This window comes from Streptacidiphilus fuscans, from assembly GCF_015690355.1.
GTDB lineage: Bacteria > Actinomycetota > Actinomycetes > Streptomycetales > Streptomycetaceae > Streptacidiphilus > Streptacidiphilus fuscans.
Window position 1 is genome coordinate 564,055 of sequence record NZ_JADPRT010000002.1, and the last position, 113,275, is coordinate 677,329.

Genomic DNA, 113,275 nt, shown 5'->3' on the forward strand with positions numbered 1-113,275 from the left:
GACGAACTCGCCAAGGTCGCACTGCCCAAACTGGTCCTGTCGGGCGAGCGCGACTACGCGTGGCCGGTCGAGCTCCAGGCACAGATGGCGCTGCGGCTCTCGGCCGAGCACATCGTCGTCCCCGGCGCGGGACACTCGCCGAACGCCGAACGCCCCGAGGGCACGGCGGTTTCGCTGGCGGCGTTCTGGTCGAACGTCAGCTGACGGTCAGCTGCCGATTAGTTGACAGCCCGTCAGAACTTCACCGGAGCCGCACCACTCCCTCCAGGAATATCCGCCTCCCCCTCCTGCGTTCTTTGTGGACGGACAGACACGCATGCCCTGCGGGGCGCTCCGTCACCGACCTTTAACGCGCAGGTGACAGCGGCGAAGCAGGCCCGGACGAGTCTGGTTGTCCGAAGGGGAAGGGAGACGCCCGTGCACTTCGAGATCCTCCGACTGAACGATTCCGACGGCCGCGCCCAGGCATCCGTGATCGCCGAGGCGAGCGCGGTACGCGAGATCGTCGACCGGGCCGCCGCGACCGGCGCGCGCCTCTACATCCGCCCGCACGTCCACCCGCTGGAGACCCCGGCCTCGACGTCGGCGACACTGCCCGGCGCGTGACACCCGCGCGGCCTTCCACGCGCCGTCCCTCGGGCGGGTGATCGTCCTTGACGGGGCGGGTCCGAGGGAGGACCGTGGTCGTCTATGAGGGGCGAGCCCAGTTGCCCTAGGTGCGGGGGCCGAGTCCGCGCCCCAGGGTTGTTCACCGACACCTGGCAGTGCGACGCGCACGGCACCGTCTACCCCCTGCAGCCCATCGTGCCTCCCAGCGTCGAGGCACTGGGAGCGGCGGTGGCACGGGCCGAGGTTCCCGTCTGGCTGCCCTGGCCGCTGCCCGTCGGCTGGCTGTTCACCGGCATCGCCCACGCGGGCGACGACGTCTCGGGCACGCGGGCGACCGCTGTGGCCTGCTCCGGCCCGGGCCCGCTCGGCGGGCCGGGCGAACTGCTGCTGGTCGCCGAGGAGCTCGGCGTCGGCCTCGGCGCGCGCTACGCGGGCCTCCCCGGCCCGGACCCGGGCGAGGCGATCGCCGTCCACCGCGCCCCGCACGCCAAGGTGCACGCGGCCGGCCGGCCGACCCCGCTGTGGCACGTCGCGGACGCGCCGGACGACCGCGCGGTCTTCGTGGGCGAGGCCCGCGGCCTCTGGCTCTGGGCGGTGGTCTGGCCGGAACGCTCGGGCCTGCTCATGTACGACGAGCTGGTCCTGACGGACCTACGGGACGCGGGCGCGGAGCTGGACCTGCTGCCGTGCGGGGCGCTGTCCCCGAGGTTGCTCAAGTAGCGGGCTGAGGCTGGTTGCAAACGTGCTCCCGTACCCTGGCGTTGAAGCCGTCCCCCCTCGTGCCAGGAGTTTCCGCCCGTGCGCATCGATCTGCACGCACACAGCAACGCCTCCGACGGCACCGACTCCCCCGCGGAGCTCGTGCGGAACGCCGTCCTCGCCGGGCTCGACGTGGTCGCGCTGACCGACCACGACACCACCGGCGGTTACGCGGAGGCGTTCGACGCCGTGCGCGGCACCGGGCTGACGCTCGTGCCAGGGGCGGAGCTGTCCTGTCGGGTCGACGGGATCTCCATGCACATGCTGGCGTACCTGTTCGACCCGGAGGAGCCCGAGTTCGCGCACGAGCGTGAGCTGCTCCGGACGGACCGCGTGCGGCGCGCGCAGGCGATCATCGAGCGGTGCGCGGAACTCGGCGCGCCCATCACCTGGGAGCAGGTGCGCCGGATCGCCGGGCACGGCGCGGTCGGACGGCCGCACATCGCCTCCGCGCTGGTCGAGGCGGGCGTGGTGGAGAGCGTGGACCAGGCGTTCACCGCCGACTGGCTGGCGAACGGCGGCCGGGCCGACGTGCCGAAGCGGGAGACGGATCCGGTCGAGGCGATCCGGCTGGTCCGCGGCGCCGGCGGGGTGCCCGTGTTCGCGCACCCGGGCGCGTCCAAGCGCGGGCGGACGGTCTCGGAGGCGACCATCGCCAAGCTTGCCGCCGCCGGGCTCGCCGGGCTGGAGGTCGACCACATGGACCACGACGAGGAGACCCGCGCCCGTCTGCGCGGGCTGGCGGCGGAGCTGGGGCTGCTGGTCACCGGCTCGTCGGACTACCACGGCAGCCGAAAGACCGTCAGGCTCGGTGCGGACACGACCGATCCGGCCGTCTACGAGGCGCTGCTCGCCCAGGCGACGGGCGCGGCGCCCGTCTCGGGCAAGGACCGCTGACGCAGGCAGTCGGTCGATCGTTCAGTCGGCCAGCGGCACGGACTTGCGGGCAGGGTCCCGGAGGTCCGTGCCGTGGCGGAGCCAGCGTTCCTGGAGGTCGGCCGCGCCGTGGACGCGCTTGTACGCCGCCTCGTTCGGGGTCATCGGGAGCAGCGGCAGGAAGCGGACCGGGTCGGCGGGTTCCGGCAGCTCCAGGTCCTCGACCAGGCCGCCCGGCTCGGCCACCAGGAAGCCGGTGAAGGGCGCGCCAGGCCACAGCGGGTCGCCGAGGTCCAGCGACGCACCAGGTGCCACCACCAGGCCCTCCACCTGCGGCGATGCCGCCAACGTGGCCAGCGGGCGGAGCAGTTCGTCGCGTCCCCCGCGCATCGTGACGACCAGCTCCGCGCGCGGACCGCTGACGGGGTCGGCGACGATGGCGGTGGGGTCGGCCATCGGCGCGGCCGACATGCCGAGCGTGGCGTAGCGGAAGAGGCCGTCGGCCTGCGGGAAGCGCAGTACCTCGATCCGCTCGGTGCCCAGGAACGTGACCGAGGCGCGACCGTCCGGCTCGCCGAAGGTGCTGATCAGGCGGGCTTCGACGGCAGCGAGGACGGCGTCCGGCTGACCGGGACCAGAGGCGTGCGGGAGTGACGACATGGAGCAGAGCCTAACTCTGCGCCCCACCCGGTTCAGGCGGCTGCCGGCCTGCGTCCGGCGCGGATGATCAGGAGCAGGCCTGCCATGATCATCGCCACCGCTGGATAGACGGCGAGCGGCGGCAGTTGGCCGAGCCAGACGGCGGCGATCAGGGTGGCCCCGGGGGTCTCCAGCAGGATCGCGGTCGAGACGAAGGACGGGCCGAGGGTCCGCACCACCCGGTTGCTCAGCGAGTGCCCGAGGAACTGCGCGCAGCCGGTCAGCAGCACGATCTGCCACCACGCCGTGGCGCTGTAGCCGGTCAGCGACTGCCCGGAGAGCAGGCAGGTGACGAGCAGCAGCACGGCCGTCGTGGCGTAGCAGACGAAGGTGTATGCGGTGGTGCTGACGGTGCGTCGGACCTCGCTGCCGAGCAGGAAGTAGCCGGAGGCGGCCATGCCCGCGCCGAGCGCGAGGACGTCGCCGAGCACGGCGCGGGAGCTCAGCGTCAGGTCGAAGCCGGTCAGCAGTACGACGCCCGCGAAGGCGAGGCTGATCCCCGCCCAGACGATCCGCGGCGGCCGGTGGCCGCGCAGCCGCAGGTAGAGCGTGGTCCACAGCGGCGTGGCGGTGCAGAGCGCGGTGGAGGTCGCGACGTCGGTCAGCCGGAGACTCGGCAGCCAGAGCGCGAAGTGCAGCGCGAGGAACGCGCCCGCAGCGAGCGACAGCAGCACCGTGCGCCGCGTCATCGCCCGGAGCTCGGCGCGGTGGCGGAGCAGCGTGATCGGGGCGAGGACGCCGGTGGCGAAGCAGTTGCGCCAGAACGCGATCGCCACGGCGGGCGCGGCGATGGCGCTGATCAGCGGCGCGGAGAAGGCGACACCGCTGACCGCGAGGGCGAGCAGCAGGAAGTCGATCCTGGGCACGGCGGCGAGGTCCGGCGTCGCGGAAACCGTTGCGGAGGCCGCCGCCGACACGGGCGCGGTCTCGGCGGTGCTCGTCACGGGCTCTCCTCGGAATGGGCCCCTGCGTACCCGGGCAGCCGAACACCCGGGTAAGGGGCGTAATGATGGTATGGGAATGACCCGTTCCGCAGCCATCCCCGTCCACCCGCTGGGACCCCGCCCGGAACGCAATACCCTGTGGCCATGACTGCTGAGCCGAGTGCCTCGCTGCTGGACCGCGCCCTGGTGGAGGAGGCCGCGAAGAAGTCCGGCCTGCTCTGGGTGCGTCAGGGCGACGGCCGCGACCACGCGCTGTGGCACGCGTGGGTGGACGGCGCCGTCGTCCTGGTCGGCGACGGCGGCGAGCAGCCGCTCCCGCCCGAGCTGCGGGACGGCGCCGAGGTGGTCGTGACGCTGCGCAGCAAGGACAAGTGGGGCCGCCTGGTGGCCTTCGCCGCGCGGGTCGAGTCGCTGAGCCCGCGTGGCGAGGCCTGGCAGGCGGCCGTCGACGAGCTGAAGTCCAAGCGCCTGAACGCCCTCGACCACGAGGGCGTCGCCGAGCGCTGGGCCACGGAGAGCCGCGTACTGCGGCTCGTCCCGCAGGGGCTCAGCGTGGAGCGGCCCGGCGCGATGCCGGACTCCGCCCACACCGCCGCGCCCGCGCCGACGAACGCGACGACGCGGCAGCCGATCCCCAAGGCGCTGCCACGCCTGCTCTTCCGCCGCAAGTAGTCCGCCCGCGCGCATGACCCCCGGTCCACCGCTGGACCCTCCGCCCGCCCTCGGCGGGCCGGGTAGCCTGAACGCCTGAGTCGGCGTAAGGAAACCGCTAAGACGGTGGCCGCGGCGGCCGGGCCCGTCGGGAGCGGAAGCAGATCCGGAGAACTCCGGAGAGTCGGGAGGTCAGTGGGTGAGCGGGAGCGCCTCTCGCGTGTTCGTCTCGCACCTGTCGGGCGTGGCGGTGTTCGACCCGAACGGTGACCACGTCGGCCGGGTGCGCGACGTGGTCGTGTCGCTGCGACTGCGCGGCCAGCCGCCGCGGGTGCTCGGCCTCGTGATCGAGGTCGTCGGCAAGCGGCGCGTCTTCCTCGCGATGAACCGCGTCACCAGCGTCGAGTCCGGCCAGGTGCTGGTCACCGGCGTGATCAACCTGCGCCGTTTCGAGCAGCGTCCGACCGAGACGCTCTGCCTCGGCGAACTGCTCGACCGCCGCGTCGCGCTCAACCCCGGTACCCCCTACGGCGAGGCCGGGGAGACGGTCACCGTGCTGGACGTCGGCATGGTCCGCCTGCAGGGGCGCGAGTGGGAGATCGACAAGGTCTTCGTCGAGAAGGGCAAGGCCGGGCGGCTGCGGCGGCGCGGCGAGACGTTCACGGTCGAGTGGTCGGCGGTCACCGGCTTCGCGCTGCGCGAGGAGGACCAGGGCGCGGCCAACCTGCTCGCCACCTTCGACCAGTTGCGGGCCGCGGACCTGGCCAGCGTGCTGCACCACCTCTCCCCCAAGCGTCGTGGCGAGGTCGCCGCCGCGCTGGACGACGAGCGCCTCGCCGACGTCATGGAGGAGCTGCCCGAGGACGACCAGGTCGCCATCCTGGCGGGCCTGCACCAGGAGCGCGCGGCCGACGTGCTGGAGGCGATGGACCCGGACGACGCCGCCGACCTGCTCTCCGAACTCCCCGGCGACGAGGCCGAGAGCCTGCTCCAGCTGATGGAGCCCGAAGAGGCCGCCCCGCTGCGCCGTCTGCTCAGCTACGAGGAGCACACCGCCGGTGGTCTGATGACCACCGAGCCCGTCGTGCTGCCGCCGAACGCCACCGTCGCCGAGGCGCTGGCGAAGATCCGCAACCAGGACCTCAAGCCCGCGCAGGCCTCCGTGGTCCACGTCTGCCGCCCACCGCTGGACACGCCGACCGGCAAGTACCTGGGGCTGGTCCACTTCCAGCGGCTGCTGCGCGAGCCCCCGTACACGCTGCTCGGCGGGATCGTCGACCACGACCTCGACCCGCTCGCGCCGGACACCGAGCTGCCGCGGATCACCAGCTGGCTGGCCACCTACAACATGGTGGCCGCGCCGGTGGTCGACGAACTGGGCAACCTGCTCGGTGCGGTGACCGTCGACGACGTCCTCGACCACCTGCTGCCCGACGACTGGCGCGAGGGCGTGCTGCACGCGGGCGAGGACCCGCACGACGGCGACGGCTGGAGCGGCCGGGACGAGGCGGCGGACCAGGAGACGCAGAACGACCCGGACAGCCAGAACGACGAGGACAACCAGAACGACCAGGACGACCAGGAGCAGGAGGTGGGCGCCCATGGCCGCGTCCGGTGAGAGCAAGCGTCCACGGCTGGACCAACCGCGGCGTCGCCGTGCACTGGTGACACTGCCTCAGCCCGACCCTGACGCCTTCGGCCGGATGTCGGAACGGTTCGCCCGGTTCATGGGCACGGGCCGGTTCCTGGTCTGGATGACCGTGCTCATCCTGGTCTGGGTCGCCTGGAACGTCTTCGCCCCTCCGTCGATCCGGTTCGACGAGTACCCGTTCATCTTCCTGACCCTGGTCCTCTCGCTCCAGGCGTCGTACGCGGCCCCGCTGATCCTGCTCGCGCAGAACCGGCAGGACGACCGCGACCGGGTCAACATGGAGCAGGACCGCGCCCGGTCCAACCGCACCGTGGCCGACACCGAGTACCTCACCCGCGAGGTGGCCGCGCTGCGCCAGGGCCTCGGCGAGGTCGCCACCCGCGACTTCCTCCGCTCGGAGCTGCAGCAGCTGCTCAAGGAGCTGGACAACGGCCGCCGACCGTACGAGGACCGCGACGAGGAACTGGTCTGAACGCGGCCCCGGGCGTGTGACCTGCCGGTGTGACCCGCTGCACGCTACTGACGGGTCAGCGGGCCCGCCCTGCCGCCGTACCATTCGGTTATGGCTTCCGACACACAGGCGACCCCCATCGAGGAGTCCGTGCACGTCGCCCTTGCGACCGTGCAGGACCCGGAGATCAACCGGCCGATCACCGAGCTCGGGATGGTGAAATCGGTCGCCGTCGACGAGGCGGGCAAGGCCAAGGTCGCCGTCTACCTCACGGTGTCCGGCTGCCCGATGCGGGAGACCATCGTCAACCGGGTCACCGACGCGGTCGGCGGCGTGCCCGGCATCTCCTCGGTCGAGGTCGAGCTCGACGTGATGAGCGCCGAGCAGCGCAAGGAGCTGGCTTCGTCGCTCCGCAACGGCCAGGCCGAGCGCGAGATCCCCTTCGCCCAGCCCGGCTCGCTGACCCGCGTCTACGCGGTCGCGTCCGGCAAGGGCGGCGTCGGCAAGTCGTCGGTGACGGTCAACCTGGCGGCGGCGCTGGCCGACCAGGGTCTGAAGGTCGCCGTGGTCGACGCCGACATCTACGGCCACAGCGTGCCGCGCATGCTGGGCGCGGACGGTCGTCCGACCCAGGTCGAGAACATGATCATGCCGCCGTCGGCGAACGGCGTGAAGGTCATCTCGATCGGCATGTTCACCCCGGGCAACGCCCCGGTCGTCTGGCGCGGCCCGATGCTGCACCGCGCGCTGCAGCAGTTCCTGGCCGACGTCTACTGGGGCGACCTGGACGTGCTGCTGCTGGACCTGCCGCCCGGCACCGGCGACATCGCCATCTCGGTGGCCCAGCTGGTCCCGAACGCGGAGATCCTGCTGGTCACCACCCCGCAGCAGGCCGCGGCCGAGGTGGCGGAGCGCGCCGGCACGATCGCGCTGCAGACGCACCAGACCATCGTGGGCGTCATCGAGAACATGTCGGGCATGCCGTGCCCGCACTGCGGCGAGATGGTCGACGTCTTCGGCACCGGCGGCGGCCAGACCGTCGCGGACGCGCTCACCCGCGCGACCGGCGCGAAGGTCCCGGTCCTGGGCAACATCCCGATCGACATCCAGCTCCGCCAGGGCGGCGACGAGGGCAAGCCCGTCGTCCTCTCCGACCCGGACTCCCCGGCGGGCGCGGCGCTCCGCGCGATCGCCCAGAAGCTGGGCAACCGCCAGCGCGGCCTCTCGGGCATGTCGCTGGGGCTGACGCCCAAGAACAAGTTCTGAAGCGCGGGTCTTTCGACCCGCCACGCGAACGCCGACCGCTCCCCTTTCACGTCAAGGGGAGCGGTCGGCGTTTGTGCTGCGGACTCCTGCGACTGCGGTCTACTGCTCGTACGACGCGAGGTCGGTGACCGTGGTGAAGCCGAGGCCGTAGGCGCTGACGCCGCGGCCGTAGGCGCCGAGGTGGACGCCGGGGGCGTCTCCGGCGAGGACCCAGCCGTACTCGGACTCGCGGTAGCGGAACGCCTGCGGGGTGCCGTTCACCGGGAGGGTCAGCGAGGACCAGGCCGGGCCGTCGATGTCGTCGGCGAGGTCCCAGGCAAGCGTGGTCTGCTGGTCGAGCCAGTCCTGACGGAGCGTCCGCTCCATCGGGGCGTGCTCGGTCGCGGCCAGGAGTCCCGAGCCGGCCAGCCAGGCGGCGGAGGCGATGGAGGTGGCCTCCAGCATGCCCGTGCCGTCATCAAGACGTCGGGCCGTGCGTCCGGCGACCGTCACGACGACGGCGAAGCGCCGGCCCTCGGACGGGTCCTGGGCGAGGTACGAGCGGACGGGCTCGTCGCCGTGGCCCAGCGAGCCGTAGTCCACGACTCTGCCGTCCGGCGAGGTGCCGACCGTGCCGAACCAGCGGCGGCCGGTCCAGGCGTCGTCCAGGCCGTACCAGGGGAACCCCGCGTCCGCGAAGCGCGGCGCGGTGGCCGTGGCACCAGCCGTCGCACCGGCAGTACCGCCCGACGCCGCTGCGGCGTTCTCCCCCGTGACGGCTTCTCCCACGGCGTGGCTCGTGGCGTCCATACCGGCCTCCTCTTCCTGGTCCACCCCGGCAGAACCATACCGGGGCAGAGGGAGGCGATCGTGTACCGCAGGCGGCTACGCGCCCACCGGGTCGCCGAAGGGCGGCACCGCTGGTCCGTTCGAGCAGTCCGGGTCAGCCCAGGCCGCGTCGGGGATCAGGTGGCGTCGAGGTCGTACGGCGCGGTCTCGTCGCTGGTCAGCGGCGGCTGCGCGGGGCGGTCGCCGGAGGTGGGCGACGGCGTGGCTGAGCCGGACTCGCCCGGGGCGACCTTGGCCAGCGGGTCGGCGCGGACCGCCCGCACGGCGGCGCTCGCGTCGGCGGCGTCGCGGGTGAAGCCGTTCTTCAGCTCCTGAAGCTCGCCCAGACCAAACTCGTCACCGTGCTTGTTGAGCTGCTTCCGCACGAAATTCTTCGGGTGCAGGTCCTGGAACTCGAAGTCCTCGTACTCGGGGCCGAGCTCGTTGCGGATGTCCTGCTTGGCGCTGTCCGAGAACTCGCGGACCTTGCGGATGAAGCCCATCACGTCCTGGACGAGCTTCGGCAGCTTGTCGGGGCCGAAGATCACCACAGCGAGGACCACGAGCACCACCAGCTCGAGTGGGCTTATGTCGAAGAACATGTGGTGGGCTCCCCTGATGACGTGATGACGGCTCCAGCGTAATCGCCCGAGGCGCACGACGGACCAGCGCCTGCCGAACCGCAGGTGTGAATCCCCCCTCCGGCCGCTCCGTAGCGGTCATGTCGGGCATGTCCGGAGGGGTCACGCCCGGGTGGACGTCGTGTCGGCCGGGCCGGAGGTGAGGTGGACCACCACCGACAGGCTGTCGCCGTTGCGCAGCACGGTGAGGACCGTCTCCGCGTCCTGCTTGCGGCCCCGGATCAGCGCGATCAGGTCGTCCGCGTCGGTGACCGCGACGCCGTCGTCCGCCGTGACGATGTCGCCGACGTGCAGCGGCGACTTCCGCTGGGCGACCGCGGTGATCTTCGCCCCGCCCTGGAAGGAGCGGTCCAGGGTCACCCCGATCATCGGCGGGTCGGCGTGTCCGGTGCCGATCAGCTGGGCGGCGACGGCGGCGGCCTGGTCGATCGGGATGGCGAAGCCCAGGCCGATGCTGCCGCTGTCGCTGCTGTTGCCGTAGGGGTCGGTGCTGTCCGGGTCGGCGGAGCGGATGACCGTGTTGATGCCGATCACGGTGCCGCTGGCGTCCAGCAGCGGGCCACCCGAGTTGCCGGGGTTGATCGCGGCGTCGGTCTGCACGGCGTCCAGGTAGGAGGGCCCGCCGGGCATGCCGGGGCCGGAGACGATCGGGCGGTCCAGCGCGCTCACGATGCCGGAGGTCACCGTGCCGCGCAGGCCGTAGGGGTCGCCGATGGCCATCACCGGGTCGCCGACCTGGACGTCGTCCGAGTCGCCGAGGACCGCCGGGGTCAGTCCGGAGACGCCGGTGACCCGCAGCACCGCCAGGTCGGTGCCGACATCGCGGCCGACCAGGGTGGCCGGATGGCGCTGGCCTGTGTTGAAGGTCACGGTGACCGTTCCGGGGGTGCCGTCCGGGGCGATGACGTGACTGTTGGTCAGGATGTTGCCGTTGGTGTCGAGCAGCACCCCGGTGCCTGTCGTCTGCTGGCCGTCCGCCGCCACCTGCAGGTAGACGATGCCGGGCAGGACCGCGTGCAGCACCTCGGCCGTGCGGCTGGGCGTCTTGGACGTCGCGGGTGCCTTCGACAGCGTCAGCCGGCCTCCCTGCCGGGCGCCCTCGACGGCGACGCCGAGACCGCCGCCGATCAGGCTGGCGACGACCACGACCACGGTGACGGTCAGGACTCCGCGCGGCGAGGCCAGCCTCGGGCCGAACGGCGGGGTCCGGCGCTCGGTCCGCCTGGTCCGGGGGCCGCGCCTCGCCGAACCCCGGGCCGTGCGCTGGGCAGGGATGTGCAGCAGTCGTCGCAGGCCACGGGCGCGTCCGGGCGCGCCGTCGCCTTCGTGCGACTCCTCCTGCCGCCTGAAGATCGGCTCCCGGCCGGGGCCCGGCCCGTCGGGGTGACTCCACCACGCGGGCGCGCATCGGCGGCTCTGCCGGGGAGTCGGGGATTCCTCCACCTGCTGCTCCGCTGCCATGCCGAACTGCTCCTCAACGCCTTGCTGCCATGGCGATTGAAACAGGAACCGACCACTCGGGGCTACCGTTCGCGCACATTCTCAGTCAACGAACAGTTGCCGCTCGGCCACGGACGGACGTCGCGGGAACGCCGCGGGCGGGCCGGAGCGGAGTCCGACCCGCCCGCGGGCGGAGAGTTCAGCGCTTCAGCGCAGGGGTTCCTGGGGAGGGCGTGGCAGTCAGGGCAGCAGCCGACCGGCCGGGACCACCGAGGGGCCCGACATCGGGTGGAAGCCCGTCGTGCGGCGCATAACCTCCTGCGCGGCGCTGTCGTTGCCGTGGAGGTCCTCCACCGCCAGCTGGCTCCCGGCGGGGGCGTAGTTGCCGGTGCCGGAGAGCGGGGAGACGTCGGCAGGGGCGTCGGAGGAGGCGGAGACGCCGGTGAGCGCCGTGCTCAGGGTCACCGCCGCGACCGAGAAGGCTCCCGCCGCCGCGAAGACCAGACGTCGGCCCCGCTGGGTGCCCATCGGCGCCGCCGCGGCGGCCAGGACACCGGCCAGCGGCTGGCTCGGCAGCAGACCGCCGCCGACCCCGGCACGGAGCCGGGCGGCTATCGGACGCGGCTCCTCGCGGGAGTCGTCCCGGCCCGCGCTGCCTGAGCCTGAGTCGTGCGGCTCGCGTACCTCGCGCAGGGCGCGGGAGGAGCGCTCACGCCGGGCGCGCGGGTCCACGCCGGGCACCGGGTGGTCGGCGCCCAGTGCGCCGGAGCCGAAGCTGCTGCCGCGCAGTCCGCCACCACCGAGACCGCCGCCGGAGCCGAAGCCCGACCCCGAGCCGCCGAACAGCGACCGCACGCCGCGCGTGGCGCCGGCGGCCGGATGACCCGACGACGGGCCTTCACCGTCGTCGCCCTCCTCCGGCACGGCGATGGAGAGCAGGCGGCTCATGAAGACCGGGCTGGGATCCGGCGGCAGCACCTCGCGCAGGCGCGACTTGAGCTGCCGGGCATCCTCGGCCTCGGCCAGGCAGGTGGGACAGGTGGCCAGATGGGCCTGGACGCGCTCACGGGCGCCGTGGTCCAGCTCGCCGTCGATGAAGGCGGCCAGACGGTCGCCCAGGTGGTGTTCCTGCGCCGGAGACGCGGGCACAGCCACGGAGACCGGGGTCACCCGCAGCTCTGCTGCCTCCGGCCGCGCGGCGCGGCGGGGCCGCTCGCTCACGAGGACCGCCTCCCGTCCAACGCATCTGCGGCCAACAGCTGAGCCTCGGCGTCGACGTCCACGCCGGCCCGGCGCTCACGGCCCTCGCTCGCGCCGGGGGCGCGGTGCTGCAGGGCGGCGCGCAGGTGCGCCCGGCCGCGGTGGATGCGGCTGCGCACGGTGCCGAGCTTGACGCCCAGGGTGGCGGCGATCTCCTCGTAGGAGAGCCCCTCGATGTCGCAGAGGACGACGGCGGCGCGGAACTCCGGGGCAAGGGTGTCCAGGGCCTGCTGCACGTCGGCGTCGAAGTGGGTGTCGTGGAACTGCTGCGCGGGCGACGGCTCACGGCTGGGCAGCCGCTCGGCGGCGTCCTCGGCCAGCGCGTCGAAGCGGATCCGCTGCTTGCGGCGGACCATGTCCAGGAAGAGGTTGGTGGTGATCCGGTGCAGCCAGCCCTCGAACGTGCCGGGGGTGTACGTGGACAGCGAACGGAACACCCGGACGAAGACCTCCTGGGTGAGGTCCTCGGCGTCGTGCTGGTTGCCGGTCAGGCGGTAGGCAAGGCGGTACACCCGGGCGCTGTGGGTCTGGACGATCTCCTCCCAGCTGGGCGGAGTCCATGCAGCCGTGGCGCTCTGGTCGTCGAAGGTGGCGGTCTGACCGTCGGGCACGACGGTCTCGCCGAGCTGGCCGTTCGAAGCCGTCTCGTCGACGGGCGCGTACTCGGGCTGCGACTCACTCATCACGGGCTTCGGCGTACGGGCCGGCGCGGGGCCGCGAGAGAACCGCGAACGAGCGCCCCCCTCAGCCACACCTCCTCGATCGGCTCTTCTGCCTAGCAGGGCCACCACCATATCCGCACCACCCGTTAGCACCGGATAAAAAGCCAATCACCATACGACCCACCTGGGGCGTTGTGTATACGCCCGGTGCGCCGGTCCCGCTCCGCCGCGCTCGCACGCGGCGTTCATCTGTTTCCAACGGCCGGGCCTTGATCCCGGTTCCGCTCCACTCCACTAACCTGTGGCCAGAAATCGACACAGTTCAGGCGACACGCACCGTCGGGCACAGGAGGAAGGCATCAGCGGCTACGGGGAACAGGCGGACGCCGACCTCGCCGACGCCTATGCCGTCGAGGACGCGGTCCTCGAACGCGCCCGTGAACTGTCGCTGGCGGCGACGGTCCGACCGGTCTCCCCCGGCAGCGGCGCCACGCTCCGACTGCTGGCGGCGGCGACGGCCGCCCGCGCGGTGGCGGAGATCGGGACCGGCACCGGCGTGTCGGGCATCTGCCTGCTGCGCGGGATGCGCCCGGACGGGGTACTGACCACCGTCGACATCCACCCCGGCCTGCAACGCCAGGCCCGCGAGGGCTTCGCGGCGGCGGGCTTCGCCCCCAGCCGCGCACGGCTGATCCCCGGCCCGGCGCTGGACGTGCTGCCGCGGCTGGCGGACAGCCAGTACGACCTCGTCTTCTGCGACGGCGATCCGGCGGAGTCGACGGGCTACCTTGCTGAATCGTTGCGCCTGCTCCGGCCTGGGGGAACGGTCTGCTTCGAGGGCGCGCTGGGCGTGGGTGCGCCGGCGGTCAGGGAGCTGGTGCGGACGATCCGCGAGCATCCGGACCTGGTCCCGGCGCTGCTGCCGGTCGGGGACGGGCTGCTGGCCGCGGTGAAGCGGTAGCGCGGTAGCGCGGTAGCGCGGTTGAGCGGTTGAGCGGCGCCGCGCGGTGGGGGCGGTGACGACGTGCGAAGGCCCTGTCCCAGGCGGGACAGGGCCTTCGTCGTCAAGCTACGTAGAACCGCTACGTGGAGCTGAGGGCGTGCGGTGTCAGCTGAAAACGTCCTTGAGGGCGTCGCCGAGCGCCTGAGCCTCGTCGGGCGTCAGCTCGACAACGAGCCTTCCGCCACCTTCGAGCGGAACTCGCATGACGATGCCCCGCCCCTCCTTGGTCACCTCGAGCGGGCCATCGCCCGTCCGCGGCTTCATGGCCGCCATGCTCGTTCCCCTTCCTGCACCTGGGTCTAGCCGAACCCCACGGCCCGTCCACCGCCGGTTTCGAACGCACTGATCGGAGTACCAGTATCCCGCATTCGACCGTCCGATGACCAACGTCACGCATCACGCCAGCCCCAGCGGCCTCTCGGTACACATCCGACCGCACTCGAACACGCCTGCCGACCGCACCTCAGTTCCCCTCCCTCACGGGCAGGCTGCCGCTGTGTGAGGTGCCCCTGTTGCGCTTCGGGAAACCAAGAGAAAGTGGGCTACGTCACATCCACTCAGGGAGGTGGCATCCGCCATGCTGACCAGGGACATCTGGGACGACCAGTGACGACCAGGACCAGTTGACGACCAGGAGGAGCCGGACGTGGCCGACAGCGTGCTGTACGAGATCGAGGACGGGCTCGCGACCCTCACCATCAACCGCCCCGAGGCGATGAACGCGCTCGACACCGCGACCAAGGTGGCCCTGCGCGACGCCGCGCAGGACGCCGCGGAGAACGCCTCGGTCCGCGCGGTCCTGCTGACCGGCGCGGGCGACCGCGCGTTCTGCGTGGGCCAGGACCTCAAGGAGCACGTCGGCAGTCTGAGCGCCGCTCGGGAGTCGGGCGGCTCGGCGCTGTCGACGGTCCACGAGCACTACAACCCGCTGGTCACGGCGCTGGCGACGATGCCCAAGCCGGTCGTCGCCGCGATCAACGGCGTTGCGGCGGGCGCGGGCGCGGCGCTGGCCTGGGCCTGCGACTTCCGGCTCCTCGCCGACCACGGCGGGTTCAACACGTCCTTCGCCGGGGTCGCCCTGACGGCGGACTCCGGCGCGTCGTGGACCCTGCCGCGCCTGGTCGGCCACGCCAAGGCCACCGAGTTGCTGATGTTCCCTCAGACCGTCAAGGCCGAACGGGCGTTGGCCCTCGGCCTGACCAACCGCGTCGTCCCGGGCGCGGAACTCGCCTCGGAGGCACGGACGTTCGCACGCGGCTTGGCCGACGGCCCGACCGTCGCCTACGGCGCGATCAAGTCCTCGCTGGCATACGGCGCGTCCCACTCGCTCGTGGAGACGCTGGCGAAGGAGGACGAACTCCAGACCCTCGCGGGCGCGTCGGCGGACCACTGGATCGCGGTCCAGGCCTTCCTGGCGAAGGAGAAGCCGCGCTTCACGGGCGCGTAGCCCGGAGCCGGAGGCGTGCACCTTCTGCAAGCGGGGTAGTTGCAATCACCTCAGGGGCGCGGGGCTCTGCTGATGTGCGGCTCCGCCGCGTGGGCGCGAGACACCACTGACATGCGGATGGCCCTGCGCGTTGGGCGCGCCACGTGGGTGGGTGGCTTGTCGCGCAGTTCCCCGCGCCCCTGGGCAGTGCAACCATCTGCGGGAGCGGAGAACCCGCCTTGTCGCGCTCACGCTGGGGGTCCCCCCGCCGAAGGCAGGGGGAGGAGCCGCACATCAGCAGAGCCCCGCGCCCCTGGGGTAATTCACTTCCCCGCTTGCCCCAAGCCCGCCTCTCAGCGGGCGAAGCAGTCGGCCAGGTGGTCGTTGACCAGGCCGCAGGCCTGCATCATCGCGTAGGCCGTCGTGGGGCCGACAAAGCGGAAGCCCTTTCGCTTCAGCTCCTTGGCGAGGGCCGTCGACTCCTGCGTCACCGCCGGGACGTCCGTCAGGGAGGTCGGCGCCTTGGGGGCGGGGTCCGGGGCGAAGCCCCAGATCAGGGCGTCGAGGGAGGTGCCGTCCAGCTCCAGCAGGGCGCGGGCGTTGGCGATGGTCGCCAGGATCTTCGCGCGGTTGCGGATGATGCCCTCGTCCGTGAGCAGGCGCTCGACGTCCGCGTCGTCGTACGCCGCGACCTTCGCCGGGTCGAAGCCGTCGAAGGCCCGCCGGAATCCCTCCCTGCGGCGCAGGATGGTGATCCAGGACAGGCCCGACTGGAACGCCTCCAGGCAGAGCCGCTCGTACAGTGCGGTGTCGCCGTGGACCGGCTTCCCCCACTCGGTGTCGTGGTACTCGACGTAGTCCGGCGCCGACAGGCCCCACGGGCATCGGAACAGACCGTCCTCGCCGCGGACCGCCTCACTCATCGCTGCTCATCGCTGTTCGTCCTCCGGCTCGTCCGACTCGTTAGCGTCCTCGGGCTTCTCCGTCCCGGCCCCGCCTGCCGCCGACGACTGGGTCGACGACTCGTCCGGTATCTCGACCTTCCCGAGCTGGATCGTCGGCTGATACCCCTCGGTACCCGCAGCCGTGCCCGTGCCCTCGCCCGTGCCCTCGCCGCGCGCAGGCGCCAACGCGGCGGAGAGCGCGTGCTCCAGCTCCGCGACGCGGTGGTCGCGCTGGGAGAGCTCGGCGGCCAGGCGGTCCAGGGTGTCGTCCACCTCGTCCATCCGGTAGCCGCGCAGCGCCATCGGGAAGCGCAGTTCGTCGATGTCGTCGTGGGCCACGGGCCGGTCCTTGGGCAGGCCGGCCGCCAGGCGGTCCCGCTCCGCGTCCGGGAGGGAACCGCCCGCGCCGAGCGCCGCCAGCGCGGCCGCGCCGACGACCAGCACCATCAGGACGAGGATCAACCAGAACACAGGCCCACTCCAGGCTGCCGGTGGGGGATCATGGACGAGCCCCAAACGTTTGACAGCCATCATGGCGTACCAGCCTGGGAGGACGCATGGCCCGCACGCCCTTGAAGCTCGGCACCCGCACTTTCGCTCCGGACGAGCTCGTGATCATGGCCATCGTCAACCGCACCCCGGACTCGTTCTTCGACCGCGGCGCGACCTTCACCGACGAGGCCGCCTTCGCCGCGGCGGACAAGGCGGTGGCCGAGGGCGCGGCCATCCTGGACATCGGTGGCGTCAAGGCCGGGCCGGGGGACGAGGTCACGGTCGAGGAGGAGCTGCGGCGCACCGTCCCCTTCGTCGCCGCGCTGCGCGAGCGGCACCCGGACGTGGTGCTGAGCGTGGACACCTGGCGGCACGAGGTCGGCGAGGCCGTCTGCGAGGTGGGCGCGGACCTGCTCAACGACGCCTGGGGCGGCGTCGATCCGCGGCTGGCCGAGGTCGCCGCGAAGTACCGGGTCGGCCTGGTCTGCACCCACGCCGGAGGCACGGAGCCGCGGACGCGTCCGCACCGGGTCGAGTACGCGGACGTCATGGCGGACATCCTCACGCGCACGGTCGCCGGTGAGGCGGAGCGGGCGCTGGCGCTGGGCGTCCCGCGCGAGGGGATCCTGATCGACCCGGGCCACGACTTCGGCAAGAACACCCGCCACTCGCTGGAGGCGACGCGCCGCCTGCCGGAGATGACCGAGACGGGCTGGCCGGTGCTGGTCTCGCTCTCCAACAAGGACTTCGTCGGCGAGACGCTGGACAAGCCGGTCGGCGAGCGGCTGCTCGGCACGCTCGCGACCACGGCCGTCTCGGCCTGGCTGGGCGCCCAGGTGTACCGGGTGCACCAGGTCGCCGAGACCCGGCAGGTGCTCGACATGGTCGCCTCGATCCGCGGCACCCGTCCCCCGGCGGTCGCCCGCCGGGGACTGGCCTGACGACCGCCGGGACCAGGTCCTACTCCGGGTTGTGGGCGGGCTGCGGGTGGCCGTTGGTGCGGCTCGCTTCGAGGATCTTGACGGCCTCCTCGACGGAGTCAGTGCACTGGATCAGCTCCAGGTCGCCCGGGGAGGCCTTGCCCTCGGCGATGAGCGTGTTCCTGACCCAGTCCAGCAGCCCGGACCAGTACGCGGTGCCGAAGAGGATCACCGGGAACTTGGTCACCTTGTGCGTCTGGACCAGCGTCAGCGCCTCGAACAGCTCGTCCAGCGTGCCGAAGCCGCCGGGCAGCACGATGAAGCCCTGGCTGTACTTGACGAACATGGTCTTCCGGACGAAGAAGTACCGGAAGTTCAGCCCGAGGTGGATGTAGTCGTTCAGGCCCTGCTCGAAGGGCAGCTCGATGCCCAGCCCCACGGAGGTGCCGCCCGCCTCGAAGGCACCGCGGTTGGCGGACTCCATCGCGCCCGGCCCGCCGCCGGTGATCACCGCATAACCGGCCTCGACCAGCGCCCGGCCGATCCGGACGCCGGCCTTGTACTCGGCGGAGTCGACGGGCGTCCGGGCCGAACCGAAGACGCTGACCGCCGGTCCGAGTTCGGCGAGGGCGCCGAAGCCCTCGACGAACTCGGACTGGATCCGCATGACCCGCCACGGGTCGGTGTGCAGCCAGTCGGAAGGACCGGCGGAGTCCAGCAGGCGCTGGTCGGTGGTACTTGCGTCGATCTGGTCCCCGCGCAGCAGCACCGGGCCTCGGTGCTTGACGCGCACCTTGCCGCGCAGGCGGACCTGCTCGGGGCCGTTGCCGTGTTCGTTTGACTGGTGGCTGCGGTCGTCTGTCATACCTCCGCAGCGTACGTCGGTAGATCAACGCGCGGGTGGATTTCCGTTGGCCACCGGGCAATCAGACAGTCGGGCCCCGGAGGTGGGGATCAGCTGGTCAGCGAGGCCGGGCTCAGGCGGTCAGCCAGGCGCGGATCCGCTTCTCGGTCTCCTCGATCGCGGAGAGCGAGCAGTGCTCGTCCCGCTTGTGCGCGTAGTTCGGGTCGCCCGGACCGTAGTTGACCGCCGGGATGCCCAGCGCCGAGAAGCGGGACACGTCGGTCCAGCCGAACTTGGCCGTCGGGGTGGTCGCGGTCGCCTCGACGAACGCGTCGGCGGCCGGGGCGGACAGGCCCGGCATCGCACCGGCGGCGAAGTCGGTGACCACGACGTCGAAGCCCGCGAAGACCTCGCGGACGTGCGCCGTCGCCTGCTCCGGCGTCCGGTTGGGTGCGTAGCGGAAGTTGACCACGACCAGGCACTCGTCCGGGATCACGTTGTTGGCGACGCCGCCCTCGATCCGCACCGCGTTCAGGCCCTCGTGGTACTCCAGACCGTCGATCTCGACCCGCGCGGCCTCGTAGGCGGCCAGGCGCTCAAGGATCGGCGCGGCCTTGTGGATCGCGTTCTCGCCCAGCCAGCTGCGGGCGGAGTGGGCGCGGACGCCCGTGGTGCGGATCTCGGCGCGCAGGGTGCCCTGGCAGCCGCCCTCGACCTGGGCGTTGCTCGGCTCCATCAGCACCGCGAAGTCGCCCGCCAGCCACTCCGGGTGGTTGCGGGCCAGGCGGCCGAGGCCGTTGCGGCTCGCCTCGACCTCCTCGTGGTCGTAGAAGACGAAGGTCAGGTCGCGGTTGGGCTCGGGCACGGTGGCGGCGATGCGCAGCTGGACGGCAACGCCGGACTTCATGTCCGAGGTGCCGCAGCCCCAGATCAGGTCGCCCTCGACCCGGGAGGGCAGGTTGTCGGCGATCGGCACGGTGTCCAGGTGACCGGCCAGGATGACCCGCTCGGAGCGGCCGAGGTCGGTCCGGGCGACCACCGCGTCGCCGTCGCGCTCGACGGTCAGGTGCGGCAGCTTCCGCAGGGCGGCCTCGACGACGTCGGCGATCTGCTGCTCCGCACCGCTCACGGAGGGGATGTCGACCAGGCGGGCGGTGAGCTCCGCCCCGGTCAGACTCAGATCCAGCTCGGGCACGGCGGGCGCGGAAGCGACATGGCGACTCATGGGCAGCCAGCCTACGTGGCTTTGCCTCGCGATTACCCGAGGCCGCAGCGCGGCGCAGCTCACAGGTACGCAGGCGAACCGTAGTCCCAACACCACCGTCCCAGTCGGTAGGGTGCCAGTCGGCCGAATTGGGGCGAGTCGAACGGATCGACGGTCGTCGACGAGCGCTGAGTGACGAGAACCGATCAGGATCCGGCCGAGGCCGGCGGCAGCAATACCGGGGAAGGGACGCCGGGGTGAGTCTGAGCGAGATGATGAGCGCGGGGCACGAGGCCCCTCCGCCGCGACGTCGGCGCCGACGTCGCTGGTTGGCGTGCCTTCCCGCGCTGGCCCTGCTGGCGGTGCTCGTCGTGGTCGTGGTCGTGCTCATCGGCAAGGGCCGCGGCCTGCTGCCCGGCCCGCTCTCCGAGGGCTGCGAGGCGGACACCCCGGACGGCATCGTCCAGCTCGACCTGGACCAGATGGAGAACGCCAGCACCATCGCCGCCGTCGCCACCTCACGCAACCTGCCCGAGCGCGCGGTCACCATCTCGCTGGCCACGGCCATGCAGGAGTCGCAGCTGGTCAACCTCAACGGCGGCGACCGCGACTCCCTCGGCCTGTTCCAGCAGCGTCCTTCGCAGGGCTGGGGCACGCCGCAGCAGATCGCGGACCCGGTCTACGCGACCAACAGGTTCCTCGACAAGCTGGTCCAGATCCCGGGCTACGCCCAACTCCCGCTCACCCAGGCCGCGCAGGACGTCCAGCACAGCGCCTACCCGGACGCCTACGCCCAGCACGAGGCGGACGCGACCACACTCTCGGGCGCGCTGACGGGCCGCGTCCAGGCGGCGCTCAGCTGCACGGTCGACGGCGTCGGCGCCGCGAGCGCCGGGACCGGCACGTCCGACGTGTCGGCGGCCCTGTCCAAGGACTTCGGCCACGTGGTCAGCACCACGCCGCTGGGCGCGGCGGCCTCCTCGTCCGACTCCTCCGGCGCGTCCCCGTCCGGCCCGACCCAGGACCGGCTCGACGTCCAGCTGCACGGCAGCGCGTATCTGGCGGAGCACGGCTGGGCGGTGGCACAGTGGGCGGTCGCCCACGCCAAGGACCTGCACATCACCGGCGTCTCGTACGCGGGCAAGCAGTGGACGGCCGACGCCTCGGACAAGGGCTGGGTCGCGGCCGACGGCTCCTCCGCGTCGGCGTCCGCCGCCCCCGCGTCCGACGTGTCGTCGAGCAGCGGGTCGAGCGACGTCCAGCTGACCGTCGCCGCGTCCTGACGGAGCATCAGGCCACCTGACGGGACGGCAACTTCGGGGCCGTTGGCGCTCCCCAGGAGGGTTAAGCGCGGCGCTGTAGGTTGACGAATTGGGCCATTCGGGTCGGCTCTGCCGAAATCTCTCGCGACGGGACAGAAAACCCGTGCGGGGACTGTGAGGAAACCTTTCACCCGAAGGTTTGACGGCGCTCCGTATATGTAGACATATACGGACATTGGATCGGGGCGGTTGGGGAACTCTTTACCCAGAACGGCCGTCACCTTCTTGCTCCTGGGGCGGTAATCACCACGTCCGCCCGGCGGACGGGTTCTGTCGTCCCATCACTAGGAGCACCATGTCTCTCCCCCTCTCGCGTCGGATCGTCCAGGCCGCCCTCGTCGTCGCGGCCGGTGCGGTTCCGGTGGTCGCTGCGGGTGCGGCGCAGGCCGCCCCTGCCCTGCCGACGGTGCCCGACCTGGGCGGTGTCAGCAGCCTGGACACGGCGGGCCTGGGCAGCCAGCTCCAGAGCGCCACCCACCAGACCGGCGAGCTGGCCGGCACGGGCGCGGGCCGGGCCGTCACTGAAGGTGTCCCCGTGGTCGCCGACGCGGCCGGCAGCACGGCGGGCCAGGCCGTCCCGATCGCCAACCGCTCGCTGGGCGAGTCCGCCCTCCAGGTCGTCGGCCTGGCCGGCCAGGCCGTCAGCGCGACCCACGGCACGGGCGCGCTGACCGACACCCGGGCGATGCCCGCGCCTGCGGCCGCGCCGGCGGCCGGCGCTCCGGTGTCGGCTCCGATCCAGGCTCCGGCTCCGGCCCCCGCGGCGGGCCCGCTGGGGGCGCTGCCGCTCCAGAGCCTGCCGGTCAACACCCCGCTGACGGCGGCTCAGGGCGCGCTGGGCGGCGTCACCCGCGAGGCCCCGGCGCAGCGCGTCGGCGGCCTTCCCAGCCTGAGCAGCCTTCCCAGCCTCAGCGGCGCGGACAACTCCCCGCTGAGCACGGTCACCAACGTCCTCCCGGGCGTCGGCGGCCTTCCCCTGGGGTAACGCGCAGGTAGTTGCACTATCTAGGGGCGCGGGGCTCTGCTGATATGCGGCTCCGCCGCGTGGGCGCGAGCAGCGAGCCTGGCTGCCGCGGGTAGTTGCACTATCTAGGGGCGCGGGGAACTGCGCGACAAGCCACCCACTGTGGTGTGTCGCCGAGCGAGCAGGGCCATCCCGACTGGGTGGTTGCTCGCGCAGTTCCCCGCGCCCCTGAACTACGCCTGCAGCCGTGCGACCGCCGCAGCGACGCGCTCGTCCGTCGCCGTGAAGGCCATGCGGACGAAGTTCGCGCCCGCCTCGCCGTAGAACTCGCCCGGCGCAGCCAGGATGCCGTGCTTGGCGAGTTCGGCGATGGTGTCCCAGCACGGCTCGTCCCGGGTCGCCCACAGGTAGAGGCTCGCCTCGGAGTGCTCGATCCGGAAGCCGTAGGCCTCAAGCGCCGTGCGCAGCGCCGCGCGCCGCGCGGCGTACCGCTCGCGCTGCTCGGCGACGTGCGCCGTGTCGCCCAGCGCGGCGACGGTCGCGGCCTGGACGGGGGCCGGGACCATGAAGCCGCTGTGCTTGCGCACCTCCAGCAGCTCGCCCAGGACGTCCGCGTCGCCCGCGGCGAACGCCGAGCGGTAACCGGCGAGGTTGGACCGCTTCGAGAGCGAGTGGATCGCGATCAGACCGGCCATCGACCCGCCGCTGACGTCCGGGTGCAGCACCGAGACCGGCTCCGCCTCCCAGCCCAGCTCCAGGTAGCACTCGTCGCTGACGACGAGCACGCCGTGCTGCCGCGCCCAGGCCACGATCCGGCGCAGCTCGTCCAAGCCGAGGACCCGACCGGTCGGGTTGGAGGGCGAGTTGAGCCAGAGCAGCCGCAGGCCCTCCGGGTCCAGCTCGGTCGGGTCGTCGTAGACGACGTAGTCCGCGCGGGCCAGGCGGGCGCCGACCTCGTAGGTCGGGTACGCGAGCCGCGGGAAGGCGACGCGGTCGCCGGGGCCGAGGCCGAGCTGCCACGGCAGCAGGGCGACGAGCTCCTTGGAGCCGACCAGCGGCAGGACGTTGTGGTGGCTGACGCCCTGCGCGCCGAGGCGGCCCTCGACCCAGCCGACCAGCGCGTCCTTGAGCGCGGTCGTGCCCCAGACCGTGGGATAGCCCGGGCTGTCCGACGCCGCGGCGAGTGCGTCCTGCACCAGTTGCGGGACCGGGTCGACCGGTGTGCCGACGGAGAGGTCGACCAGGCCGTCGGCATGGGCCGAGGCGGTGGCCTTGTACGGTTCCAGGCGGTCCCAGGGGAACGCCGGAAGAAGTGCTGAGACGCGGCGCGCCGCCCCTCCGAGGAGGGACGGCGCGGCGGTGCTGTCGTGCGACGAGGTCACTTGAGTGGTCCCCAGTGGTCCTTGGTCCTAGTGGTCCTGGTTCTGCGGCGGCAGCGCGGCGATGAACGGGTGGTCCTTGTCGATCACACCGAGCTTGGAGGCGCCACCGGGCGAGCCGAGGTCGTCGAAGAAGTCGACGTTCGCCTTGTAGTAGTCCTTCCACTCGTCCGGAGTGTCGTCCTCGTAGAAGATCGCCTCGACCGGGCAGACCGGCTCACACGCGCCGCAGTCGACGCACTCGTCCGGGTGGATGTACAAGGACCGCTTGCCCTCGTAGATGCAGTCGACCGGGCACTCTTCGATGCACGCCTTGTCCTTCACGTCGACACAAGGCTGCGCGATGACGTAGGTCACGCTGTCATTCCTCCTCGTAGGGGCTACATACGCGCAAGGGAAGCGCGGCGTCGTCGATGCCCGCCCCTAGTATCGCCGGTCGAAGGCACTGGATGTAACGGAGGTGGCGGTCATGACGTCCCAAGGTATCGGACACGCGGGCGCTGGAGTCCGGCTCAACCCGTCTGACCTGGGACGACGTGTGATGATCCGGCGTGTTGCCGGGATTGACGAAGGTCGCCAGGTGTTCACGGACGTGCTTGGCGTGTTCACATCCTGGGACAACGGGGTACTGACCGTCGTGAACCGGGCCGGTGAGGCGGTCGAGGTTCCGGTCACCGAGGTCGTGGCGGGCAAGCCCGTCCCGCCCGCGCCGGTGCGCCGTTCCGCGAGCGCGCCCGAACTTCCGCCCCCGGCGGAGCTGCAGCGGATCGCCGCGCGCGGCTGGGCGGCGCTGGAGCAGGAACCGCTCGGCGAGTGGGTGCTGCGGGCGTCCTCCGGATTCACCCGGCGCGGCAACTCCGCGCAGACGCTCGGGGATCCGGGCCTGCCGCTGTCGGAGGCGCTGGAGCGGGTCCGGGCCTGGTACGCGGAGCGCGGCCTGCCGGGCTACGTCGAGGTCACCGAGCCCGGCTCCCCGGCGGGGCTCGGCGCGGCGCTGGCGGAACGGGGCGTGACGGAGGCGGAGACGCTGGTCCGGACCGCGCCGCTGGCCGACCTGGTCCGGGCCACCCGCCACGCCGGCGCGGACGTGCGGCTGTTCCGGACGGCCGGTCCGGAGTGGCTCGCCCGCTACCGGCGGGTCAGCGGAGACCCGGTGCAGGAGCAGGCGGCGCGGCAACTGCTGCACAGCGGGCGCTCGGTGTGGTTCGCCTCGGTCTCGCTTCCGGAGATCGGCGGCGGCCCGGCGGCGATCGGCCGCGCCGTGGTGGACGGCGCGTGGGTCGGGGTGGGCGCGATAGAGGTCGTTCCGCAGGCACGACGGCGCGGCCTGGCCACGGCGCTGATGTCCGCGCTCGCGTCGCGGGCGGCCGAGGAGGGTGCCACAGCCGCGTATCTGCAGGTGGAGGCGGACAACGAGCAGGCGCAGGCGCTCTACGACAAGCTCGGCTTCGACGTCGCCTACCGGTACCGTTACGCCCGGCTCGGGTCCTGATCCGGCGCCTCCGGGCGGCACGTCCGGTCGCGTGATCCGATGACGATGCGGGCTCGGCGCGCGCGGCGCGCATAGAATCCACGCCCGTGAGCGAGGAAAGCAGGGCGCGGTTCGCCGAGGAGGCGCGCGCGGAACGGCCGGACCTCGCACAACTGTGCCTGCTCATGGGCTTCGAGGTGGATCTGGCCGCCGAACCGGGCGGCATCGACGAGGCCCTCGCCCCGGCGCTGCGCGCCCTGGACCGCCTGGCGGCGTCCGTCGCCGCAGCGGTCCGGGAGACCCCGCCACGCTCGGCCGCGGAGACCGCGGCACTGCTGGCCGGCGTCCTGGCGGGCTCCGCCGACCTGCGCGGCGGCGCGGGCGTGTACAACCGGCTTGAGTCCTCGCTGCTGCACGAGGTGCTGCGGCGCGGGCGAGGGCTGCCGATCACGGTCAGCGCGGTCTGGATCGCGGTCGGCGCGCGGACCGGGCTCCCGGTCTACGGGCTCGGCCTGCCAGGGCACTTCGTGGTCGGCGTGGGCGATCCGCAGGGCGAGCACGTCTTCGTGGACCCGTTCCACGGCGGCCAGCTGCTCACCCTCGACGACGCCTCCGACCTGGCCCGCGAGGCCGGCTACCGGCTGACCCCCGACCTGATGCGGCCTGCGGAGCCGCACGAGATCGTGCTGCGCATCCTCGCCAACATCCGCAACTGGGCCTCGGCGAGGCCCGAACACGCGCGCACCCAGCTGTGGGCCACGGAGCTGGCCCTGCTCCTCCCCCGCCACCCGGCGCAGTTGCGCCTGGAACGCGCGGAACTCCTGGTCAAGACGGGCCACTTCCTGGAGGGCGCCGAGCAGATGGACGCGTACGCGACCATCCTCGACGCGTTCGACCCGGAGTCGGCGGCCCGGGTCCGCCTCGAGGCGAAGGCCGCCCGGCACCGGCTCAACTGACCCCATAGAGGGACGTTGCAACCACTCTGTGCGGATGGCCCTGAGCGTTCGGGGCTCTACCTCGCTGGGTGGCTTGTCGCGCAGTTCCCCGCGCCCCTGGATAGTGCAGCCACCTCCTTTGCAGAACCTTCGCCGCCGCCCTCAAGAGACCTCTTGCCTTCGTTACTCAGGCGACGTACTTTTTACTCATGCCAGTAAACGACGCCAGTCGTACTCGCTCTGTCGCCGCCACCGCGCGGCGCGCGCAGATCATCGCGGCGACGATCGAGACCATCGCGGAACTCGGCTACGGGCAGGCGTCCTTCGCGCGGATCGCGGAGCGGGCCCAGCTCAGCAGTACGCGGCTGATCTCGTACCACTTCGCCGGAAAGAACGAGCTGATCGAGGCCGTCATGGCCGAGGTCTACGGCGAGATCACCGCCTTCATGGCCGAGCGGATGCGCGAGGCCACGGATCCGCCGAGCGCGCTCGCCGCGTACATCCGGGGGGTGGTGGCGTTCGTCGCCACGCATCGGAAGCAGATGGACGCGCTGATGTCCGTCTTCCTCGGCGTGGGGGCGGAGGTCGACGACGGGAGCCATGACGAGGACGGCGAGCGCAGAGTCTTCACTCCGCTGCAGCAGATCCTCGAATCCGGCCAGCAGAGCGGCGACTTCCGGACTTTCGACAGCTTCGTCATGGCCGCCACGATCCAGCGCTCGCTGGACGGGCTGCCGTATCTGCTGCGCACCGCGCCGGACCTCGATCTCGACGCCTACGCCGAGGAGTTGGTGACGCTCTTCACGCTGGGCACGGCTGCTGCCACGGGCACCACCACACACGGGGTGAACACGCCATGAAAGCACGTCAAGCACGCCAGGCCATCCGATTCGTGGGCGACTTCGTCGTGCCCACCGCCATGTTCTACGTGCTGCGGGCCGCCGGGGTCGGGCTGTACCTGACGCTGGTGCTCTCGGCCGTGCTGCCAGCCGGGTTCGCGGTCGTGCGGTGGCTGCGGTCGCGCGAGACCGACGGGTTGGCGGTCTACATGCTGTCGATGCTGGTGCTGAGCGCGCTGGTCTCGGTGATCAGCGGCAGTCCGCGGTTCCTGCTGGCCCGCGAGGGGTGGCTGACCGGGGTCACCGGCGCCTGGTTCATCGCGTCGGTGTGGGCGACCCGGCCGCTGGCCTTCCTGTACACCCGGCCGATGCTGGAGGGTCGCCGCCGGATGGCCGACATCCCCGGCGACTGGGACGAGTTGTGGGAGCAGCTGCCCGGGTTCCGGCGGATCTGGAGGGTCGGCAGCGTGCTCTGGGGGGTCGCCCTGCTCGCCGACTCCGTGGTGCGGGTGATCATGGCCTACACGCTGCCGGTCGACTCCGTCCCGGCGCTCGGCACGCTGCTCTACGTGGCGACGTCGGTGGTGCTCATCGTGATCACCAACGTCTACTACGCCGTCTCCGGGCTCTACTTCAGCGGCTCCCGCCTCTACGACCCCCTGCGCGAGGCAGGACTGCTGCCACAACGCCAGCAGGCGGCCTAGAGCCTGGCCCTAGAGCCAGCCCTTCTCCATCGCTATCCGCACGGCCTCGGTGCGGTTGCGCGCGCCGGTCTTCTGGATCGCCGCCGAGAGGTAGTTGCGGACCGTCCCCTCGGACAGGTGCAGGTGGCGGCTGATCTCCGCGTTGGCGGAGCCGTCCGCCGCCGCGGCCAGGACGTCGTGTTCGCGCGAGGTGAGCGGGTTGGCGCCCTCGGCCAGCGCCGCGGCGGCGAGGGTCGGATCGATGACCCGCTCGCCGCGCAGCACCCGGCGGACCGCCTCGGCGAGTTGGGCCGCCGGGGCGTCCTTGACCAGGAAGGCGTCCGCGCCCGACTCCATCGCTCGACGCAGGTAGCCGGGGCGGCCGAAGGTGGTCAGCACCACGATCTTCACTCCCGGGCAGGCGCGCCGCAGTTGGGCCGCGGCGTCGATCCCGGTGAGGCCGGGCATCTCGATGTCCAACAGTGCGACGTCGACGTCGTGGGCCTCGGCCGCGGCCACCACCTCGTCGCCGCGCGCCACCTGGACCGCGACGTCGATGTCGCCCTCGAGGCCCAGCAGAGCGGCCAACGCCTCACGGACCATGCCCTGGTCCTCGGCCAGCAGAACTTTGATCACTCCTGCACGGTACCGGCCACCGGTTCCTGATCGGCATCGATCGGGCGACGCAGCGGCACCGTCGCGCGCAGGGTGAACCCCTTGCCGCGCTTGGCCAGGCCCGCGTCCAGCCATCCGTCGGCCAGCGCGAGCCGCTCGCCGAGACCGGTCAACCCGTTGCCCGGAGTGCTGTGTTTGCCGCCGGAGCCGTTGTCGGCGACCTCCAGCGTCAGCACCCGGCCGACCGCTCCGTCGGGCGCGAAGTCCTCGATCAGCCGGATCCGGCAGACCGTGGCCCCGCTGTGGCGGACGACGTTGGTGACGGCCTCGCGCAGCGCCCAGCCGAGCGCCCCCTCCTGCTCCAGGCCCAGCCCGGGACGCGGATCGGCCAGGTCGAGCGGCGCGTCGATCTGGATGTCCGCCGCGCTGAGCGCGGTGCGTGCCGCCGCCAACTCGACGGCGAGCTTGGGTCGCCGGTACCCGCCGATCGCCTCGCGGACGTCGACAAGCGCCTGGCGGGAGACCTTCTCGATGTCGCCGACCTGCGCGCGCGCCTCCTCGTACCGCTCCTGGTCCATGAACCGGGCGGTCAGCTCGGTCTTGAGGGTGATCAGGGACAGCGAGTGGCCGAGCAGGTCGTGCAGGTCGCGGGCGAGGCGCAGCCGCTCGTCGGAGGCGGCGAGCGCGGCGACCGCCTGCCGTGCCTCGCGCAGTTCGCGCATGGTGGTGACCAACCGCATCAGGCTGGTCATGGCCAGGCCGCCGAGCAGCCCGCCGAGGGTGATTCCGACCAGTGCGCCGCCGTCCTCGTGGGTCAGCAGGCCCAGCGTCACCAACAGGGCCGCGACGCCGATCACTCCGTAGAACCCGTACGGCGTGGGCAGGATGGCGCCGGCCGAGACGGCCGTGTAGGCGAACAGCGCCAGCCAGGCGTTGTCGAGGCCCAGGGTGGTGATCACGGCGATCGCCAGCATGGTCGCCAGCAGCCATCCGTGCCAGCGCTGCCAGGGGTCGAGCCGCGCCTGGCGGCGCATGATCAGCGTCACGTAGCAGCCGAGGAAGGCCGCCAGCATCGCCCAGCCGAAGACCTGTCCGGCCACCGTGTGGCTGCCGTTGAGCAGGTCGGTGAGGGGATAGGCCAGGTAGACCAGCCAGAGCAGCATCCAGCACAGCTTGATGAACATCTGCCGCCGGTTCTCGGGAGGCATGCCCATCCTCACCGGGTTCGACCGAACTGGCTCGCACTCGTTCATATCGCCTTCTTACCCCCGTCTGTGTCCGGAACCCCGCAGGAGAAGGGACGGGCAGGGCGGCCCCCCGGCCGTCCTGCCCGTCGGCTTCCCACGTTCAGCCTCAGAGCGCCTTGCGGTCCCGCTGGTAGAGCCATGCTGCCAGGGCGCCGAAGGCGACCAGGTAGGCGAGCAGCCCGGCGACCTCGGACATGCTCACGCTCACCCCGCTCACGGGGTACTTGGCGATCTCGTTGTACAGGTAGACCGGCGTGTACTGGCCGATCGACTTCAGGCCGCCGGAGATCGGGAACCAGGAGCCGCCCAGGAACGCCATGCCCATGTAGGCGATCATCGTGATCGGCTGCACGGCGTCCGGCGAGGCCGCGTAACCCAGCGCGACACCGGCCGCGGCGAAGACGAAACCGCCGCCCCAGACCGCGAGGCCCATACCGACCCAGGTCAGCGGAGCGAAGTGGACGCCCTGGAACGCACCGAGTGCGAAGACGGCCACCACCGAGGGCAGCGTCAGCACGCCCGCCGCGGCCACCTTGGAGAGCAGGTAGCCCCAGCCCGGCAGTGCGGTCAGCCGCAGCTGACGGGTCCAGCCGCTCTTGCGCTCCAGCGAGATCCGCATCCCGGTGTTGAGCGCGGCCCCGAGGGTGCCGAAGGTCGCCATCGAGACCATGTAGTAGGTCCGGTACGAGATGCCGTCGAAGGTCTGGTTCTTGAACTGCGACGAGTACAGCAGGAACATCATCACCGGGAAGACCACGGTGAAGAACAGGTAGCGCTTGTTCCGCAGCACCCGCAGGATTTCGAGCTTCACCAGCTGTGACATCGTCAGTTCTCCTCGGCCGCTGCGGTGATGGTGATGAACGCCTGCTCCAGGCCGACCCCGGCGACCTCCAGGCCGCGCGGGTAGAAGCCGGCCCGGTAGACCGCGGCCATGGTGGCGTCGGCGTCCGAGGTGGAGATGCGGACCGTGTGGCCGCTCAGGTCCAGCGTGGTGACGCCCGGCAGGGTGTGCAGCAGGGAGGTGTCGACCGTGCCGTCCTGCGGGTGCAGGTCGAAGGAGATCCGGCGCTGACCGGCGCGGGCCTTGATCTCGGCGGCGGTGCCGTCGGCGATCAGGCGGCCCTTGTGCATCACCAGGACGCGGTCGGCGATGGCGTCGGCCTCCTCCAGGTAGTGCGTGGCGAAGAGGATGGTCCGGCCGGCGTCGGCCTGGGCCTTCATCACCGACCAGAAGGCCTGGCGGGCGGTGACGTCCATGCCGGTGGTCGGCTCGTCGAGGACGATCAGGTCGCTGTCCCCCGCCGTGGCCAGCGCGAACCGGACCCGCTGCTCCTGGCCGCCGGAGAGCTTGTCGACCTTGCGGTCGGCGATGTCGAGGATCTGGGCGGTGGTGAGCACCGCGTCGACGTCGTAGCCGCGCGGGTGGACCTTGCAGGCGAAGGTGACCAGCTCGCGCACGGTCACCTCGGGCAGCAGCCCGCCGCTCTGCAGCATGACGCCGACCCGGCCGTCGACGACGGCCTGGCGGGGCGTGCCGCCGAAGAGGCTGACCTGTCCGGCGCTCGGGTCCTTGAGGCCCAGCAGCATGTCGATGCTGGTGGACTTCCCGGCCCCGTTCGGGCCGAGGAAGGCGACGGTCTCGCCGCGGTGCAGGGTGAAGGAGCTGTCACTGACGGCCTTGACGCTGCCGAAGCTCTTGCTGACCCCGCGGAACGCGGCGACCTCGGCGGCCCCGGCCGCCCGCCCGTCGCGGTCGGCGCCCACGGCGACCTTCCGGTCCGCCCCCGTGTACTGCTCGGTGGAAGTTGTCATGTGAGAAGACTCGCGGATCACGGGGTGCCGACGTCAGTGCCACCCCTCCTCGGCTGCCCATGACGGATGTCACGGTCCGTGCCGTGACCAGCGATCCGCGACGGCCGACGCGGGCACCGATCGGGAGGGGCCGGCGTTCACCCGGGCGGCGCAGCGTCGTTCGAACGGTCGAGTACGAACGACAGGTTCGCTCGTTCGGCCGCAGCGGACCCCGACCGGAACCGCGTCCGACGACGTCAGCGGGGGCGCGAGCCCGCTCCGACCCGTGCGCCGCACCGAACACGCGGGCGAACGCGAGGGGTCTTCGGGCAAACCCGGCGCTCCCCCGCGTCACCCGTTCGGCCCTCGCGCGGCGGCCCGCCACCCCGGCGTCCACGCGCCGCCCGCGCGCCGGGGTCGTGCATCGGCGCGACCGGCCTTGCATGATGACGGAAAGTGACTCGACCGTCACCCCACGGGTATCACCCGGGTGCGTTCGTCCCACGGGGCGGCAGTCCCCGCCGTCCACAACCGCACGACCGAGAGGTGTGACACGCGATGGTTCTGCCCATTTCCGCAGCGGTGCTGTTGCTGATCATCGTGGTGGTCCTGATGAGGCGTTCCGGGCTGAAGGGCTGGCACGCCTTCGCCTGCACCCTGCTCGGGTTCTATCTGGCGTCCAGCTCGATCGCCCCGTCGATCAAGACCGTGACCACCAGCGTCGCGGGCATGCTGACCGGCCTCAAGCTGTAGGGCCCGGCTTCGCACCCGCGCCGGATCAGCCCGGCCCCGGCTACCGCCGTCGTGACGCGACGGTGCCGTGTCCGTCGCTGTCGGTGCCACCGCCTACGCTGACCCCATGACGGATTCACCCTCGGCAGCTCGCGCCGGCCGGCGCCTGCTTCTCGTCCACGCCCACCCCGACGACGAGTCGATCGGCAACGGCGCGACGATGGCCCGTTACGCCGCCGAGGGGGCCGGCGTCACGCTGGTCACCTGCACCCTCGGCGAGGAGGGCGAGGTCATCGGCAACGACCTGGCCCATCTCGTCGCCCACCGCGAGGACGCGCTCGGCCCGCACCGGATCACCGAGCTGGCCGCCGCGATGCGCGAGCTCGGGGTCACCGACCACCGGTTCCTCGGCTCCCCCGGCCGCTGGCGGGACTCGGGGATGATGGGCGTGGCCAGCAACGGCCATCCCGAGGCGTTCTGGCAGGCCGATCCGGACGAGGCCGCGGCCGAGCTGGTCCTGGTGATCCGCGAGGTCCGTCCGCAGGTCCTGGTCACCTACGACCCCAACGGCGGTTACGGCCACCCCGACCACATCCAGGCGCACCGGGTGGCCATGCGCGGCGCCGAGCTCGCCGCCGACCCGGCCTTCCGGCCGGAGCTGGGCGCACCGCACCACATCGCCAAGGTCTACTGGAACGTCATCCCGCGTTCCGTGGTCGAGGCCGGGTTCGCCGCACTCCGCGCCGCCGGCAAGGATTCGCCGTTCCCGGGCATCGCCTCCGCGGACGACGTCCCCGGCGTGGTCGACGACGCCGAGGTGACGGCCGCCGTCGACGGCAGCGCCTTCGCCGCGGCCAAGGCCGCCGCGATGCGCGCGCACGTCACTCAGATCTCGGTCGAAGGCCCGTTCTTCGCGCTCTCCAACGACCTGGGCCAGCCGCTGCCCGCCGTCGAGTACTACCGCCTGGTCCGCGGCGACGCGGGTCCGCGTGACGCCGCGTCGGGCTGGGAGCTCGACCTCTTCGCCGGGGTGACCGAGTGAGCCGGCCTCAGACTCCTGACGACGACGGCCGGGACGACAAGGCCCGGGGCAGCAAGGGCCAGGACGGGAAGAACGGCCGGCCTGCCCGGGGCCGCGCGAGCGGCGGGCCGAGTGTGCCCGCACCGCGCAGCGGTACGTCGCTGCCGCCCGGGCGCCGCTACCCGATCGGGCGCGGCGCCCGGATGGTCAGCTATGTCGGGTTGGCCGTGCTCGGTGTCGTCATCGGCCTGGCCGGTGCGCTGATCGCCGACCTGTGGAGCGGCGGCGGCCTGGTCCTCGGCGCGGCCGGGGTGCTCGCACTCACCTACGGCGGCAGCGTTCTGACGGGCACGAAGACGGGCGCGGCGCTGCCTACGCTGACCTGGCTGGTCACGCTGCTGCTGGCCAGTCTGACCACCCCGGTGGGCAGTCAACTCCTCGACGGGAGTGCGACGGGGGTGGCCCTGCTCTTCCTCGGCCTGCTCGGATCCGTGCTCTGCATCGCACGTCCGTCACTCTCTCCTCTTACCCCTCTCCCTCCGGCAGGACCGCGCCGCGACCGCTCCCAGTAAGGTGGTCCCCGCAACGCTGGAGACCGCGGTTCCACACACCGCAACCGCAGCCCCACGGGACGCGGGGAACAACGATCCACAACCGCACCTCGCCCCGCCGGCGGGGCGCGAACCGGAGCAGCAGTGAGTCGAGAATCTGACAATCCGATGTCGCCTCGTCAGGGCGGCGACTCCTACCCTTCGGGCACGCCTCCCTACGGCGTCCCGGGCGACCCGTTCTCGCGAACGGGCCAGACTCCTGGGGCCGGGCAGTCCGGCCAGCCGGGGCACGCCGGGTCGGGTCAGCCCGCGCAGAGCGGCGATGAACCGCGCACGGAAACCACGCTCACCACCCGCATCAAGATCAATATCCCGGGATCGCGGCCGATCCCGCCGGTCGTGGTGCGCAGCCCGATCAACGAGGAGACGGGCGAGCAGCCCGCGCCGCGCCACCCTCGTGGCGAGGAGACGGGCGAGCAGTCGATGCCGCGTCGGCACCGCGCCGACAGCTCGGGCTCGCCGGTCCTCGGTGTGATGGAGTCCGGCCAGGGCACCGCGCTTCCGCCGGACCTCCCCGCCGAGTGGCGCACCGCGGACCAGGCGGCCCCGGCCCAGGACAGCCAGTCGCAGAGCAACAGCGGCTGGTTCGCTCCGCGGAAGAAGTCCACGCCGCCTCCGCCGCCCGCGTCTCCGGCCGCACCGGCGGGGCCGTCGGCGCCCGACCGGTCCGTGCCCCCGGCGCCGCCCGCGCCGCCGTGGCAGACCGGGGAGTTCCAGGCACCGCCGCAGCAGCAGCCGCAGAGCCCCTCGCAGACCGGGGAGCAGCCGCTCCCCCAGCGGCCGGCGAAGGCGAAGCAGCAGCCGTCGCAGCAGCCCCCGCAGCCGCCGCGCACCCTGCAGTTCCCGACCGCGGACCTGCAGCAGCAGTCGCCGCTGGGCTACGACACGCAGTCCTCCTCGCCGTGGGCCCAGGGCCCGGGGCAGGGGCCCGGCCAGGGTCCTGGTCTGGGCGCTCCCCAGGCGTCGACGGGCTCGCAGACGCTTCCGCCCCGGCCGGTCCCGAACGCCGGGCGCCCGCGCGGCTCCGAGGGCTTCGGCAGCGGCATCGGCGGCGGCGAGCCCGGCCCCATGGGTGGGCCGATAGGCGCCGGCCCGGCCGCTGATCGCCCCGGCGTGGTCGGCGCGGAAGGCGGGCTCCCGCGGACTCTGCAGTTCCCCAACCTGACGGACCCTCAGGCCCCGGCCGGTTTCGGCGCGGTGGCTCCGCCCGTCGGCCCCGGCGTCGGTCCGGCCGCCGGTCCGGGCGCGCCCGCTCCGGCCCAGCCGGACGCGCAGCCCAAGCAGGGCAGGTCCAAGCAGCGCAAGCAGAAGGGCGGCGCCCAAGGCGGCCAGACCCAGCAGCCGGGCGGCCAGAACGCGGCCGAGCAGACCGCGGCCATGCCTGCCTTCCAGCCGGTGACCGACGCCAACGGCCACCCGGTCGGCGACGGCTTCGCGGGCGGTACGGGCGGCGCCGGTGCGCCGCCGCGTCCGGAGCCCTCGGCGGACGGCGCCGGTGGTGCCGCGTCACCGAAGGCGGGGTCCTCGTCCAAGGCCGCGTCCGGCAAGAAGCGCGGCGGCGGCAAGGCCCGCAAGCTGGCCGGGACGGGCATCGGCGCCGTCGTGGTGCTTGGCGCCGTCGCCTACGGTGCGGGCCTGATGCTGAATCAGGCCGACGTGCCCAAGGGCACCACAGTGCTCGGCCAGTCGATCGGCGGCGACACCCGCGACCAGGCGGTCACCGCACTGGACGGCAGCCTCGGCAAGCTGGCCGCGCAGCCGATCCAGGTCACGATCGACGGCAAGGCCGCCACGCTGAACCCCTCGGTCGCGGGCCTCACGATCGACACCGGTGCGACCGTGCAGAACGTGGCGCAGCACAGCTACAACCCGGTCACCGTGATCGAGTCGATCTGGAGCGGCAGCAAGGCCGTCGCCCCCGTCGTCGTCATCGACGAGGACAAGCTGCGCTCCGCCCTCCAGCAGCTCGGCGGCTCGGGGGTCGGCGGCGCACAGCCGTACATCCACTTCTCCTCCAGCGGCAAGGTGGAGATCTCGCTGCCGAAGGCCAGCAGCGGACTGGACGTCAACGCCGCCGTCCCGCTGGTCGAGCAGGCGTTCCGCAGCCGGGCCGCCGGACACCCGGACCAGGTGGTCACCCTGCCGACGACCACGGGAGCCGCAGGCGGCGACTCGGCGGCGGCGCAGCAGGCCGCGCAGACGATCGGGGCCTGGGCGATGAAGCAGCCGTTCAAGGTGATCGCGGGCGGCTCGCCGGTGCTCTTCGGCAAGAACACCTTCAGTCATGCGCTGACCCTGCGTCCGAACGCCTCGGGTCAGTTCACGCCGGTGTTCAACATGACCGAGCTGGCCAACGCCTACGGCACGGCCTTCGTCGGCGTCACCATGAAGAACGGGCAGCCGGTCACCCCCGAGGCGGTCGCCGCGGCGCTGTCGTCGCTGCTCAGCACTCCGGGCGGGGCCACCTCGACGAGCATCTGAGCACCCGTCTGACCCGTCGGCCGTACGGCCCGACCCGAGGCCCCGGACAAGCGCCGCCGAGCGCGTGTCCGGGGCCTCGCGCATGCCAGGGAAAGGTCCAACAAAGGGCGGATTGCAATACCGCTCTACGCGTGTTTTTGCAATCGACAATTACCCGGCGGCGACCGGTCCGTGTGCTGAATTTCTCCCATAAATTTCATCGCATCGATCACGTCTTGCCCTCGCCTGTGGGCCTTTGTCCGTTATGGACGATGCGTCATCAATACTGTTCGATTATCGGACACTTCACCCCAGGCGCGATGCACTCTCCAGAGATGCCTGCCACCCGCTTCCGGGGTGGCACGGTAATGGCCGTATCGAAAATTGGGCATTACCGCAGCTCATAGCGTTATCAATCTTTGATCCGTCTACCGTCGACAGGTGCACCAATTGCCCATCAGGATGAGCGTCAAGCTGCGTTGATGGTGGTTTCGGCTGAACATCTGCGAGCGGCTATGTCACCTTGACTGTCCCTAGGGAGTGGGAAGATGAGCAGAAGGAACCTTCGGGTCCTGCAGGGAGCCGCCCTCGTGGCGGTCGGGGCGATGGCCCTCACGGCGTGCAGCAGCAGCGGGGGCAGCAACGGCACCAAGCTGGCCACCGACTACTCCTACGGGGCGATCCCGGCCGCGAACACCAACGTCAAGGCCGGCGGCACCTTCACGTACGCCGAGTCCCCCGGCGGGGCCCCGAACTGGATCTTCCCCCTTACCCCGGCTGCCAACTCCTCGGTCTTCACGGCCTACGAGTTCCAGTACCTGAGCTGGCGGACGCTGTTCTGGTCGCCGAAGGGCTCCACCCCGGACTGGGACTACTCCCGCTCCATGACCGACAGCAAGCCCAGCGTGTCGGCCGACGGCAAGACCTTCACCATCAAGCTGAACGGCAAGTACACCTGGTCGGACGGTCAGAAGCTGACCTCCCAGGACGTGCTGTTCTTCTACTACCTGTACAAGGCCGCCGTCGCCGAGAACCCGGCCAACGCGGGCAACTACACGCCGGGTCAGTTCCCGGACAACGTCACCTCGGTGTCCGCGCCGGACGCGCAGACGGTGACCTTCACCTTCAACAAGGCGTACAACCCGGACTTCGTCCTGTCGACGGACTTCGCCCAGCTGATCCCGCTCCCGGAGCACGCGTGGGCCAAGGCGTCGGCCAACGGCCCGATCCTGGACCCGAGCAAGCCGGCCAACGCCAAGGCGATCTACGACTTCCTGGCCTCGCAGTCGAAGGACCTGGCCTCCTACGGCACCAACCCGCTGTGGCAGGTCGTCGACGGCGCGTACAAGATCAAGAGCTACAACACCTCCACCGGCGCGGCCGACTTCGCGGCCAACACCGCGTACACCGGTGAGGGCAAGCCGACCTTCAACGAGGTCGACGAGCTCGCGTACACCTCGTACACCGCGATCTTCAACGACCTGCTCAGCGGCAAGCTGGACATGGGCCCGGTCGACTACTCGGTGCTGCCGCAGGTCAACAAGCTGAAGGCGAAGAAGTACAACGTCTACGGCCTGCCGGACTTCGGTAACAACGAGATCTTCATCAACTTCAAGAACACCACCAACAACTGGGACAAGGCTGTCTCCCAGCTGTACATCCGTCAGGCCTTCGCGTACCTGCAGGACCAGAGCGCGGAGATCAAGGGTGCCTTCGACGGCGCCGGCGCTCCGGCCTACGGCTCCGTCCCGGCCGCGCCGAAGTCGCCGTACGCCCCGTCGAGCGTGCTGAACAACCCGTACCCGTTCTCGCCCGACAAGGCCAAGCAGCTGCTGACCTCGCACGGCTGGAACGTGGTCGCCAACGGCGAGACCACCTGCACCAGCCCGGGCACCGCCGCCAACCAGTGTGGTGCGGGCATCACCAAGGGTCAGAACCTCGACTTCTCGCTGTACTACAGCACCCAGCCCGACGCGCTCGGCAAGGAGGACACCGCGTTCGCCGGTAACCTCAAGCAGCTGGGCATCAACGTCACGCTGCACCCCGACACGTTCAACAACGTGCTGCAGAACGAGTCCACGGTCTCCAGCCCGAAGAACGACAACAACTGGGGCATGGCCGACTTCGGCGGTAACACCAACAACATCTACCCGAGCACGGACAACCTGCTCAACACGGGTGGGTCGTACAACGCGGGTGGCTACTCCGACCCGACCCTCGACGCCGACATCAACAACTCGATGACCTCGGCCGACTCGATGGCGATCCAGAAGGAGCTCACCGACGCCTCCTCGCAGGAGCCGGTGATCTGGCAGCCCGTCCCGGACCTCGTGATGGCCTGGGCCCCGAACGTCTCCGGCAGCTCGGACGCCTTCGGCGCCACCACGCAGTACATGTTCAACCCTGAGGACATGTACTTCACCAACTAGTCCGACCGTCGGGGCGGCCCCACCCAGCCGCCCCGACATCCGGCGTTTGCCCAGCCCACTCCTGCCGAGCGCCGAGTGGGCTGAGCAGTACCCGGCCCCCGCACATCTCGCTGGGGGCCCACCCCCCTCCCCCCGCGAACCACTACTGAGGAGGAGACCCCGGACATGGCGGGCTATCTCATCCGACGCCTGGGCACGGCGATCATCGTCGTCCTCGGCATCGCCCTGGTGACGTTCCTGATGCTGCACATCATCTCGCCGTCACCTGCCACCGACGTCCTCGGCCAGAAGGCGTCCCCCGCGGCCATCAAGGCGTGGAACCACGCCAACGGCTTCGACCGGCCGTGGTACGACCAGTTCTGGACGTACATCAGCAACCTGCTGCACGGAGACTTCGGCTGGTCCTACAAGAACAACCAGACGGTGAACTCGATGTTCGCCGAGAAGACACCGCTGAGCGCCTTCCTGTCGGTCTCCTCCGTCGTGGTCGCCATCCTGGTCGCCCTGCCGCTGGGCATCTACCAGGCCATCAAGCGCAACACCGCCGGCGACGTCACCGCCACCACGCTGGCGTTCATCTTCTACTCCATGCCCACCTTCATGGTGGCGCTGCTGCTGATCCAGGTCTTCGCGCTGAACCTCGGCTGGGTCGACCCGAACGTCTCGCAGAACCAGTCGCTGACCGGTGCGCTCGGATCGTGGCAGGACCTGATCCTGCCGATCATCTCGCTGTCGATCACCCAGGTCGCCTCGTTCTCCCGCTACCAGCGGTCCGCCGCTCTCGACGTGCTCGCGCAGGACTACATCAAGGTCGCGCGCGCCAAGGGTCTGCCGGAGCGTCTGGTCCACACGCGCCACCTGGTGCGTAACTCGGCGCTGCCGATGATCACGCTGATCGGCCTCTCGCTGCCCATCGTCATCGGCGGCAACGTGCTGATCGAGTACGCGTTCAACATCAACGGCCTGGGCCTGATGTTCATCAACGCCCTGCAGAACGACGACTACAACGTCCTGATGGCGTACACGCTGCTGACGGCCATCCTCACCGTCGTGGGGAACCTGATCGCGGACGTCCTGCTCTCCGTTTCCGACCCGCGCATCAAGTTGGTGTGAGATGACTCAGACGACCACCGCTCCCGCCGCGGAGCCGCGCACCAGCGATGCCGGCGAGATCCACGCCGATCCCTCAGCCTCCGGCTGGAAGTTGACGCTGCGTGAGTTCCTGCAGAACAAGCTCGCCGTGGCCGGCGTGCTGATCCTCATCTTCTTCGTGCTGTTCGCCTTCCTCGGCCCGATGATCTACCACTCGGACCAGACCAACACCAACCTGCTCAGCACCGACCAGGGCCCGGGATCCGGAGCCCCGCTCGGCACCGACAGCAGGGGCTTCGACATCCTCGGCCGCCTGATGCTCGGCGGTCAGACCTCGCTCGAGATCGGCTTCTTCGCCGCCCTGATCGCCACCGTCATCGGCACCCTGTGGGGCGCCGTCGCCGGTCTGATCGGCGGCATCGTGGACGCGGTGATGATGCGCGTCGTCGACGTGCTGCTGGCCATCCCGTTCCTGCTGGTCGTGCTGATCGTCGCGCACCGCTACGGCTCCAACACCTTCAACCTGAGCCTGATCCTCGGTGTCTTCTCGTGGCTGATCCCGGCCCGTCTGGTCCGCGGCGAGACGCTCACGCTGCGCGTGCGCGACTTCGTCTCCGCGGCCCGCGTCATGGGCGGCAGCCGCACCCGGCTGATCTTCCGTCACCTGATCCCCAACGCGATGGGGACGGTGATCGTCAACATCACCTTCCAGATCGCCGACGCCATCCTCGCCCTGGCGGCCCTCGGCTTCCTCGGCTTCGGCATCCAGTACCCCAACACCGACTGGGGTTCGCAGATCTCCGACGCCCAGACCGCTCTGCTGAACGGTTACTGGTGGGAGGTCTACCCGGTCGGCATCGCCCTGGTCCTGGTGGTCATGGCCTTCAACCTGATCGGTGACGGCCTGCGCGATGCCGTCGACGTCCGCCTGCGCAAGCGCTGACGCCGCCGCAGCAAAGACGACAGCGACGAAATCGAGGAACACGATGGCTCACCTCCTTGAGGTCAACGACCTCACCACCCACATCCAGATCAGCCGCGGCGTCGTGCAGGCCGTGGACGGCGTCTCGTTCCACCTGGAGGCCGGGGAGACCCTCGGCCTGGTGGGCGAGTCCGGCTGCGGCAAGTCCATGACCGGTCTCTCCCTGATGGGCCTGCTGCCCCCGGGCGGCCGTCTGGTCAACAACTCCTCCGTCAAGCTCGACGGCCGCGAGCTGGTCGGCCTGTCCGACGGCGAGCTGCGGAAGATCCGCGGCAACGAGATCGCCATGGTCTTCCAGGACCCGATGAGCTCCCTGGACCCGACCAAGACGATCGGCTACCAGGTCGCCGAGCCCGTGCTGCTGCACCGCGGCGTCAGCAAGGCCGAGGCCATGGACCGCGCCGCCGAGGTGCTCGGCCTGGTCGGCCTGCCGAAGCCCAAGGAGCGGCTGAAGGACTACCCGCACCAGCTCTCCGGCGGTCTCCGTCAGCGCGTGATGATCGCCATGGCGCTCGCCTGCGAGCCCAAGGTACTGATCGCCGACGAGCCGACCACCGCGCTCGACGTCACCATCCAGGCCCAGATCCTGACCCTCCTGAACGACCTCAAGGAGCGGCTCGGGATGGCGATCATCCTGGTCACCCACGACATGGGCGTGGTGGCCGGGCACTCGGACCGGATCAACGTCATGTACGCCGGCCGGATCGTCGAGAGCACGGAGACGCAGCAGCTCTTCGACGGCATGCGCCACCCGTACACCCAGGGTCTGCTCGCCTCGATCCCGCGCCTGGCGCAGGACAACACGCAGAAGCTGTTCACCGTCCCCGGCCTGCCGCCGGACCTGTCGAACCCGCCCACCGGCTGCCGCTTCGCCGCGCGCTGCACCTACGTCACCGACCAGTGCCGCGAGAACGACCCCGAGCTGAAGGGCCCGGAGGGCCACGTCTTCGCGTGCTTCCACCCGGTCTCCGGCCCGCTCGACCTGACCCTCCTCTCCGAGCCGCCGGTCACGGCGGAGGAGGCCGCGGCCGTGGCCGCGGAGGCGGAGCAGAAGGCCGAGGAGCTGGCCGAGAAGATCGAGCTGACCAAGGCCGAGGCCACCGACGAGGCCGAGGCCACGGAGGCCGCTGACGCCACCGAGTCGGCTGACGCCCCGGAGGACGGCAAGCCCGAGGCATCCGACGCCGCTGCCGAGGCCGACGACGCGGCCACGGGCGACGCGAAGGACGAGGCGAAGGCCGAGGAGAAGGCTGAGGCCGCCGCCGAGGAGGCGGACGCCGAGGCCGCCGAGGCTGAGGCCGCCGTGGTCGCCAAGGCCACCGCCGTGGTCGAGGCCGCCGAGGCCGAGGCCGTGGCCGCCACCGTCGCCACGCCGCGCGAGGAGTCGAAGGCCGCCCCGGCGGCGAAGGCCTCGCGTCCGCTGCTCGAGGTCGTCGACCTGGTCAAGGAGTTCCCGGTCGGCGGGGGCGCTTTCAGCCGCAACAAGGCCGTCGTGCACGCCGTTTCCGGCGTCTCGCTGTCGCTGGGCTACGGCGAGACCTTCGGTCTGGTCGGCGAGTCCGGCTGTGGCAAGACCACGCTGGGCCGCATGATCGTCGGCCTGGAGAAGCCCAACTCCGGCAGGGTGACCCTGGACGGCACCGAGGTCGGCTCGCTGCGCGGCAAGGCGCTGCGCCGCCACCGCCGCGACCTCCAGATGATGTTCCAGGACCCGTACGCCTCGCTCGACCCGCGCATGCGCGTCGGCGCGATCCTGCGTGAGCCGCTGCAGATCCAGAGCATCGGCAGCGCGCAGGAGCAGATGGCCCGGGTCAGCGAGCTGCTGGACGAGGTCGGTCTGCCCAAGTCGGCGCTGGAGCGCTTCCCGCACGAGTTCTCCGGCGGCCAGCGTCAGCGCATCGGCCTGGCCCGCGCCCTGGCGCTGCACCCGAAGGTGATCGTCGCCGACGAGCCGGTCTCCGCGCTCGACGTCTCGATCCGCGCCCAGGTGCTCAACCTGATGAAGCGTCTGCAGGCCTCGCACGACCTGTCCTACGTGGTCATCTCGCACGACCTGGCGGTGGTCAAGTACCTCGCCGACCGGATCGGCGTGATGTACCTGGGCAAGATGGTCGAGGTCGGCTCCGGCCAGGACATCTACGAGCGTGCGGCGCACCCGTACACCGCCGGTCTGCTGGAGGCCATCCCGGTCCCCGAGCCGGAGCTGGAGCGGGCCAAGCGCGGCGGCGGCATCAAGGGCGAGCTGCCCAGCCCGGTCGCCCCGCCGTCCGGCTGCCGCTTCCGCACCCGCTGCCCCCTCGCCCAGGACCGCTGTGCGGTCGAGGAGCCGGCGATGCGCCTCTTCGGCGACGGCCACGCCGCCGCCTGCCACTTCCCGCTGCAGACCCCGGTCTCGGACACCCCGGTGACCGTCGCCACCCCTGCGGGCACGGCGGAGTGACGCTGCTTCAGCGTTAATCGCTGACAAGGGGCCCGCCGGTCGAGCAGACCGGGCGGGCCCCTTGCTGTTCCCCAGGAACGCCACGACACGTCGAAGGGCCGCCCCGTCGGGGCAGCCCTTCGTCGTGTTCAGCGTGCGGGTTACTCCGTGTCCGTCGCGCCCACCACGTCGATGTCCTCGGCGAAGTGGCACGCGGAGTCGTGCGCCGCCGGGGTGTCCTTGCCGCGGAAGACCTCGGGGATCGCCAGCAGCGGGACGTCGACCGAGCACTTCTCCTGCGCCTTGAAGCAGCGCGTGCGGAAGCGGCAGCCGGACGGCGGGTTGGCCGGGGAGGGGATGTCGCCCTGGAGGATGATCCGCTCGCGGCCCTCACGACCCTCCGGGTCCGGCACCGGCACGGCGGAGAGCAGCGCCTGGGTGTACGGGTGGGTCGGGTGCTCGTAGATCTGCTCGTCCGTGCCGATCTCGACCATCTTGCCGAGGTACATCACGCCGACGCGGTCGGAGATGTGACGCACGATCGACAGGTCGTGGGCGATGAACATGTAGGACAGGTTGAACTCGTCCTGCAGCTGCTCCAGCAGGTTGATCACCTGCGCCTGCACCGAGACGTCCAGTGCCGAGACCGGCTCGTCGCAGATGATGATCTCGGGCTTGAGCGCCAGGCCGCGCGCGATGCCGATGCGCTGGCGCTGGCCGCCCGAGAACTGGTGCGGGTACCGGTTGATGTACTCCGGGTTGAGGCCGACGACGTCCAGCAGATCCTGGACGGCCCTGCGGCGGTCGCCCTTGGGAGCCACCTCGGGGTGGATCTCGAAGGGCTCGCCGATGATGTCCCCGACCGTCATGCGCGGGTTGAGCGAGGTGTACGGGTCCTGGAAGACCATCTGGATGTTCCGGCGGATCGCCTTGAGCGCCCGACCGGAGACCCCGGCGATGTCCTCGCCCTTGTACAGCACCTGGCCGCTGGTGGCCGGCTCCAGGTTCATCAGCACCTTGGCCAGCGTCGACTTGCCGCAGCCGGACTCGCCGACGATGCCCAGGGTCTCGCCCTGGTGCAGGTCGAAGGAGACGCCGTCGACGGCCTTGACCGCGCCGACCTGCTTCTTGATCAGGATGCCCTGCGTCAGCGGGAAGTGCTTCTCCAGGTCGCGGACCTGGAGGATCGGCTCGCCCCGCTCGACCGGCTTCTCCAAGGCGGCCTCGATGGCCGCGGCCTCCGCCTCTGCGGCCTGCGCGTCAGCCATGGATGGTCTCCTTCCAGAAGTGGCAGGCGCTGCCACGGCCCTCGAGCGGCGTGCCGTCGGCCTCGGTGACCGCCATCAGCGGCGGGACCTCGGCGCGGCAGACGTCCTGGGCCATCGGGCAGCGCGGGTTGAACGCACAGCCGGAGGGGATGCGCAGCAGGTTGGGCGGCAGACCCTTGATCGCGTAGAGCTCCTGGCCCTTCTGGTCCAGGCGCGGGATCGAGTCGAGCAGGCCACGGGTGTAGGGGTGGGCCGGGCGCTTGTAGAGCTCGTGCACCGGGGCGGTCTCGACGATCCGCCCGGCGTACATGACCGCGATCTTGTCCGCGACGTCGGCGACCACGCCGAGGTCGTGGGTGATCAGGATCAGGCCCATGTTGTACTCGCGCTGGAGGTCGGCGAGCAGCTCCATGACCTGGGCCTGGACGGTGACGTCCAGGGCGGTGGTGGGCTCGTCGGCGATGATCAGGTCCGGCTCCAGGGCCAGCGCCATGGCGATCATGATGCGCTGGCGCATACCGCCGGAGAACTGGTGCGGGTACTGGTTGACCCGCTCCCTGGCGGCGGGGATGCCGACCCGCTCCATCAGCTCGACGGCCTTGGCCTTGGCGTCCTTCTTGGACGTGCCCCGGTGCACCCGGTACATCTCGCCGAGCTGCGTCCCGACCGTGTGGACCGGGTTGAGCGACGAGAGCGCGTCCTGGAAGATCATGGCCATCTGGGTGCCGCGGATCTTGCGACGCTCCTCGCCCGAGAGCTTGAGCAGGTCCTCGCCCTTGAAGAGGATCTCGCCGCCGGTGACGAATCCGGGCGGGCTGTCCAGGATGCCCATGACGGCCTGGGAGGAGACCGACTTGCCGGAGCCCGACTCGCCCAGGATGGCGAGCGTCTCCCCGGCGTGCACCGAGTAGTTGACGCCGTTGACGGCCTTGGCCACGCCGTCCCTGGTGCGGAACTCGACCTGGAGGTCGCGCACCTGGAGCAGCGGCGCCTCGTTGTCGACGGAGCGGGTCCGCCGGTCGGCGGCCGGGTTCGCGGATGCAGCAGTACTCACGGTTCCGCCTCTCTCAGCGCAGCTTGGGGTCGAGAGCGTCGCGAACCGCGTCGCCGAGCATGATGAACGCAAGGATGGTGATGCAGAGCGCACCGGCGGGGAAGAGCAGCATGTGCGGCGCGTTGCGGAACGAGTCCGCCGCGGCCGAGATGTCGATGCCCCACGAGACCGTCGGCGGCTTGAGACCCACACCCAGGTAGGACAGGGTCGCCTCGAGCGAGATGTACGTGCCCAGCGCAATGGTGGCGACGACGATGATCGGAGCCAGCGCGTTCGGCAGGATGTGGCGCAGCATCAGGCGGCTGTTGCTGGCACCCAGAGCGCGGGCGGCCGTGACGTAGTCCTGCTGCCGGGCCGTGATCACGGCACCGCGGGCGATGCGCGCGAGCTGCGGCCAACCGAGGACCACGATGAAGGCGACGACGATCCAGACCGACTGGTTCGGGATGACCGAAAGGAAGACCAGACCGCCGAGGAGGATCGGGATGCCGAAGAAGATGTCCGCGATTCGGGAGACGACCGCGTCGATCCAGCCGCCGAAGAACCCGGCGAGGCCGCCGAGGACGGTGCCGAGGATGGCGGTGCCCAGGGTGGCGAAGACGCCGACCGTGATCGAGGCGCGGGCACCGTGGATGGTCCGGGCGAAGACGTCGCACCCCTGCGTGTCGAACCCGAAGGGGTGACCCGAGGTCGGGCCCAGCTCCGACTTGGACAGGTCGCAGTTGAGCGGGCTGGTCGAGGTGAACAGCCCGGGCCAGAACGCCACGATGATCAAGAAGATGATCAGGATCCCGGAGATGATGAAGATCGGGTTCCGGCGCAGCTCACGCCAGGCGTCCTGCCAGAGGCTGCGCGGCACCTCGCGGTCGGTGACGGCGACCGACTCGGCGGACTGGGCCTCGGCGTGGTGCAGATCCTCCTTCTCCAGGAGGTCGTCGGCCTCGATCGCGCCCAGGGTGGGCGTGTTGGCGAAGGCGCTGGACAGCTCGGTGTTCGCGTCGTCGGGGACGCCGTCCGGCTTGTTCGGCTGCTGATCAGGCATAACGGATCCTCGGGTCCAGGACCGCGTAGAGCAGGTCGACGAGCAGGTTGGCGAGGAGGAAGACGATGACGAGGACGGTCACGAAGCCCACCACCGTCGGGGTGTTCTGACGGACGATGCCCTGGTACAGGTAGTAGCCCACACCCTGGATGTTGAAGATGCGCTCGGTCACCAGCGCGCCACCCATCAGGGCGCCGAGGTCGGTGCCCAGGAAGGTGATCACGGGGATCAGCGAGTTGCGCAGCAGGTGATGGCTGATCACCCGGCGACGCGGCAGACCCTTGGCGACAGCGGTGCGCACGTAGTCGGCCTTCGAGTTCTCCGCGATGGTGGTGCGGGTCAGTCGGGCGACGTAGGCGAGTGAGACCGAGGCGAGCACGAAGCCCGGCAGGATCATGTCGCCGATCGGCGCGCCCTGGCCGACGGTCGCGGGCACGAGGCCCCACTTCACGCCGAGCAGGTACTGCAGGACGTAGCCGATGACGAAGGTCGGGATGGAGATGACGATCAGCGTCAGCACCATCACGCCGGTGTCGGCCAGCTTGCCGCGACGCATACCGCTGATCACGCCCAGGCCGATACCGAGGATCACCTCGAAGGTGAAGGCCACGGCGGTCAGCTTGAGGGTGGTCGGGTACGCCATCTTCAGCAGCTCGGTGACCGGCTGACCGCTGAACGTGGTCCCGAGGTTCCCGGTGAAGATGCCCTTCATGTAGTTGGCGTACTGCACCACGAGCGGATCGTTCAGCCCGAGCTGCTGACGGATCTGTGCAGCGACCGCCGGGTCCGGTGCCTTGTCTCCGAAGAGCGCGGCGACCGGGTCACCGAGAGCGTGCACCATCGTGAAGATGATGAACGTGGTCCCGATGAAAACCGGGATCATCTGGAGCAGGCGTCGAATGACGTAGCGCCCCATGGAACCTCCAGGGATTCGTCGCGGGGGGGGGGGGGGGGCCCCGGGGGGGGCCCGCCCCCCCCCCCCCCCCCCCCGCCCCGTTCGCACGGCGGTCTGCGGCCGGCGGACAGACGACTTACTTGTTGACGGTGATGTTCGTGTAGACCGGGACGCTGAAGGGGTCGAGCTGCACGTTCGAAACGCGGGACGACCAGCCGACGGTGCCGTTCTGGTACCACAGCGGAATCGACGGCAGATCGCTGACCAGCAGCTTCTCGGCCTGCTGGAAGTCCGAGACGGCCGTCGCCTTGTCACTGGCCGCGTTGGCCTGGTTGACCATGCTGTCGAACTGCGGGTTGCTGTAGTGCGAGTCGTTCGACGCCGCGTTGGTGTAGAAGAGCGGCTGCAGGAAGTCCTGGATCAGCGGGTAGTCCATCTGCCACCCGGTGCGGAAGGCCGACGTCATCTGCTTGTTCTGGATCTGGTTGCGGAAGTCCGCGAAGGTGCCGATCGGCTTGCCGACGCACGCGTTCTGGTTGCCCAGGGCGTTGTTGATGCTGTTGCAGACCGCGTCGACCCACTCCTTGTGGGGGCCGTCGGCGTTGTAGCTGATCGTCAGCTGGCCGCCCGGGATGCCGCCGCCCTGCTGGATCAGCTGCTTGGCCTTGGTCGGGTTGTACGTGCAGACGTCGCCGCAGAGCGTGCTGCTGTAGCCGCCCGCCGCGCCGAGGACCGGGGAGGTCCAGTCGGTGGCCGGGGTGCGGGTGTTCTGGAAGATGACCTTGGTGATGGTCGGGCGGTCGATGGCCATCGAGATGCCCTCGCGGACCAGCTTGGCGCCGGGGGTGTTCCAGTTCGCCTGGTTCAGGGGGAACGAGATCGTCTGGTTGATACCGGCCGGCTGGTTGAGGTAACGGCCGTTCAGGTCGGACTGGACCGTCTTCAGCGCGGTGTTGGACAGACCGTTGTCGATGTCCAGGTTGCCGGCCTGCAGGTCGGCGTAGGCCGCGTCGGCGCTGGTGTAGACCTTGAGGTCGATGCCGCCGTTCTTGGGCTTGTAGGCGCCGGCGTACGTCGACGCCGGGCGCAGCTGCATGCCCGTGCCCTTGGTCCAGGACTGGATGACGTACGGGCCGTTGCCGACCGGGTGGGCCTCCCACGCCGTCGGGTTCTTGAAGAACGACTGCGGCAGCGGGTAGAAGGCCGAGTAGCCGAGGGTGTCCGGCCACAGCGAGAACTTCTGGGTCAGCGCGACCGTGAAGGTCGTGTCGTTGACGACCTTGAGGCCGGACATGGTCGTCGCGGTCGGGCTGCCGCTCGTCGGGTGGACGGCGCTGTAGCCCTGGATCGACGTGAAGAACGGGTCGGTGTTGTTCTGCGCGTGCGGCAAGTACGCGCCCCAGTTCCAGGCGTCCACGTAGGAGCTGGCGGTCACCGGGGTGCCGTCGCTGAACTTCCAGCCGGGCTTCAGCGTGATGGTGAAGTGCTGCTGGTCCGTGGTGGTGATCGACTGCGCGTTGGCCAGCTCCGCGGCACCCGTCGTCGGGTTGTAGTGCTGCAGACCGTCGAAGATCATGTTCAGCACCGCGCCGCCGTTCACCTCGTTGGTGTCGGTCGGAACCAGCGGGTTCTGAGGGTCGCCCCACCACGCGCTCACGATGCCGCTCGAGTTGCTGCCGGAACTGGAGCCCCCGGAGCTGCCGCTGCTGCTGCATGCCGTGGCAGCCAGGGCGATGGCGATGGCCCCGGCGGCGAACTTCGCTTGCGTGGCTCCACGCATGGACGTGCCTCCTCAGACGTGCGACGTGCTGTTTGCCGTCGTTCGTGACAGCAGCCGCCCACCCCTGGGCAGCGCTGCCTGAGCTCGCGAGTCGGCGGCCGGGATCGGCCGCCGCCTGGGTGACCCGAGCGTCGTGGTCTCTACTATCCGTCACTGTCGGCGATGGTTATGACCAAATGACATTTCGGTTTGATCACACGCCTGTGAGCTGTGTCTCGCAACTCGGACGTCACCAGGTGGGTGCAACAGCTGTCGAATCGGACATGAAACACCGCCAGAAGTCATCCTGACACCGATATTCGTACACTCCGGCACTGACACTCGGCCGGGACATCATCACAATGAGTGACAGCTGAATGGCATGGAAAAGCCGCCGGAAGCAGTGCTTCCGGCGGCTCCGTACTGCTGCGCTACTGCGCTGCCGTGCTAGCGGCGGGTCAGCCCTTCGAGGCGCGGCCGCGGGTGCGGGCGCGGGTCTGCGCGTCCAGGACCACCTTGCGGATGCGCACCGTCTCCGGCGTCACCTCGATGCACTCGTCCTCGCGGCAGAACTCCAGCGACTGCTCCAGCGAGAGCTTGCGCGGCGGGACGATCGACTCGGTCACGTCTGCGGTCGAGGACCGCATGTTGGTGAGCTTCTTCTCCTTGGTGATGTTCACGTCCATGTCGTCGGCGCGGGAGTTCTCGCCGACGATCATGCCCTCGTACACCTCGGTGCCGGGGTCGGTGAAGAGCACGCCGCGCTCCTGCAGGTTCGTCATCGCGAAGGCGGTGACGACACCGGCGCGGTCGGCGACCAGGGAGCCGTTGTTACGGGTGGTCAGCGCGCCGAACCAGGGCTCGTGGCCCTCGTGGATCGAGTGCGCGATGCCCGTGCCGCGGGTGGAGGTGAGGAACTCCGTGCGGAAGCCGATCAGACCGCGGGACGGGACCACGAACTCCATGCGGACCCAGCCGGAGCCGTGGTTCGACATGTTGTCCATGCGGCCCTTGCGGACACCCATCAGCTGGGTGACGGCGCCCATGTGCTCCTCGGGCACGTCGACCGTCAGGCGCTCGACGGGCTCGTGGGTCTTGCCGTCGACCTCCTTGGTGACGACCTGCGGCTTGCCGACGGTCAGTTCGAAGCCCTCGCGACGCATGGTCTCGATGAGGATGGCCAGCGCCAGCTCACCACGGCCCTGCACCTCCCAGGCGTCCGGACGCTCGGTCTCCAGGACGCGGAGCGAGACGTTACCGATCAGCTCGCGGTCCAGACGGTCCTTGACCTGACGGGCGGTGACCTTGCGGTCCACCTTGGCCGCGGACTTGGCGTCCGCGCCCTTGCCGGAGCCGCCCTTGCCGACCAGCGGCGAGGTGTTGGTGCCGATGGTCATCGAGATGGCCGGCTCGTCGACGGTGATCAGCGGCAGCGCGATCGGGTTCTCGGTGTCGGCGAGGGTCTCGCCGATCATGATCTCGCCGATGCCGGCGACGGCGCAGATGTCGCCCGGACCGGCCTGCTCGGCCGGCTTGCGGGTGAGCGCCTCGGTCATCAGCAGCTCGCTGATGCGGACGTTCGAGATCGTGCCGTCGCGCTTGATCCAGGCGACGGTCTGCCCCTTCTTCAGGTAGCCCTGCTCGACACGGAGCAGCGCGATGCGCCCGAGGAAGTTGTCGGCGTCCAGGTTGGTGACGTGGGCCTGGAGCGGCGCGTCCTCGTCGTAGACCGGGGCCGGGACGTGCTCCAGGATGGTGGAGAAGAACGGCTCCAGGCTGTCACTGTCGGCCGGGACGGTGCCGTCCTCCGGCTTGGTCAGCGAGGCGACGCCGTCACGCGCGCAGGCGTAGACGATCGGGAACTCGATCTGCTCCTCGTCCGCGTCCAGGTCGAGGAAGAGGTCGTAGGCCTCGTTGACGACCTCGTCGATCCGGGAGTCCGGACGGTCGGTCTTGTTGATGCAGAGGATGACCGGCAGCTTGGCCTGCAGCGCCTTGCGGAGCACGAAGCGGGTCTGCGGCAGGGGGCCTTCGGAGGCGTCCACGAGGAGGACGACGGCGTCGACCATCGACAGACCGCGCTCGACCTCGCCACCGAAGTCGGCGTGGCCCGGGGTGTCGATGATGTTGATCGTGATCGGGTCGCCACCACCCTTGGGGTGGTACTTGACGGCGGTGTTCTTCGCGAGAATGGTGATGCCCTTCTCGCGCTCCAGGTCGTTGGAGTCCATCATGCGGTCGTCAAGATGCTGGTGGGCGGCGAAGGCGCCGGCCTGCTTCAGCATCGCGTCGACCAGCGTGGTCTTGCCGTGGTCGACGTGCGCGACGATGGCGACGTTCCGGATGTCATTGCGCGTGGGCATACGGAGTACAGTTCTCCCGAATCGACTGGGCGTGGCACCCGCCGAGCACGGTCAGTGCCGCCGGTCCACCCACCGGGCATCTGAACATGCCACGGCTTTGTCCTATGGTACGTGGTTGCGCGCTGACGCTCGCGCGCTGCCCCTTCGGGACGACGGGACGTTGCACTATTCAGGGGCGCGGGGAACTGCGCGAGAAACCACCGATGAGCGGATGGCCCTGAACATTCGGGGCTCTACCTCCATGGGTGGCTTGTCGCGCAGTTCCCCGCGCCCCTGGGTGTTGCCACCTCCCCGTTCGCCCAAAATTAATGCGGCTGTCCGTGGTACCCCATGTCCTGCCACCTTGGGCTGGCAAGCCCGAACGCGCCGACGTTGACGAGGTTGAGGCGGGTGCCGACCAGTTCCGGGGTCTGGAAGAGGGGGACGGACGGGGCCGCCTGCCAGATGCGGATGTCGGCCTCGTTGGCCAGCCGGGTGGCGTCCGCCGTGTCCGTGCTGGTCACCGCCTCGCTGAGCAGGCTGTTGATCTCGTCCGTGCCCGTGCCGGACAGGTTCTGGCCGACGTTGAGTGAGCCGTCCGGGTTGACCTGCGGCTTCTCGTAGAGCGCGGACTCGTCCGCGATCGGGAAGCGCGAGGCCGGCCAGGTCACCAGCGCCAGGTCGAAGTCGCCGGAGGCGACGTGCTGGGTGAAGAAGCTCGACGCCGGGACCGGCTTCGTCGTCAGGGTGATCCCGATCTGGCTCAGCTGGGACGCCAGCAGCCGGGCGATCGTCGCGTCCCGCGCCGAACCGGCGCGGGTGAGCAGGGTCAGGCTGAGCGTGCGGGTGTCCTTGGCCCGGACCGGCGACGCCGCCGCGTTGGCCGCGTCGCCGTGGGGGGCCAGCTTCCAGCCCGCGGCGTCCAGCAGCTTCGTCGCCGCGTCCGCGCCCGCGCCCAGCGCCGCGGCGTCGTCCTGGTAGCCGGGCTGGTCGGCGAGGAGCAGATGGTTGCCGAGCGGGACGGCGGGCAGCCGCAGCGGCCTGAGGATCGCGTCGGCGATCGCCTGCCTGTCGATCGCGTCCGCGACCGCGCGGCGCACGTCCGGGTCGGCGAGCAGTCCGTTGGCTCCGTTGAAGGCGAGCTGGAGGTCGTCGGGACCGGCGGCGCGGAGGATCTGGGTGCCGGAGGTGGCCTCGGGCGAGTAGCCGGTGTCGTCGGCGGCCTGGCTGAGGTCGGCGATGTCGACGCGGTGCGCGGCGAGCGCGGACGCGGCGGTGTCCGGGGCGACGACGGTGAAGGCGACGGCGTCGAGCTTGGCCCGGTCGCCCCACCAGTGCGGGTTGCGGACTACCGTGAGCGCCTGCGCGTTCTCGTTCTTGAAGGTGAACGGGCCCGCGTCGGCGGTCAGCGCGGTGCGCTGGCTCTGGCTGAAGCTCTGCGGGGTGGCCGTCGCCGCGGCCGGGTAGAGAGGGGTGAACAGGCTCCGCCACGGCGCGTAGGGCTTGGCGAAGACGACCTTGACCGAATCCGGCGCGCCGCCGGAGGTGACCGAGGCGATGCTGTCGTAGCCGTCGGTGCGGGCGGTCCCGGCTGCCGCGAACGCGGGGTCGCGTCCGCTGAGCGCCTGCCACTGGCCGACGAAGTCGGCGAGGCCGAGGTGCTTGCCGTCGCTCCAGACCGCCTTGGGGTTGAGCCGGTAGACGACGGTCTGCGGCGAGGTCGCGGTCTGGTCGGCGGAGACCAGGTAGTCGGGGTCGGTGTTCGCCTTCCCCTGCGCGTCGACCGTGAAGAGGGTCGGCAGGACCGCGCTCGCGACCAGCTGGCTGGTGGCGCTCGCGTCGGACTGGAAGACGTTGAGGGTGGACGGGACGGCGTCCACCGCCCAGCGCACGGAGCCGCCGTCGCTGACGGAGGCGCGGTCGGCACGGATCAGGTCGTCGGCGCGGACGGACGGCGCGCCGCCGGAGCAGGCCGCCACCGCGACGGCGACGGCCGCGGCCAGGACGGCGGCGACGGTCTCGCGGTGCGACACGGAGGAAGCGGGGAAGAGCCGATTGCGGTACACCACAGCGCCACTCAAGAACCGTTGGCCACACCAGAGCTGACGACACGTCGGAGAACGCCGCGCAAGCCACTCGATCGGGGCAGCGGATTGCGCCGCCCGGGGGCGCGCGGACGGATCACGTAATCCGCCAATCGTGAACCAGGCCTTTCCAACCGACGGTGATGAGGGCCACACTCGCTTGCGCGCGTTCCTGACACGACATCAGGAACCGATCTTCCACCGCGCGGAGGGGAGCACAGGCATGCCCTCGGACATCACCGGTACGACCGGGACCACTGGCACCACCGGAACCGACAGCGCCGGCGCCACCGGACCGGTCGCGCTCACGGAGGCGCACCGGCGCCTGGACGAGCTGGACCGCGCCGTGGACGCGACCCGGCAGGCGTTGGCGCAGCTGCGCGCCTGCCTCCCGTCGCCGTGCCCGAGCCGGCCGACGCTCGGTCCGGTCGAGGTCTCCGACACCCCGTACGACCCGGCCATGTGGTGGGACGCGGAGGACGAGGGCATCGGCGGCCATCGCCGCTGACCCCGGCCGCCCGGCCCGGCCGACGCCGCCCCGGCGTCAGCACTGGTGCCGCCGGGCGCGCCACCGCAGCCTGCCGTCAGGCAGACGCCCGCCCAGGAGAGGACACAGAAGGCAGTGACCACGGAGATCAGGCCCCCCGAGGCCGCCGAGAATGCCGGCCGGGGGGTCCACTCCCCTGGGCGCGCGACGATCGAGCAACGGCATCTGCGGACCGACCGCTGGTGGGTTCCGCAGCTGGCGACCGCCCTGGGTCTGCTGGCGTTCATCGGCTACTCGACGTGGCGGGCGTTCTTCGGCGTGCACACCGCCTACGCCGCGCCCTACGTCTCGCCGTTCTACTCCCCCTGCCTGGCGGCCAACTGCCCGGCCATGAACGGCGGCGCGGACTGGGCGCTGTTCGGCAGCTGGTGGCGGCTGTCGCCCGCGCTGATCGTGCTGATCTTCCCGCTGGGCTTCCGGCTGACCTGCTACTACTACCGCAAGGCCTACTACCGCTCGTTCTGGAACTCGCCGCCGGCGTGCGCGGTGGCCGAGCCGCACGCGAAGTACAGCGGTGAGACCAAGTTCCCGCTGATCCTGCAGAACATCCACCGGTACTTCTTCTACTTCGCGATCGTGGTCGCCGGGATCCTGACCTACGACGCGGTGCTCGGGTTCCGGGACGCGCAGGGGCACTGGGGCCACATGGGCCTCGGCACGCTGGTGCTGCTCGTCAACATCGTGCTGATCTGGGCGTACACCGCCTCCTGCCACTCCTGCCGGCACATCGTCGGCGGACGCCTGCGGCACTTCTCCAAGCACCCCGTGCGCTACAAGCTGTGGACCTGGGTCGGCAAGCTGAACGCCCGTCACATGCAGCTCGCGTGGGCCTCGCTGATCAGCGTCGGCGTCGCCGACCTGTACGTGTACCTGCTGGCGAGCGGCGCGTTCACCGATCCCCGCTTCTTCTGACCGAGATCCCGAAGAACGAGATCCCGAAGACCTCCGAAGGACTTACGTAATGACCGAGGTGGAGCGCCACGTCTACGACGTGGTGGTGGTGGGCGCCGGCGGCGCAGGGCTGCGGGCGGCCATCGAGGCCCGCGCCCAGGGCAAGCGGACGGCGATCATCTGCAAGTCGCTGTTCGGCAAGGCCCATACGGTGATGGCCGAGGGCGGCATCGCCGCCAGCATGGGCAACGTCAACGACCAGGACAACTGGCAGGTCCACTTCCGCGACACCATGCGCGGCGGCAAGTTCCTCAACCACTGGCGGATGGCCGAGCTGCACGCCAAGGAGGCGCCGCAGCGGGTCTGGGAGCTGGAGACCTGGGGCGCGCTCTTCGACCGCACCAAGGACGGCCGGATCTCGCAGCGCAACTTCGGCGGCCACGAGTACCCGCGGCTGGCCCACGTCGGCGACCGGACCGGCCTGGAGCTGATCCGCACTCTGCAGCAGAAGATCGTCAGCCTGCAGCAGGAGGACTTCAAGGAGAGCGGCGACTACGAGTCGAAGATCCGCGTCTTCCAGGAGCACACCATCACCCGCATCCTGAAGGACGGGGAGCGGGTCAGCGGCGTCTTCGGCTACCAGCGCGAGTCGGGCCGGTTCTTCGTCATCGAGGCCCCGGCGGTGGTGCTGGCGACCGGCGGCATCGGCAAGTCGTTCAAGGTGACTTCCAACTCGTGGGAGTACACCGGCGACGGCCACGCGCTGGCGCTGCTGGCCGGGGCGACGCTGCTGAACATGGAGTTCGTCCAGTTCCACCCCACCGGCATGGTCTGGCCGCCGTCGGTGAAGGGCATCCTGGTCACCGAGTCGGTCCGCGGGGACGGCGGCGTGCTGCGCAACAGCGACGGCAAGCGGTTCATGTTCGACTACATCCCCGACGTCTTCCGGGAGAAGTACGCGGAGACGGAGGAGGAGGGCGACCGCTGGTACCAGGACCAGGCCAACAACCGCCGTCCCCCGGAGCTGCTGCCCCGCGACGAGGTGGCCCGCGCCATCAACAGCGAGGTCAAGGCCGGTCGCGGCACCCCGCACGGCGGCGTCTACCTGGACGTCTCGACGCGGCTGCCCGCCGAGGAGATCAAGCGCCGACTGCCGTCGATGCACCACCAGTTCAAGGAGCTGGCCGACGTCGACATCACCGCCGAGCCGATGGAGGTCGGCCCGACCTGTCACTACGTCATGGGCGGCGTCGAGGTCGACCCGGACACCGCGTCCTCGTCCGTGCCCGGCCTCTACGCGGCCGGTGAGGTCGCGGGCGGGATGCACGGCTCCAACCGCCTGGGCGGCAACTCCCTGTCGGACCTGCTGGTCTTCGGCCGCCGGGCCGGCCTGCACGCGGCCGAGTACGCCGAGGAGCACACGGCGAACCGTCCGGTCGTGGACCAGGAGCAGATCGACGCGGCGGCGGCCGAGGCGCTGGCGCCCTTCGAGGGCAACGGCACCGACGGCGCGGAGAACCCGTACTCGCTCCACCAGGAGCTGCAGCAGTCGATGAACGACCTGGTCGGCATCATCAGGCGCGAGGGCGAGATGGCCGAGGCCCTGCAACGGCTCTCCGCGCTGCGGGAGCGCGCCGAGCGCGCCGGGGTCGAGGGCCACCGGCAGTTCAACCCCGGCTGGCACCTCTCCCTCGACCTGCGCAACATGCTGCTGGTCAGCGAGTGCGTCGCCCGCGCGGCGCTGGAGCGCACGGAGAGCCGCGGCGGCCACACCCGCGAGGACCACCCGGAGATGGTCGCCGACTGGCGGCGCGTCAACCTGATCTGCTCGCTGGACGAGAAGCCGGGCCCCGACGGCGCGATCACCGTCCAGCGCAAGGCGAACCCGCCGATCCGCGAGGACCTGCTGGCGCTGTTCGGCGTCGACGAGCTGAAGAAGTACCTGACCGAGGACGAGTTGCCGGCCAAGGGGCTACCGCCCCAGCGCGCGGAGACCGAGAAGAAGAGCGAGAACGGAGCGGAACAGTGAGCTACGAGGCCAGGTTCCGCGTCTGGCGCGGGGACGCCGAGGGCGGCGAGCTGAACGACTTCACGGTCGAGGTCAACGAGGGCGAGGTCGTCCTCGACATCGTCCACCGCATCCAGGCGACGCAGGCGCCGGACCTGGCCGTGCGGTGGAACTGCAAGGCCGGCAAGTGCGGGTCCTGCAGCGCGGAGATCAACGGCCGCCCCCGGCTGATGTGCATGACCCGGATGTCCACGCTGCCCGCGGGCGAGACGGTCACCATCACCCCGATGCGCGCCTTCCCGGTCCTGCGGGACCTGGTGACGGACGTGGGCTTCAACTACCAGAAGGCACGCGAGATCCCGTCGTTCGTGCCGCCGCAGGGCGTGGGCCCTGGGGAGTACCGGATGCAGCAGGAGGATGTGAACCGCTCGCAGGAGTTCCGGAAGTGCATCGAGTGCTTCCTGTGCCAGGACACCTGCCACGTGGTCCGCGACCACGAGGAGAACAAGCCCGCGTTCGCGGGCCCGCGCTTTCTGATGCGGGTCGCCGAACTGGACATGCACCCGCTGGACGCTGCCTCCGAGGCGGGCCTGGACCGCAAGGCGACGGCGCAGGAGGAGCACGGGCTGGGCTACTGCAACATCACCAAGTGCTGCACGGAGGTCTGCCCGGAGGGGATCAAGATCACGGACAACGCGCTGATTCCGTTGAAGGAACGGGCGGTTGACCGCAAGTACGACCCGCTGGTCTGGCTGGGCAGCAAGATCTCCCGCCGACGGTAAGTTGCAACACTTCAGGGGCGCGGGGAACTGCGCGACAAGCCACCCACGCAGCTGGCAGGCCGAACGGTCAGGGCCATCCGCACAGGGTGGTTTCTCGCGCAGTTCCCCGCGCCCCTAGATGTTGCAACGTCCCCATGTGCCCAAAGAATCACGCGGGTAGGGCGAGTTCGAACCAGACCGCCTTGCCGCTGGGAGTCCTACGACTCCCCCAGCGGTCGGCGAGCAAGCTGACCAGTTGCAACCCGCGGCCGCCCTCGTCCGTGTCGCGGGCGCGCCGCTGGCGGGGCTGCGCGTAGCCGTTGTCCCAGACCTCGCAGACCAGGACGGAGTCCCGCAGCAGGCGCAGCCGGATGTCGCCGCGGCCGTGCCGCAGCGCGTTCGTCGCCAGCTCGCTGACCAACAGCTCGACCGTGTCGCACAGTTCGTCCAGGCCGCACGCGGCCAGCCAGCCGCAGGCGAGTTCGCGGGCGCGGGCCACCGAGGTCGGCTCGGAGGGCAGGACCCAGTCGCCGACCGAGTTGCTCGGCAGGGCGAAGATCCGTGCCATCAGCAGGGCGACGTCGTCCTCGCCGTAGTGGGGGTCGAGCTCCGTCAGGAGCTGGTCGCAGAGTGCCTCCAGCGGGCGGTCCGCGCTGCCGAGCGCCGTGCGGAGGGCGGTGAGGCCCTCCTCCAGGTGGTGCTTGCGGGACTCGACCAGGCCGTCCGTGTAGAGGCCGATCAGCGCACCGTCGGGAATGTCGACGGTGACCTCCTCGAACGGCTCGCCGCCCACGCCGAGCGGGACGCCCTCGGGGACGTCCAGCATCAGCGCCGGGGTCGGGCCGCCCGCCGCGGGGTCGACCAGGACCGGCGGGAGGTGGCCCGCGTTGGCGATGGTGCAGCGCATGGTGACCGCGTCGTAGACCGCGTAGACGCAGGTGGCGAGGTAGAGCTCGGCGGACTCGCCGTCGTCGGAGTCCGGGTCGGCGCTCAGGCCGCGGGCGATCTCGTCGAGCTGGGTGAGTACCTCGGCAGGGTCCAGGTCGAGCATGGCCAGGGTGCGTACCGCCGTGCGGAGTTGGCCCATGGCGACGGCGGCGCGCAGACCGCGGCCCATCACGTCGCCGACGACCAGCGCGGTGCGGTTGCCGGGCAGCGGGATGACGTCGAACCAGTCGCCGCCGACCTGGGTGCCGCTGCCCGCCGGGCGGTAGCGGCAGGCGATCTCCAGGCCGGACGCGGCCGGGTTGCCGGGCGGCAGCAGCGACCGCTGCAGGATCAGCGCGCGCTCGTGCTCGCGGCGGTAGAGCCGGGCGTTGTCGATGCAGACGGCGGCGCGGGCGACCAACTCGGTCGCGATCGCCACGTCACGGGTGTCGAACGGCTCGCTGCCCTTGGCCCTGGAGAGCTGGACCAGGCCGAGGACCTTCTCGCGGGCGACGATCGGGATCACGATCGCGCTGTGGATCAGCGGGTTGGGGTCCGGGTTGCCCGGACCGGAGAGGGTCAGGCTGCGGCCGGTGCGCAGCGCCTTGGCGTAGGGCGAGCGCGGCGGGTAGCAGAACGTTCCGCCGACCTCGGGCGCGGGCGTGGGCGTGCCCTCGTGGTGGACGGTGCTGGCGGAGGCGACCCGGCGCAGTTCGCCGCTGCCGTCGCCGTCGTCCACCTGGCGGCCCTCGGCGTCGGCGGTCAGCACGGCGTTGTAGAGGTCGACGGTGGCCACGTCGCAGAAGCCGGGCACGGTGACGTCGAGCAGTTCGCGGGCCGTGGTCTCCAGGTCCAGCGTCGAACCGATGTGGCGGCTGGCCTCGTTGAGCAGGGCGAGGCTGCGGCGGGCACTGGCCGCGTCGCGCTCGGCCCGGGCCCGGCCGGTGACGTCGACGATCTGTCCGGCCACGCCCATCGGCCGGTCGGCGGCGCTGAGCAGCCGGTAGAGCGAGATCGACCAGCGACGGCGGCCTGGACGGCTCGGCAGTTCGCCGGCGAAGTTGAGGTCGACCACCGGGTCGCCGGTCCGCAGCACCTCGGCCAGGGAGCGGGAGACCCGGGCGGCGTCCTTGGCGGGCATCAGCTCGTGGACGGTCAGGCCGACGAGCGTCGCCGCGTCCAGGCCGAGCCCGGCGGCGAAGCTGTCGTTGACGCGCTGGATCCGCCCGTCCTGGTCGAAGAGGACGAAGCCGGTCGGGGCCTGGCCGAAGATCGCCTCGGAGGCGGCGATCTCGGTCTCCAGGGTCCGCAGCTTGCGCAGGTCGACGGCCATGCAGACGACGCCGGACCGGCCGTCGGCGCCCTCGGCGGGCATCAGGTAGAGCTCGGCGAGGCGCTCCTCGCCGTCGGAGTCGCGGTAGGGCGCGGTGCCGACCCACTCCTTGCCGGCCAGGATCTCCGTCATCCGCTCGCGGCCGTGTCTCCACTGCTCGCGCGGCGCGAAGGTGGTCACCGGGTCGCAGCCGATGACGTCCTCGGCGGACAGGCCGAAGAACTGCTCGGCCCGGGAGCTCCACTGGCTGATCAGGCCGTCCTCGTCGAGCGAGAACGCGGCGATCCGTATGTAGTCGTAGATGGTCCCGAGCTCGTCGTGTCCCCACGGGGCGGACCCGGCGGACGGAACGGACGCCTCGCCGGCAGGATGCGGGATCCCCGAAGCGGCGTCCGGCACCGGAGCGGTGCCGGGCCTCGGCGCGAACGCGTCAGCCACCGCTGCATCGGGTGCTGTGCGGGCCTGGTCTGCCTCGCGTGACGGCGTGTCGCTCAACTACCGACTCCTCCGGCGATCGGCGCGTGGGTGTCGCGTTCCGAGTATTCATCATCCCGGCGGCGCCGCATACGCCCCGTGCGCACCCAACATCAATTCGAGCGACGATGCGTCACACGTACTGGCTGCGCGGGGGTTCCTACGACCGCCCGGAATCGGAACCTTACGCCTCGGCGGTGAGCAACGGGAGGGTTGTTGATCAACTAGCGGGTGTATCGGGTGCCACGTTCGGGGGTGACAGCGGTCGTCAGCGGCCCGGGCCGTCCGGCAGGGTCTGCTCGAACCAGACGACCTTGCCGCCGCCCTCGGCCCGCGTGCCCCACCGGTAGGCCAGCCGGTGGACCAGCTGCAGGCCGCGACCGCCCTCGTCGGTGCCGGCCGCCTCGCGCTCGCGCGGCGGGTCGGGCAGCGGGTCCGCGACCTCGACCACCAGCGTCGTGCCCAGCAGCAGCCGCAGGCCGATCGGGGCGCTCGCGTACCGGACGGCGTTCGTCACCAGCTCGCTGACCAGCAGTTCCGCCGTGTCCAGCAGCGGTTCGAGGCCCCACTCGCACAGGGTCGCGCGGACCCGGCGGCGGGCCAGCGCGGGCGCGGACGGCTCGGCGGTCAGCGTCCACCCGACCTGCCGCTCGGCGGCCGGTCCGGGGACGCCGCCGAGACGCGCCAGCAGCAGCGCCACGTCGTCCGGTTCCTGCCCCTGGTCGAGCGTGCTTACCACCGCTTCGCAGGCGTCCTCGACGGAGGCGTGCGGAAGCTCCAGGACGGCGCTCAGTCTGCGCGTGCCCACGTCGATGTCCTCCGTGCGCGACTCGACCAGGCCGTCGGTGTAGAGCGCGAGCAGCGTTCCCTCCGGCACGGTCAGTTCGGTCAGTTCGAACGGCACCCCGCCCACGCCGAGCGGAGCGCCGGACGGCAGCGCCAGCACGTGCGCCGTCCCGCCCGCAAGCGGGCCCTTCAGCTCGCTCCCGGACGCGTCGGCCTCGGCCGGGGTGATCAGCAGCGGCTCGGTGTGGCCGGCCTTGGCCAGGCGCAGGGCGCGGGTCGCCGGGTCGTAGACGGCGTAGACGCAGGTGGCGATGAGTGCCTCCTCCGGCCCCTGGGCGAGGTCGTCGGCCAGGTCGTGGACGTGCTGCAGCAACCGGTCCGGCGGCAGGTCGAGTCCGGCCAGGGTGCGCACCGCCGTGCGCAGCCGTCCCATGGTTGCTGCGGCGCGCAGCCCGTGGCCCATCACGTCCCCGACCACCAGCGCGGTCCGCCCCTGCGGCAGCGGGATGACGTCGAACCAGTCGCCGCCCACCTCCGTGCCACTGCTGCCCGGGACGTAGCGGTAGCCGACCTCCATGCCCGGCGGCTGGGCCAGCGACTGCGGCAGCAGGCTGCGTTGCAGCATCAGCGCGGCGGCGCGCTCGCGGGCGTAGAGCCGGGCGTTGTCCAGCGACGCCCCCGCACGGTCGGCCAGCTCGGACGCGAAGACGACGTCGTCGTGGTCGAAGCCCTCGCGCCGCCCGGCCCGGTCCAGGACCAGCAGTCCGAGCACGATGCCGCGCGCCCTGAGCGGCACCACCAGCAGCGAGTGCACGCCGAGCCGGTAGGCGGCCCTGACCCGCGGATCGCCCTGCGCGGCCATGTCGTCCAACTGCGCGGAGGCGTCCAGCTGTTCCGGCAGGCCGCTCTGCAGGACCCGGGCGAAGAGCGAGCCCTCGGTCATGGTGATCTGCGCGCCCGGCGTCTGCATGGTGTCCGCGTCCGGACCGGGGTCGACCGCAGCGGTGCCCGACATGACCAGCCGGGCCAGCCGGGTGTGCGGGTGACGCGGCAGGTCCGCGCCGTCGACGACCGCCTCCAGCAGCGCCACCCCGGCGTGGTCGGCCAGGCGCGGCACCAGCGCGTCGGCCAACTCCTGGGCGATCAGCTCGCCGTCGAGCAGGTCCCCGATCCGCGAGCCGACCTCGTTGAGCAGCGCCAGTCGCTGGCGGGCGCGCTCGACCCTGGCCACGGCGCGGTACCGGTCCGTGACGTCCATGATCATGCCGGTCAGCCCGAGGACGTTCCCGGCCCGGTCCTGCAACCGCGAGTAGGACGCCGAGCGGTAGCCGGGCTCGGACGGGTCGGCGCTGGTGACGGTCAGGTCGATCACCGGCTCCCCCGTCGCCAGCACCTGACGCTGGATGGCCATCACCTCGTCGGCGGCCAGCTGCGGCACCGTCTCCCCTGTGGTCCGCCCGAGATGGGCCGACACCGGGAGGCCGTTCATCCGGGCCAGGGTCTCGTTGACCCGGACGTAGCGCAGCTCGTTGTCGTAGATCGCCAGCCCCAGCGGGGACTGCTCGAAGAGCGCGTCCTGGACCGCGAGCCCCTGCTCGACGTCGCCCAGTGCGGCGGCGTCCGCGAGACGGCAGAGCAGGTAGGGGACGCCGTCGCCGTTCTCCAGCAGCGAGAGCCGGCACTCCAGCCGGACGCCGTGCCCGTCGTGGTGGCGCAGCACGACCGTGCCGACCCAGGACCGGCCGTCCCGCAGGACGTCCGCGATCGCCTCGTGGACGTGCTTGGTCAGCTCGGCGTCGTCGTCGAAGAGGAGGTCCAGGCCGCGCCCGACCAGGGCGTCGCTGGGCCAGCCGACCAACTCCTCGGCCGCCTGGCTCCAGAGCATCACCCGGCCCTGCTCGTCCAGCAGCGCGATGGCGACCCGCACCACGTCCAGCAGGCTGCCGCGGCGGGCGCGCTCCTGCGCGGCGTCGGCCTCCGGGCGGACCGCGAGCGGGGCGGGAAACGGTGCGGGCCCCTGGCCGCGTGAGCCTCCCCCGCCCGCGACCTGTCGGCCTCCGCCGCCCGTCACCGGCCTGCGGCGCAGGCGCGCACGCGCGTCAGCTTGCCTCACGACTCCCCGTCCCGGCCGCCTACTCGGGAGGGCGGCCGGATACTGACATACCCAGCCAAACCTCGCCGTACCCCGCCGTACGGGTCAACTTGGGCAAGAAAAACGATCATGGGGTGATGGGCTTCGCGGTGGGGTTCGGTCGGGTTCGGTCAGGGCTGTGGAGTGGGGTGTGACCTGGGCGTTCGGTCAGTCTCGACGTCGCCTGCGAGCAGGCGGCGGACGTGCGGCAGGGCGAAGCGGTCCTGCGGGAGCCAGTCGACCGTGTCGAGCTCGTCCGCCGTCAACCAGCGCAGGGCGTCGTGGTCCTGCAGCGGCTCCGGCTCGCCGTCGAGCAGCCGCGCGGACCAGATGTGCAGTTCCAGGCCGGGCCGGACCTCCCAGGCACCGGGCAGCCGCGAGAGCGCCCGCGCCGCCACGCCCAACTCCTCGCGCAGCTCCCGCTCCAGCGCGGCGGGAACCGTCTCACCCGGCTCCACCTTCCCGCCGGGGAACTCCCATCGCCCCGCCAACGCCTCCGGCGCGGAGCGCCGCGCGGCGAGCACCTGCCCGCGCCCGTCCAGCAGCGCGGCGCCGACGACGACCCGCAGCGCGGCAGCGTCCGCGCCCTGCGGGCCGGGTGCGGGCCGGTCGGAAAGGGTCATGGCAGCGAAGTCTAGCCAGCCGACCGACCTCCGACCGGTCCTGCGTGCCGCGCCGCTACGCCTCGGACGGGACGAAGCGGTAGCCCGAGCGGCGGACCGTCTCGATCACGCCGCGGTGGGTCGGGCCGAGCTTCCGACGCAGCCGCGCGACCAGCACGTCGACCGCGCGGCCGGAGCCGATCGGCTCGAAGTCCCACACCGTCTCGATCAGCGACTCGCGGCTCTGGACCTGGTGGGGATGGGCCATGAGATGGGCCAGCAGCTCGAATTCGAGGAAGGTCAACGGCTGGCTCCGGCCGTCGAGCACGACCGAGCGGTGGTCGGGGTCGAGCCGGATCCGTGACGACGGCCGTGCCGCGACGACGGCCGAGGTCGCGGACGGGTGTGCTGTCGGCGGGTGCGCTGTCGCGTACCGGGTGGGGCCCAGCGAGGGCCAGATCGCGGAGCGCAGCAGCTCTGCGGGCAGGCCCGACCGGTCCGTCAGACCGATCAACTCCCCTGACCGCAACCGGTCCAGCAGCTCCGCCGGGAGCTGGTCGGCCGGGACGAGCATCAACAGGCCGACCAGCGGCGCGGTTGTGGCCGCCGGCGTCGCCCCGCTCGGCTGCTGCGTCCCGCCGACCGGATCAGGGACGGGGACCAACGCCGCGAACGGAGACCGCGACTCGGCCCGCGCCCGCCTCGACCGCTCAGATATCCCCATCGCGCGCCGCCCTTCCGCTCTGCCCTACCGGCCCCGGTTGCCCTTCCCGCTGTTCTGGCCGTTCCAGTACCCGCCGTTTCCGTTCCCACCGTTTCCGCTCCCGCCGGTCTTGCCGCTCTTCTTGCTGCCGCCACCGTGCCCTTGAGAGCCGTTGTGCTTCCCGGAGTTGGCGCCGGAGCCGTGGGTCGTGTTCCGTACCGCCGAGCTCGACGCAGCAGGCCGCTGCCGGGGCGAGGCCGACGGCGTCGGCGTCGGCGCGACGGCGCTCGGGTGCCGGGCTGACGGCGACCGGCCCGCGGGCAGCGACGCGGGCACTGAGGCGGGAACCGTCACCGAGACGCCCGTGTGCCGCGACGGCCGTGCGGCGCCCGAGAGTTGTGTGCCGAGCAGCCCCACGCCCGTCGCGATCACTGCGACGGCCGCCGAGGCCGGGATCACGCGCGACCATCGCCACGCCCCTCGCCCGCTCGCGCGCTCCGGCGAAGACCGCCACGGACCGGCTGGGCTCCGGACCGCCAACTGCTGCCGGAAGGCGGCGAGAGCCGCCTCCTCGCCGTCGAGTTCGTCCGGGTGCGCCGGTGCGGCCGCTGCGGCGAGCAGTCGGGCCAGCGTGCTGTCGTCGTCCATGTCACTCTCTTTCAGCGCCACCGGCCCGAAAAGCGTTACTCAGCACCGCTGACAAGGTGCGTTGCACGGGCGCGGGCACCACCGTCGTCGACACTCCGAGCTCCGGCACGCCGAGCTCCGAAGCCCCGGGCTCCGACGCACCCGGCTCGGGATCGAGCAGCGCGGCGAGCCGGCGCAGCCCGCGGTGCGCCGCGGTCCGCACCGCGCCCGGCCGCTTGCCCAGGACCTGCGCCGCGTGCCGGGCGTCGAGGCCGAGGACCACCCGCAGGTAGACGGCCTCCGCCTGGTCCGCCGGGAGACGCGCGATCAGCTCCAGCGCGCTCGTCGTGGCCAGCGCGTCCAGCGCGGATCCCGCGGTGTCGTCCGGAGCGGGCCGCTGGAGCAGCGCCTCGGGCCCGGCCACGGTCAGCGGCCTCCGACGGCCGGTGCGGAGGTGGTCCAGCGCGCGATGCCGGGCGACGGTCAGGCACCAGGCCTGTAACCGCTCCGCGTCGCCCCGGAAGCGCGACAGGTCCCGCACGATCTGCAACCACGTCTCGGACGCGACGTCCTCGGCGTCCTCACCGACCAGGACCCGCAGGTAGCGGAGCAGCGGCGGGTGCACAGCGCGATAGAGGACGCGGAACGCCTGCTCGTCACCGCGCCGGGCGTCGTGCAGTGCCGAGGCCAGGTCCACGACGCATCACGATCCCCCCTGCGCGGACTTCTCCCCCGACGGCCGTCGCACGCAACGCTGCTGATCAGGCATCAGATCACGACTGTAGCCCAGGAGTCAGGGCGCTGGGCACCCCTCGGCGTCGCCGTCTCACGGCTACGCCTGCGGCCCCTGGCCGCCCTGACCGCCCTGACCGATCCGGCCGAGGTGGCGGATGTTCTCCTGATCGTCGGGCTCCTCGCTCGGCGTCCCGTCGAACCACGCGTCGAGGATCTCCGCCAGCACGGCGGGCGAGGTCAGCCGGAGGCTCAGCGCCAGCACGTTGGCGTCGTTCCAGCGCCGCGCGCCGCCCGCCGTGTAGGCGTCCGTGCACAGCGCGGCCCGGACGCCGGGCACCTTGTTGGCGGCGATGGACGCGCCGGTGCCGGTCCAGCAGCAGACGACGGCCTGGTCCGCGCGGCCCTCGACGACGTCGAGCGCGGCGACCTCGGTGCAGTACGCCCAGTCGTCCTTCTCGTCCGGCTGCAGCGCGCCGTGGGGCGTCACCACGTGCCCGCGCCGGCTCAGCTCGCTCACCAACTGCCGGGCGATGCCTTCGTCCATGTCCGAGGAGACGGAGATCCGCATGGCGGCAGCGTAGCGACCGGTCGTCGGTGCGCAAGCCGAGCGCCATCACAGAGTCAGCGTCAGGCGGTGGTGAGCCACCCGGCCGTCGCCGGGAGCGGGGCCGGGGTTCCGGCCGCGTCGGCCTGCGCCTGGGCGGCGACCTGGGCCGCGGTGAACGGGCGCTGCCAGATCCGGACGTCGGCTATCGCGCCCTGCCAGGCATCGGCCCAGTGCGACTCGTAGCGGGCCCGGCCTATCTCGACAGGGGTGTGGGACGCGAGCATGCCCGGCGCATGCTCCGTCGCCACCTGGACACCGTCGACATAGAGGGCAATGGTGTGCGCCTTGGCGTTGTAGACGCCGGTCAGCGTGGTCCAGACGCCGGTGACGGCCTGGCTCGTGGACAGCGCCATGACGCTCTTTCCGGGCGCGGCGGCGGTCTGCACCTTGAACACCCAGCGGTCGTGGGCGTTCGGGGCGGAGTCGTCCCGGCCGAGGTAGTAGGAGAAGAACACCCCGCTCCCCTGCGAGACGACCGCCTTCGGATGCGCCGCGGCGTCGTTCCGGACCACGGCGGAGACGGTGAAACTGTGGGTCGTGTCGAGCGTCGCCTTCGTGGCCTCGGCAAAGCTGTCGGAGTGGCCGGTCAGCACCAAGGCGGGGCCCGCGTGTCCGGGCTCCACGTTCACGTGCGCCGACGGACCGAGCACCAGACCCGTGGTCGCGGCGGCGTAGCTGGGAGTGGAGGGGGACGGCGACGCCGCCACCGACGCGGCGGTGCTCGACGCCGTGCTCGTGGCGGAGGTCGTCGCAGCTGCCGTGGCGTTGCCGTTCCCGCTGCTCTCCAGGACCACCCCGACGGCCACGCCCGCGACGACCACGAGTCCGCCGATGACGCCGGCCCCGACCCGCAGCATCCGCTTGCGGCGCGCTTCGCGCTCGTGGGTGACGGCCATGGCCGCCCAGTCCGGCTGCCCGCCCGGCGTTCCCGGCCCTCCCCCGGTGCTCGGCGGCCCCCAGCCTCCGTGCCCGTTCCAGCCGCCGCTCACGCCCGTCCCCGTTCCCTCGACCACACACCGAACTGCCGCACTATAAGCCGCGCCACTCTCGGCCACCGATCCCCGGGCGACTCCTGCCGGACAGGCCACGCCAAGCCCCAGCCACGCGTCGGGCAGGCAGGACGGCAGCCCGGCCGGAGTGCACTCGCACCCGCACCCGCCCGCGCGCTACGCGGTGGCGGTGAGCCACCCCGCCGTCGCGGGGACCGGAGCCGGGCCACCGGCCGCGTCGGCCTGCGCCTGCGCGGCGATCTGGGCCGGGGAGAGCGCCTGCTGCCAGACCTGGACGTCGGCCAGCGCGCCCTGCCAGTCGTCGGCCCACTGGTTCGCGTACCGGGCGCGGCCTATCTGCATCGGTGTGGGCGCGGCGATCATCCCGGGCACGCGCGCCGTGGCCGCCTGGACGCCGTCGACGTAGAGCGCGATGGTGTGCGCCTTGGCGTCGAAGACGCCGGCCAGGGTGGTCCAACGGCCGCTCGCCACCTGGCTCTTGGAGAGGGCCATGACCGTCTTCCCGGCAGCCGCCGCGGTCTGCACCTTGAAGACCCAGCAGTTGTGCGCGGCGCCCGAGGCGTTCTCGCGGCCCAGGAAGAACGAGTAGAACGCCCCGCTGCCCTGCGAGACGGCCGCCTCGGACATCGTGGGCCCGTCGGCGCGGACGACCGAGGCGACGGTGAAGTCCGACGCCGTGTCGACCGTCGCCGTCAGGGCGCGGGCGTAGCTGGTGTCCTTGCCGGCCAACGCCATTGCGGGACCGGTGTGTCCGGCCTGGACGCCCACCGTGGCCGCCGGGCCGAGCGCGAGGCCGGCCGTCGGCGAGACCTTGCCGGGCGCGGACGGCGACGCCGAGACCGGCGCGGCCGACGCGGTCGACGAGGCGACGGCCGACGGCGAACCGCTGGTCACGGACGGCCGCGGGTCGGCCACGGCCTTGCTGCCTCCCGACCCCTGCAGCACCAGCCCGGCGCCGACCCCGCCCACGACGACGAGTACGCCCACCGCACCGGCCGCGATCCGCAGCGTCGACTTCCGCCGTACCGCCCGGTCGTGCTCATCGGCCAGCGTGGCCCAGTCCGGCTGCGGCGCGGGACGACCCGCCGTCGCCGCACTCCGCGGATCCCACCCGCCCTGCTGGCCACCCCAGCCGCCTTGCCCGCCCCAGTCCCCGCTCACGCCTGTCCCCGTTTCCCCTCGCCATGCACCTGCCCGCCGCACTATAGGCGGCCGACCACTCAGGGGTCCTCCCCGGGACACACACCGCTACGGGCGGGCGACGTGTCTCGGCGAGGAGCGGGGTGCACACGACGGCTCGTCCGGGCCCGAGCGCCACGAGTACCATCTCACCGCCAGGGACGGGGACCTGACGTATCAACAAGGGAAGACACGGGGGACAGCATGCGATGGACCGACACACACGGCGTCCGATGGCGGATACGCCGGCACCGCCTGGCCGGAAAGCGACGCATCAAGCCCGAATGGGCCTTCGACATGATGCCCGACGGCTCGATGGACGATCCGATCTCGATGGTCCTCGCCGTGCCCGGCATGGTGGTGCTCGGCGTGCTGCTCCCGATCTGGCTGGTCGAGTGGCTGGTCCGGCTGCTGCTGACCCCCTTCGCGGCGCTGTTGCGGCTCACCGGCCTCGTGCCGTACCGGGTGGAACTGGTACGCGATCGCACCCGCGGCGAGTCCGTGCACACTCCCCGCGGCTACGGCGAACTCCGCCGCACCCTGGCCGCGATGCGCCAAGGGCGGAGCTGACGGCCGGTCCGCCGCGCCCGGCTCACCGGCGCAGCGGGACGTTCTGCAGCCACAGTTGGCCGCGGGCGAGCAGGGCCGACATGCCTGCGGATGTGATGGTCACCTCCCACAACTGCTGATCCGCGTCCTGGAATACCGGCCGGGCATCGACGCGGACGGGGCCGGTGACGTCGCGGACGAAGGAGTCCGTGGCGTTGCCGGTGCCGACGGCGAACTGACCGAGGTGCGCGACCGCCCGGGAGGCGCCGACGCTGGCCGCCCGCTCGACGACGGTGCAGTACACGCCGTTGTGCACGGCGTTCCACGCGTCGTGGTGCTGGGTGCCGATGTCGAGGTGGCCGGTGACACGGTCGGGGCTGACCGTGTCGAACGTCAGCCCCAGCTCCGCGACGAACCGGCTGGCGGACTCCAGCTCAAGGGTGGGAAACGCTTCCATGGTGCTGCCTTCCAGGTGTCGGGGAGCCGTGCTCAGTGGGAGAACCGGTCGCACTCGATGTTGCGGAGCCGGACCTGCCCACGGGCGAGCTGACGACCGTCCTGGTCGGCCACGGTCACCGTCCACAGCTGCTGGCTGCGCCCCTGATGAGTCGGCTCGGCCACGACCGTGGCCCGGCACTCCACGCTGGCGCGCAGGAAGTCGGTGGAGTTGTGCACGCCCACCGCGTACTGACCGCGGTCGGCCACCGCCGCGGAGGCGCCGACCGAGGCCGCCGTCTCGACCGCGGTCGCGTAGATCCCGCCGTGCACGATGCCCCACGGGGTGTGGTGGTCCGCGCCGAGATCCATGTGCCCGAGCACCCGGGCTCCGCTGACCTCGTCGAGGACCAGGCCGGCGGCGGCGACGAACCGGCTGGCCTCCTCGATGCTCAGGTCAGGCATTTCGACGGCCTCTGCGGCGGCGTTGGGGGTCATGGCTTCTCCCGTTTCGGTCTGGGTCGGTAAGGGGGAAATCAGTTGGGCTTGCACAGGGGCGGGCCCTAGGACCGGACACCGGTCCGCGGCGCCCGCAGCGCGGCGAGGCTGACCGTGGCGAGCAGCAGTGAGCCGCCGCCGACGACGAAGGACACCGAGGGCATCGCGTTGTACAGCGGCAGCAGAACGATCGGGGCGACCGCCGCGCCGCCGAAGCGGAAGGCGGAGACCGCCGAGAGCGCGCCGCCCCGGTTGCTGGGCACCTCGCGGACGGTGAGGTTCTGCAGGGCGACGTTGAGCATCGAGTAGCAGACGCCCGCGCCGGTCCAGCAGAGGACCAGCGTCAGCAGGCTGTGCGTCGATCCGGTCAGGGCGACCAGCACGGCCCCGAGCGCGGCGCCGATCCCGCCGACGACGCGTCCACCGAAGCGGTCGCTGAGCGCACCCCAGCTCGTGCCCAGCAGCAGGCCGGTCAGGCCGAAGCCCAACAGCGCGACGCCGGTGAGGTCGGGACGGACGCCGAGGTGCTCCTCGGCGTGCAGGGAGACGAGGAACGGGAGCCCGGCCGCGCCGAAGTAGCTGACGAAGGCGGCCACCGCCAGCAGTCCCATCCGCCCGTTCACCAGGGGACGCAGGCGCGGAGCCTGCGCTCCCGGACGTGCACCGCCGGGCGGAGGCGCCAGCGCCAGCACCCCGGCCGCGACGGCGACGCCGACGAACGCCCAGCGCCAGTTCACCGCCGCGGCCACCCCGCCGAGCAGGGGCGACAGCGACTGACCGGCGGCCTGGCAGCTGGCCAGCAGTCCCACGGACCGGCTCAGTCGGCGTGGCGAAACCATGTCGGCCAGCCCGGACAGCAGCAGCGGCGAGATGAACGCGTTGGCGGTGCCCATCACGGCCCGCACCACCAGCAGCAGCCCGATGTTCGGTGCGAGTGCGCCGAGCAGCGAGGCGACCAGGTAGACCACGTAGGCGCCGAGGACGGTGCGCCGGCGGCCCCAGCGCTCGCCCGCCGTCCCGGAGACCAGCTGCACCAGGGCGAACGGCACGAAGTAGGCGGTCACCAGGAGCGTGGTGGAACTCATGGACGCGTTCAGGGACTTGGACATCTGCGGCAGCATCGGTGCCACCACGCCACCGCCCAGAGGCCCCAGCGCGGCACCGACGTACACCGCGAAGACGCGTAGCTTCCGTATCAGCCCGCCGCTTCCGTCCGCGCTCTGCGGCTGTTCCGCTGCCTCGGTCGGCCCAGACAGGTCAACCGCTTTGCCCAGCGCGGTACTTCCCACAGCGCCGCCCGGCGCGTGGTCGTCAGTCATCACGGTCTCTCTTTCCACGAAGAGCGGGCTGCTCCGTGAAAAGACGCTAAGTTCCCGTGCGGTGTTTGTGTAATGCCCTTTATGGCTCACCGATATCCGGCAGGCATAGTTCCACGTGGGCGAGGTTCCGTCAGCGGTCGACCGCGTTGACCGCGTTGACCGCCACGTCGATGAAACGGCGCAGCAGGATCTCCTGCACGTGCGCCAGATAAGCGAGTTCGACCGGCACCGGCGGCGCGTCGACCAGGGGGACGAAGGTCACCCCGGGGTGGTTGATCCGGCGCACCCCCACGGCCGGCGCCACGCCGATGCCGCGGTTGGCGGCCACCGACTCGACCCACTCGTCGTAGTTGGTCGTCTCGATCACCTCCCGCGGCCCCTCTCCGGCTGCCCACGACCAGTGGCCGGTCGCGCCGCTGACCACGTTCTCCACAAGTGGCCACCGGGGCACGTCCGCCCAGTGCACCTGGTCGAGCCGGCTCACCTCGGAGTCGACGGCGCAGGCGATCGCCACCCGGGGCTCGTCGAACAGGTGCACCACCTTGACCGACCCGGTCGGGCGCACCCGGCCGCGTACCAACGCGATGTCGATCGCATGGCGTTGCAGCGCCTGGAGCGGGTCGTCTATCCGCACCAGGTTCACCTTGCTCCCCGAGCTCCGTTCGAACTCGCCGATGGTGCGCTGCGTCCACGGGTCCGGCATCAGCCAGCTGAAGCCCAGCCGGATGCTGACCTGCTCGCTCAGCGCGTTCACCGCCCGGTCCAGCTCGTTGAGCACCCGTTCCACCTGCGAGAGAAAGGAGTTGCCCACGTTGGTGAGTTCCACGTGCCGGGAGCTCCGGTTGAACAGCCGGACCTGCAGCGTCGTCTCCAACTGCTTGACGGTGCGGGTCAACGCGGGCTGCGTGATGGCCAGTTCCTCGGCGGCGTGGGTGAACGACCGCTGTCGGGCCACCTCGACGAACGCGCGCAGGTGACGCAGCTCGACATCCATAACTGTGGAGCATAGCCGGACGACACAAGGTATTTCTCAAAGTTGGAGTAGATGGCTTACGTTCGATTTGCCGTTGAGAGGGGGGCACGTCCATGGACGCGACAACGTGCAGCGGGACCAGACTGAAGATCACGCTCGGCGTCGGGCGGGGCGCGTCCGCGCTCGCGGTGTGCCTGGGGGTGGGCCGATTCGTCTACACCCCGATCCTGCCGCTGATGCACAGTCAGGCCGGGCTCTCCGCGCCGGTCGGCGCGGTGGTGGCCACCGCGAACTACCTCGGCTACTTCGTCGGCGCGCTGCTGACCGTGCTCGCTCCCCTGACCTTCCGGACCCGGGCGATGCTGCGCACCTGCCTGGTCGCCCTGGTGGTGACCACGGCCGGCATGACGCTCACCTCGACGCTCGAGGTGTGGTTCATGATGCGCGCGCTGTCCGGGGCGGCCAGTGCGGTGGTGTTCGTCATCGCGGTCAACGCGATGCTGCGGACGCCCGGCGCGGCCAAAGAGGGATGGACGTTCGCGGGCGCGGGCGTCGGCATCGCGCTCTCCGGACTGCTGGTCGTCTCGGCGCCGTTCGGCCATGACTGGAAGGCGGCATGGTGGTGCGCCGCGACGCTGAGCGTGGTGCTCGCGGTCGGCGCGTGGTCGCTGCCCACCGGGGTGGTGGTGCCGGCGACGAACGCCCGGCCGGAGGCGCCACGACCCCGAACCACCCGGTTGTTCCTGGCTCTGATCGTCAGTTACTTCCTGGAGGGGGTGGGCTACATCATCGCCGGCACCTTTCTGGTGGCGGCGGTGACACAGACCGCCCCGGGGTTCGCCGACCTCGCCTGGGTGCTGGTCGGGCTGGCGGCGATACCCGGCTGCGTACTCTGGGCCGGGCTGAGCCGCCGCTGGCCGCGGGCGGTCCTGCTGCCCGCCACCCTCGCCCTCCAGGCGGTGGGAGTGGCACTGCCGGCGCTGTCTTCCAGCAGTGCGGCGGCACTTGTGGCCGCGGTGCTGTTCGGCGGCACGTTCATGGCGATCGGAATGATCGTCCTGCCGATCGGCGCGCAGCTGCGAGCGCGCGGGTCGGTCGCCGTCCTCACGGTCGCCTACAGCCTCGGACAGATCGTCGGTCCGCTGCTGGTGGCCCCGTTGCTCGACCACGGCTACGGGTCGGCCCTGCTCGTGGGCGCGGTGGTCGTGGCAGGCGCCGCCGGGGTCGCGGTCCTGCTCTGCCTCGGAAATTCCCGATCCGCCCCGGCGCCGGTGGAGAACGCGCCGACGCCCCGGGCGTCCGTCCATTCCGCAGGAAATGTCCTCGGCAATCCGTTGACAGCGGACGCCGACAGCGGACGGTGACGCGCTCCACAGCACGGACACGCTGAACCGACCGGGCCGACATCGGGCCGTGGTGCACTCCGGGGGGATTCGCGCGCCAAAACACGCACATGAACGCGCGCACATGAACGTCACCTGACTCGAATTCGCGCTCCGGCGATACCGGCTGCTCTCACGCCGGTTCACGCCCGGACATCAACGATGGGGGAAATCGTGGATTCATCCGAATGGGACACAGGGGATCGGATACGCCGTGAGGTGCTCGGCGACGACTACGTCGACGGAGCCTCCTCGCAATGGGAGGGCGGCCGGACCCTGGAGGACCTGGTCGTTCGCTTTCCGTGGGCCGGCGTGTGGTCGCGGCCGAACCTGGACCGCCGGACCCGCAGCCTGATCACGGTCGGGATCCTGGCGGCGACCAACCGGAACCACGAACTTGAACTTCACATCCGAGGCGCGCTGCGCAACGGGTGCACCGTCGACGAACTGGTCGAGGTCGCCCTGCACTGCGCCGTCTACTCCGGCGTTCCGTCCGGCATCGACACCGTCCGGATGATTCGCCGGATCAGATCTGACTCGTCTTCGACTATTCGCCAGGGGGAAAGCGAATGAAGTCCGTCGCACTCATCGGAGTGGGGCCTCGCGGCCTGTCCGTTCTCGAACGGATCAGCGCGAACGCCGCGAACTGCACGAGCACGCACGTCGTCGTCCACATGATCGAGCCGAAGAAGTTCGGCTCGGGTGAGGTGTGGCGCACCGACCAGTCGCCGCACCTCATCATGAACATCGTCGCGTCCCAGATCACCGCGTTCACCGACAACACCGTGCAGATCTCCGGGCCGCTCCGGAACGGCCCGAGCCTCTACGCCTGGGCGCAGATGCTGGCTGCCGGAACCATTCCGAACACCTATCCCCGGGAGGTGTTCGACGAGGCGGTCGCCACGAGCGAGGACAGCTACACCCGGCGGAGCTTCTACGGGCACTACCTGGAGTGGGTCTACGAGTACATCGTCAGCACCCTGCCGCCGAACGTCTCGATCCGCGAACACCGGCACAAAGCGGTGTCCGTCAGCGACGTCGAGAACGGGAGCCAGGCGATCGGACTGGACGACGGCAGCGTGATCGTCGTCAACGAGCTGATGATGGCGACCGGGCACGGCGAGGCCGAGCTGTCGGCGGAGGAGAAGTCCTTCCACCGGCTGGCCGACTCCTCGGGCGGCCGCTACTACCCGCCCGCGAACCCGGCCGACGTCGACCTGGACCACGTGGCCCCCGGGGAGACGGTGCTGCTGCGCGGCATGGGGCTCTGCTTCTTCGACTACATGGCCCTGTTCACCCTCGGCCGAGGCGGAGAGTTCGTCCGGGACGCCGCCGGCACCCTGCGGTACCTGCCCTCCGGGAACGAGCCGCTCCTGGTGTGCGGCTCACGGCGCGGCGTCCCGCTGCACGGCAGGGCGAGCAACGAGAAGGGCGACGGCCGGGTCGAGCCGAACTTCCTGACCGAGGGGAAGATCCACGAGCTCCGGCTCCAACGGGCCAACGGCAAGCTGGACTTCCAGCGGGACTGCTGGCCGCTGATCGCCAAGGAGGTCGAGACCACCTACTACACCCGGCTGGTCGCGGCACGCTCCGGCGAGGCCGTCGCCGACGAGTTCCGCCAGCTGTACAGCGCCGCGCCCTGGTCCAGCGAGCTGGAGCGGATCGTCCTGGACAAGTTCGAGGTCCCCGAGGATCTCAGCTGGGACTGGGAGCGGGTGGCCCACCCCTTCACCGGGGCCGACACCGCGGACCTGGCCGCCTGGCAGGGGTTCATCCGGGACTACCTGACGGTCGACGTGCGCGAGGCCCAGCAGGGCAACACGACCAGCCCGCTCAAGGCCGCGGTCGACGTGCTGCGCGACATCCGCAACGAACTCCGCTTCGCCATAAACAACGGCGGCATCGAGGCCGAGTCCTACCGGCGGCACGTGAAGGGCGAGTTCAACTCGCTGCACGCGTTCCTGTCCATCGGCCCGCCGTGGAGCCGCATCGAGGAGCTCGGCGCGCTGATCGACGCGGGCATCGTGCAGATCGCCGGTCCCCGGTTCAGGGTCGAGTGCGACTTCGGTCGGGGCACCTTCGTCGGCACGTCCGACGTCCCCGGCGAGGAGCACCGCGCCCGGGTCCTGGTGGACGCGATGCTGCCCCCGGTGGACCTGACCAGGACGAAGAACCGCCTGCTGAGCCACCTGCGCCAGCGCGGCGAGGCCACCCGGTTCTCGGTGCCCTCGACGTCCGCCGAGCCCGCCTGCGTCACCGGGGGCGCGGCAGTGACCCAACGGCCGTACCGGCTGGTGCGCGCCAACGGCACCGTCCACTCGCGGCGGTACCTGTTCGGGGTGCCGACCGAGGGTGCCAACTGGGTGACGGAGACGGGCATCCGGCCCAAGGTCAACTCCATCACGCTCGGGGACAGCGACGCGATCGCGCGCGCGATCCTCGGCCTGCGGACCCGCCCGGCCCGCGACGTCGACGGCAGCCGACCCGAGCTGACGATCGACGAGCTGTTCACGGTGCCCGTCGGCGCCTCGTCGGGCAGCGGACCGGTCCGCGACTTCGGCCTGTACGACTGACCACCCCCACCAGATCCGGAAGGCAGAAGCATGACGCAAACACGTGACGCGGCGTCGGACACCGTGGACCTGCTCGCCGTCGACGACGAACTGTCCGAGGCGGACCGCGACATCCGGGACACCGTGCGGTCCTTCGCCCGCACCGAACTGGCGCCGTACATCACCGAGTGGTTCGACGCCGGCGGGATGCCGCGCGAACTGGTCAAGCGCATGGGCGAGTTGGGCCTGCTCGGGATGCACCTGGAGGGCTACGACTGCGCCGGCACCACCGCCACCTCCTACGGCGTGGCGTGCCGCGAGCTGGAGGCGATCGACTCGGGGATCCGGTCCTTCGTCTCCACGCAGGGCTCGCTGGCCATGTACGCCATCCACCGCTGGGGCTCGGAGGAGCAGAAGCAGCAGTGGCTGCCGCTGATGGCGGCCGGCGACGCCGTCGGCTGCTTCGGTCTCACCGAGCCGGATGCCGGCTCCGATCCCAGTGCGATGCGCACCACCGCACGTCGGCACGGCACCGACTGGGTGATCGACGGCTCGAAGATGTGGATCACCAACGGGCCGATGGCGGACGTGGCGGTGATCTGGGCGCAGACCGATGCGGGCCAGGGGGCGCGCGGGATCCGCGGCTTCGTGGTGCCCACCGACACGCCGGGCTTCAACGTCCAGGACGTGCGCGGCAAGCTGTCCCTGCGCGCCTCGGCAACCGGCGAGTTGGTGTTCGGCTCGCTGCGGCTCCCCGCTGACGCGATGCTCCCCGAGGCCGCCGGGCTCGGTGGCCCGCTGTCCTGCCTGAGCGAGGCCCGCTACGGCATCATCTGGGGCGTCGTCGGTGCCGCGCGCTCCTGTCTGGAGACGGCGCTGGACTACGCCCATCACCGGACCCAGTTCGGCCGCCCCATCGCGGGTTTCCAGCTGACGCAGCAGAAGCTGGCCGCGATGACGCTGGCCCTGACCCAGGCGGGCCTGCTCGCGGCGCGGCTGGGCCGGCTCAAGGACGCCGGGGAACTTCAGCCGACCCAGATCAGTGTCGGCAAGCTCGCCAACGTCCGTACGGCACTGGACATCGCCCGCACCGCCCGCACCATCCTGGGCGGCAGCGGCATCACCCAGGACTACCCGGTGTTCCGGCACATGGTGAACCTGGAGACGGTGCTGACCTACGAGGGCACCGAGGAGATGCACGTGCTGTCCATCGGCAAGGCACTGACCGGGCTGGCCGCGTTCCGCTGACCGATCGCTGCCCACCACGGGCACCTGTCCACCAAGAGGGCCGATACCCATGGCTGTATCCCGATCCGATCTCTGGTTCGAGCCGTTGACCCCGACCGCGTACCTGGACCGGGCCGCCGCAGCGCACGGTGAACGGGTCGCCGTGATCGACGGCGCGAGGCGGTGGACGTACGCGGAGCTCCACGAGCGGTGCCGGAAGCTGGCGGGCGGCCTCGCGCCGCTCGCCGGCGGGCGGCCGGTCGCCGTGCTCGCGCCGAACACCCACGTGGCGTTGGAGGCGCACTTCGGCGTGCCCTGGGCGGGCGCGCCGCTGGTCGCACTGAACACGCGGCTCGCCGCCGAGGAGGTGGCGTACATCCTGGAGCACTCCGAGGCCGCCGTCCTCATCCACGACCCGGCCTTCGACGAGGTCGTCGCGGGCGCGCTGCGCCGGTTGCGGCGCGCTCCGCGGTGCATCCGGGCCGGCGACGAGTACGAGGCACTGCTCGCGTCGGCCGAACCCGCCGCGCACACCCCGACGGACGAGTTGGCGCTGCTGTCCATCAACTACACCTCAGGAACGACCGGCCGGCCGAAGGGCGTGATGTACCACCACCGTGGTGCGGCGCTCCAGGCGCTGGCGATGGTCGGCCACACCGGACTGTCCACCGCGTCGGTGCATCTCTGGACGCTGCCGATGTTCCACTGCAACGGCTGGTGCTTCCCCTGGGCGGTCACGGCCGCCGCGGCGACGCACCTGTGCCTGCCCAGAGTGGACCCGTCCAGCGTGTGGCAGCTGATCCGGCAGGAGGGGGTGACCCACCTCAACGCGGCCCCGACCGTGCTGTCGATGCTGGCCTACGCCGACGAAGCCGGCGACGGCGTGACCGGCCGCACCGTACGGGTCACGACCGGCGGGGCGCCGCCGGCACCGGCGCTGCTGCGCCGGATGAAGGACCTGGGCTTCGACGTGACGCACTTCTACGGCCTGACCGAGACCTACGGCCCGGCCCTGCTGTGCGACTGGCGCCCGGAATGGGACGACCTGGACGCGCCGATCCAGACCCGCCTGGCCGCCCGGCAGGGCGTCGGCACCCGCGCCGGGGTCACACCCCGGGTGATCGGGCCCGACGGTCGGGACGTCCCCGCGGACGGCGTCACGACCGGCGAGATCGCGGTGCGCGGCAACACCGTGATGCTCGGCTACTTCAAGGACCCGCAGGCCACCGCCCAGGCCGCGCCCGACGGTTGGATGCGCACCGGGGACGTCGGGGTCAAGCATCCCGACGGCCACATGGAGATCCGGGACCGGAGCAAGGACGTCATCATCTCGGGCGGGGAGAACATCGCCTCCATCGAGGTCGAGCAGGTCATCATGGATCACCCGGCCGTGCGGGAGGCCGCCGTGATCGCAATCCCGGACGAGCGGTGGGGGGAGACCCCGGCGGCGTGCGTCCACCTGCACGAAGGCGCCAGCGCCACGGCGGAGGACATCATCACGCACGTCCGCGGGCGACTCGCCCACTTCAAGGCGCCGAAGCGGGTGTTCTTCGGGGAGCTCCCGAAGAACACCACCGGCAAGGTGCAGAAAGAGCTGTTGCGGGAGCGGTTCCGGGATCTGGCAGATCTGGCGCCGCTGTCCTGACCCGCAGCGTTCGACGCGGAACGTCCCCCTGGTGAAACCGCCTGTGGGACAGAGAGATTGAGGAGCAATCAGTATGGCCAAGGGATATCTGGTCGGCACCTACCGTTCGGTGCGCGACCCCGAGAAGCTCGCCGCGTACGGAAAGCTGGCGAAGCCGGCACTGGAGGCGGCCGGCGGCCGGATCCTGGCCCGCGGCGGCCGGGTCACCGCCTTCGAGTCGGGGCTGGCCGAGCGCACGGTCCTGGTCGAGTTCGCCAGCTACGACGCTGCGGTCGCGGCCTACGGCAGCGATGAGTACCAGCGGGCCGTCGCGGTCCTGGACGGCGGCGCGGAGCGCGATGTCCGGGTCGTCGAGGGGCTCGACTGAGACACCTGACGCTTCCGTGGTCCCCGCCGGTCGTCGGCGGGGACCACGGAGGGTCGTCACGCATGAGCGAAAGTGAGCGAGAGTGAGCGAAGGGGAGTCACGGCCATGACCGGCACGTTCGAGGCCAGCAAGTCCGAGCTGGTGGACCTGGCCCACCGCCGCATGCAGAGCGCGATCCCCGACAACGACTGGACGGTGCGTCAGAAGCTCGCCCTGACCTGCCGGATCCTGTTCGACGCCGGACACGACTCCGGTCTCGCCGGCCAGATCACAGCCCGAGCCGAGCGCCCCGGCACCTACTACACCCAGCGGCTGGGGCTCGGCTTCGACGAGATCACCGAGTCCAACCTGCTGCTGGTGGACGAGAACCTCGAAGTCCTTGAGGGCGACGGGATGGCCAACCCGGCCAACCGGTTCCACAGTTGGATCTACCGCGCCCGCCCCGACGTCAACTGCGTCATCCACACCCACCCGCTGCACGTCTCCGCACTCTCCATGCTCGAAACCCCGCTGGTCGTCTCGCACATGGACGCCTGCCCGCTGTACGACGACTGCGCGTTCCTGGAGAAGTGGCCGGGCATCCCGGTCGGCAACGAGGAGGGCGAGATCATCACGGCCGCGCTCGGCGACAAGCGAGCACTCCTGCTCGCCCACCACGGCCAACTGGTCGCCGCCGGAACCGTCGAGGAGGCGTGCACCCTGGCCCTCCTCTTCGAACGGGCCGCCAGGCTGCAACTGCTGGCCGCCGGCGCCGGGAAGATCCAGGAGATCCCCGACCTCCTGGCAACCGAGGCACACGACTGGACCTCCACCCCCAAACGCGGCCAGGCCAACTTCGCCTACTACGCCCGCCGCGCCCTCCGCACCGGCCACACCGACGCCCTGACAACCCCACCCGGCCCACGGACCGCGACGCTGCCCTCCCCCACCCGGGACGCTTCGGCGATCAGTAGTGGTAGCGGGCAGCAAGGATGACGATCTCCCTGTCCGTGACCAGATAGACGAGCCGGTGCTCGTCGTCGATCCGTCGCGACCAGGCCCCGGGCAAGTGATACTTCAGCGGCTCGGGCTTGCCGACCCCCGTGAAGGGGTCGAGCTTGACGTCCTCGATAAGCCTGTTGATCCGGGCGAGCATCTTGCGGTCGTTCTTGAGCCAGGAGGTGTAGTCCTCCCAGCCCTGGTCCTCGAAGACGAGCCTCACTCGGCACCCGCCGCCAGGTCCGGGGCATCCGGGTCGATCAGCTCGCGCTCCGACACGTTGATGTGATTCAGCGCGTTCTCGTACGCCTTGAGCAGCCGCCGCGCGTTCGCCGGAGAGCGGAGAAGGTAGGAACCCTCACGCAGCGCCGCATAGTCCTCGGCCGAGACGAGCACAGCATTGCCGTGCTTGGAAACGATCTCAATGGCCTCGTGGTTCTCGTTAACCGTCTTGATCAGCGGAAAGAGAGCCTTGCGGGCTTCGCTCGCGGTTATTGACATGACTCAACCCTTCCCTCAAGTGGTACCCAATAACGTACCACTTGAGGCACGCTTCAGGTGAGCCGGGATGTCTCGACGTTCCGGCGCAACGCACCACGTCAGCGCCACCGCGCCCACGAAACAGCCCGCCGACCTGCGGTTTCGCAAGTCGGCGGGCCGGTCGTCGGATCATCAGACGTTGAAGCGGAACTCCACCACGTCGCCGTCCTGCATGACGTAGTCCTTGCCCTCCATGCGGGCGCGGCCCTTGGCGCGGGCGTCGGCGATGGAGCCGAATTCGACGAGGTCCTCGAAGGAGACGACCTCGGCCTTGATGAAGCCGCGCTGGAAGTCGGTGTGGATCACGCCGGCCGCCTCCGGGGCGGTGGCGCCCTTCTTGATCGTCCAGGCGCGGGCCTCCTTGGGGCCGGCCGTGAGGTAGGTCTGGAGGCCGAGGGTCTCGAAGCCGACGCGGGCGAGGGTGGCCAGGCCGGGCTCGTTCTGGCCCATGGACTGGAGGAGTTCGAGGGCCTCGTCGTCCTCCAGCTCGATCAGCTCGGACTCGATCTTGGCGTTGAGGAAGATGGCCTCCGCCGGGGCGACCAGCGCGCGCTGGGCGTTCTTGAAGTCCTCGTCGGCCAGCTCCGCCTCGTCCACGTTGAAGACGTAGAGGAACGGCTTGGCCGTCAGCAGGTGCAGCTCGCGCAGCGGGGCCGGGTCCAGGCGGGCGGCGAAGACGGTCTGGCCCGACTCCAGGACCTTCTGCGCCTCCTCGACGGCGGCCAGCACCGGGACGACGTCCTTCTTCAGGCGCGCCTCCTTCTGCAGGCGCGGCAGGACCTTCTCGATGGTCTGCAGGTCGGCCAGGATCAGCTCGGTGTTGATGGTCTCGATGTCGCTCGACGGCGACACCTTGCCGTCGACGTGGACCACGTCCGGGTCGCTGAAGGCGCGGATGACCTGGCAGATCGCGTCGGACTCACGGATGTTGGCCAGGAACTTGTTGCCCAGCCCCTCGCCCTCGCTCGCGCCGCGCACGATGCCCGCGATGTCGACGAAGTCGACCGTCGCCGGGACCTTGCGCTCGGAGTTGAAGATCTCGGCCAGCTTGTCCAGGCGCGGGTCCGGGACGCCGACGACGCCGACGTTGGGCTCGATGGTGGCGAACGGGTAGTTGGCCGCGAGCACGTCGTTCTTGGTCAGGGCGTTGAACAGGGTCGACTTGCCGACATTCGGCAGGCCGACGATTCCGATCGAGAGCGACATGTGGCGGAGTCCCGGGTCCAGAGGGGTGAGCGTACAGCCCCCCAGTCTACGGTTCGCCGGGAACACCCCCGAACGGCTCAATCGGGTGACCCCGCGGAATTACCGGCGTGTCCGTGCACTTATGAGGCATTAATCCGACCTTACGTTGGTGACGTGGAGTACCGACGCAGCAGCACCCAGCCGGAGCGGAACGTGGCCGTCCCCAAGCCCGCGCGCTCGCCCGAAGCTGCCGCACGCTCGCGCCAGCCGCGTCCCGCGCCCGGCGGCGCTGGTGGGCGAAGCCCGCAGCGGCTGACGGCGGTGGGCTGCGGCGTGCTGATCCTCGCCGTGACACTGACCGCCGGGGCGCTGGACTCGCTGCTCTTCGGCAGCTCCGGGTGGCTGCTCGGGCTGGCCTACGTGGCGGTCTGCTTCCACGCCTCGGTACGCGTGCGCTCCACCGACCTGGCGGCGGCGCCGATCAGCGGGCCGATCTGCTTCGCGATCGCGCTGTTCTTCTTCGGCAGGGCCGCCGGTCAGGGCTGGGGCGGCCATGTGATCGGCCTGGCCGAGTCGCTGGCCCTGGACGCGGGCTGGCTCTTCGCCGGCACGGGCCTCAGCGTCGTGATCGCCGTGGCCCGGCACTTCTCGCTGACCCGGGCCCGGCGCAAGGGAGCGCAGTAGGCACTCCCCCGCACCGGGCCGGGCTCACCACGTTCCACGTTCAGCCGGACAGCTTCTCCGCCTGCATCGCGGCACCGATGATCCCCGCGTCGTTCTGCAGCTGCGCCGGCACCACCTCGGCGCGCAGCGGCTTGAGCAGCGGCAGGAACTTGTCCGCCTTCCGGCTCACTCCCCCGCCGATGATGATCAGCTTCGGGTGGAAGAGCATCTCCACCATCGCGAAGTACTCGTCCAGCCGTTCGGCCCACTGCGACCAGGACCAGTCGTGCCGCTCGCGGGCCGCCGAACTGGTGTGCTTCTCCGCGTCCTTGCCGTTGAGCTCCAGATGGCCGAGCTCCGTGTTGGGCACCAGGCGGCCATCGGTGAAGAGAGCGCTGCCGATGCCCGTGCCGAGCGTCAGCATCAGCACCACGCCGTCCTGCCCGCGTCCGGCGCCGTAGCGGACCTCCGCCAGGCCCGCCGCATCCGCGTCGTTGACGACGGCGACCGGCAGGCCGCCGAGCCCGTCGCGGAAGAGGGCGGCCGCGTCCGCGTCGAGCCAGCCCTTGTCGACATTGGCCGCGGTGAGGGTCTTTCCGTCGACGACGACGCCCGGGAAGGTGAGACCCACCGGGCCCTTCCAGTCGAAGTGCCGCACCACCTCGCGTACCGACTCGACCACCGCCGCCGGTTCGGATGGCTGCGGCGTCAGCACCTTGTGCCGCTCGCTCGCCAACTCGCCGCGGTCGAGATCCGCGGGAGCGCCCTTGATGCCGGAACCGCCGATGTCCACTCCGAAGACATTCACGCGACCACGCTACGACGGGCGCTCCCTGCCCGCCCGTTACTCGGGCAGACTGCCCGCCTCCGCGCGCAGGTCGCGGCGCAGCTCCTTGGGGAGCGAGAACTGCAGGTGCTCCTCGACCGAGTGGACCGTCTCGACGTCGCCGAACCCGCGCTCGGCCAGCCACTCCAGCACGCCGGTGACCAGGATCTCCGGCACGGACGCGCCGCTGGTGACGCCGATGGTGGAGACGCCGGCGAGCCACGCCTCGTCGATCTCGTCGGCGAAGTCGACCAGGTGGGCGTCCTTGGCGCCGGCCTCCAGCGAGACCTCCACCAGGCGCACCGAGTTGGAGGAGTTCTTCGAGCCGACCACGATCACCAGGTCGGAATCGGCCGCGATCTGCTTGATGATCACCTGACGGTTCTGCGTGGCGTAGCAGATGTCGTCGCTCGGCGGGCTGGTCAGCAGCGGGAAGCGCTGCTTGAGCGCGTCGACGGTCTGCATCGTCTCGTCGACGGAGAGGGTGGTCTGCGACAGCCAGACGACCTTGGACTCGTCCCGGACCTTGACCTTGGCCGCGTCCTCGGCACCGTCGACCAGGTGGGTGCGCTCGGGCGCCTCACCCATGGTGCCGACGACCTCCTCGTGGCCCTCGTGGCCGATCAGGAGGATGTCGTAGTCCTCCTCGGCGAACCGCACGGCCTCCTTGTGGACCTTGGTCACCAGCGGGCAGGTCGCGTCGATGGTCGCCAACCGGCCGGCCTTGGCCTCGTCGTGGACGGACGGGGCGACGCCGTGCGCGGAGAAGACGACGATGTTGCCCTCGGGCACCTCCTCCGTCTCGTCGACGAAGATCGCGCCCTTCTTCTCCAGGGTCTGCACCACGTACTTGTTGTGGACGATCTGCTTGCGGACGTAGATCGGCGCCCCGTACTGCTCAAGCGCCTTCTCGACGGCGATGACGGCACGGTCGACGCCCGCGCAGTAGCCGCGCGGAGAGGCGAGCAGGACACGGCGAGCAGGGGTAGCAGGCATGCGTCCAGCCTACCGGCAGGTCGCCGCGCGACACGGAGCGGAGGGCTCCTGTCAGGGCGCGCGGTTGCACTCCCCCAGGCGCGCGCAGCCGACCGTCTGGCGCGTCTGCCGGGCCGGTGCGCCTTCCGCACCGATCATCGGACCATGGACTCCCTCAGGCCCGCCGTCGAGCCGGACCCGCCCTACCCCGGCGGGGACGACACGCGGCTCCGCCGCACCCTCGGCTTCCGTGAGCTCGTGGTCTTCGGGATGCTCTTCATCGCGCCCATGGCACCCGTCGGGATCTTCGGGGTGCTGGACGCCAAGAGCCACGGCGCGGTGGCCACCGTCTACGTCGTCGCCACCGTCGCGATGGCGTTCACCGCACTGTCCTACGCGTGGATGCTGCGCGTCGTGCCGCAGGCGGGCTCGGTGTACGCCTACGCCCGGGCCGGGCTGGGCAACGGGCCGGGGTTCGTCGCCGGGTGGATGGCGATGCTGGACTACCTGTTGATCCCCGCCGTCGCGTACGTCTTCTCCGGCATCGCGATGCACTCGCTCGTCCCCTCCGTCGACCAGTGGATCTGGACGGCGATCGCGGTGGTGGTGACCACCGCGCTCAACCTCTCCGGCGTGCGGCTGGCCGCGCGGGTGGGGACCGTCGTGCTGCTCTTCGAGCTGGTGGTGCTGGTGGTCTTCGTCGCCGCCGCGACGGAGGCGCTGGTCACCGGCAGCCCGCACCGGCCGCTCGGCTCGCCGTTCACCGGCGTCGGCGGCTTCTCGCTCGGCGCGGTGATGTCGGCCGTCTCGGTGGCGGTGCTCTCCTTCCTCGGGTTCGACGCGATCGCCTCGTTCGCCGAGGAGCACGCGGGGCCGTCGGCCAAGGTCGGCAAGGCCGTGCTGTTCTGCCTCGCGCTCGCGGGCGTCCTCTTCATCGCGCAGTCCTACCTCGCCGCGCTGCTGGAGCCGGACTCGCCGCAGTACCTGGCGGCCAACCCGGGAGCCCAGGGCAGCGCCTTCTACGACACCGTCGAGTCGGCGATCGGGCACTGGCTGCACCTGCTGGTCGCGGTCAGCAAGGCGATCGGCGCGGCGTTCGCGGCGCTGGCCGGGCAGGCGGCGGCCGGACGGCTGGTCTTCGCGATGGCCCGCGACGGGCGCCTGCCGCGCCCGCTGGGCAAGGTCGACCCACGCTCCGGCGTGCCGCGCGCCGCGCTGCTGATCGCCGCGACGATCACACTGGTCGCGGCGGTCTGGTCGGCGTCCCGCTCGGACGGACTGGACCAGCTGACCTCGGTGGTGAACGTCGGCGCGCTGACGGCGTTCCTGCTGCTGCACGCGTCGGTGATCGCCTGGTACATGCTGCGGAACGACAGCCGGCGTTGGCTGGTGCACCTGGTACTGCCGCTGATCGGCGCGGGGGTGATCGTGTGGGTGCTGGTCGCCGCGACGCACACCGCGCAGATCGTCGGCGCGGTCTGGCTGGCGCTCGGCCTCGGCGCGCTCTTCGCCGAGCGGTCCCGAGCACGAAGGGGACGAGCCTCGCGCCGGTAAGGGTGGACTGTCGGCGGCTGCCCGTAGGCTCGGTCCATGCCTCTCGAGACCTCGCCCGACGCCCCGATCCCGGTCAGTCGCGTCTCCCAGCTGATCGGCGGCTGGGTCAGCCGCCTCGGCGCGGTCTGGGTCGAGGGCCAGATCACCGAGCTGAGCCGTCGACCGGGCGCCGGTGTCGTCTTCCTGACGCTGCGTGACCCGTCGGCGAACGTCTCGATCTCCGTCACCTGCTACCGCGCGGTCTTCGACGCGGTGGCCGATCTCGTCCAGGAGGGTTCGCGCGTCGTCGTCCTGGCCAAGCCCGAGTGGTACGCGCCGCGCGGCACGCTGTCGCTGCGGGCGACGGAGATCCGGCTGGTCGGCCTGGGCGACCTGCTGGCCCGGTTGGAGCTGCTCAAGCGGAGCCTCGCCGCCGAGGGGCTCTTCGCCGCCGAGCGAAAGCGGCCGCTGCCGTTCCTGCCGCACTGCGTGGGCCTGGTCACCGGCAGGGCCAGCGCGGCCGAGCGGGACGTGCTGCAGAACGCGCGCCGCCGCTGGCCCGCCGTGCGGTTCGAGGTGCGCAACGTGCCGGTGCAGGGCGTGCGGGCGGTGCCGGAGGTGGTCTCCGCGATCAAGGAGCTCGACGAGCACCCCGAGGTCGACGTGATCATCGTCGCCCGGGGCGGCGGCAGCGTGGAGGATCTGCTCCCCTTCTCCGACGAGGCGCTGATCCGGGCGGTGGCCGAGGCGCGCACGCCGGTGGTCAGCGCCATCGGCCACGAACCGGACCAGCCCCTGCTCGACTTCGTCGCCGACCTGCGCGCGTCGACGCCGACGGACGCGGCCAAGCGCGTCGTCCCCGACGTCCGGGAGGAGTTGGCGCGCGTCCACGCCCTGCGGGACCGGGCGCGGCTGACGATCGAGTCCCGGCTGCGCCACGAGTTCGCCGGCCTCGCAGGCGTCCGCAGCCGCCCGGCGCTGGCCGCGCCGCACCGGCTGGTCGACGAGCGCGCGCACGAGGTCAGCGCGCTGGTCGACCGTGCCCGCCGCACCCTGGGCCACCGGCTCGACCGCGCGGAGACCGAGCTGCACCACACCCTGGCCCGGGTGGTGGCGCTCTCCCCCGCGGCGACGCTGGAGCGCGGGTACGCGGTCCTGCAGCGGACGGCGGACGGCGCCGTGGTCCGCGCCCCGGGCGACGTCACGGCGGGCGACACGCTGCGGGCCCGCGTCGCCGAGGGCGAGTTCACCGTGACGGTCGCGGACGAGCAGGGCTGAAGCGAACCGCACCGGCACGCGCTGTCGGTCGGATTTCCTAAGCTGGTCGCATGGCGACCAAGCAGGCGAAGCAGGACCTCTCCGCGGACAACGCGATGGGCTACGAGCAGGCCAGGGACGAACTGCTCGACGTGGTGCGCAAGCTGGAGACGGGCGGCGGCACTCTGGAGGAGTCGCTGGCGCTCTGGGAGCGCGGCGAGCAGCTGGCCAAGGTCTGCGAGCGCTGGCTGAACGGCGCCCGGGCCCGCCTCGACGCCGCACTCGCCGCGGAGGAGGACGCCGCGGCCGGGGACGAGGAGGCCGACGAAACGGACGGACAGGAGTAACGGACAGGAGTAATCGCAGACGAGAGTCAGGAGTCAGGCAGTAACGGATGTCACATCTTCAACCTCTGCTTTGGAAATAGTTGAAGCATCATCTATGTTGGATCTCGAAGACGGCGCGCCCCGAGCCGCCTTTCCTTCCAGATCTTCAGAGGTGTGACTCATGACTGCCGACGCTCTCGTCCTCGACCCCGCCGCCCAGGACCTGCTCTTCCGTGAGGCCCGCACGGCGAACACGTTCTCCGACGAGCCGGTCACCGACGAGCAGGTCCAGGCCATCTACGACCTGGTCAAGTACGCCCCGACCTCGATGAACATGCAGCCGCTGCGTGTCGTCCTGGTCCGGTCGGCCGAGGCCCGCGAGCGCCTGGTGTCGCACATGATGGACGGCAACAAGGAGAAGACCTCCAAGGCCCCGCTGGTCGCGATCCTCGCCACGGACCACGAGTTCCACGAGGAGATGCCGACCCAGTTCCCGCACTTCCCGCAGGCGAAGGACACCGTCTTCGCCGAGCGCCCGGTGCGTGAGGCGGCCGGCTCCTTCAACGCCTCGCTCCAGGTCGGCTACTTCATCATCGGCGTCCGCGCCGCCGGTCTGGCCGCCGGTCCGATGACGGGCTTCGACGCCGAGGCCATCAACAAGGACTTCTTCTCCGACGGCGAGCACTCCGTGCTGGCCGTGGTCAACATCGGCAAGCCGGGCGAGAACGCCTGGTTCCCGCGCAGCCCGCGCCTGTCCTACGACGAGGTCGTCACCACGGTCTGATCCGGACCACTTGATCCGGCCCGCGCCGGTTCCCCCGGAAACCCGAAGGCCCCGACCGAGCACCGCCCGGTCGGGGCCTTCGTCTGCCTGTCGCCAGGTCCGCCGCGTCTCGTCAGTCGTCAGTGGTCGCTGAGCTTGGCGGCGAAGTCGCCGAGCTTGGCGAAGCTCTCGGTGCCGAAGACGACGGTGGTGCCCTTGGCGCCCGGCAGGACCAGCGCCTGGTAGCGGGTGCCCTGGTAGTGGGTCCAGGCGACGCCGTTCACCATGGTCGTGGCCGACTGCTTGACGGCGTCGATGGTGGCGTTCTGCACCACGGTGTTGAGCGGGGCGTTGCTCTGCTCCAGCGCCACGTACTGCGTGGACGGGTCGATGAAGCCCAGCGTCCAGGTGTCCGCGTTCGTGCCGTCGTAGTTGACCGAGGTCGCGTTCCAGCCGGACGGCAGGCCCTCGGGCGCCAGCAGCGGGTACGGGGCCGCGCGGCGGGCGGAGGGGACCGAGTCCTGGTACGGGACCGCATGCACGCCGTTGCCGCCGCTGTGCGGGATGAAGTAGTAGATCACCAGACCCGCCGCCATCACTGCGGCCAGCGACAACACCATGTCGCGGACGGATTTGGCGGCCATCCCCGGCCGCTTGCGCACAGTCACTGTCTCGGTTGCCACGCATCCATGGTGGCCCATGCCCTGTGGATCACTGTCGCTGGGGGCGGTTTACACGCCGTGCGCGGGTGCTACGGAAGGGATGAGGGAGGATGGAGGGACTGTCGGAGGCTGCACGGGCAGCCGCACGTGCCGGGCGACACAGACATTCCCCCAGGTCGAAGATACGATCGCAGCACCCTCATCCGGCCGTCGGCGTACAGAGAGGTACGAAAACTCGATGACCGACCAGCATTCGCACCGTCTGCCCTCGTCTCTGGAGGTCGCCCCAGAGGCACCTGACCGCAACCTCGCTCTCGAACTGGTCCGCGTCACCGAAGCAGCCGCCATGGCTGCCGGTCGCTGGGTCGGCAAGGGCGACAAGAACGGAGCGGACGGCGCCGCCGTCCGTGCCATGCGCACCCTCGTCCACACCGTCTCGATGAACGGCGTCGTCGTCATCGGTGAAGGGGAGAAGGACGAGGCTCCCATGCTCTTCAACGGCGAGCGGATCGGCGACGGCACCGGTGCGGAGTGCGACGTCGCCGTGGACCCGATCGACGGGACCACCCTGACGGCGAAGGGCATGCCCAACGCCATCGCCGTGCTCGCCGTCGCGGACCGTGGCACCATGTTCGACCCGAGCGCCGTCTTCTACATGGACAAGCTCGTCGCGGGTCCGGAGGCGGCCGGCCTGGTCGACATCAATGCCCCGGTCGCCCACAACGTCCAGGCGGTCGCCCGTGCCAAGGGCACCGCTCCCGAGGACGTCACCGTCGTCCTGCTGGACCGCCCGCGCCACGAGAAGCTGGCGCAGGAGATCCGCGCGGCGGGCGCCCGGATCAAGTTCATCTCCGACGGCGACGTCGCAGGCTCGATCATGGCTGTCCGCGAGGGCACCGGCGTCGACCTGCTGCTCGGCGTCGGCGGCACGCCCGAGGGCATCATCACCGCCTGCGCCATAAAGTGCCTGGGCGGCGTGATCCAGGGCAAGCTCTGGCCGAAGGACGAGGCCGAGCGGCAGAAGGCACTGGACGCGGGTCACGACCTGGACCGCGTGCTGTCGACGGACGACCTGGTCAGCGGCGAGAACGTGTTCTTCGTGGCGACCGGCATCACCGACGGCGAGCTGCTCCGCGGCGTTCGCTACCGCAACGAGACCGCCACGACCAGCTCGCTGGTCATGCGCTCGAAGAGCGGCACGATCCGCCAGATCGACAGCGAGCACAAGCTGTCGAAGCTGCGGGCCTACAGCGCGGTGGACTTCGACCGCGCCAACTGACAGGCCGTTGGCCGTCGGCCGACGGCCGAGCGGAACGCCCGAGGGGCGCGAGGAACGAGCTGTTCCTCGCGCCCCTCAGCCGTTCCGTGGCCGCTCGCCGGTTCAGCCCGCGATGGGCAGGTCCTGCTCCTGGTCGTGGCGGCGACGACGGGCCAGCACGACGCGACGCTCGGCCGCGGTCAGGCCGCCCCAGACACCGTAGGGCTCGGGCAGCAGCAGGGCATGGTCCCTGCACTCCAGCAGCACCGGGCAGCGGGCGCAGACGCGCTTCGCCTGCTCCTCGCGGGCGAGCCGAGCGGCGGTCGGCTCCTTGGAGGGGGCGAAGAAGAGACCGGCCTCGTCACGTCGGCACGCGGCACCCGTGTGCCAGGGGTTGTCCTCCGCATCCGGACCGCCGCGCTGTGCGGGAACGCGGGGGCGCAGGCCCACCTGACTGGCTTCGATCGGATGCAGCACAGCGCACTCCTGACGACGGGCCGGGGGAGGGTACGCGCTCGCCTGTCGTCAATCGCGGCGAGCCGATGTGCACCGGGATCTACCCCGGTGCGAACCGATTCATGCACCCGCCACACAATCCGATCGCCGGATCGTCGTACCCACCAGGGCTCCCACGCATCATGACGGTACGTCAGATTCCGTTCCGGGCAGGACCGGTCGGGTTCGCTCGGAATTCACCCGTGATCCGCCGGGATCCGCCGTCATCTGTGGGGATCCGCCGTGATCGGCCTTCATCCGCCCGGGACCCACCCGGGACTGTCCGGATCGGTCGCCGCTACCCGAGTTGCTTCTTCAGCCGGTCGACCAGCTTGGGCTTCTTGTGCCGGGCGGAGACCCCGCCGAAGACCGCGCCGCCGCGGATCGTCACCACCGGGCCGCCGGGGGTCTGCCCCTCCTCCTCCTGGACGTCGAAGCCGCCGAAGATCGCCACTCCGCCGCCACGCACGCTCGCGGTGGCCGGGACGGCGATGTCGATGCCGCCGAAGACCGTCCAGGCGTTGATCACCAGCTCGGGGCCCTCGATGACCGCGTCGGAGAGGTCGATCTCGACGCCGCCGAAGACGGCGATCGCCTTCATCAGCCCACGGGCACGGAAGCGGCCCTTGCGCTGGGCTCCGCCGAAGACCGCGATCGCGTGGTCCGTCGTCGTCCCCACGAACGGCTCGGGCTGCGGCTGGGCCGGAGCGGGGGTCGGCATCGGCGTGCCCACGGCGGGGAGGTCCTTGGTCAGCGGGACCAGCTCGCCCATCGTCTTCGCCGCGTAGGCGGCCTCCAGCCGCTCCGCGTGCTCGTCGGCGTTCAGGCGGCCCTCGGCGTAGGCGTCGCGCAGCGCCTCGGCGACGCGTTCGCGGTCGGCGTCGGAGGCGCGCAGGTCGTCCGGGCCGGACGGCGCGGACGGGGCGACCGGGTCGGCGTAGGGCCTGGCCGCGGGCGACGGCTTGTCGAAGGACGGCTTCGCCTGGGGCAGGCGCTCCGGCTCCTGCTCGGGCGGCTGCTGCGACGGCGAAGACGAGGAGTTGTCCACGCGCCGAGGATAGTCAGCGGGCACCTGCCGGGACCAGCAGAACGGGCCGCGTCTGTGATCCAGGGCACCTCACCCGCACCGCCCGACGGCTTCCGCGTGCCGCTCGATACCCTGGAGGGCGCGCCGACGACGACGCCTGACCGTGAGGATTGTCCGCTGATGCCCGAGTTCGCCTACACCGACCTGCTGCCGTTGGGGAAGGACGAGACCCCCTACCGCCTGATCACCTCCGAGGGCGTCAGCACCTTCGAGGCGAACGGCCGCACCTTCCTCCAGGTCGAGCCGGAGGCCCTGCGACTGCTGGCCGCCGAGGCCATGCACGACATCTCGCACTACCTGCGCCCGGCCCACCTGGCCCAGCTCCGCCGGATCCTGGACGACCCGGAGGCCAGCCCCAACGACAAGTTCGTCGCGCTGGACCTGCTGAAGAACGCCAACATCGCCGCGGCCGGCGTGCTGCCGATGTGCCAGGACACCGGCACGGCGATCGTCATGGGCAAGCGCGGCCAGGGCGTGCTGACCGAGGGCGGCGACGAGGCGGCGCTCTCGCGCGGCGTGTACGACGCGTACACCAAGCTGAACCTGCGCTACTCGCAGATGGCCCCGCTGACCATGTGGGACGAGAAGAACACCGGCTCCAACCTGCCGGCGCAGATCGAGCTCTACGCGACCGACGGGGACGCGTACAAGTTCCTCTTCATGGCCAAGGGCGGCGGCTCGGCCAACAAGTCGTTCCTGTTCCAGGAGACCAAGGCGGTCCTCAACGAGGCCTCGATGATGGCCTTCCTCGAGCAGAAGATCCGCTCCCTCGGCACGGCCGCCTGCCCGCCGTACCACCTGGCCATCGTCGTCGGCGGCACCAGCGCGGAGTTCGCGCTGAAGACCGCCAAGTACGCCTCCGCGCACTACCTGGACACGCTGCCGACCGAGGGCTCCCCCAGCGGCCACGGATTCCGTGACCTGGAGCTGGAGAAGAAGGTCTTCGAGCTGACCCAGAAGCTGGGCATCGGCGCGCAGTTCGGCGGCAAGTACTTCTGCCACGACGTGCGCGTGGTCCGGCTGCCGCGCCACGGCGCGTCGCTCCCGGTCGCCCTCGCGGTCTCCTGCTCCGCCGACCGCCAGGCGGTCGCGAAGATCACCGCCGAGGGCGTCTTCCTGGAGCAGTTGGAGCGCGACCCGGCCCGCTTCCTGCCGGACACCACGGACGAGCACCTGTCCGACAACGTCGTGAACATCGACCTGAACCTGCCGATGGACGAGATCCGGGCCGAGCTGAGCAAGCACCCGGTCAAGACCCGCTTGTCGCTGACCGGCACCCTGGTCGTGGCGCGCGACATCGCGCACGCCAAGCTCAAGGAGCGCCTGGACGCCGGTGACGGCATGCCGGAGTACATGAAGAACCACCCGGTCTACTACGCGGGCCCGGCCAAGACCCCCGAGGGCTACGCCTCCGGCTCCTTCGGCCCGACCACGGCGGGCCGGATGGACTCCTACGTCGACCAGTTCCAGGCCGCGGGCGGCTCCATGGTCATGCTGGCCAAGGGCAACCGCTCCCAGCAGGTCACCGACGCCTGCGCCAAGCACGGCGGCTTCTACCTCGGCTCCATCGGCGGCCCGGCGGCGCGCCTCGCCCAGGACTGCATCAAGAAGGTCGAGGTCCTGGAGTACGCCGAGCTCGGCATGGAGGCCGTCTGGCGCATCGAGGTCGAGAACTTCCCGGCCTTCATCGTCGTCGACGACAAGGGCAACGACTTCTTCACCTCGCCGGAGCCGACGCCCACCTTCACGTCGATCCAGGTCCGCGCGGGTGCCTAGGGCCACCAGGCAGGCCGACGGACGGAGTCCGGCGCAGGCGGTCGAAGCTTGAGAGGCCCCCTGGGGCCGAGCAATGCGAGACCGGCCATCGGCGCAGGTGTCAAGGGCAACGACTTCTTCACCGACCCGGGCCCGGTCCAGCCGCTGATCACCAACATCCCGGTCGGCCCCAAGGCCTGACGGCCCGGATCCCGTTCCGCCCGAGGGGGCTTCCGCTGCGTGCGGGAGCCCCCTCGGCGTGCGTTCGGCCCGAACGGGTGAGCAGCGCCCCGTCCGGGAACAGTGCGGCCCCGCCAGGCGCTGAGCAGAATATGAGTGACTTCCGGATCGAGCACGACTCGATGGGCGAGGTGCGGGTTCCCGTCGACGCGAAGTGGCGGGCGCAGACGCAGCGGGCGGTGGAGAACTTCCCGATCTCCGGGCAGCGGTTGGAGCGGGCGCACATCGCCGCGTTGGCGCGGATCAAGGCCGCGGCGGCGACGGTGAACGCCAAGCTCGGGGTGCTGGACGCGGAGACCGCGGAGGCGATCCGCGCGGCGGCCGAGGAGGTCGCGGAGGGGCGCTGGGACGCGGAGTTCCCGATCGACGTCTTCCAGACCGGGTCCGGGACGTCGTCCAACATGAACGCCAACGAGGTCATCGCGACGCTGGCGAGCGAGCGGCTGGGGCGGCCGGTCCATCCGAACGACCACGTCAACGCGAGCCAGTCGTCCAACGACGTCTTCCCGAGCTCGATCCACATCGCCGCCACCGCGGCGGTCGCCCACGACCTGATCCCCGCGCTCAACCACCTCGCCGACGCCCTCGCGCGCAAGGCGGAGGAGTTCGCGGTGACGGTGAAGTCGGGCCGCACGCACCTGATGGACGCGACGCCGGTCACCCTCGGCCAGGAGTTCGGCGGCTACGCCGCCCAGGTCCGGTACGGCGTGGAGCGGCTGCGGGCCACGCTTCCGCGCGTGGCCGAGCTGCCGCTGGGCGGGACGGCGGTCGGGACGGGGATCAACACCCCGCCCGGCTTCTCCGCCGCCGTGATCGATGAGGTGGCGCGCGAGACGGGGCTGCCGCTGACCGAGGCGCGGGACCACTTCGAGGCGCAGGGCGCCCGGGACGGCCTGGTGGAGCTGAGCGGTCAGCTGCGCACCATCGCCGTCGGGTTCACGAAGATCTCCAACGACCTGCGCTGGATGGGCTCGGGGCCGCGCACCGGCCTCGGCGAGATCAACCTGCCCGACCTCCAGCCGGGTTCGTCGATCATGCCGGGCAAGGTCAACCCGGTGATCCCGGAGGCGACGCTGATGGTCGCCGCGCAGGTGGCCGGCAACGACACCACCGTCGCGATCGCGGGCGCGAGCGGCAGCTTCGAGCTGAACGTGATGCTGCCGGTCATCGCCCGCAACGTGCTGGAGTCGGTACGGCTGCTGGCCGCCGTCGCCCGGCTGCTGGCCGACCGCACGGTCGACGGCATCACCGCCAACACCGAGCGGCTGCGCGAGTACGCGGAGTCCTCGCCGTCGGTGGTGACGCCGCTCAACCGGTACCTCGGGTACGAGGAGGCCGCGAAGATCGCCAAGCAGGCCCTGGCGGAGCGCAAGACGATCCGCCAGGTCGTGCTCGAACGCGGCCATGTGGCGGAGGGGCGGATCACCGAGCAGCAGTTGGACGAGGCCCTGGACGTGCTGCGGATGACCCACCCCTGACACCGGTTCAGCCGGTTCAGCCGTTTACGGCCTACGACCTACGACCTACGACCTACGACAGCGAGAAGTCGTCGGCGAAGACGTTGCCCTGGCCGTACCAGCCGTGGACGTAGACGGTGACGGTGCCGCTGGAGCCGGTGGTGAACGGCACGGTCAGTTGGTTCCAGCCGCTGTTGCTGGACCAGGTGCTGGCCGTCGCCCCACCACTGACGCCGACGTAGGCGTAGTCGCCCTGGACCCAACCGGACAGCGTGTAGCTGGTGTTGGGCTTCAGGGTGACCGTCTGGTCGCACTCGCCGGTGGTCGACGAGCTCGGCGTGACCTGCAGCGCGTAGGAGCCGCTGTGCGTGGGCGAGGTCACCACCTGGCTGCCGGACTGGCAGGTCCACGGGCTCAGGCTGCCGCTCTCGAACCCGCCGTTGACCAGCGCACCCGACCCGCCGGACCCGGTCGGGCTGGACGAGGGCGAGGTCGAGGGGGAGGTCGACGGCGAGGTCGAGGGAGACGTCGACGGGGATGCGGACGCGGACGCCGAAGCGCTGGTGCTGGACGACGCCGAGGCGCTCGGGCTGCCCGTGGGCGGCGTCGGGCAGGTGCTCGCCGACCCGTTGATGTCGTTGACCGCGTCGTTGAAGAGCGTGGTCGCCGGGTCGAGGTCGTAGAGCGAGAACATCATGAAGCCGGCGAGGCCGTTGCAGTGCGCGTAGTCGGCCCTGGTCTGGATCGACTGCGCGGACTCACCGCCGTAGAAGTTGGTCCCGTCGTAGAAGTACGCGGAGTCGGTGATCGGGTCCCAGTAGGTGTCGGCCGGATTGCCGACGATCCCGGTCAACTCCTTGTACATGGCCACGCCTGGCACGTTGCCGGAGTCGGTCTGTCCCGCCGACGCGCCCGTCGCGGTCTGGTAGAGACCGTGGTTGCTCCCCGCCGGTACCCCCGTCCAGCCGCGATAGTAGAACGGCAGGCCGATGGTGAGTTTGTTCGCCGGGAAGCCGCCTGGTATCCCGTACTGCGAGTCGCCGACCGTCCAGGCCTTGATGGCGTTGTCGACGCTGTACGTCTCGTTGCCGGGAGCGACCTTGGACTCGGGCGAGTTGGGGTTGGCGTAGAGCGGGTCCTGCTCGTCCGTCGGCCCGGTGGCGTTCCACGCGCCGTACATGTCGTACGACATCACGTCGCCGAAGGTCAGGTACTGGGCGATCTGGTTGGTCTGGATCAGGCCGATCTTGTCCTGCCCGGACGGCAGCGCCGCCGAGAGCGCGTAGGTCTTGCCGTCCGCCGCGCCCTGGGTGTTGAGCTCGTTGCGGAACTCGGCCAGCAGGGCGGTGTAGTTGGCGGTGTCGTTCGCCGAGTAGTGGTTGCCGAGGTGGCCGCCGCTGGAGGCCGGGTACTCCCAGTCGATGTCGAAGCCGCTGAAGATGCCGGCCGCTGTGCCCGTGCCGCCGTAGCCGTTCTCGACGGGCAGGTTGCCCTTGATGAACATGTCGATGCAGGACGAGACGAACTTCTGCCGGGACGCGGCGGTGGCGGCCACGTCGGAGAAGTACTTCGAGTAGGTCCAACCGCCGATCGACAGCAGGATCTTGAGGTTCGGGTACTTCTTCTTCAGCTCCTGGAGCTGGTGGAAGTTGCCCGCGATCGGCTGGTTGTAGACGTCGGAGGTGCCGTCGACGCTGATGCTGGAGTCGTACGACTTCCCGTAGTCGGCGAAGGCGTCCTCGGCGCCGTCACCGGCGTTGGGGTCGCTCTCGCCGCCCGGGTCCGGGTCGGTGGCCTTGGTGTTCTCGAAGCAGGTCAGGTTGGTCGGGTCGATGTTCTCGAAGTCGTAGATGAGGTAGTCGACCTTGCCCGCGATGCCCTCGGTGTCGAGGTTCTTGGGATAGAAGGCGTTCTGGTAGATCGACCACTGGTCGTAGTAGGCGACCTTGATGCCGCCGCTGGTGGCCGCCGCCTTGGTGGTGTTGGTCGCGGCAGCCGCGCCTGCGGGACTGCCGAGCAGGGAGGCGGCCAGGCCGAGCAAGGCCGTGGCCGCCCCCGCGAGTGTGAGTCCGATCCGTCTGGAGCGTGGCATGACGCATACCTCCGCATGGTCGTGTACCCGACACCGCATCAGATTGGTACATACCAATAGAGGCGTCAAGGGTCTGGACCAATTGGAGCTGACGGATCGTCAAACTCCCTGGTGGAGCGGATCGCCCGCCCACGGAGGAGGGATGGCGACTCAGATCCGCGACTGGCCGAGCGACTCGGCGAGGCGCAGCTGGGTCGCCGCCTCATCCGCACGGCCGCCCTGGCGCTCCAGGGTGCGGCCGAGCAGCAGCCGGGCGTAGCCGTCGACCGGGTCGCGCTCGATCGCCTGCCGCAGCGCCTCCTCCGCGCGACGCAGCTGCGCGGAGTGGTAGTAGGACCGGGCCAGCAGCATCCGCGCGGCGGCGTGCGTCGGCTCGGCCTCCACGATCGGAGCGAGGATCAGCGCGGCGTCGCTGTACGCCTTGGAGTCGAAGAAGAGCTGCGCACGGCCGTACTCCTCGGCAAGTGTGTGGTTGATATTCACGGGGCTCCCCTTTCGATTTCCATGCCGCTCTGGCGTGTCGGCCATAGAACATCGGGGGGTACCCCACACATTCCCTGAGAACTGTCGCCTTCCTCACCCCTGGCAGACCTGGGCGCGGAAGCGTGCGGGGCTACGCTCGTTCCATGACCGTGCTCGTCTCCCGTCGCCACGTGGACTACGTCCGCGTCACGAGCATGTCCTGTTGTGCCGAGGCCTGACCCCAGCGTCCCTCCCCCTCCTGCGCGCACTCCCCGAGGACCGTCATGACCGCCACCGCTCACCCCTCCCTCTCCCGCACCGACCTCCCCGTCGTCGACCTCGCCCATCTGGACCGCGAGGCGCTCCACCGGGCGGCCCGCGACGTCGGTTTCTTCCAGCTCGTCGGCCACGGCATCAGTCCCGAGGAGAGCGACGAGCTGCTGCGCGTCTCCCGCACCTTCTTCGAGCTGCCCGAGGCCGACCGGGTGGCCCTGGACAACCGCAACTCCCCGCACTTCCGCGGCTACACGCGGATAGGCAAGGAGCTGACCCGCGGCACCCGCGACTGGCGCGACCAGCTGGACATCGGCGAGGAGCTGCCGCCGCACGTCCCCGGCCAGGGCGAGCCCGCGTACTGGTGGCTGGAGGGCCCGAACCAGTGGCCGGCCGCGCAGCCGGAGCTGCGCGAGGTCACCCAGCGCTGGATCGCCCGGCTGAGCGCGGTCGCCGACCATCTGCTGCACGAGCTGCTCGCCTCGATCGGCGCACCGCCGGACTTCTACGACGACGCCTTCGCCGGACACCCGCGCAGCCACCTCAAGCTGATCCGCTACCCGGGACGCGCCCCGGTCGGGGACGACCAGGGGGTCGGCGTGCACAAGGACTACGGCTTCCTGACGCTGCTGCTCACCGACGGCGTCGGCGGGTTGCAGGTGGAGTCGCCGGAGGGGCCCGAGGCCGGGTTCATCGACGTGCCGCACATCCCGGGCGCGTTCGTGGTGAACCTGGGCGAGCTGCTTGAGGTCGCCACAAACGGCTACCTCAAAGCCACCAACCACCGCGTGGTGAGCCCGCCGGGAGCGCGCGAGCGCTTCTCCGCGCCGTTCTTCTACAACCCGCGCCTCGACGCCCGCATCGAGCCCCTCTCCTTCCCGCACGCCGCTAAGGCCACCGGCGTCACCGAGGACCCGCACAACCCGCTCTTCGCCGAGTTCGGCTGGAACGAACTCAAGGGCTGGGTCCGCGCCCACCCCGAGGTCACCGCCCGCCAACACCCCGAGCTGCTGACCGCTGCGGGCCCCGGCGCGGCCTGATCGCCCGACCGGGCCATGATCGGCCTGATGTCCGGCCTACTCCCTACGCTCCCGTCCGGCTCGCCCTCGGCCGGGTGTCGCGTGGTACACGGAGAAGTTTGCATAACTGGAGTTATCATTACTCCAGTTATCGTAGTTCGACCCATGGAGGTCGCCGTGGCCGCTCTCACCCGCCCTACGGAAATGTTCGACCGGCACCGCGAGTGGGAAGCGCTGGGCCGCTTCGCCACCGATCAGGCGCCCGGAGCGACCCTCGGCGTCGTCACCGGGCGTCGGCGTCAGGGGAAGACCTTCCTGCTGCGCGCCCTCTGTCAGGCCACCGGCGGCTTCTACTTCGCTGCCGAAGAGGCCACTGACGCCGAGTCGCTGCGCAGTATCGGAGCAGCGATCGCCGAGCATCTCGACGCTCCCGCTCCGCTCGCCTTCGACGGCTGGAACCAGGCGATCGACGCACTGCTCGCCCTGGGGCGGGACCGTCCGCTGCCCGTGGTCATCGACGAGTTCCCCTACCTCGCCCGCGCCAACCCCCGCCTGCCCTCGGTCATCCAGAACGCCCTCGCCCCGCTGCGTGCCGAGCGCGACGGGAGCCGCACCCGGCTGCTGCTGTGCGGTTCGGCCATGTCGTTCATGGGGCAGTTGCTCAGCGGCAACGCCCCGCTTCGCGGCCGGGCAGGCCTGGAGTTGGTCGTCCCCACCCTGGACCACCAACTCGCGGCCCAGTTCTGGGGCGTGGACGACCCTGTCACTGCGCTCAAGGTCAACGCCATCGTCGGCGGCACACCCGCCTACCGCCGTGAGTTCGCCCGCGACGACACTCCGGCCGATCCCGCCGACTTCGACCCGTGGGTCCTGCGCACCGTTCTCTCCCCGACCAGCCCGTTGTTCCGCGAGGCCCGCTACCTGCTCGCGGACGAGCCGGCACTGCAGGACACCGCGCTCTACCACTCGGTGCTGGCGGCCATCGCCCACGGCAATGCCGGGCGCGGTGGCATCGCGTCCTACCTCGGCCGAAAGTCCAGCGATCTCGCCCATCCGCTCAACGTGCTGGAGGACTGCGGGCTGATCACCCGAGAGCCCGACGTCTTCAAGGAGAACCGCTCGACCTTCCGCATCGCCGAGCCGCTGGTCACCTTCTACCACGCCGTGATGCGGCCGATCTGGTCCGACCTGGAGCACACCCGGGACGCGCACCGCCTGTGGCAGCGGGCTCAGCAGCGCTTCGCAGGCAATGTGCTCGGCCCGCACCTGGAGCACCTCTGCCGCCATTGGAGCCGACACTTCGCCCCGGAGGACCTCTTCGGGGACCATCCCAACCGGGTGGGCTCCGGCACCGTGAACGACCCCTCCGCCCGCACCACCCACGAACTGGACGTCGCCGTCTTCGGCCTCGATGACGACAACCGTGCCCCGCTGCTGGCCATCGGCGAGGTCAAGTGGGGGGATGTCATGGGCATCGGGCACCTCGAACGACTGGCCCGGATCCGCGCCCTGTTGACCGCCCAGGGCCGCCACGGAGCGGAGTCGGCCCGTCTGGTCTGCTTCAGTGCAGCTGGATTCACCGACGAACTCCGCAGCCGAGCGGCCGCCGACGGCGGCATCGTCCTGGTCGGAGCCGCGGACTTCTACCGCTGACAGGCCAGTGCCCCACGCCCCCGTCGTGCCTCCACGCGCGGGGCCCAGCTCCGCGGTTTCGCCGCCACGACGGCTGTTCTCTCCGAGACTGACGGCGAGGACGTCCGTCGGCATGAGGAGCTATGAGGTGACGCGCATCGTCAAGGAGTCACGGCGCGACCGGCTCATGGAGCAGATCGCGCGGGTGCATGCGCGCCTCGACGCCGCGCCGGGACTTCGTCCGGTGGGTGAGGGGGAAGCACGGCTGTTCGCGGCGCACGATCTCGCGTCGCTCGCGGAGGTCGCGTTCGGCGAGGTGGTCGATCCGCTCCGCCTCACCGATGCAGCGATCGAGGACCTGGCGCGGCGGCTGGCGTACCCGCTCCGGGAGGAGGACCCGTACCGCCGCCGGTACTTGATCACCCGGGCGGACCGGCCTGTCGGCACGGTGGCGGTCGACGACTACCCGATCGGCCCAGACGAGCTCCAGCTCAGCTCCCTGTATCTGCGCCCGGACGCACGAACCCTGGGCGTGGGCGGCGCCACCGTCGACACGGTTCGCCGGGCCGCGACCGCCGAAGGACTGGGCGGGGTCCGCCTGACTGCGGACTGGCTGCGCCCGCAGTCGATCCGCTCCTACCTGCACCTGGGTTTCCTGGTGTCGCACTGGAAGCACGCCATCCATATGGTGTGGCGGCGCAGATCAGTCCGGCTCCGCTACCGGGCAGTCGGGGCCGAACGCAGACTGCTGGCCGAAGTCGAACTCGTTGGTACCGAGCAGCCGTTGCTGACCGCGACACGGTCGGGCCCGTGGCTCCGACTTGAGCAGCATCCGCTCGATGCCCACCTGCGCGAAGCGCATCCCGGCCTGGAGCAGGACGCCCTGTCCACCATGGCAGTGCACCTCGCTCTTGACGGGTACCCACTGATCCGCGATCGCGCGCGCTGGGAGGAGGGCTACCGCTGGAGCGAGGGTGGCGAACCGGAGGGCCTGGCCCGCCGGATCTGGTTCTTCGAGGAGTACGCCCGCCGCTGCGGACACCAAGTCGACACCCCTGTCCGGGAATTGCCGCCCGGCCTGTCCTGGCCGACCTGGGACTGAGCACCACCGGGCCGATGTGGAAACCCGTGTGGAAACCGTCGCCGTCGCCGTCGCCTGGCCTGTGAGCCCGGAGGTCTGGAGCCTGCGGCGAGGCCCTGCCCATCAGGCGGACAGGGCCTGTCCCGCGATCGGGCGCGCCGCTACGGTGGCGGCATGACCCTGTTGGTGAGCCGCCGCCATGTGGACCATGGCCTTGCCACCACCACGCGTTGTCGCCGCGTCAGCTGACGCGGCCCGCCACCTCACTCTCGTTTCGAGACTCTCCTTCGAGGGCCGCTCCCTTCCGAGCCGAGCGGCCCTCTCGCATGTCCACCCGCCGACCCCGCGCCGACCTCGCCGGTCCGCGTGCGGGTCCGCGTCTGCTGCTGCGTGTCCGGCCGCCTGGCGTCACTTCCTTCCGCCGAGCAACGGAACAGGACCTGCCATGCGCCTGCGCACCTCCCTGACCTTCACCGCCGCCGCGCTGTGCCTCGCGGTCGGCAACGCCTTCGCGGCGACACCGTCGGCACCGGCCGGATTCGGGCCGCTGCCGCCGCAGAACCCGGCCACCGCGGCCGACGGCACCGCGACCATGCACGGCGACAGCGCCTCCAGCGACACCACCCCGTACCCGGGCCCGGGGACCGGCCCGATCAGCTGGAGCCGGACGGCGCTCGCCTCCGCCTGCCCGACCGTGGTGATCGGCAGTGACCGGATGCCCGTCGCGCTCTGCACGACGATCTTCGGGCGGACACCGACGGTGCACCTGCTCGATCCGTCCACCGGGGCCGACCTCGCCTCCCTGGCCCTGCCGAAGGGCAGCCTCTTCGGCGGTGTGTACGCGTACCTGGACAACACCGATGCGCTGGTCGTGGTCGACGGCGACGACAACCTGCTGCGCATCGGCCACCACCGGTCGGCGGGAGGCGGTTGGACGCTCGCGGTGGACCAGTCCACGTCGCTGGCGGGCGCGATCCCGAGCGGTGACAACATCGTCGGCCTGAGCGCCGGGTGGGACGGCCGGATCTGGTTCGCGACCGCCGGCGGCGTCATCGGGACCGCCGACACGAGGACCGGCGTGGTGCGGACCATCAGCACCGGCGAGGGCGTGGAGAACAGCATCTCCACCGTCCCCGGCCATACCGCCGTCGCCACCGACCACGCCCTCTACCTGCTCGGCGAGGCCCCGGACGGCACCCCGCAGATCCAGTGGCGCGCCCCCTACGACCGCGGGCCCGGTCGCAAGCCCGGCCAACTCAGCTGGGGCACCGGCGCGACGCCCAGCTTCTTCGGGCCCGGCGACGGCACCGGGTACGTGACCATCACCGACAACGCGGCACCGCACGAGAACCTGCTGGTCTGGAAGGTCTCCTCCGGGCCGACGCCGGTCTGCAGCACGCCGGTGCTGACGCAGTCCCCGGAGAGCGGCACCGAGGACGCGGTGATCGCCTCCGGACACAGCGTCTTCGTCACCGACACCTACGGCTACCCCTACCCGGCGCTGCCCTCCGGCGCTCCGGCGAGCGTGCCGTCGTCGGCCTCCTTCGACGGCGGGCTGAGCCGGGTCGACCTCGATGCCGACGGGAACGGCTGCCACCTGGCCTGGAACAGCGACGTCCGGTCGGCGGCGCTCCCCCGCCTCTCGCTCGCGGACGGCCGGATCTACACCCTCAGCGTCAGCGGCCCGACCGGCCTGGTCGGCAGCGACACCTTCGCGAGCTACTCCTACGCGGTGCTCGACCCGGCGACCGGCGCCGAGCTGTCCAGCACTCCGATCGGCCTCGGTCTGCTCTACAACCCGCTGCAGATGACCGGCACGACCGCACCGGACGGCACCCTCTACCAGGGCACCGAGACGGGTGTGTTGCGGATCACCCGAGGCTGAACCGGCCCGCGGCTTGGGCGACAACGGTGGTGACATGCGGGTGCCTCGGACGTCTTGGGCCGAAGTGGAGTAATCGAAACGCGTTCTTCGTCTGGTTTCACCATGGCCAGGGCGCATTCGTCCGCGAAGGATGTCCAGGACCTTCATCGGGGCCTCTGTCCCGAATGCCCAGTACAGAGGTACTCGCATGCAGCAAGCAGGCACGGACGGCCACAGCCTGATCGAGCAGTACGGCGTCGACACCATCCCGGACGCCGAGCGGACCAGCTCGCCCAAGGACATCGTCCACATCCTGGTGGGCTCCAACCTCGCCTTCGGCGTGGTCGTCTTCGGCTGGCTGCCGGTCTCCTTCGGGCTGTCCTTCTGGGGCAGCATGACCTCGCTGGTGCTCGGCACGGTGCTCGGCATCGTGCTGACCGCGCCGCTCGCGCTGGTCTCGCTGCGGACCGCGACCAACCTCTCCACCAGCTCCGGAGCGTTCTTCGGGGTGCGCGGACGGTTGATCGGCTCGCTGGTCGGCCTGCTGCTGTCGCTCGGCTATACCGCGCTGGCGCTCTGGGTCGGCGGCGACGTCGTGGTCGGCTCGCTCAACCGGATGCTGGGGCTGCCCGCCGACGGGCCCGCCTACATCGTCACCTACTCGGTGCTGGCCGTGCTCAGCGCGACCGCGGCCGTGTTCGGCTACCGGATGCTGCTCAAGCTGGAGCGCCTGCTGATGTGGGCGATGGGCGTGCTGCTGATCGCCGGGCTCTTCGCCTTCGCGCCGCACTTCGACGCGTCCTCGCACGGGAGTTACCTGCTCGGCGGCTTCTGGCCGACCTGGCTGCTGTCGGTCGTCGCCGCCGGTCTGAGCGGTCCGATCGCCTTCATCACGCTGCTCGGCGACTACACCCGCTACGTCTCCCCCGCCCGCCACGCGCGGGGACGGGTGCTCTGGTCCACCGGTCTCGGGCTCTTCCTCGGCCTGCTGATCCCGCAGCTGTTCGGCACGTTCACGGCGGTGGCGACGCATGCCGGGAACAGCTACGTGCACAGCCTGATCCTCGGGTCGCCCGCCTGGTTCCTCCTTCCGCTGCTGGTCAACGGCCTGATGGGCAGCGCGGGCAACACCGGCCTGATGCTCTACAGCATGGGCCTCGACCTGGACGCGATCCTGCCGCGCGCGACGCGGCTCCAGGCCACCTACGTGGTCGCCGCGATGGCGACGGTGCTGGTCTTCCTCGGCCACTTCGTCTGGAACGCGCAGGACGCGGTGACCTCGTTCGTGCTGATCCTCACCGCGATCGGCACGCCGTGGGCCGTGATCACCCTGATCGGCCACTACCGCTGCCGCGGCGACTACGACCAGCACTCCCTTCAGGTGCTCAACCAGCGCTCCCGGGGCGGCATCTACTGGTACCGCGCGGGCTGGAACACCGCCGCGACCGTCGCCTGGGCGGGCGGCAGCGCCCTCGGCCTCTGCGCCGTCGACACCCCCGTCTACCAGGGCCCGCTGCTCCCCTACACCGGCGGGATCGACATCAGCTTCCTGCTCTCCGGCGCCTTCGCCGCCGGGCTCTACCTGCTGCTCTCGCGGGGCGCCCGCGGTCGCGCCGGGCACCTCCCGGGAGGGCCTGACGCCCGGACGATGGGCACCACCGCGCCGCTCACCCGCGTCGTGGACTAGCGTCCGCGCCCTGAAAACTCCTCGGCCCGCGGGAGCGGCCGAGGTTGGGGCTGCCGGCAGCCCCTGAGGGCCGGTCGGGGAATGCGGCCCCGACCGGCCCTGATCATCTTTGCCGCGCTCGTCCGCGTCGCGGTCAGCGCTCGCGGCCGCGTGGCTTGAGGCGGAGGCCCGGGAGTTCGGGGGCCGGGATCGGGTGGCCGTCGTAGCCGTGGACCTCGCCGAAGCGGTCGCCCGTCATCCAGTCCTGGCGGGCGGCGGCGATCTCCTCGTGCGAGCGGCCGACGAAGTTCCACCACATGACCAGCTTCTCGGCGAACGGCTCGCCGCCCAGCAGCATCACGCTCGCCGGTCCGTCGTCCGCGCGCAGCGGGAGGGAGCGGCGGCCGCAGCCGAGGTAGAGCAGGGAGCCGGGCTCGATCCGGACGCCGTCGACCACGGCGGCGCCGGACATGGCCAGGGCCGCGTACTCGAAGTCGGGCTGGAGCGGGAGCTCAGCCTCCGCGCCTGCGGCGAGGCTGAGGTCAGCGCCCATCAGCGGCGTGAAGGTTCGGCCCGGGGAGGTCGCGCCGTCCAGGCTGCCGAGGATCACGGTGGCGTCCACGCCCTGGCCCTGGACGCGGGGCAGCTCCGGGTGGTGGTCGAAGCTCGGTTCGGTGAAGCGGTCGCCGTCCGGCAGCGCGACCCACAACTGGGCTCCGTGCAGCCACTTTCCGTGCGACTTCGGCGACATCTCGGAGTGGGAGATGGCGTGACCCGCCGTCATCAGGCCCAGCTCGCGCGGGTGCACGGTCTGGACGGAGCCGAGGCTGTCGCGGTGCTCGACGAATCCGTCGTGCAGCCAACTGACCGTCTGCAGGCCCATGTGCGGGTGCGGTGCGACCCGCATGCCGGGCTCGCGCTCGATGTCGTCGGGACCGTAGTGGTCGACGAAGCACCACGCGCCGATCATGCGCCGCCCCAGGTTCGGCAGCAGCCGCCGCACCACCGTGCTCTCACCGAGCTGGACCGGCTTGCCGGTCAGCAACTCCCGTACGGGCTGCGCGGAGACGTCCTCGCGTCCGCCGCAGAGCGTCGGCTGGGGCTTCACGTCGAGGTTGCTCATGCCGTCTCCCTACACGCTTCGCTTCTCGCGGGCAGCCTACGGCTCGATGATCCGAACCGGGAGTTCGCGTACCGCGACACGCAACGACTCCGCGAAGCGCTCGTACTCAGCCGTGCGCGGCGACGACGGACGGTGCGACAGGCCGATCCGCCGCCCAGGCGGCGGATCGCTGAACCGGGTCGCGGCCAGCCCCGCCGCGCGTCCCGTCTCCACCGGCACCGCCGTCGCCGGGAGCAGCGTCACCCCGAGGCCGCCCGCGACCAGCTGCACCAGCGTCGACAGCCCCGCCGCCCGCGTCGCGCCCGGCTCCGCGCCGACCTCGCGGCAGAGGTCCAGCGCCTGGTCGCGCAGGCAGTGGCCCTCCTCAAGCAGCAGCACGTCGAGGTCGAGCAGCACGTCGCGCGGCACGTCCACGCGTCCGGCGAGCTCGTGGTCGGGCGGGGTGACCAGGACGAAGTCCTCGTCGTAGAGCGGGATGTCGACCAGCCCCGCGCCCCCGGGAAGGGCGAGCAGCAGCAGGTCGAGCCGGCCGGACTGCAGCCCGTCGACCAGTTGGTGGGTGCGCTCTTCGTGGACGTGCAGGTCGAGGTCCGGGTAGTGGTCGCGGGCCAGCCGCAGCACGGTCGGCAGCAGGTAAGGCGCGATCGTCGGGATCACGCCCAGGTGCAGCGGCCCGGTGAAGGGACGCCGTGTGGCGTCGACCTCCTCCGTCAGCGCGTTGAGCTCGCCCAGGACGCGGCGCGCGCGGACGGCGACACGCTCGCCGACGGGTGTGATGATGACCTTGCGGGTGGTGCGCTCCACCAGCTGGACGCCGAGCGCCTCCTCGAGCGCCGCGACGGCTCCGGACAGCGCCGGCTGGCTCATCCGCAGCGACGCCGCGGCCTCGCGGAAGTGCCGGTGCTCGGCCACGGCGGCGAAGGCGCGAAGCTGCGCCACACTGGGGGTCTTACTGATAGCTTCCTCCGATCAACAGGTTTGATTGTAGCTATTTCCCTGATCAAACCCGGTTGTGCGAGGTTGGCCGAGTACGTCAAGCAACCTTCTGAGGAGACCCCTCCGTGCTGACCATCGGCGACAAGTTCCCCGAGTACGACCTCACCGCCTGCGTCTCGCTGGAATCCGGCAAGGAGTTCGAGGCGATCAACCACAAGTCCTACGAGGGCAAGTGGCGCGTGGTGTTCTTCTGGCCGATGGACTTCACCTTCGTCTGCCCGACCGAGATCGCCGCCTTCGGCAAGCTGAACGACGAGTTCGCCGACCGTGACGCGCAGATCCTCGGCGTCTCCGGCGACTCCGAGTTCGTGCACCACGCCTGGCGCAAGGACCACAAGGACCTGCGCGACCTGCCCTTCCCGATGCTGGCCGACATCAAGCACGAGCTGATGCGCGACTGCGGCGTCGAGGGCGCGGACGGCACCGCCCAGCGCGCGGTCTTCATCGTGGACCCGAACAACGAGATCCAGTTCGTGATGGTCACCGCCGGTTCCGTGGGCCGCAACCCCAAGGAGGTCCTGCGGGTCCTCGACGCGCTGCAGACCGACGAGCTGTGCCCGTGCAACTGGACCAAGGGCGAGGAGACGCTGGACGCCGGCGCGCTGCTCGCGGGCGAGTGAGCGGGTAGTCCACACCATGGCACTCGACGAACTGAAGGCAGCCCTCCCGGACTACGCCAAGGACCTCAAGCTCAACCTGGGCTCGGTCATCGGCAACGCGGACCTGCCGGAGCAGCAGCTCTGGGGCACGGTCCTCGCCTGCGCGATCGCCTCGCGCAGCGAGCGGGTGCTCTCCGAGCTGGAGCCGGAAGCCCGCGCCAACCTCAAGCCTGAGGCGTACGAGGCGGCGAAGGCCGCGGCGGCGATCATGGCGATGAACAACGTCTACTACCGGACGCTGCATCTGCTCTCCGACAAGGAGTACAGCACGATGCGGGCCGGCCTGCGGATGAACGTCATCGGCAACCCGGGCGTGGAGAAGGTCGACTTCGAGCTCTGGTCCCTGGCGGTCTCGGCGATCAACGGCTGCGGCCAGTGCCTGGACTCTCACGAGCAGGTGCTGCGCAAGGCGGGCGTCGAGCGCGAGGTCATCCAGGCCGCGGTCAAGATCGCCGCGGTCGTCCAGGCCGTCGGCGTCACGCTCGAGGCCGAAGGCCGCATGAACTGAGCCCAGGGGCGCGGGGAACTGCGCGAGCAACCACCCAATCGGGATGGCCCTGCTCGTTCGGCGAGTCACCACACACGGTGGCTTGTCGCGCAGTTCCCCGCGCCCCTTGCGGGCTGCAACTACCGGCGGCAGCACAGGCCAGGCTTGTCGCGCCCACGCGGCGGAGCCGCAGATCAGCAGAGCCCCGCGCCCCTGCTGTGCTTACTCGCTTGCCGCAGCGCTGAGCGCCGCGCGGATGTCCTCGTCGACGTGGTAGCGCTGGCGGAGGTAGCCGACCGTGGTGTTGGTGACAGCGACCAGCGGGACCGAGACGATCGCTCCGCCGATGCCGCCGACGATCGAGCCGCAGGTCACCGCGAGGATCACCGCGAGCGGGTGGATCCGGACCGCGCGGCCGAGGATGAGGGGCTGGAGCAGGTGGCCCTCGATCTGCTGGACGCCCAGCAGGACCACCAGGACCAGCGCCGCAGTCACGATGCCGTGCGTCACCAGGCCGATCAGGACCGCGATCGTGCCGGTCACCAGCGCGCCGACCAGCGGGACGAACGCGCCGAGGAAGATGATCACCGCGATCGGCATCGCCAGCGGGACACCCAGCAGGTAGATCCCGATACCGATCGACACCGCGTCGATGAACGCGACCATCACCGTGCCGCGCACGTACGCGGTCAGCGTCGCCCACGCGCGCGGGCCCGCGCCCGCCATCGCCATGCGGGAGCGCAGCGGCAGCAGCCGGAGCGTCCAGCCCCAGATCCGCTCGCCGTCGTAGAGCAGGAAGAACGTGCAGAACGCGGCCAGGAAGACGCCGGTCACGATCTCCACCACGATGCCGACCGTGGAGAAGCCGAACGAGGTGATCTGGTCGCTGTTGGTGCCGACGACCTTGGTCAGCTGGTTGGCGAACTCGTTGATCTGCTTGTCGGTGAGGTGCATCGGCCCGGTCTCGAGCCAGTGCTTGATCTGCAGGATGCCGGTCTGGACGTGGTCGGTGACCTGGTTGAGGTTGGTGCTGACCTGCCAGACCACGAACCAGGCGACCAGCGCGATGCCGATCAGCCCGCCGAGGAAGGTCATCGCCGTGGCCGGGCCGCGCGGAACGCCGTGGCGGCGGAACCACGAGACGGTCGGCTGCAGCAGCGCGCTGATCAGCAGCGCGGCGACGAAGGCGAAGGCGACGATCCGCAGCGTGCCGATGATCCGGAACAGGAAGTACAGGCCGGCGCCGACGATCAGCATGCGCCAGATGCCCTCGGCGGCCACCCGCAGCGTCCACGGGACGGCCTCGGAGGGGTGCGCAGGGCGCGCCGGGTAGGGCGGCTGCCCGTTCGGCTGCCCGTTCAGGCCGCCGCCGTTCACCGTGCCCGCAGGCAGCCCGCCGGAGCCGTCCGCCGAAGCGAGCGGGGCCGAGGCAGGAGCCGGGATCGGGTGCTGCTCGGCCGCGTGCACCTCGATCGGGTGCCGCTCGATCGGGACGTGGACGACCGGATCCGGCTGCGGAGGCGCCTCGGCCTCGGCGCGCCTACGGGCGACACGCCCGATCAACGCCGACCATCCGCCGCCCTCGCCCGCCATTACGTCCGCCCCTTCTCCCTGCACTGTCCGTCCGGTCTCGAACGGTACCGGGTGCGCCGGGCGACAGGAGCAACCGGCACCCGTGGATCAGGGAGACATCAGGGAGATGTCGGGGATCAGATCAAAATCTTTCGGGCAAATCGGGAAAAAGAGGTTTAGCCCGGTAAACGCGCGGGGACGGTGCTTCACGAGGCCGTCCCGCACACGCGGCCTCTCCGTGGGAGAAGTAGGAAGCCCCCGATCGGACAGGGATCGGGGGCTTCCACACGTTCAACGCCAGGCCGGAGCCGGCGGTACCGGATCAGTACCAGCTGTGGGCCTGCCAGAAGTCCCACGCGCCGCAGGGGCTGCCGTAGCGGGAGTTCATGTAGTTCAGGCCCCACCGTATCTGCGTGGCGGGGTTGGTCTGCCAGTCGGCGCCGGCGGAAGCCATCTTGTCGCCGGGCAGCGCCTGGACCAGGCCGTACGCGCCGGAGGACGCGTTGGTCGCCTGGTAGTTCCACCCGCTCTCACGGGTGACGATCTGGCTGAAGCACTCGAACTGGGTGGTGTTCCCGATGATCGACGCGGCCAGTGCCTGGACGGAGCCGGGGCTGTAGGACACCAGTTGGGCACGCTCTGCCGCGGCCTGGCGGCTCGCGGCCTCCTGCGCTGCCGCCGCGGCGGCACGAGCACGAGCTGCTGCCTCTGCGGCCGCCTTGGCGTGGGCGGCGTTCGCGGCCTGCGTGCGGGCTGCCTGGGCGGCGGCCTTCTGTGCGGTGACAGTGGCCGCAGCCTGCTGGGCGTCACTCTGGCGGTACAGGTTGTCGCTGATGACCTGAGCCGAGTTGCCCGACGGGATTGCGGAGAGGAGGGTCGAGCCTGCGACGTCGGACACCTGGGCAGGCTTCGCCTCACCCGAGGCGACGCCGACAACGGCGCCGACGGCAGTCACGGCAGTGGCGGAGGCCACGGCCATCCCCCGAACCGAAATCCGGTTCACATGGTTTCCTTCCAGCGTCGCCCGCGTGGTGACCGAACGGACGAACCCCGCCCTTGACGCTGGCCTCCCCGGTGCACTGGTCACGGAAGACGCGGGCCCGCTCGTACCCCGGTTTCCCGGGGCACGGTTCCAAATCGGGCGGCGTGCGGCCTCACGATGTTCAGTTGTTGTGTGTGGATTGCGAACGGATGGTGCATGTTCCGTTTGCAAGTCGTGCCGCACGCAGGGCCTGACAGATCCCACACACTGCCGCACGGCGGCGCGCAAGCGCAATTCCCCTCTGCGTGGCGAAGCTCACATGGCTCAGTGGGCCACCAATTCACGCCAGTCACTCGCCTGACGGGTGACGGATCGTTACGATGCTCTGCCCTCCCGGCGCGGAACCGGGAGGGCACAGGTGTTATGAGTGACTGTCGTCCTGTTCGGCGGTTTTGAGACCGCCTCAGGCTTCTTCGACGCCTTGGGCGTCTTGAGTGCCTTAGGGCTGAATGTCCTCCAGCATCTCGGTCACCAGCGCGGCGATCGGCGAACGCTCCGAACGGTTGAGCGTCACGTGGGCGAAGAGCGGATGCCCCTTCAGCTTCTCCACGACCGCCACGACCCCGTCGTACCGACCGACCCTCAGGTTGTCGCGCTGCGCGACGTCGTGGGTGAGCACGACCCGCGAACCCTGCCCGATTCGGGACAGAACGGTCAGCAGGACGTTGCGCTCCAACGACTGCGCCTCGTCGACAATGACGTAGGCGTCGTGCAGCGAACGACCACGGATGTGGGTCAGCGGCAGCACCTCCAGCATTCCGCGGGAGAGCACCTCCTCGATCACGTCCGGGGTGGTCACCGCGGAGAGGGTGTCGAAGACGGCCTGAGCCCAGGGGCTCATCTTCTCCGACTCGGAGCCCGGGAGGTAGCCCAACTCCTGCCCGCCGACCGCGTAGAGAGGCCGGAACACCATCACCTTGCGGTGCTGGCGCCGCTCCAGCACGGCCTCCAGGCCGGCGCAGAGCGCCAACGCGGACTTGCCGGTGCCGGCCCGCCCGCCGAGCGAGACGATTCCCACCTCCTGGTCCAACAGCAGGTCCAGCGCCACCCGCTGTTCCGCGCTGCGCCCGCGCAGCCCGAAGGCCTCGCGGTCGCCGCGCACGAGCCGGACCCGACCGTCGGCGGTGACCCGTCCCAGCGCGCGCCCGCGCTCGGAGGTGATCACCAGTCCGGTGTGCACGGGAAGGTCCCGCGCCTCCGGAAGATCGATCGGTTCGCCCGTGAACAGGCCGTCAACCTCCTCAGCACTGACGGCCAGATCGGACATTCCGGTCCAACCGGAGGTGATGGCAAGCTCCGCGCGGTACTCCTCGGCCAACAGGCCGACGGAGGAGGCCTTGACGCGCAGCGGCAGGTCCTTGGAGACGACGGTGACGTCGAACCCCTCGGCCTGGAGGTTCCTCGCGACGGCGAGGATCCGGGTGTCGGCGTCGCCCAGCCGGTAGCCGGCGGGGAGGACGGTGGGGTCGGTGTGGTTCAGCTCGACCCTGATCGTGCCGCCGAGTTCGCCCACCGGGATCGGGGCGTCCAACCGGCCGTAGCGGACCCGGTAGTCGTCCAGCAGACGGAGCGCCTGCCGGGCGAAGTAACCGAGCTCAGGGTGGTGCCGCTTGGCTTCCAGCTCGGTCACCACGACCACGGGAAGCACGACCTCGTGCTCCTCGAACCTGGTCATGGCGCTCGGGTCAGCCAGCAGGACACTGGTGTCGAGGACGTACGTGCGCCGGTCGTGCGTACTCCGGCGGCTCTTGACACTGACCACAGGGCCTCCCGGGCGAGTGGCCCGCTGCCACCCGCGGTTCACCGTCGCCCTCGGCCCCGATGGCCGAGGTCACGGTCTGACTCCGGTTATTCCCCAGGCGTCCCATTCCATGCAGAACGCAAGCGGTTGTCGACGGATCTTCACCATGCAGCCACCTGTGCCGATGGGCAGAGGGGCCGGTTGCAACCACCTCAGGGGCGCGAGGAACTGCGCGAGAAACCACCCCATGAGGCAGGGCCCCGAACGAGCAGGGCCATCCGCACAGGGTGGTGTCCGCTGAACCCTGGGTCAG

107 protein-coding genes (2 of these 107 running past the window's edge) are annotated in these 113,275 nt (G+C 70.9%); 53 read left to right on the forward strand and 54 right to left on the reverse strand.

Translation table 11 applies throughout. From position 1 onward, the window contains the following. The 4 genes from I2501_RS06180 to I2501_RS06195 all read left to right on the forward strand — a co-directional run. A protein-coding gene (locus I2501_RS06180; protein WP_196192784.1) for an alpha/beta fold hydrolase crosses the window boundary here: on the forward strand, positions 1–204 show its end. The gene continues 681 nt to the left of window position 1, outside the view; the window shows 204 of its 885 coding nt (coding positions 682–885); the start codon falls outside the window, past its left edge; its stop codon occupies positions 202–204. Between the two features lie 213 nt (positions 205–417). Continuing rightward, complete coding sequence (locus I2501_RS06185) at positions 418–606, forward strand: hypothetical protein (protein ID WP_196192785.1); 189 nt, start codon at positions 418–420, stop codon at positions 604–606. 84 nt (positions 607–690) lie between these two features. Next, on the forward strand, positions 691–1,329 hold the full coding sequence (locus I2501_RS06190) for a DUF6758 family protein (RefSeq protein WP_196192786.1): 639 nt from the start codon (positions 691–693) through the stop codon (positions 1,327–1,329). A gap of 78 nt (positions 1,330–1,407) precedes the next feature. Continuing rightward, positions 1,408–2,265 (forward strand): PHP domain-containing protein, encoded by an 858-nt coding sequence (locus tag I2501_RS06195; protein WP_196192787.1) that lies wholly within the window; start codon positions 1,408–1,410, stop codon positions 2,263–2,265. Positions 2,266–2,286: 21 nt separating this feature from the next. On the opposite strand, the gene I2501_RS06200 is transcribed toward I2501_RS06195, so the two are convergent. Then, positions 2,287–2,904, reverse strand: coding sequence for a suppressor of fused domain protein (locus I2501_RS06200; protein ID WP_196192788.1), 618 nt, complete (start codon positions 2,902–2,904; stop codon positions 2,287–2,289). Positions 2,905–2,936: 32 nt separating this feature from the next. Further along, complete coding sequence (locus I2501_RS06205; RefSeq protein WP_408022707.1) at positions 2,937–3,887, reverse strand: DMT family transporter; 951 nt, start codon at positions 3,885–3,887, stop codon at positions 2,937–2,939. Between the two features lie 144 nt (positions 3,888–4,031). Between I2501_RS06205 and I2501_RS06210 the strand changes: the two genes are divergently transcribed. The 4 genes from I2501_RS06210 (at position 4,032) to I2501_RS06225 (ending at position 7,906) form a co-directional block, all read left to right on the forward strand. Next, a complete protein-coding gene (locus tag I2501_RS06210; protein WP_196192790.1) occupies positions 4,032–4,559 on the forward strand; it encodes a hypothetical protein in 528 nt (175 codons plus the stop codon). A 178-nt stretch (positions 4,560–4,737) separates the two neighbouring features. Next, on the forward strand, positions 4,738–6,156 hold the full coding sequence (locus I2501_RS06215; RefSeq protein ID WP_196192791.1) for a magnesium transporter MgtE N-terminal domain-containing protein: 1,419 nt from the start codon (positions 4,738–4,740) through the stop codon (positions 6,154–6,156). Next, the gene (locus tag I2501_RS06220) at positions 6,140–6,661 is read left to right on the forward strand and encodes a DUF1003 domain-containing protein (RefSeq protein WP_196192792.1); all 522 of its coding nucleotides are present in this window, start codon (positions 6,140–6,142) and stop codon (positions 6,659–6,661) included. Before I2501_RS06215 ends, I2501_RS06220 begins: the two co-directional genes overlap by 17 nt. A 90-nt stretch (positions 6,662–6,751) precedes the next feature. Continuing rightward, positions 6,752–7,906, forward strand: a complete 1,155-nt coding sequence (locus I2501_RS06225) for an Mrp/NBP35 family ATP-binding protein (protein ID WP_196192793.1) — start codon at positions 6,752–6,754, stop codon at positions 7,904–7,906. Positions 7,907–8,005: 99 nt separating this feature from the next. Here the strand turns inward: I2501_RS06225 and I2501_RS06230 are convergent, their stop codons facing one another. The 5 genes from I2501_RS06230 to sigE all read right to left on the reverse strand — a co-directional run bounded on the left by I2501_RS06230 (position 8,006) and on the right by sigE (position 12,848). After that, positions 8,006–8,695 (reverse strand): hypothetical protein, encoded by a 690-nt coding sequence (locus tag I2501_RS06230; protein WP_196192794.1) that lies wholly within the window; start codon positions 8,693–8,695, stop codon positions 8,006–8,008. Between the two features lie 155 nt (positions 8,696–8,850). Next, positions 8,851–9,315: a sec-independent translocase gene (locus I2501_RS06235; RefSeq protein ID WP_196192795.1), complete on the reverse strand. Its 465-nt coding sequence runs from the start codon at positions 9,313–9,315 to the stop codon at positions 8,851–8,853. A 141-nt stretch (positions 9,316–9,456) separates the two neighbouring features. Continuing rightward, entirely contained in the window at positions 9,457–10,815 is a 1,359-nt protein-coding gene (locus tag I2501_RS06240) for a S1C family serine protease (RefSeq protein WP_196192796.1), read from the reverse strand. A 219-nt stretch (positions 10,816–11,034) separates the two neighbouring features. After that, a complete protein-coding gene (locus I2501_RS39055) occupies positions 11,035–12,015 on the reverse strand; it encodes an anti-sigma factor family protein (RefSeq protein ID WP_328806233.1) in 981 nt (326 codons plus the stop codon). After that, positions 12,012–12,848: an RNA polymerase sigma factor SigE gene (sigE, locus tag I2501_RS06250; protein ID WP_236045889.1), complete on the reverse strand. Its 837-nt coding sequence runs from the start codon at positions 12,846–12,848 to the stop codon at positions 12,012–12,014. The genes I2501_RS39055 and sigE overlap by 4 nt, the downstream gene beginning before the upstream one ends. A 169-nt stretch (positions 12,849–13,017) precedes the next feature. On the opposite strand from sigE, the gene I2501_RS06255 reads away from it, so the two are divergent. Next, entirely contained in the window at positions 13,018–13,677 is a 660-nt protein-coding gene (locus tag I2501_RS06255; RefSeq protein ID WP_408022708.1) for an O-methyltransferase, read from the forward strand. A gap of 147 nt (positions 13,678–13,824) precedes the next feature. On the opposite strand, the gene I2501_RS06260 is transcribed toward I2501_RS06255, so the two are convergent. Then, complete coding sequence (locus tag I2501_RS06260; RefSeq protein WP_196192797.1) at positions 13,825–13,992, reverse strand: DUF3117 domain-containing protein; 168 nt, start codon at positions 13,990–13,992, stop codon at positions 13,825–13,827. 373 nt (positions 13,993–14,365) lie between these two features. Between I2501_RS06260 and I2501_RS06265 the strand changes: the two genes are divergently transcribed. Next, entirely contained in the window at positions 14,366–15,166 is an 801-nt protein-coding gene (locus I2501_RS06265) for an enoyl-CoA hydratase-related protein (protein ID WP_196192798.1), read from the forward strand. A 332-nt stretch (positions 15,167–15,498) separates the two neighbouring features. Here I2501_RS06265 and I2501_RS06270 read toward each other — a convergent pair whose 3' ends face one another. After that, entirely contained in the window at positions 15,499–16,068 is a 570-nt protein-coding gene (locus I2501_RS06270) for a DNA-3-methyladenine glycosylase I (RefSeq protein WP_196192799.1), read from the reverse strand. 6 nt (positions 16,069–16,074) lie between these two features. After that, the gene (locus I2501_RS06275) at positions 16,075–16,560 is read right to left on the reverse strand and encodes a DivIVA domain-containing protein (protein ID WP_196192800.1); all 486 of its coding nucleotides are present in this window, start codon (positions 16,558–16,560) and stop codon (positions 16,075–16,077) included. Between the two features lie 86 nt (positions 16,561–16,646). On the opposite strand from I2501_RS06275, the gene folP reads away from it, so the two are divergent. Further along, complete coding sequence (gene folP, locus I2501_RS06280; RefSeq protein ID WP_196192801.1) at positions 16,647–17,522, forward strand: dihydropteroate synthase; 876 nt, start codon at positions 16,647–16,649, stop codon at positions 17,520–17,522. A 19-nt stretch (positions 17,523–17,541) separates the two neighbouring features. Here folP and I2501_RS06285 read toward each other — a convergent pair whose 3' ends face one another. After that, positions 17,542–18,366, reverse strand: a complete 825-nt coding sequence (locus I2501_RS06285) for an LOG family protein (RefSeq protein ID WP_196192802.1) — start codon at positions 18,364–18,366, stop codon at positions 17,542–17,544. Positions 18,367–18,478: 112 nt separating this feature from the next. Continuing rightward, a complete protein-coding gene (gene dapE / locus I2501_RS06290; protein WP_196192803.1) occupies positions 18,479–19,570 on the reverse strand; it encodes a succinyl-diaminopimelate desuccinylase in 1,092 nt (363 codons plus the stop codon). A 254-nt stretch (positions 19,571–19,824) separates the two neighbouring features. Here dapE and I2501_RS06295 point away from each other — a divergent pair, with 254 nt between their 5' ends. Both I2501_RS06295 and I2501_RS06300 read left to right on the forward strand, forming a co-directional pair. After that, on the forward strand, positions 19,825–20,832 hold the full coding sequence (locus I2501_RS06295; protein ID WP_236045997.1) for a heavy metal transporter: 1,008 nt from the start codon (positions 19,825–19,827) through the stop codon (positions 20,830–20,832). 334 nt (positions 20,833–21,166) lie between these two features. Next, on the forward strand, positions 21,167–21,856 hold the full coding sequence (locus I2501_RS06300; protein WP_196192805.1) for a hypothetical protein: 690 nt from the start codon (positions 21,167–21,169) through the stop codon (positions 21,854–21,856). Between the two features lie 212 nt (positions 21,857–22,068). Here I2501_RS06300 and dapC read toward each other — a convergent pair whose 3' ends face one another. Further along, positions 22,069–23,217 carry a succinyldiaminopimelate transaminase gene (gene dapC / locus I2501_RS06305; RefSeq protein ID WP_196192806.1) on the reverse strand — a complete coding sequence of 383 codons (1,149 nt, stop codon included), beginning with the start codon at positions 23,215–23,217 and terminating at the stop codon, positions 22,069–22,071. Between the two features lie 27 nt (positions 23,218–23,244). Further along, a complete protein-coding gene (fdxA, locus tag I2501_RS06310) occupies positions 23,245–23,571 on the reverse strand; it encodes a ferredoxin (RefSeq protein WP_196192807.1) in 327 nt (108 codons plus the stop codon). Positions 23,572–23,683: 112 nt separating this feature from the next. On the opposite strand from fdxA, the gene I2501_RS06315 reads away from it, so the two are divergent. The 4 genes from I2501_RS06315 to I2501_RS06330 all read left to right on the forward strand — a co-directional run bounded on the left by I2501_RS06315 (position 23,684) and on the right by I2501_RS06330 (position 27,163). Continuing rightward, the gene (locus tag I2501_RS06315; RefSeq protein ID WP_196192808.1) at positions 23,684–24,706 is read left to right on the forward strand and encodes a GNAT family N-acetyltransferase; all 1,023 of its coding nucleotides are present in this window, start codon (positions 23,684–23,686) and stop codon (positions 24,704–24,706) included. Positions 24,707–24,792: 86 nt separating this feature from the next. Continuing rightward, entirely contained in the window at positions 24,793–25,641 is an 849-nt protein-coding gene (locus I2501_RS06320; RefSeq protein ID WP_328806235.1) for a transglutaminase-like domain-containing protein, read from the forward strand. Positions 25,642–25,829: 188 nt separating this feature from the next. Beyond that, a complete protein-coding gene (locus tag I2501_RS06325; RefSeq protein ID WP_215909291.1) occupies positions 25,830–26,480 on the forward strand; it encodes a TetR family transcriptional regulator in 651 nt (216 codons plus the stop codon). Beyond that, a complete protein-coding gene (locus I2501_RS06330) occupies positions 26,477–27,163 on the forward strand; it encodes a VC0807 family protein (RefSeq protein ID WP_196192809.1) in 687 nt (228 codons plus the stop codon). The genes I2501_RS06325 and I2501_RS06330 overlap by 4 nt, the downstream gene beginning before the upstream one ends. Positions 27,164–27,172: 9 nt before the next feature. Here I2501_RS06330 and I2501_RS06335 read toward each other — a convergent pair whose 3' ends face one another. From I2501_RS06335 to I2501_RS06350, 4 genes are all read right to left on the reverse strand, one after another. Continuing rightward, positions 27,173–27,778 (reverse strand): response regulator transcription factor, encoded by a 606-nt coding sequence (locus I2501_RS06335; RefSeq protein ID WP_328806236.1) that lies wholly within the window; start codon positions 27,776–27,778, stop codon positions 27,173–27,175. Further along, positions 27,775–28,965 (reverse strand): sensor histidine kinase, encoded by a 1,191-nt coding sequence (locus tag I2501_RS06340; protein WP_236045891.1) that lies wholly within the window; start codon positions 28,963–28,965, stop codon positions 27,775–27,777. Before I2501_RS06340 ends, I2501_RS06335 begins: the two co-directional genes overlap by 4 nt. 145 nt (positions 28,966–29,110) lie before the next feature. Continuing rightward, positions 29,111–29,827 (reverse strand): ABC transporter permease, encoded by a 717-nt coding sequence (locus I2501_RS06345; RefSeq protein ID WP_196192812.1) that lies wholly within the window; start codon positions 29,825–29,827, stop codon positions 29,111–29,113. 2 nt (positions 29,828–29,829) lie between these two features. After that, complete coding sequence (locus tag I2501_RS06350; protein ID WP_196192813.1) at positions 29,830–30,816, reverse strand: ABC transporter ATP-binding protein; 987 nt, start codon at positions 30,814–30,816, stop codon at positions 29,830–29,832. Positions 30,817–31,353: 537 nt separating this feature from the next. On the opposite strand from I2501_RS06350, the gene I2501_RS06355 reads away from it, so the two are divergent. The 8 genes from I2501_RS06355 to I2501_RS39060 all read left to right on the forward strand — a co-directional run bounded on the left by I2501_RS06355 (position 31,354) and on the right by I2501_RS39060 (position 42,562). Further along, positions 31,354–31,548, forward strand: a complete 195-nt coding sequence (locus tag I2501_RS06355) for a hypothetical protein (RefSeq protein WP_196192814.1) — start codon at positions 31,354–31,356, stop codon at positions 31,546–31,548. A 106-nt stretch (positions 31,549–31,654) separates the two neighbouring features. Further along, positions 31,655–32,569, forward strand: a complete 915-nt coding sequence (mshB, locus tag I2501_RS06360; RefSeq protein WP_196192815.1) for an N-acetyl-1-D-myo-inositol-2-amino-2-deoxy-alpha-D-glucopyranoside deacetylase — start codon at positions 31,655–31,657, stop codon at positions 32,567–32,569. Continuing rightward, complete coding sequence (locus tag I2501_RS06365; protein WP_196192816.1) at positions 32,566–33,120, forward strand: DUF6113 family protein; 555 nt, start codon at positions 32,566–32,568, stop codon at positions 33,118–33,120. The genes mshB and I2501_RS06365 overlap by 4 nt, the downstream gene beginning before the upstream one ends. 147 nt (positions 33,121–33,267) lie before the next feature. Beyond that, positions 33,268–35,640, forward strand: a complete 2,373-nt coding sequence (locus tag I2501_RS06370) for a hypothetical protein (protein ID WP_196192817.1) — start codon at positions 33,268–33,270, stop codon at positions 35,638–35,640. A 527-nt stretch (positions 35,641–36,167) separates the two neighbouring features. Then, entirely contained in the window at positions 36,168–38,048 is a 1,881-nt protein-coding gene (locus tag I2501_RS06375; RefSeq protein WP_196192818.1) for an ABC transporter substrate-binding protein, read from the forward strand. A gap of 165 nt (positions 38,049–38,213) precedes the next feature. Then, positions 38,214–39,161: an ABC transporter permease gene (locus I2501_RS06380; RefSeq protein WP_196192819.1), complete on the forward strand. Its 948-nt coding sequence runs from the start codon at positions 38,214–38,216 to the stop codon at positions 39,159–39,161. Position 39,162: 1 nt separating this feature from the next. Beyond that, positions 39,163–40,083 (forward strand): ABC transporter permease, encoded by a 921-nt coding sequence (locus I2501_RS06385; protein ID WP_196192820.1) that lies wholly within the window; start codon positions 39,163–39,165, stop codon positions 40,081–40,083. Then, positions 40,052–42,562, forward strand: a complete 2,511-nt coding sequence (locus tag I2501_RS39060) for an ABC transporter ATP-binding protein (protein ID WP_268926871.1) — start codon at positions 40,052–40,054, stop codon at positions 42,560–42,562. Before I2501_RS06385 ends, I2501_RS39060 begins: the two co-directional genes overlap by 32 nt. A 140-nt stretch (positions 42,563–42,702) precedes the next feature. Here the strand turns inward: I2501_RS39060 and I2501_RS06395 are convergent, their stop codons facing one another. The 7 genes from I2501_RS06395 to I2501_RS06425 all read right to left on the reverse strand — a co-directional run bounded on the left by I2501_RS06395 (position 42,703) and on the right by I2501_RS06425 (position 52,970). Next, entirely contained in the window at positions 42,703–43,809 is a 1,107-nt protein-coding gene (locus I2501_RS06395; protein ID WP_196192821.1) for an ABC transporter ATP-binding protein, read from the reverse strand. Further along, on the reverse strand, positions 43,802–44,794 hold the full coding sequence (locus tag I2501_RS06400; RefSeq protein ID WP_215909372.1) for an ABC transporter ATP-binding protein: 993 nt from the start codon (positions 44,792–44,794) through the stop codon (positions 43,802–43,804). The genes I2501_RS06395 and I2501_RS06400 overlap by 8 nt, the downstream gene beginning before the upstream one ends. A gap of 82 nt (positions 44,795–44,876) precedes the next feature. Beyond that, on the reverse strand, positions 44,877–45,905 hold the full coding sequence (locus tag I2501_RS06405) for an ABC transporter permease (RefSeq protein WP_196192823.1): 1,029 nt from the start codon (positions 45,903–45,905) through the stop codon (positions 44,877–44,879). Next, on the reverse strand, positions 45,898–46,821 hold the full coding sequence (locus I2501_RS06410) for an ABC transporter permease (RefSeq protein WP_196192824.1): 924 nt from the start codon (positions 46,819–46,821) through the stop codon (positions 45,898–45,900). The genes I2501_RS06405 and I2501_RS06410 overlap by 8 nt, the downstream gene beginning before the upstream one ends. Before the next feature lie 115 nt (positions 46,822–46,936). Beyond that, a complete protein-coding gene (locus tag I2501_RS06415) occupies positions 46,937–48,580 on the reverse strand; it encodes a peptide ABC transporter substrate-binding protein (protein ID WP_196192825.1) in 1,644 nt (547 codons plus the stop codon). 437 nt (positions 48,581–49,017) lie between these two features. Further along, on the reverse strand, positions 49,018–50,922 hold the full coding sequence (typA, locus tag I2501_RS06420; RefSeq protein WP_196192826.1) for a translational GTPase TypA: 1,905 nt from the start codon (positions 50,920–50,922) through the stop codon (positions 49,018–49,020). A gap of 305 nt (positions 50,923–51,227) precedes the next feature. Further along, positions 51,228–52,970, reverse strand: coding sequence for an ABC transporter family substrate-binding protein (locus I2501_RS06425; protein WP_196192827.1), 1,743 nt, complete (start codon positions 52,968–52,970; stop codon positions 51,228–51,230). 238 nt (positions 52,971–53,208) lie between these two features. Between I2501_RS06425 and I2501_RS38770 the strand changes: the two genes are divergently transcribed. The 4 genes from I2501_RS38770 (at position 53,209) to I2501_RS06445 (ending at position 57,213) form a co-directional block, all read left to right on the forward strand. Beyond that, positions 53,209–53,493, forward strand: a complete 285-nt coding sequence (locus I2501_RS38770) for a hypothetical protein (protein ID WP_215909292.1) — start codon at positions 53,209–53,211, stop codon at positions 53,491–53,493. 114 nt (positions 53,494–53,607) lie between these two features. Beyond that, positions 53,608–54,444 (forward strand): hypothetical protein, encoded by an 837-nt coding sequence (locus I2501_RS06435; protein WP_328806237.1) that lies wholly within the window; start codon positions 53,608–53,610, stop codon positions 54,442–54,444. Between the two features lie 49 nt (positions 54,445–54,493). Then, positions 54,494–56,452: a fumarate reductase/succinate dehydrogenase flavoprotein subunit gene (locus I2501_RS06440; RefSeq protein ID WP_196192828.1), complete on the forward strand. Its 1,959-nt coding sequence runs from the start codon at positions 54,494–54,496 to the stop codon at positions 56,450–56,452. Beyond that, on the forward strand, positions 56,449–57,213 hold the full coding sequence (locus tag I2501_RS06445; protein ID WP_196192829.1) for a succinate dehydrogenase/fumarate reductase iron-sulfur subunit: 765 nt from the start codon (positions 56,449–56,451) through the stop codon (positions 57,211–57,213). The genes I2501_RS06440 and I2501_RS06445 overlap by 4 nt, the downstream gene beginning before the upstream one ends. A 148-nt stretch (positions 57,214–57,361) precedes the next feature. On the opposite strand, the gene I2501_RS06450 is transcribed toward I2501_RS06445, so the two are convergent. From I2501_RS06450 to I2501_RS40520, 9 genes are all read right to left on the reverse strand, one after another. After that, positions 57,362–59,890: a SpoIIE family protein phosphatase gene (locus I2501_RS06450; protein WP_408022709.1), complete on the reverse strand. Its 2,529-nt coding sequence runs from the start codon at positions 59,888–59,890 to the stop codon at positions 57,362–57,364. A 304-nt stretch (positions 59,891–60,194) separates the two neighbouring features. Next, the gene (locus I2501_RS06455; protein WP_328806238.1) at positions 60,195–62,825 is read right to left on the reverse strand and encodes a SpoIIE family protein phosphatase; all 2,631 of its coding nucleotides are present in this window, start codon (positions 62,823–62,825) and stop codon (positions 60,195–60,197) included. 149 nt (positions 62,826–62,974) lie between these two features. Beyond that, positions 62,975–63,466, reverse strand: a complete 492-nt coding sequence (locus I2501_RS06460; RefSeq protein ID WP_196192831.1) for a (deoxy)nucleoside triphosphate pyrophosphohydrolase — start codon at positions 63,464–63,466, stop codon at positions 62,975–62,977. A gap of 55 nt (positions 63,467–63,521) precedes the next feature. Beyond that, positions 63,522–64,109 (reverse strand): winged helix-turn-helix domain-containing protein, encoded by a 588-nt coding sequence (locus I2501_RS06465; protein ID WP_236045895.1) that lies wholly within the window; start codon positions 64,107–64,109, stop codon positions 63,522–63,524. An 84-nt stretch (positions 64,110–64,193) separates the two neighbouring features. Then, on the reverse strand, positions 64,194–64,796 hold the full coding sequence (locus I2501_RS06470; protein ID WP_196192832.1) for a hypothetical protein: 603 nt from the start codon (positions 64,794–64,796) through the stop codon (positions 64,194–64,196). A gap of 1 nt (position 64,797) precedes the next feature. Continuing rightward, positions 64,798–65,472, reverse strand: a complete 675-nt coding sequence (locus tag I2501_RS06475) for an RNA polymerase sigma factor (protein ID WP_196192833.1) — start codon at positions 65,470–65,472, stop codon at positions 64,798–64,800. A gap of 135 nt (positions 65,473–65,607) precedes the next feature. Continuing rightward, a complete protein-coding gene (locus tag I2501_RS06480) occupies positions 65,608–66,078 on the reverse strand; it encodes an RpiB/LacA/LacB family sugar-phosphate isomerase (RefSeq protein ID WP_196192834.1) in 471 nt (156 codons plus the stop codon). Between the two features lie 59 nt (positions 66,079–66,137). After that, positions 66,138–67,106, reverse strand: coding sequence for a LamG domain-containing protein (locus I2501_RS06485; protein WP_196192835.1), 969 nt, complete (start codon positions 67,104–67,106; stop codon positions 66,138–66,140). A 177-nt stretch (positions 67,107–67,283) separates the two neighbouring features. Further along, positions 67,284–68,288 (reverse strand): LamG domain-containing protein, encoded by a 1,005-nt coding sequence (locus I2501_RS40520; RefSeq protein WP_196192836.1) that lies wholly within the window; start codon positions 68,286–68,288, stop codon positions 67,284–67,286. A 222-nt stretch (positions 68,289–68,510) separates the two neighbouring features. Here I2501_RS40520 and I2501_RS06495 point away from each other — a divergent pair, with 222 nt between their 5' ends. Further along, complete coding sequence (locus I2501_RS06495; protein WP_196192837.1) at positions 68,511–68,876, forward strand: hypothetical protein; 366 nt, start codon at positions 68,511–68,513, stop codon at positions 68,874–68,876. 22 nt (positions 68,877–68,898) lie between these two features. Here the strand turns inward: I2501_RS06495 and I2501_RS06500 are convergent, their stop codons facing one another. The 4 genes from I2501_RS06500 to I2501_RS06515 form a co-directional block, all read right to left on the reverse strand. Next, on the reverse strand, positions 68,899–69,312 hold the full coding sequence (locus I2501_RS06500; protein WP_196192838.1) for a PaaI family thioesterase: 414 nt from the start codon (positions 69,310–69,312) through the stop codon (positions 68,899–68,901). 32 nt (positions 69,313–69,344) lie between these two features. Further along, positions 69,345–69,788 carry a PaaI family thioesterase gene (locus tag I2501_RS06505; protein WP_215909293.1) on the reverse strand — a complete coding sequence of 148 codons (444 nt, stop codon included), beginning with the start codon at positions 69,786–69,788 and terminating at the stop codon, positions 69,345–69,347. Positions 69,789–69,853: 65 nt separating this feature from the next. Continuing rightward, positions 69,854–71,107 (reverse strand): MFS transporter, encoded by a 1,254-nt coding sequence (locus tag I2501_RS06510; protein WP_196192839.1) that lies wholly within the window; start codon positions 71,105–71,107, stop codon positions 69,854–69,856. A 130-nt stretch (positions 71,108–71,237) separates the two neighbouring features. Continuing rightward, a complete protein-coding gene (locus I2501_RS06515) occupies positions 71,238–72,101 on the reverse strand; it encodes a LysR family transcriptional regulator (RefSeq protein WP_196192840.1) in 864 nt (287 codons plus the stop codon). A gap of 92 nt (positions 72,102–72,193) precedes the next feature. Here I2501_RS06515 and I2501_RS06520 point away from each other — a divergent pair, with 92 nt between their 5' ends. From I2501_RS06520 to I2501_RS06550, 7 genes are all read left to right on the forward strand, one after another. Beyond that, complete coding sequence (locus I2501_RS06520) at positions 72,194–73,444, forward strand: YbfB/YjiJ family MFS transporter (RefSeq protein ID WP_196192841.1); 1,251 nt, start codon at positions 72,194–72,196, stop codon at positions 73,442–73,444. Between the two features lie 237 nt (positions 73,445–73,681). Further along, positions 73,682–74,035 (forward strand): carboxymuconolactone decarboxylase family protein, encoded by a 354-nt coding sequence (locus I2501_RS06525; protein ID WP_215909294.1) that lies wholly within the window; start codon positions 73,682–73,684, stop codon positions 74,033–74,035. Beyond that, positions 74,032–76,035 (forward strand): FAD/NAD(P)-binding protein, encoded by a 2,004-nt coding sequence (locus I2501_RS06530; RefSeq protein WP_196192843.1) that lies wholly within the window; start codon positions 74,032–74,034, stop codon positions 76,033–76,035. The genes I2501_RS06525 and I2501_RS06530 overlap by 4 nt, the downstream gene beginning before the upstream one ends. Positions 76,036–76,065: 30 nt before the next feature. Then, the gene (locus I2501_RS06535; RefSeq protein WP_196192844.1) at positions 76,066–77,262 is read left to right on the forward strand and encodes an acyl-CoA dehydrogenase family protein; all 1,197 of its coding nucleotides are present in this window, start codon (positions 76,066–76,068) and stop codon (positions 77,260–77,262) included. Between the two features lie 49 nt (positions 77,263–77,311). Beyond that, positions 77,312–78,886, forward strand: coding sequence for an AMP-binding protein (locus I2501_RS06540; RefSeq protein ID WP_196192845.1), 1,575 nt, complete (start codon positions 77,312–77,314; stop codon positions 78,884–78,886). Between the two features lie 73 nt (positions 78,887–78,959). Next, a complete protein-coding gene (locus tag I2501_RS06545) occupies positions 78,960–79,253 on the forward strand; it encodes a DUF1330 domain-containing protein (protein WP_196192846.1) in 294 nt (97 codons plus the stop codon). A 105-nt stretch (positions 79,254–79,358) separates the two neighbouring features. Then, a complete protein-coding gene (locus tag I2501_RS06550; protein WP_196192847.1) occupies positions 79,359–80,228 on the forward strand; it encodes an aldolase in 870 nt (289 codons plus the stop codon). Here I2501_RS06550 and I2501_RS06555 read toward each other — a convergent pair. The 3 genes from I2501_RS06555 to ychF form a co-directional block, all read right to left on the reverse strand. Beyond that, positions 80,200–80,454 (reverse strand): Txe/YoeB family addiction module toxin, encoded by a 255-nt coding sequence (locus tag I2501_RS06555; protein ID WP_196192848.1) that lies wholly within the window; start codon positions 80,452–80,454, stop codon positions 80,200–80,202. The two genes, I2501_RS06550 and I2501_RS06555, sit on opposite strands and share 29 nt — an antisense overlap. Next, positions 80,451–80,732, reverse strand: a complete 282-nt coding sequence (locus tag I2501_RS06560; RefSeq protein ID WP_196192849.1) for a type II toxin-antitoxin system Phd/YefM family antitoxin — start codon at positions 80,730–80,732, stop codon at positions 80,451–80,453. The genes I2501_RS06555 and I2501_RS06560 overlap by 4 nt, the downstream gene beginning before the upstream one ends. Positions 80,733–80,903: 171 nt before the next feature. Beyond that, entirely contained in the window at positions 80,904–81,977 is a 1,074-nt protein-coding gene (ychF, locus tag I2501_RS06565; protein ID WP_196192850.1) for a redox-regulated ATPase YchF, read from the reverse strand. Between the two features lie 153 nt (positions 81,978–82,130). On the opposite strand from ychF, the gene I2501_RS06570 reads away from it, so the two are divergent. Next, on the forward strand, positions 82,131–82,640 hold the full coding sequence (locus I2501_RS06570) for a DUF6542 domain-containing protein (protein WP_196192851.1): 510 nt from the start codon (positions 82,131–82,133) through the stop codon (positions 82,638–82,640). A 40-nt stretch (positions 82,641–82,680) separates the two neighbouring features. Here I2501_RS06570 and ppgK read toward each other — a convergent pair whose 3' ends face one another. After that, a complete protein-coding gene (gene ppgK, locus I2501_RS06575; RefSeq protein WP_196192852.1) occupies positions 82,681–83,427 on the reverse strand; it encodes a polyphosphate--glucose phosphotransferase in 747 nt (248 codons plus the stop codon). A gap of 36 nt (positions 83,428–83,463) precedes the next feature. After that, positions 83,464–84,441, reverse strand: coding sequence for a 4-hydroxy-3-methylbut-2-enyl diphosphate reductase (locus tag I2501_RS06580; RefSeq protein ID WP_196192853.1), 978 nt, complete (start codon positions 84,439–84,441; stop codon positions 83,464–83,466). A gap of 144 nt (positions 84,442–84,585) precedes the next feature. On the opposite strand from I2501_RS06580, the gene I2501_RS06585 reads away from it, so the two are divergent. The 4 genes from I2501_RS06585 (at position 84,586) to I2501_RS06600 (ending at position 88,320) form a co-directional block, all read left to right on the forward strand. Further along, a complete protein-coding gene (locus I2501_RS06585) occupies positions 84,586–85,974 on the forward strand; it encodes an APC family permease (protein ID WP_196192854.1) in 1,389 nt (462 codons plus the stop codon). Positions 85,975–86,010: 36 nt separating this feature from the next. Beyond that, positions 86,011–87,231, forward strand: coding sequence for an exodeoxyribonuclease VII large subunit (xseA, locus tag I2501_RS06590; protein ID WP_196192855.1), 1,221 nt, complete (start codon positions 86,011–86,013; stop codon positions 87,229–87,231). A gap of 50 nt (positions 87,232–87,281) precedes the next feature. Then, positions 87,282–87,557, forward strand: a complete 276-nt coding sequence (locus I2501_RS06595; RefSeq protein ID WP_196192856.1) for an exodeoxyribonuclease VII small subunit — start codon at positions 87,282–87,284, stop codon at positions 87,555–87,557. Between the two features lie 160 nt (positions 87,558–87,717). Beyond that, the gene (locus I2501_RS06600; RefSeq protein ID WP_196192857.1) at positions 87,718–88,320 is read left to right on the forward strand and encodes a malonic semialdehyde reductase; all 603 of its coding nucleotides are present in this window, start codon (positions 87,718–87,720) and stop codon (positions 88,318–88,320) included. A 119-nt stretch (positions 88,321–88,439) separates the two neighbouring features. Here the strand turns inward: I2501_RS06600 and I2501_RS06605 are convergent, their stop codons facing one another. Further along, positions 88,440–88,982 carry a DUF4245 domain-containing protein gene (locus tag I2501_RS06605; protein ID WP_328806239.1) on the reverse strand — a complete coding sequence of 181 codons (543 nt, stop codon included), beginning with the start codon at positions 88,980–88,982 and terminating at the stop codon, positions 88,440–88,442. A gap of 217 nt (positions 88,983–89,199) precedes the next feature. Between I2501_RS06605 and glpX the strand changes: the two genes are divergently transcribed. Further along, positions 89,200–90,240, forward strand: a complete 1,041-nt coding sequence (glpX, locus tag I2501_RS06610) for a class II fructose-bisphosphatase (RefSeq protein WP_196192858.1) — start codon at positions 89,200–89,202, stop codon at positions 90,238–90,240. Positions 90,241–90,342: 102 nt separating this feature from the next. Here glpX and I2501_RS06615 read toward each other — a convergent pair whose 3' ends face one another. Both I2501_RS06615 and I2501_RS06620 read right to left on the reverse strand, forming a co-directional pair. Beyond that, positions 90,343–90,696: a WhiB family transcriptional regulator gene (locus I2501_RS06615; RefSeq protein WP_408022710.1), complete on the reverse strand. Its 354-nt coding sequence runs from the start codon at positions 90,694–90,696 to the stop codon at positions 90,343–90,345. A 316-nt stretch (positions 90,697–91,012) separates the two neighbouring features. Next, a complete protein-coding gene (locus I2501_RS06620; protein ID WP_328806240.1) occupies positions 91,013–91,762 on the reverse strand; it encodes a DUF1707 SHOCT-like domain-containing protein in 750 nt (249 codons plus the stop codon). A gap of 159 nt (positions 91,763–91,921) precedes the next feature. On the opposite strand from I2501_RS06620, the gene I2501_RS06625 reads away from it, so the two are divergent. From I2501_RS06625 to I2501_RS06630, 3 genes are all read left to right on the forward strand, one after another. Further along, a complete protein-coding gene (locus I2501_RS06625; RefSeq protein ID WP_196192859.1) occupies positions 91,922–93,577 on the forward strand; it encodes a fumarate hydratase in 1,656 nt (551 codons plus the stop codon). Between the two features lie 48 nt (positions 93,578–93,625). Then, the gene (locus I2501_RS40165; protein ID WP_268926872.1) at positions 93,626–93,757 is read left to right on the forward strand and encodes a hypothetical protein; all 132 of its coding nucleotides are present in this window, start codon (positions 93,626–93,628) and stop codon (positions 93,755–93,757) included. Positions 93,758–93,888: 131 nt separating this feature from the next. After that, positions 93,889–95,274: a class II fumarate hydratase gene (locus I2501_RS06630; protein ID WP_196192860.1), complete on the forward strand. Its 1,386-nt coding sequence runs from the start codon at positions 93,889–93,891 to the stop codon at positions 95,272–95,274. A 52-nt stretch (positions 95,275–95,326) separates the two neighbouring features. Here the strand turns inward: I2501_RS06630 and I2501_RS06635 are convergent, their stop codons facing one another. Both I2501_RS06635 and I2501_RS06640 read right to left on the reverse strand, forming a co-directional pair. After that, on the reverse strand, positions 95,327–97,345 hold the full coding sequence (locus I2501_RS06635; protein ID WP_196192861.1) for a glycosyl hydrolase family 18 protein: 2,019 nt from the start codon (positions 97,343–97,345) through the stop codon (positions 95,327–95,329). A gap of 150 nt (positions 97,346–97,495) precedes the next feature. After that, positions 97,496–97,873 carry a tetratricopeptide repeat protein gene (locus tag I2501_RS06640; protein WP_196192862.1) on the reverse strand — a complete coding sequence of 126 codons (378 nt, stop codon included), beginning with the start codon at positions 97,871–97,873 and terminating at the stop codon, positions 97,496–97,498. A gap of 218 nt (positions 97,874–98,091) precedes the next feature. On the opposite strand from I2501_RS06640, the gene I2501_RS06645 reads away from it, so the two are divergent. The 5 genes from I2501_RS06645 (at position 98,092) to I2501_RS06665 (ending at position 105,363) form a co-directional block, all read left to right on the forward strand. Then, a complete protein-coding gene (locus I2501_RS06645; protein ID WP_196192863.1) occupies positions 98,092–99,120 on the forward strand; it encodes an isopenicillin N synthase family dioxygenase in 1,029 nt (342 codons plus the stop codon). Between the two features lie 183 nt (positions 99,121–99,303). After that, positions 99,304–100,752 (forward strand): AAA family ATPase, encoded by a 1,449-nt coding sequence (locus tag I2501_RS06650; protein WP_196193021.1) that lies wholly within the window; start codon positions 99,304–99,306, stop codon positions 100,750–100,752. Positions 100,753–100,879: 127 nt separating this feature from the next. Further along, entirely contained in the window at positions 100,880–101,833 is a 954-nt protein-coding gene (locus I2501_RS06655) for a GNAT family N-acetyltransferase (RefSeq protein WP_196192864.1), read from the forward strand. A gap of 424 nt (positions 101,834–102,257) precedes the next feature. Next, positions 102,258–103,697: a hypothetical protein gene (locus tag I2501_RS06660; protein WP_196192865.1), complete on the forward strand. Its 1,440-nt coding sequence runs from the start codon at positions 102,258–102,260 to the stop codon at positions 103,695–103,697. Between the two features lie 187 nt (positions 103,698–103,884). After that, entirely contained in the window at positions 103,885–105,363 is a 1,479-nt protein-coding gene (locus I2501_RS06665) for a purine-cytosine permease family protein (protein WP_196192866.1), read from the forward strand. Positions 105,364–105,496: 133 nt separating this feature from the next. Here I2501_RS06665 and I2501_RS06670 read toward each other — a convergent pair whose 3' ends face one another. Together I2501_RS06670 and I2501_RS06675 are read right to left on the reverse strand one after the other, a co-directional pair. Next, the gene (locus tag I2501_RS06670) at positions 105,497–106,465 is read right to left on the reverse strand and encodes a pirin family protein (protein WP_196192867.1); all 969 of its coding nucleotides are present in this window, start codon (positions 106,463–106,465) and stop codon (positions 105,497–105,499) included. Between the two features lie 36 nt (positions 106,466–106,501). Beyond that, positions 106,502–107,404: a LysR substrate-binding domain-containing protein gene (locus tag I2501_RS06675; protein WP_328806242.1), complete on the reverse strand. Its 903-nt coding sequence runs from the start codon at positions 107,402–107,404 to the stop codon at positions 106,502–106,504. A 122-nt stretch (positions 107,405–107,526) separates the two neighbouring features. Here I2501_RS06675 and I2501_RS06680 point away from each other — a divergent pair, with 122 nt between their 5' ends. Together I2501_RS06680 and I2501_RS06685 are read left to right on the forward strand one after the other, a co-directional pair. Next, positions 107,527–108,081: a peroxiredoxin gene (locus I2501_RS06680; RefSeq protein WP_196192868.1), complete on the forward strand. Its 555-nt coding sequence runs from the start codon at positions 107,527–107,529 to the stop codon at positions 108,079–108,081. Positions 108,082–108,097: 16 nt separating this feature from the next. Beyond that, positions 108,098–108,628, forward strand: coding sequence for an alkyl hydroperoxide reductase (locus I2501_RS06685; protein WP_196192869.1), 531 nt, complete (start codon positions 108,098–108,100; stop codon positions 108,626–108,628). 201 nt (positions 108,629–108,829) lie between these two features. Here I2501_RS06685 and I2501_RS06690 read toward each other — a convergent pair whose 3' ends face one another. From I2501_RS06690 to I2501_RS06705, 4 genes are all read right to left on the reverse strand, one after another. Next, positions 108,830–110,200: an AI-2E family transporter gene (locus I2501_RS06690; RefSeq protein WP_196192870.1), complete on the reverse strand. Its 1,371-nt coding sequence runs from the start codon at positions 110,198–110,200 to the stop codon at positions 108,830–108,832. A 301-nt stretch (positions 110,201–110,501) separates the two neighbouring features. Continuing rightward, on the reverse strand, positions 110,502–111,182 hold the full coding sequence (locus tag I2501_RS06695) for an aggregation-promoting factor C-terminal-like domain-containing protein (protein WP_196192871.1): 681 nt from the start codon (positions 111,180–111,182) through the stop codon (positions 110,502–110,504). 478 nt (positions 111,183–111,660) lie between these two features. After that, on the reverse strand, positions 111,661–112,983 hold the full coding sequence (locus I2501_RS06700; protein ID WP_196192872.1) for a PhoH family protein: 1,323 nt from the start codon (positions 112,981–112,983) through the stop codon (positions 111,661–111,663). Positions 112,984–113,271: 288 nt separating this feature from the next. Next, a protein-coding gene (locus I2501_RS06705; RefSeq protein ID WP_196192873.1) for an isoprenyl transferase crosses the window boundary here: on the reverse strand, positions 113,272–113,275 show its final stretch. It continues 788 nt past the right edge of the window; only the last 4 of its 792 coding nucleotides appear in the window; its start codon lies beyond the right edge, outside the window — the gene reads right to left on this strand; it ends in the stop codon at positions 113,272–113,274.

What these genes read in the sequence shown, in the direction of transcription:
- I2501_RS06190 (WP_196192786.1), top strand. Translation starts at nt 691, where the DNA reads ATGAGGGGCGAGCCCAGTTGCCCTAGGTGCGGGGGCCGAGTCCGCGCC.
- I2501_RS06200 (WP_196192788.1), bottom strand. Translation starts at nt 2,904, where the DNA reads ATGTCGTCACTCCCGCACGCCTCTGGTCCCGGTCAGCCGGACGCCGTC.
- I2501_RS06210 (WP_196192790.1), top strand. Translation starts at nt 4,032, where the DNA reads ATGACTGCTGAGCCGAGTGCCTCGCTGCTGGACCGCGCCCTGGTGGAG.
- I2501_RS06220 (WP_196192792.1), top strand. Translation starts at nt 6,140, where the DNA reads ATGGCCGCGTCCGGTGAGAGCAAGCGTCCACGGCTGGACCAACCGCGG.
- I2501_RS06225 (WP_196192793.1), top strand. Translation starts at nt 6,752, where the DNA reads ATGGCTTCCGACACACAGGCGACCCCCATCGAGGAGTCCGTGCACGTC.
- I2501_RS06230 (WP_196192794.1), bottom strand. Translation starts at nt 8,695, where the DNA reads ATGGACGCCACGAGCCACGCCGTGGGAGAAGCCGTCACGGGGGAGAAC.
- I2501_RS06235 (WP_196192795.1), bottom strand. Translation starts at nt 9,315, where the DNA reads ATGTTCTTCGACATAAGCCCACTCGAGCTGGTGGTGCTCGTGGTCCTC.
- I2501_RS06240 (WP_196192796.1), bottom strand. Translation starts at nt 10,815, where the DNA reads ATGGCAGCGGAGCAGCAGGTGGAGGAATCCCCGACTCCCCGGCAGAGC.
- sigE (WP_236045889.1), bottom strand. Translation starts at nt 12,848, where the DNA reads ATGGTGGTGGCCCTGCTAGGCAGAAGAGCCGATCGAGGAGGTGTGGCT.
- I2501_RS06260 (WP_196192797.1), bottom strand. Translation starts at nt 13,992, where the DNA reads ATGGCGGCCATGAAGCCGCGGACGGGCGATGGCCCGCTCGAGGTGACC.
- I2501_RS06270 (WP_196192799.1), bottom strand. Translation starts at nt 16,068, where the DNA reads ATGAGTGAGGCGGTCCGCGGCGAGGACGGTCTGTTCCGATGCCCGTGG.
- folP (WP_196192801.1), top strand. Translation starts at nt 16,647, where the DNA reads ATGGCCCGCACGCCCTTGAAGCTCGGCACCCGCACTTTCGCTCCGGAC.
- I2501_RS06285 (WP_196192802.1), bottom strand. Translation starts at nt 18,366, where the DNA reads ATGACAGACGACCGCAGCCACCAGTCAAACGAACACGGCAACGGCCCC.
- dapE (WP_196192803.1), bottom strand. Translation starts at nt 19,570, where the DNA reads ATGAGTCGCCATGTCGCTTCCGCGCCCGCCGTGCCCGAGCTGGATCTG.
- I2501_RS06295 (WP_236045997.1), top strand. Translation starts at nt 19,825, where the DNA reads ATGAGCGCGGGGCACGAGGCCCCTCCGCCGCGACGTCGGCGCCGACGT.
- I2501_RS06300 (WP_196192805.1), top strand. Translation starts at nt 21,167, where the DNA reads ATGTCTCTCCCCCTCTCGCGTCGGATCGTCCAGGCCGCCCTCGTCGTC.
- I2501_RS06315 (WP_196192808.1), top strand. Translation starts at nt 23,684, where the DNA reads ATGACGTCCCAAGGTATCGGACACGCGGGCGCTGGAGTCCGGCTCAAC.
- I2501_RS06325 (WP_215909291.1), top strand. Translation starts at nt 25,830, where the DNA reads ATGCCAGTAAACGACGCCAGTCGTACTCGCTCTGTCGCCGCCACCGCG.
- I2501_RS06330 (WP_196192809.1), top strand. Translation starts at nt 26,477, where the DNA reads ATGAAAGCACGTCAAGCACGCCAGGCCATCCGATTCGTGGGCGACTTC.
- I2501_RS06340 (WP_236045891.1), bottom strand. Translation starts at nt 28,965, where the DNA reads ATGCCTCCCGAGAACCGGCGGCAGATGTTCATCAAGCTGTGCTGGATG.
- I2501_RS06345 (WP_196192812.1), bottom strand. Translation starts at nt 29,827, where the DNA reads ATGTCACAGCTGGTGAAGCTCGAAATCCTGCGGGTGCTGCGGAACAAG.
- I2501_RS06350 (WP_196192813.1), bottom strand. Translation starts at nt 30,816, where the DNA reads ATGACAACTTCCACCGAGCAGTACACGGGGGCGGACCGGAAGGTCGCC.
- I2501_RS06355 (WP_196192814.1), top strand. Translation starts at nt 31,354, where the DNA reads ATGGTTCTGCCCATTTCCGCAGCGGTGCTGTTGCTGATCATCGTGGTG.
- mshB (WP_196192815.1), top strand. Translation starts at nt 31,655, where the DNA reads ATGACGGATTCACCCTCGGCAGCTCGCGCCGGCCGGCGCCTGCTTCTC.
- I2501_RS06370 (WP_196192817.1), top strand. Translation starts at nt 33,268, where the DNA reads ATGTCGCCTCGTCAGGGCGGCGACTCCTACCCTTCGGGCACGCCTCCC.
- I2501_RS06375 (WP_196192818.1), top strand. Translation starts at nt 36,168, where the DNA reads ATGAGCAGAAGGAACCTTCGGGTCCTGCAGGGAGCCGCCCTCGTGGCG.
- I2501_RS06380 (WP_196192819.1), top strand. Translation starts at nt 38,214, where the DNA reads ATGGCGGGCTATCTCATCCGACGCCTGGGCACGGCGATCATCGTCGTC.
- I2501_RS06385 (WP_196192820.1), top strand. Translation starts at nt 39,163, where the DNA reads ATGACTCAGACGACCACCGCTCCCGCCGCGGAGCCGCGCACCAGCGAT.
- I2501_RS39060 (WP_268926871.1), top strand. Translation starts at nt 40,052, where the DNA reads ATGCCGTCGACGTCCGCCTGCGCAAGCGCTGACGCCGCCGCAGCAAAG.
- I2501_RS06395 (WP_196192821.1), bottom strand. Translation starts at nt 43,809, where the DNA reads ATGGCTGACGCGCAGGCCGCAGAGGCGGAGGCCGCGGCCATCGAGGCC.
- I2501_RS06405 (WP_196192823.1), bottom strand. Translation starts at nt 45,905, where the DNA reads ATGCCTGATCAGCAGCCGAACAAGCCGGACGGCGTCCCCGACGACGCG.
- I2501_RS06410 (WP_196192824.1), bottom strand. Translation starts at nt 46,821, where the DNA reads ATGGGGCGCTACGTCATTCGACGCCTGCTCCAGATGATCCCGGTTTTC.
- I2501_RS06415 (WP_196192825.1), bottom strand. Translation starts at nt 48,580, where the DNA reads ATGCGTGGAGCCACGCAAGCGAAGTTCGCCGCCGGGGCCATCGCCATC.
- typA (WP_196192826.1), bottom strand. Translation starts at nt 50,922, where the DNA reads ATGCCCACGCGCAATGACATCCGGAACGTCGCCATCGTCGCGCACGTC.
- I2501_RS38770 (WP_215909292.1), top strand. Translation starts at nt 53,209, where the DNA reads ATGCCCTCGGACATCACCGGTACGACCGGGACCACTGGCACCACCGGA.
- I2501_RS06440 (WP_196192828.1), top strand. Translation starts at nt 54,494, where the DNA reads ATGACCGAGGTGGAGCGCCACGTCTACGACGTGGTGGTGGTGGGCGCC.
- I2501_RS06460 (WP_196192831.1), bottom strand. Translation starts at nt 63,466, where the DNA reads ATGACCCTTTCCGACCGGCCCGCACCCGGCCCGCAGGGCGCGGACGCT.
- I2501_RS06470 (WP_196192832.1), bottom strand. Translation starts at nt 64,796, where the DNA reads ATGGACGACGACAGCACGCTGGCCCGACTGCTCGCCGCAGCGGCCGCA.
- I2501_RS06480 (WP_196192834.1), bottom strand. Translation starts at nt 66,078, where the DNA reads ATGCGGATCTCCGTCTCCTCGGACATGGACGAAGGCATCGCCCGGCAG.
- I2501_RS06495 (WP_196192837.1), top strand. Translation starts at nt 68,511, where the DNA reads ATGCGATGGACCGACACACACGGCGTCCGATGGCGGATACGCCGGCAC.
- I2501_RS06500 (WP_196192838.1), bottom strand. Translation starts at nt 69,312, where the DNA reads ATGGAAGCGTTTCCCACCCTTGAGCTGGAGTCCGCCAGCCGGTTCGTC.
- I2501_RS06505 (WP_215909293.1), bottom strand. Translation starts at nt 69,788, where the DNA reads ATGACCCCCAACGCCGCCGCAGAGGCCGTCGAAATGCCTGACCTGAGC.
- I2501_RS06510 (WP_196192839.1), bottom strand. Translation starts at nt 71,107, where the DNA reads ATGACTGACGACCACGCGCCGGGCGGCGCTGTGGGAAGTACCGCGCTG.
- I2501_RS06515 (WP_196192840.1), bottom strand. Translation starts at nt 72,101, where the DNA reads ATGGATGTCGAGCTGCGTCACCTGCGCGCGTTCGTCGAGGTGGCCCGA.
- I2501_RS06520 (WP_196192841.1), top strand. Translation starts at nt 72,194, where the DNA reads ATGGACGCGACAACGTGCAGCGGGACCAGACTGAAGATCACGCTCGGC.
- I2501_RS06530 (WP_196192843.1), top strand. Translation starts at nt 74,032, where the DNA reads ATGAAGTCCGTCGCACTCATCGGAGTGGGGCCTCGCGGCCTGTCCGTT.
- I2501_RS06535 (WP_196192844.1), top strand. Translation starts at nt 76,066, where the DNA reads ATGACGCAAACACGTGACGCGGCGTCGGACACCGTGGACCTGCTCGCC.
- I2501_RS06540 (WP_196192845.1), top strand. Translation starts at nt 77,312, where the DNA reads ATGGCTGTATCCCGATCCGATCTCTGGTTCGAGCCGTTGACCCCGACC.
- I2501_RS06545 (WP_196192846.1), top strand. Translation starts at nt 78,960, where the DNA reads ATGGCCAAGGGATATCTGGTCGGCACCTACCGTTCGGTGCGCGACCCC.
- I2501_RS06550 (WP_196192847.1), top strand. Translation starts at nt 79,359, where the DNA reads ATGACCGGCACGTTCGAGGCCAGCAAGTCCGAGCTGGTGGACCTGGCC.
- I2501_RS06560 (WP_196192849.1), bottom strand. Translation starts at nt 80,732, where the DNA reads ATGTCAATAACCGCGAGCGAAGCCCGCAAGGCTCTCTTTCCGCTGATC.
- ychF (WP_196192850.1), bottom strand. Translation starts at nt 81,977, where the DNA reads ATGTCGCTCTCGATCGGAATCGTCGGCCTGCCGAATGTCGGCAAGTCG.
- I2501_RS06580 (WP_196192853.1), bottom strand. Translation starts at nt 84,441, where the DNA reads ATGCCTGCTACCCCTGCTCGCCGTGTCCTGCTCGCCTCTCCGCGCGGC.
- I2501_RS06585 (WP_196192854.1), top strand. Translation starts at nt 84,586, where the DNA reads ATGGACTCCCTCAGGCCCGCCGTCGAGCCGGACCCGCCCTACCCCGGC.
- xseA (WP_196192855.1), top strand. Translation starts at nt 86,011, where the DNA reads ATGCCTCTCGAGACCTCGCCCGACGCCCCGATCCCGGTCAGTCGCGTC.
- I2501_RS06595 (WP_196192856.1), top strand. Translation starts at nt 87,282, where the DNA reads ATGGCGACCAAGCAGGCGAAGCAGGACCTCTCCGCGGACAACGCGATG.
- I2501_RS06600 (WP_196192857.1), top strand. Translation starts at nt 87,718, where the DNA reads ATGACTGCCGACGCTCTCGTCCTCGACCCCGCCGCCCAGGACCTGCTC.
- glpX (WP_196192858.1), top strand. Translation starts at nt 89,200, where the DNA reads ATGACCGACCAGCATTCGCACCGTCTGCCCTCGTCTCTGGAGGTCGCC.
- I2501_RS06625 (WP_196192859.1), top strand. Translation starts at nt 91,922, where the DNA reads ATGCCCGAGTTCGCCTACACCGACCTGCTGCCGTTGGGGAAGGACGAG.
- I2501_RS06630 (WP_196192860.1), top strand. Translation starts at nt 93,889, where the DNA reads ATGAGTGACTTCCGGATCGAGCACGACTCGATGGGCGAGGTGCGGGTT.
- I2501_RS06635 (WP_196192861.1), bottom strand. Translation starts at nt 97,345, where the DNA reads ATGCCACGCTCCAGACGGATCGGACTCACACTCGCGGGGGCGGCCACG.
- I2501_RS06640 (WP_196192862.1), bottom strand. Translation starts at nt 97,873, where the DNA reads ATGGCCGACACGCCAGAGCGGCATGGAAATCGAAAGGGGAGCCCCGTG.
- I2501_RS06645 (WP_196192863.1), top strand. Translation starts at nt 98,092, where the DNA reads ATGACCGCCACCGCTCACCCCTCCCTCTCCCGCACCGACCTCCCCGTC.
- I2501_RS06650 (WP_196193021.1), top strand. Translation starts at nt 99,304, where the DNA reads ATGTTCGACCGGCACCGCGAGTGGGAAGCGCTGGGCCGCTTCGCCACC.
- I2501_RS06660 (WP_196192865.1), top strand. Translation starts at nt 102,258, where the DNA reads ATGCGCCTGCGCACCTCCCTGACCTTCACCGCCGCCGCGCTGTGCCTC.
- I2501_RS06665 (WP_196192866.1), top strand. Translation starts at nt 103,885, where the DNA reads ATGCAGCAAGCAGGCACGGACGGCCACAGCCTGATCGAGCAGTACGGC.
- I2501_RS06670 (WP_196192867.1), bottom strand. Translation starts at nt 106,465, where the DNA reads ATGAGCAACCTCGACGTGAAGCCCCAGCCGACGCTCTGCGGCGGACGC.
- I2501_RS06685 (WP_196192869.1), top strand. Translation starts at nt 108,098, where the DNA reads ATGGCACTCGACGAACTGAAGGCAGCCCTCCCGGACTACGCCAAGGAC.
- I2501_RS06690 (WP_196192870.1), bottom strand. Translation starts at nt 110,200, where the DNA reads ATGGCGGGCGAGGGCGGCGGATGGTCGGCGTTGATCGGGCGTGTCGCC.